This window comes from Mesorhizobium sp. M0437 (assembly GCF_040321335.1).
Taxonomy (GTDB): Bacteria; Pseudomonadota; Alphaproteobacteria; order Rhizobiales; family Rhizobiaceae; genus Mesorhizobium.
Window position 1 is genome coordinate 1 of the sequence record NZ_JAMYRK010000007.1, and the last position, 108,248, is coordinate 108,248.

At 62.4% G+C, this 108,248-nt stretch carries 124 protein-coding genes, 2 tRNA genes and 1 pseudogene (1 of these 127 running past the window's edge); 74 read left to right on the forward strand and 53 right to left on the reverse strand.

Features of this window, described 5'->3' with window-relative positions; all coding sequences use genetic code 11:
* The coding region (locus NKI72_RS06575) for a phosphotransferase (protein ID WP_352849990.1) at positions 1-427 on the forward strand (427 nt) is incomplete at its 5' end.
* Between the two features lie 37 nt (positions 428-464).
* Here the strand turns inward: NKI72_RS06575 and NKI72_RS06580 are convergent.
* Positions 465-932, reverse strand: coding sequence for a carboxymuconolactone decarboxylase family protein (locus NKI72_RS06580; protein ID WP_352454415.1), 468 nt, complete (start codon positions 930-932; stop codon positions 465-467).
* Positions 933-1,017: 85 nt separating this feature from the next.
* On the opposite strand from NKI72_RS06580, the gene NKI72_RS06585 reads away from it, so the two are divergent.
* From NKI72_RS06585 to NKI72_RS06600, 4 genes are all read left to right on the forward strand, one after another.
* Positions 1,018-1,689, forward strand: coding sequence for a TetR/AcrR family transcriptional regulator (locus NKI72_RS06585; protein WP_352849991.1), 672 nt, complete (start codon positions 1,018-1,020; stop codon positions 1,687-1,689).
* A gap of 4 nt (positions 1,690-1,693) precedes the next feature.
* The gene (locus NKI72_RS06590; RefSeq protein WP_352472592.1) at positions 1,694-2,305 is read left to right on the forward strand and encodes a hypothetical protein; all 612 of its coding nucleotides are present in this window, start codon (positions 1,694-1,696) and stop codon (positions 2,303-2,305) included.
* Positions 2,302-3,150, forward strand: coding sequence for a 23S rRNA (adenine(2030)-N(6))-methyltransferase RlmJ (locus NKI72_RS06595; RefSeq protein WP_352836536.1), 849 nt, complete (start codon positions 2,302-2,304; stop codon positions 3,148-3,150). The genes NKI72_RS06590 and NKI72_RS06595 overlap by 4 nt, the downstream gene beginning before the upstream one ends.
* A 125-nt stretch (positions 3,151-3,275) precedes the next feature.
* Positions 3,276-3,728 (forward strand): hypothetical protein, encoded by a 453-nt coding sequence (locus NKI72_RS06600; RefSeq protein WP_023677684.1) that lies wholly within the window; start codon positions 3,276-3,278, stop codon positions 3,726-3,728.
* 36 nt (positions 3,729-3,764) lie between these two features.
* Here NKI72_RS06600 and NKI72_RS06605 read toward each other — a convergent pair whose 3' ends face one another.
* A complete protein-coding gene (locus NKI72_RS06605) occupies positions 3,765-4,124 on the reverse strand; it encodes a VOC family protein (protein WP_352472594.1) in 360 nt (119 codons plus the stop codon).
* Between the two features lie 117 nt (positions 4,125-4,241).
* Here NKI72_RS06605 and NKI72_RS06610 point away from each other — a divergent pair, with 117 nt between their 5' ends.
* The gene (locus NKI72_RS06610) at positions 4,242-4,994 is read left to right on the forward strand and encodes a sulfite exporter TauE/SafE family protein (RefSeq protein ID WP_352836533.1); all 753 of its coding nucleotides are present in this window, start codon (positions 4,242-4,244) and stop codon (positions 4,992-4,994) included.
* A 38-nt stretch (positions 4,995-5,032) separates the two neighbouring features.
* Here NKI72_RS06610 and NKI72_RS06615 read toward each other — a convergent pair whose 3' ends face one another.
* Positions 5,033-5,668 carry a TetR/AcrR family transcriptional regulator gene (locus NKI72_RS06615; RefSeq protein WP_352836530.1) on the reverse strand — a complete coding sequence of 212 codons (636 nt, stop codon included), beginning with the start codon at positions 5,666-5,668 and terminating at the stop codon, positions 5,033-5,035.
* 62 nt (positions 5,669-5,730) lie between these two features.
* Between NKI72_RS06615 and NKI72_RS06620 the strand changes: the two genes are divergently transcribed.
* The 3 genes from NKI72_RS06620 (at position 5,731) to NKI72_RS06630 (ending at position 8,258) form a co-directional block, all read left to right on the forward strand.
* Positions 5,731-6,261, forward strand: coding sequence for a DinB family protein (locus NKI72_RS06620; RefSeq protein ID WP_352836527.1), 531 nt, complete (start codon positions 5,731-5,733; stop codon positions 6,259-6,261).
* 494 nt (positions 6,262-6,755) lie between these two features.
* Positions 6,756-7,175, forward strand: a complete 420-nt coding sequence (locus NKI72_RS06625) for a hypothetical protein (RefSeq protein ID WP_352836524.1) — start codon at positions 6,756-6,758, stop codon at positions 7,173-7,175.
* Between the two features lie 486 nt (positions 7,176-7,661).
* Entirely contained in the window at positions 7,662-8,258 is a 597-nt protein-coding gene (locus NKI72_RS06630) for a glutathione S-transferase family protein (RefSeq protein ID WP_352472598.1), read from the forward strand.
* Positions 8,259-8,335: 77 nt separating this feature from the next.
* On the opposite strand, the gene NKI72_RS06635 is transcribed toward NKI72_RS06630, so the two are convergent.
* Positions 8,336-8,986, reverse strand: a complete 651-nt coding sequence (locus NKI72_RS06635; RefSeq protein ID WP_352849993.1) for an outer membrane protein — start codon at positions 8,984-8,986, stop codon at positions 8,336-8,338.
* A 419-nt stretch (positions 8,987-9,405) separates the two neighbouring features.
* Between NKI72_RS06635 and NKI72_RS06640 the strand changes: the two genes are divergently transcribed.
* From NKI72_RS06640 to NKI72_RS06675, 8 genes are all read left to right on the forward strand, one after another.
* The gene (locus NKI72_RS06640; protein WP_352472599.1) at positions 9,406-10,182 is read left to right on the forward strand and encodes an SDR family oxidoreductase; all 777 of its coding nucleotides are present in this window, start codon (positions 9,406-9,408) and stop codon (positions 10,180-10,182) included.
* The gene (gene uvrC, locus NKI72_RS06645; RefSeq protein WP_352836521.1) at positions 10,179-12,257 is read left to right on the forward strand and encodes an excinuclease ABC subunit UvrC; all 2,079 of its coding nucleotides are present in this window, start codon (positions 10,179-10,181) and stop codon (positions 12,255-12,257) included. The genes NKI72_RS06640 and uvrC overlap by 4 nt, the downstream gene beginning before the upstream one ends.
* 100 nt (positions 12,258-12,357) lie before the next feature.
* Positions 12,358-12,954 (forward strand): CDP-diacylglycerol--glycerol-3-phosphate 3-phosphatidyltransferase, encoded by a 597-nt coding sequence (pgsA, locus tag NKI72_RS06650; RefSeq protein WP_023719790.1) that lies wholly within the window; start codon positions 12,358-12,360, stop codon positions 12,952-12,954.
* A 1-nt stretch (position 12,955) separates the two neighbouring features.
* Positions 12,956-13,213 carry a molybdopterin converting factor subunit 1 gene (moaD, locus tag NKI72_RS06655; RefSeq protein WP_023677674.1) on the forward strand — a complete coding sequence of 86 codons (258 nt, stop codon included), beginning with the start codon at positions 12,956-12,958 and terminating at the stop codon, positions 13,211-13,213.
* A gap of 3 nt (positions 13,214-13,216) precedes the next feature.
* Positions 13,217-13,696, forward strand: coding sequence for a molybdenum cofactor biosynthesis protein MoaE (locus NKI72_RS06660; RefSeq protein WP_352836518.1), 480 nt, complete (start codon positions 13,217-13,219; stop codon positions 13,694-13,696).
* An 86-nt stretch (positions 13,697-13,782) separates the two neighbouring features.
* Positions 13,783-14,172 (forward strand): YbaY family lipoprotein, encoded by a 390-nt coding sequence (locus tag NKI72_RS06665; RefSeq protein WP_352836516.1) that lies wholly within the window; start codon positions 13,783-13,785, stop codon positions 14,170-14,172.
* Complete coding sequence (locus NKI72_RS06670; protein WP_352836513.1) at positions 14,166-14,540, forward strand: META domain-containing protein; 375 nt, start codon at positions 14,166-14,168, stop codon at positions 14,538-14,540. The genes NKI72_RS06665 and NKI72_RS06670 overlap by 7 nt, the downstream gene beginning before the upstream one ends.
* Positions 14,541-14,734: 194 nt before the next feature.
* On the forward strand, positions 14,735-15,004 hold the full coding sequence (locus NKI72_RS06675) for a hypothetical protein (RefSeq protein ID WP_352667151.1): 270 nt from the start codon (positions 14,735-14,737) through the stop codon (positions 15,002-15,004).
* 75 nt (positions 15,005-15,079) lie between these two features.
* Here the strand turns inward: NKI72_RS06675 and NKI72_RS06680 are convergent, their stop codons facing one another.
* Entirely contained in the window at positions 15,080-15,688 is a 609-nt protein-coding gene (locus NKI72_RS06680) for a class I SAM-dependent methyltransferase (protein ID WP_352457647.1), read from the reverse strand.
* 251 nt (positions 15,689-15,939) lie between these two features.
* A complete protein-coding gene (locus NKI72_RS06685; RefSeq protein ID WP_352849994.1) occupies positions 15,940-16,608 on the reverse strand; it encodes a hypothetical protein in 669 nt (222 codons plus the stop codon).
* A gap of 176 nt (positions 16,609-16,784) precedes the next feature.
* On the opposite strand from NKI72_RS06685, the gene NKI72_RS06690 reads away from it, so the two are divergent.
* Together NKI72_RS06690 and NKI72_RS06695 are read left to right on the forward strand one after the other, a co-directional pair.
* A complete protein-coding gene (locus NKI72_RS06690; RefSeq protein ID WP_352849995.1) occupies positions 16,785-17,171 on the forward strand; it encodes a hypothetical protein in 387 nt (128 codons plus the stop codon).
* 90 nt (positions 17,172-17,261) lie between these two features.
* Positions 17,262-17,645: an ImmA/IrrE family metallo-endopeptidase gene (locus tag NKI72_RS06695; RefSeq protein WP_352849996.1), complete on the forward strand. Its 384-nt coding sequence runs from the start codon at positions 17,262-17,264 to the stop codon at positions 17,643-17,645.
* Positions 17,646-17,683: 38 nt separating this feature from the next.
* Here the strand turns inward: NKI72_RS06695 and NKI72_RS06700 are convergent.
* The 5 genes and pseudogenes from NKI72_RS06700 to NKI72_RS06720 form a co-directional block, all read right to left on the reverse strand.
* Positions 17,684-18,665: pseudogene (locus NKI72_RS06700) on the reverse strand (IS1595 family transposase).
* Between the two features lie 165 nt (positions 18,666-18,830).
* Positions 18,831-19,253 (reverse strand): nucleoside-diphosphate kinase, encoded by a 423-nt coding sequence (gene ndk / locus NKI72_RS06705; protein WP_023677669.1) that lies wholly within the window; start codon positions 19,251-19,253, stop codon positions 18,831-18,833.
* Positions 19,254-19,492: 239 nt separating this feature from the next.
* A complete protein-coding gene (locus NKI72_RS06710) occupies positions 19,493-19,789 on the reverse strand; it encodes a DUF1905 domain-containing protein (RefSeq protein ID WP_352617688.1) in 297 nt (98 codons plus the stop codon).
* 148 nt (positions 19,790-19,937) lie between these two features.
* Positions 19,938-20,573 carry a 5,6-dimethylbenzimidazole synthase gene (gene bluB, locus NKI72_RS06715; protein WP_352617690.1) on the reverse strand — a complete coding sequence of 212 codons (636 nt, stop codon included), beginning with the start codon at positions 20,571-20,573 and terminating at the stop codon, positions 19,938-19,940.
* A gap of 313 nt (positions 20,574-20,886) precedes the next feature.
* Positions 20,887-21,597, reverse strand: a complete 711-nt coding sequence (locus tag NKI72_RS06720; protein WP_352472606.1) for a glutathione S-transferase family protein — start codon at positions 21,595-21,597, stop codon at positions 20,887-20,889.
* Positions 21,598-21,670: 73 nt separating this feature from the next.
* On the opposite strand from NKI72_RS06720, the gene NKI72_RS06725 reads away from it, so the two are divergent.
* The 3 genes from NKI72_RS06725 (at position 21,671) to NKI72_RS06735 (ending at position 23,416) form a co-directional block, all read left to right on the forward strand.
* Positions 21,671-22,183 (forward strand): DinB family protein, encoded by a 513-nt coding sequence (locus tag NKI72_RS06725; RefSeq protein ID WP_352472607.1) that lies wholly within the window; start codon positions 21,671-21,673, stop codon positions 22,181-22,183.
* 14 nt (positions 22,184-22,197) lie between these two features.
* On the forward strand, positions 22,198-22,497 hold the full coding sequence (locus NKI72_RS06730; protein ID WP_352617699.1) for a hypothetical protein: 300 nt from the start codon (positions 22,198-22,200) through the stop codon (positions 22,495-22,497).
* 130 nt (positions 22,498-22,627) lie between these two features.
* Complete coding sequence (locus NKI72_RS06735; protein ID WP_352472609.1) at positions 22,628-23,416, forward strand: GGDEF domain-containing protein; 789 nt, start codon at positions 22,628-22,630, stop codon at positions 23,414-23,416.
* 12 nt (positions 23,417-23,428) lie between these two features.
* Here the strand turns inward: NKI72_RS06735 and NKI72_RS06740 are convergent, their stop codons facing one another.
* From NKI72_RS06740 to NKI72_RS06750, 3 genes are all read right to left on the reverse strand, one after another.
* Positions 23,429-23,731, reverse strand: a complete 303-nt coding sequence (locus NKI72_RS06740) for a DUF982 domain-containing protein (RefSeq protein ID WP_352836503.1) — start codon at positions 23,729-23,731, stop codon at positions 23,429-23,431.
* 164 nt (positions 23,732-23,895) lie between these two features.
* The gene (locus NKI72_RS06745; RefSeq protein ID WP_352541647.1) at positions 23,896-25,977 is read right to left on the reverse strand and encodes an ATP-dependent helicase; all 2,082 of its coding nucleotides are present in this window, start codon (positions 25,975-25,977) and stop codon (positions 23,896-23,898) included.
* A gap of 94 nt (positions 25,978-26,071) precedes the next feature.
* Positions 26,072-26,245 carry a hypothetical protein gene (locus tag NKI72_RS06750; RefSeq protein ID WP_023677660.1) on the reverse strand — a complete coding sequence of 58 codons (174 nt, stop codon included), beginning with the start codon at positions 26,243-26,245 and terminating at the stop codon, positions 26,072-26,074.
* A 122-nt stretch (positions 26,246-26,367) separates the two neighbouring features.
* On the opposite strand from NKI72_RS06750, the gene NKI72_RS06755 reads away from it, so the two are divergent.
* From NKI72_RS06755 to NKI72_RS06790, 8 genes are all read left to right on the forward strand, one after another.
* Positions 26,368-26,547: a hypothetical protein gene (locus NKI72_RS06755; protein WP_023677659.1), complete on the forward strand. Its 180-nt coding sequence runs from the start codon at positions 26,368-26,370 to the stop codon at positions 26,545-26,547.
* Positions 26,548-27,012: 465 nt separating this feature from the next.
* Positions 27,013-28,890 carry an ABC-F family ATP-binding cassette domain-containing protein gene (locus NKI72_RS06760; RefSeq protein WP_352836501.1) on the forward strand — a complete coding sequence of 626 codons (1,878 nt, stop codon included), beginning with the start codon at positions 27,013-27,015 and terminating at the stop codon, positions 28,888-28,890.
* Between the two features lie 125 nt (positions 28,891-29,015).
* On the forward strand, positions 29,016-29,423 hold the full coding sequence (locus NKI72_RS06765) for an SMI1/KNR4 family protein (RefSeq protein WP_352817550.1): 408 nt from the start codon (positions 29,016-29,018) through the stop codon (positions 29,421-29,423).
* Between the two features lie 69 nt (positions 29,424-29,492).
* On the forward strand, positions 29,493-31,601 hold the full coding sequence (locus NKI72_RS06770) for a molybdopterin-containing oxidoreductase family protein (RefSeq protein ID WP_352836498.1): 2,109 nt from the start codon (positions 29,493-29,495) through the stop codon (positions 31,599-31,601).
* A 56-nt stretch (positions 31,602-31,657) separates the two neighbouring features.
* Positions 31,658-32,356 carry a DUF2270 domain-containing protein gene (locus NKI72_RS06775; protein ID WP_352849997.1) on the forward strand — a complete coding sequence of 233 codons (699 nt, stop codon included), beginning with the start codon at positions 31,658-31,660 and terminating at the stop codon, positions 32,354-32,356.
* Between the two features lie 190 nt (positions 32,357-32,546).
* Positions 32,547-34,769: a cation:proton antiporter domain-containing protein gene (locus NKI72_RS06780; RefSeq protein WP_502908940.1), complete on the forward strand. Its 2,223-nt coding sequence runs from the start codon at positions 32,547-32,549 to the stop codon at positions 34,767-34,769.
* Positions 34,770-35,147: 378 nt separating this feature from the next.
* Positions 35,148-35,381: a DUF680 domain-containing protein gene (locus NKI72_RS06785; protein WP_352472617.1), complete on the forward strand. Its 234-nt coding sequence runs from the start codon at positions 35,148-35,150 to the stop codon at positions 35,379-35,381.
* Positions 35,382-35,657: 276 nt separating this feature from the next.
* Positions 35,658-35,930, forward strand: coding sequence for a DUF680 domain-containing protein (locus NKI72_RS06790; RefSeq protein WP_352472618.1), 273 nt, complete (start codon positions 35,658-35,660; stop codon positions 35,928-35,930).
* Positions 35,931-36,038: 108 nt separating this feature from the next.
* Here the strand turns inward: NKI72_RS06790 and NKI72_RS06795 are convergent, their stop codons facing one another.
* The 7 genes from NKI72_RS06795 to NKI72_RS06825 all read right to left on the reverse strand — a co-directional run bounded on the left by NKI72_RS06795 (position 36,039) and on the right by NKI72_RS06825 (position 40,994).
* On the reverse strand, positions 36,039-36,554 hold the full coding sequence (locus tag NKI72_RS06795; RefSeq protein WP_352472619.1) for a SixA phosphatase family protein: 516 nt from the start codon (positions 36,552-36,554) through the stop codon (positions 36,039-36,041).
* A 4-nt stretch (positions 36,555-36,558) separates the two neighbouring features.
* A complete protein-coding gene (locus NKI72_RS06800) occupies positions 36,559-36,852 on the reverse strand; it encodes a type II toxin-antitoxin system RelE/ParE family toxin (protein ID WP_352472620.1) in 294 nt (97 codons plus the stop codon).
* Positions 36,845-37,132, reverse strand: a complete 288-nt coding sequence (locus NKI72_RS06805) for a type II toxin-antitoxin system ParD family antitoxin (RefSeq protein WP_352472621.1) — start codon at positions 37,130-37,132, stop codon at positions 36,845-36,847. Before NKI72_RS06805 ends, NKI72_RS06800 begins: the two co-directional genes overlap by 8 nt.
* Before the next feature lie 59 nt (positions 37,133-37,191).
* Positions 37,192-37,899 (reverse strand): phosphoribosylglycinamide formyltransferase, encoded by a 708-nt coding sequence (purN, locus tag NKI72_RS06810; protein ID WP_352831850.1) that lies wholly within the window; start codon positions 37,897-37,899, stop codon positions 37,192-37,194.
* Positions 37,896-38,960 (reverse strand): phosphoribosylformylglycinamidine cyclo-ligase, encoded by a 1,065-nt coding sequence (gene purM, locus NKI72_RS06815; RefSeq protein WP_352831848.1) that lies wholly within the window; start codon positions 38,958-38,960, stop codon positions 37,896-37,898. The genes purN and purM overlap by 4 nt, the downstream gene beginning before the upstream one ends.
* A 612-nt stretch (positions 38,961-39,572) precedes the next feature.
* Positions 39,573-40,337 carry an Imm52 family immunity protein gene (locus NKI72_RS06820; protein WP_352771189.1) on the reverse strand — a complete coding sequence of 255 codons (765 nt, stop codon included), beginning with the start codon at positions 40,335-40,337 and terminating at the stop codon, positions 39,573-39,575.
* A 12-nt stretch (positions 40,338-40,349) separates the two neighbouring features.
* On the reverse strand, positions 40,350-40,994 hold the full coding sequence (locus tag NKI72_RS06825) for a glutathione S-transferase family protein (RefSeq protein ID WP_352541636.1): 645 nt from the start codon (positions 40,992-40,994) through the stop codon (positions 40,350-40,352).
* 201 nt (positions 40,995-41,195) lie between these two features.
* On the opposite strand from NKI72_RS06825, the gene NKI72_RS06830 reads away from it, so the two are divergent.
* The 4 genes from NKI72_RS06830 (at position 41,196) to NKI72_RS06845 (ending at position 43,972) form a co-directional block, all read left to right on the forward strand.
* Complete coding sequence (locus NKI72_RS06830; protein ID WP_352469229.1) at positions 41,196-41,753, forward strand: CDP-alcohol phosphatidyltransferase family protein; 558 nt, start codon at positions 41,196-41,198, stop codon at positions 41,751-41,753.
* Positions 41,725-42,921, forward strand: a complete 1,197-nt coding sequence (locus NKI72_RS06835) for an AI-2E family transporter (protein WP_352831844.1) — start codon at positions 41,725-41,727, stop codon at positions 42,919-42,921. The genes NKI72_RS06830 and NKI72_RS06835 overlap by 29 nt, the downstream gene beginning before the upstream one ends.
* 5 nt (positions 42,922-42,926) lie before the next feature.
* On the forward strand, positions 42,927-43,628 hold the full coding sequence (gene hdaA, locus NKI72_RS06840) for a DnaA regulatory inactivator HdaA (RefSeq protein WP_352680804.1): 702 nt from the start codon (positions 42,927-42,929) through the stop codon (positions 43,626-43,628).
* A gap of 62 nt (positions 43,629-43,690) precedes the next feature.
* On the forward strand, positions 43,691-43,972 hold the full coding sequence (locus NKI72_RS06845; RefSeq protein ID WP_352831842.1) for a hypothetical protein: 282 nt from the start codon (positions 43,691-43,693) through the stop codon (positions 43,970-43,972).
* 207 nt (positions 43,973-44,179) lie between these two features.
* On the opposite strand, the gene NKI72_RS06850 is transcribed toward NKI72_RS06845, so the two are convergent.
* Positions 44,180-45,181, reverse strand: a complete 1,002-nt coding sequence (locus NKI72_RS06850) for a GlxA family transcriptional regulator (protein ID WP_352680737.1) — start codon at positions 45,179-45,181, stop codon at positions 44,180-44,182.
* Between the two features lie 130 nt (positions 45,182-45,311).
* Here NKI72_RS06850 and NKI72_RS06855 point away from each other — a divergent pair, with 130 nt between their 5' ends.
* Complete coding sequence (locus NKI72_RS06855) at positions 45,312-46,139, forward strand: alpha/beta fold hydrolase (RefSeq protein ID WP_352831839.1); 828 nt, start codon at positions 45,312-45,314, stop codon at positions 46,137-46,139.
* Positions 46,140-46,263: 124 nt separating this feature from the next.
* Here the strand turns inward: NKI72_RS06855 and NKI72_RS06860 are convergent.
* Positions 46,264-46,340: transfer RNA gene (locus NKI72_RS06860), tRNA-Pro, on the reverse strand.
* Between the two features lie 160 nt (positions 46,341-46,500).
* Here NKI72_RS06860 and NKI72_RS06865 point away from each other — a divergent pair.
* The 3 genes from NKI72_RS06865 (at position 46,501) to NKI72_RS06875 (ending at position 48,213) form a co-directional block, all read left to right on the forward strand.
* The gene (locus tag NKI72_RS06865) at positions 46,501-46,806 is read left to right on the forward strand and encodes an ETC complex I subunit (protein WP_023677641.1); all 306 of its coding nucleotides are present in this window, start codon (positions 46,501-46,503) and stop codon (positions 46,804-46,806) included.
* A gap of 50 nt (positions 46,807-46,856) precedes the next feature.
* Positions 46,857-46,933, forward strand: a tRNA-Arg gene (locus tag NKI72_RS06870).
* A 59-nt stretch (positions 46,934-46,992) separates the two neighbouring features.
* Complete coding sequence (locus NKI72_RS06875; RefSeq protein WP_352472631.1) at positions 46,993-48,213, forward strand: anion transporter; 1,221 nt, start codon at positions 46,993-46,995, stop codon at positions 48,211-48,213.
* Positions 48,214-48,320: 107 nt separating this feature from the next.
* Here NKI72_RS06875 and NKI72_RS06880 read toward each other — a convergent pair whose 3' ends face one another.
* The 4 genes from NKI72_RS06880 to NKI72_RS06895 all read right to left on the reverse strand — a co-directional run bounded on the left by NKI72_RS06880 (position 48,321) and on the right by NKI72_RS06895 (position 51,370).
* Positions 48,321-48,635 (reverse strand): cupredoxin domain-containing protein, encoded by a 315-nt coding sequence (locus tag NKI72_RS06880; RefSeq protein ID WP_352501888.1) that lies wholly within the window; start codon positions 48,633-48,635, stop codon positions 48,321-48,323.
* 11 nt (positions 48,636-48,646) lie between these two features.
* Positions 48,647-49,171: a DUF4142 domain-containing protein gene (locus tag NKI72_RS06885; RefSeq protein WP_352541632.1), complete on the reverse strand. Its 525-nt coding sequence runs from the start codon at positions 49,169-49,171 to the stop codon at positions 48,647-48,649.
* A 104-nt stretch (positions 49,172-49,275) separates the two neighbouring features.
* Positions 49,276-49,947, reverse strand: coding sequence for an RNA polymerase sigma factor (locus tag NKI72_RS06890; protein ID WP_352820251.1), 672 nt, complete (start codon positions 49,945-49,947; stop codon positions 49,276-49,278).
* 253 nt (positions 49,948-50,200) lie between these two features.
* Complete coding sequence (locus NKI72_RS06895; RefSeq protein ID WP_352684961.1) at positions 50,201-51,370, reverse strand: cystathionine beta-lyase; 1,170 nt, start codon at positions 51,368-51,370, stop codon at positions 50,201-50,203.
* Between the two features lie 427 nt (positions 51,371-51,797).
* Here NKI72_RS06895 and NKI72_RS06900 point away from each other — a divergent pair, with 427 nt between their 5' ends.
* The 5 genes from NKI72_RS06900 (at position 51,798) to NKI72_RS06920 (ending at position 58,230) form a co-directional block, all read left to right on the forward strand.
* Entirely contained in the window at positions 51,798-52,826 is a 1,029-nt protein-coding gene (locus NKI72_RS06900; RefSeq protein ID WP_254820740.1) for an amino acid ABC transporter substrate-binding protein, read from the forward strand.
* Between the two features lie 63 nt (positions 52,827-52,889).
* Complete coding sequence (locus tag NKI72_RS06905) at positions 52,890-54,077, forward strand: amino acid ABC transporter permease (protein WP_352472636.1); 1,188 nt, start codon at positions 52,890-52,892, stop codon at positions 54,075-54,077.
* A gap of 4 nt (positions 54,078-54,081) precedes the next feature.
* Positions 54,082-55,239 (forward strand): amino acid ABC transporter permease, encoded by a 1,158-nt coding sequence (locus tag NKI72_RS06910; protein ID WP_352771783.1) that lies wholly within the window; start codon positions 54,082-54,084, stop codon positions 55,237-55,239.
* Positions 55,240-55,308: 69 nt separating this feature from the next.
* Positions 55,309-56,058, forward strand: coding sequence for an amino acid ABC transporter ATP-binding protein (locus NKI72_RS06915; RefSeq protein WP_031212005.1), 750 nt, complete (start codon positions 55,309-55,311; stop codon positions 56,056-56,058).
* A 255-nt stretch (positions 56,059-56,313) separates the two neighbouring features.
* Positions 56,314-58,230 (forward strand): multicopper oxidase domain-containing protein, encoded by a 1,917-nt coding sequence (locus NKI72_RS06920; RefSeq protein ID WP_352831838.1) that lies wholly within the window; start codon positions 56,314-56,316, stop codon positions 58,228-58,230.
* A gap of 74 nt (positions 58,231-58,304) precedes the next feature.
* On the opposite strand, the gene NKI72_RS06925 is transcribed toward NKI72_RS06920, so the two are convergent.
* Genes NKI72_RS06925 through NKI72_RS06935 form a run of 3 tightly spaced genes read right to left on the reverse strand, consistent with a single transcriptional unit; the run spans position 58,305 to position 60,331 of the window.
* Positions 58,305-59,018 carry a nickel/cobalt transporter gene (locus tag NKI72_RS06925; protein WP_352831836.1) on the reverse strand — a complete coding sequence of 238 codons (714 nt, stop codon included), beginning with the start codon at positions 59,016-59,018 and terminating at the stop codon, positions 58,305-58,307.
* A gap of 30 nt (positions 59,019-59,048) precedes the next feature.
* Positions 59,049-60,071, reverse strand: coding sequence for a cation diffusion facilitator family transporter (locus tag NKI72_RS06930; protein ID WP_502898560.1), 1,023 nt, complete (start codon positions 60,069-60,071; stop codon positions 59,049-59,051).
* On the reverse strand, positions 60,068-60,331 hold the full coding sequence (locus NKI72_RS06935) for a metal-sensing transcriptional repressor (RefSeq protein WP_023719742.1): 264 nt from the start codon (positions 60,329-60,331) through the stop codon (positions 60,068-60,070). Before NKI72_RS06935 ends, NKI72_RS06930 begins: the two co-directional genes overlap by 4 nt.
* 98 nt (positions 60,332-60,429) lie before the next feature.
* Here NKI72_RS06935 and NKI72_RS06940 point away from each other — a divergent pair, with 98 nt between their 5' ends.
* Positions 60,430-61,101 carry a TIGR02117 family protein gene (locus tag NKI72_RS06940; protein WP_352831835.1) on the forward strand — a complete coding sequence of 224 codons (672 nt, stop codon included), beginning with the start codon at positions 60,430-60,432 and terminating at the stop codon, positions 61,099-61,101.
* Positions 61,102-61,128: 27 nt separating this feature from the next.
* Here NKI72_RS06940 and NKI72_RS06945 read toward each other — a convergent pair whose 3' ends face one another.
* Positions 61,129-62,346: an FAD-dependent monooxygenase gene (locus NKI72_RS06945; RefSeq protein ID WP_352831833.1), complete on the reverse strand. Its 1,218-nt coding sequence runs from the start codon at positions 62,344-62,346 to the stop codon at positions 61,129-61,131.
* Positions 62,347-62,365: 19 nt separating this feature from the next.
* On the reverse strand, positions 62,366-62,611 hold the full coding sequence (locus NKI72_RS06950; RefSeq protein ID WP_254820632.1) for a zinc-finger domain-containing protein: 246 nt from the start codon (positions 62,609-62,611) through the stop codon (positions 62,366-62,368).
* Between the two features lie 149 nt (positions 62,612-62,760).
* On the opposite strand from NKI72_RS06950, the gene NKI72_RS06955 reads away from it, so the two are divergent.
* The 3 genes from NKI72_RS06955 (at position 62,761) to NKI72_RS06965 (ending at position 67,181) form a co-directional block, all read left to right on the forward strand.
* The gene (locus tag NKI72_RS06955; protein WP_352831831.1) at positions 62,761-64,962 is read left to right on the forward strand and encodes an RNA degradosome polyphosphate kinase; all 2,202 of its coding nucleotides are present in this window, start codon (positions 62,761-62,763) and stop codon (positions 64,960-64,962) included.
* Positions 64,962-66,494 (forward strand): exopolyphosphatase, encoded by a 1,533-nt coding sequence (gene ppx / locus NKI72_RS06960; protein WP_352831829.1) that lies wholly within the window; start codon positions 64,962-64,964, stop codon positions 66,492-66,494. The genes NKI72_RS06955 and ppx overlap by 1 nt, the downstream gene beginning before the upstream one ends.
* 63 nt (positions 66,495-66,557) lie before the next feature.
* Entirely contained in the window at positions 66,558-67,181 is a 624-nt protein-coding gene (locus tag NKI72_RS06965) for a hypothetical protein (protein ID WP_352588586.1), read from the forward strand.
* A gap of 18 nt (positions 67,182-67,199) precedes the next feature.
* On the opposite strand, the gene NKI72_RS06970 is transcribed toward NKI72_RS06965, so the two are convergent.
* From NKI72_RS06970 to betI, 5 genes are all read right to left on the reverse strand, one after another.
* Positions 67,200-67,613: a DoxX family protein gene (locus NKI72_RS06970; protein ID WP_352588583.1), complete on the reverse strand. Its 414-nt coding sequence runs from the start codon at positions 67,611-67,613 to the stop codon at positions 67,200-67,202.
* Between the two features lie 140 nt (positions 67,614-67,753).
* A complete protein-coding gene (locus tag NKI72_RS06975; RefSeq protein ID WP_352831828.1) occupies positions 67,754-68,188 on the reverse strand; it encodes a DoxX family protein in 435 nt (144 codons plus the stop codon).
* Between the two features lie 158 nt (positions 68,189-68,346).
* Positions 68,347-69,744, reverse strand: coding sequence for a class II fumarate hydratase (gene fumC, locus NKI72_RS06980; protein WP_352588580.1), 1,398 nt, complete (start codon positions 69,742-69,744; stop codon positions 68,347-68,349).
* A 264-nt stretch (positions 69,745-70,008) separates the two neighbouring features.
* Entirely contained in the window at positions 70,009-70,767 is a 759-nt protein-coding gene (locus NKI72_RS06985; protein WP_352831826.1) for an SDR family NAD(P)-dependent oxidoreductase, read from the reverse strand.
* Between the two features lie 113 nt (positions 70,768-70,880).
* Entirely contained in the window at positions 70,881-71,519 is a 639-nt protein-coding gene (gene betI, locus NKI72_RS06990) for a choline-binding transcriptional repressor BetI (protein WP_352541621.1), read from the reverse strand.
* Positions 71,520-71,605: 86 nt separating this feature from the next.
* Between betI and choX the strand changes: the two genes are divergently transcribed.
* The 3 genes from choX to NKI72_RS07005 all read left to right on the forward strand — a co-directional run bounded on the left by choX (position 71,606) and on the right by NKI72_RS07005 (position 74,854).
* A complete protein-coding gene (gene choX, locus NKI72_RS06995; RefSeq protein WP_352831824.1) occupies positions 71,606-72,541 on the forward strand; it encodes a choline ABC transporter substrate-binding protein in 936 nt (311 codons plus the stop codon).
* Complete coding sequence (locus tag NKI72_RS07000; protein WP_352831822.1) at positions 72,538-73,398, forward strand: alpha/beta fold hydrolase; 861 nt, start codon at positions 72,538-72,540, stop codon at positions 73,396-73,398. The genes choX and NKI72_RS07000 overlap by 4 nt, the downstream gene beginning before the upstream one ends.
* A gap of 223 nt (positions 73,399-73,621) precedes the next feature.
* Positions 73,622-74,854, forward strand: a complete 1,233-nt coding sequence (locus tag NKI72_RS07005; RefSeq protein WP_352850015.1) for an amidase — start codon at positions 73,622-73,624, stop codon at positions 74,852-74,854.
* A 46-nt stretch (positions 74,855-74,900) separates the two neighbouring features.
* Here NKI72_RS07005 and NKI72_RS07010 read toward each other — a convergent pair whose 3' ends face one another.
* The gene (locus NKI72_RS07010; RefSeq protein WP_352850000.1) at positions 74,901-75,695 is read right to left on the reverse strand and encodes an NIPSNAP family protein; all 795 of its coding nucleotides are present in this window, start codon (positions 75,693-75,695) and stop codon (positions 74,901-74,903) included.
* Between NKI72_RS07010 and NKI72_RS07015 the strand changes: the two genes are divergently transcribed.
* Positions 75,627-76,244, forward strand: coding sequence for a hypothetical protein (locus tag NKI72_RS07015; RefSeq protein WP_352831861.1), 618 nt, complete (start codon positions 75,627-75,629; stop codon positions 76,242-76,244). The two genes, NKI72_RS07010 and NKI72_RS07015, sit on opposite strands and share 69 nt — an antisense overlap.
* Before the next feature lie 186 nt (positions 76,245-76,430).
* On the forward strand, positions 76,431-77,024 hold the full coding sequence (locus NKI72_RS07020; RefSeq protein WP_352831856.1) for an LmrA/YxaF family transcription factor: 594 nt from the start codon (positions 76,431-76,433) through the stop codon (positions 77,022-77,024).
* A gap of 59 nt (positions 77,025-77,083) precedes the next feature.
* On the opposite strand, the gene NKI72_RS07025 is transcribed toward NKI72_RS07020, so the two are convergent.
* On the reverse strand, positions 77,084-77,677 hold the full coding sequence (locus tag NKI72_RS07025) for a hypothetical protein (protein WP_352831819.1): 594 nt from the start codon (positions 77,675-77,677) through the stop codon (positions 77,084-77,086).
* Positions 77,678-77,796: 119 nt separating this feature from the next.
* Here NKI72_RS07025 and NKI72_RS07030 point away from each other — a divergent pair, with 119 nt between their 5' ends.
* Positions 77,797-78,927: a metallophosphoesterase gene (locus NKI72_RS07030; RefSeq protein ID WP_352472656.1), complete on the forward strand. Its 1,131-nt coding sequence runs from the start codon at positions 77,797-77,799 to the stop codon at positions 78,925-78,927.
* A 63-nt stretch (positions 78,928-78,990) separates the two neighbouring features.
* On the opposite strand, the gene NKI72_RS07035 is transcribed toward NKI72_RS07030, so the two are convergent.
* On the reverse strand, positions 78,991-79,170 hold the full coding sequence (locus tag NKI72_RS07035) for a CsbD family protein (RefSeq protein WP_254820647.1): 180 nt from the start codon (positions 79,168-79,170) through the stop codon (positions 78,991-78,993).
* A gap of 147 nt (positions 79,171-79,317) precedes the next feature.
* Between NKI72_RS07035 and NKI72_RS07040 the strand changes: the two genes are divergently transcribed.
* Positions 79,318-79,986 (forward strand): glutathione S-transferase family protein, encoded by a 669-nt coding sequence (locus NKI72_RS07040; RefSeq protein WP_352541615.1) that lies wholly within the window; start codon positions 79,318-79,320, stop codon positions 79,984-79,986.
* Positions 79,987-80,069: 83 nt separating this feature from the next.
* Entirely contained in the window at positions 80,070-80,825 is a 756-nt protein-coding gene (locus tag NKI72_RS07045; protein ID WP_352743455.1) for an SDR family NAD(P)-dependent oxidoreductase, read from the forward strand.
* Between the two features lie 19 nt (positions 80,826-80,844).
* Here the strand turns inward: NKI72_RS07045 and NKI72_RS07050 are convergent, their stop codons facing one another.
* A complete protein-coding gene (locus tag NKI72_RS07050; protein ID WP_352743457.1) occupies positions 80,845-81,696 on the reverse strand; it encodes a LysR family transcriptional regulator in 852 nt (283 codons plus the stop codon).
* Between the two features lie 97 nt (positions 81,697-81,793).
* On the opposite strand from NKI72_RS07050, the gene NKI72_RS07055 reads away from it, so the two are divergent.
* The 7 genes from NKI72_RS07055 to NKI72_RS07085 all read left to right on the forward strand — a co-directional run bounded on the left by NKI72_RS07055 (position 81,794) and on the right by NKI72_RS07085 (position 85,304).
* The gene (locus tag NKI72_RS07055) at positions 81,794-82,255 is read left to right on the forward strand and encodes a RidA family protein (protein WP_352850001.1); all 462 of its coding nucleotides are present in this window, start codon (positions 81,794-81,796) and stop codon (positions 82,253-82,255) included.
* 66 nt (positions 82,256-82,321) lie between these two features.
* Positions 82,322-83,113, forward strand: coding sequence for an SDR family oxidoreductase (locus NKI72_RS07060; RefSeq protein WP_352831815.1), 792 nt, complete (start codon positions 82,322-82,324; stop codon positions 83,111-83,113).
* A gap of 440 nt (positions 83,114-83,553) precedes the next feature.
* On the forward strand, positions 83,554-83,763 hold the full coding sequence (locus NKI72_RS07065; RefSeq protein ID WP_010915421.1) for a cold-shock protein: 210 nt from the start codon (positions 83,554-83,556) through the stop codon (positions 83,761-83,763).
* A 348-nt stretch (positions 83,764-84,111) separates the two neighbouring features.
* On the forward strand, positions 84,112-84,339 hold the full coding sequence (locus NKI72_RS07070; RefSeq protein ID WP_023677608.1) for a hypothetical protein: 228 nt from the start codon (positions 84,112-84,114) through the stop codon (positions 84,337-84,339).
* Positions 84,339-84,746, forward strand: a complete 408-nt coding sequence (locus tag NKI72_RS07075) for a hypothetical protein (RefSeq protein ID WP_352517839.1) — start codon at positions 84,339-84,341, stop codon at positions 84,744-84,746. The genes NKI72_RS07070 and NKI72_RS07075 overlap by 1 nt, the downstream gene beginning before the upstream one ends.
* Before the next feature lies 1 nt (position 84,747).
* Positions 84,748-84,912: a hypothetical protein gene (locus NKI72_RS07080; RefSeq protein WP_023722752.1), complete on the forward strand. Its 165-nt coding sequence runs from the start codon at positions 84,748-84,750 to the stop codon at positions 84,910-84,912.
* Between the two features lie 50 nt (positions 84,913-84,962).
* Positions 84,963-85,304: a YkgJ family cysteine cluster protein gene (locus NKI72_RS07085; RefSeq protein ID WP_352517854.1), complete on the forward strand. Its 342-nt coding sequence runs from the start codon at positions 84,963-84,965 to the stop codon at positions 85,302-85,304.
* A 34-nt stretch (positions 85,305-85,338) separates the two neighbouring features.
* On the opposite strand, the gene NKI72_RS07090 is transcribed toward NKI72_RS07085, so the two are convergent.
* Positions 85,339-86,268, reverse strand: a complete 930-nt coding sequence (locus tag NKI72_RS07090) for an AraC family transcriptional regulator (protein WP_352749496.1) — start codon at positions 86,266-86,268, stop codon at positions 85,339-85,341.
* A gap of 161 nt (positions 86,269-86,429) precedes the next feature.
* On the opposite strand from NKI72_RS07090, the gene NKI72_RS07095 reads away from it, so the two are divergent.
* Together NKI72_RS07095 and NKI72_RS07100 are read left to right on the forward strand one after the other, a co-directional pair.
* Positions 86,430-86,849 carry a nuclear transport factor 2 family protein gene (locus tag NKI72_RS07095; protein WP_352517837.1) on the forward strand — a complete coding sequence of 140 codons (420 nt, stop codon included), beginning with the start codon at positions 86,430-86,432 and terminating at the stop codon, positions 86,847-86,849.
* Between the two features lie 86 nt (positions 86,850-86,935).
* On the forward strand, positions 86,936-87,547 hold the full coding sequence (locus NKI72_RS07100; RefSeq protein ID WP_352684918.1) for a LysE family translocator: 612 nt from the start codon (positions 86,936-86,938) through the stop codon (positions 87,545-87,547).
* A 26-nt stretch (positions 87,548-87,573) separates the two neighbouring features.
* On the opposite strand, the gene NKI72_RS07105 is transcribed toward NKI72_RS07100, so the two are convergent.
* Genes NKI72_RS07105 through NKI72_RS07115 form a run of 3 tightly spaced genes read right to left on the reverse strand, consistent with a single transcriptional unit; the run spans position 87,574 to position 89,483 of the window.
* Positions 87,574-87,960 carry a nuclear transport factor 2 family protein gene (locus tag NKI72_RS07105; protein ID WP_352831813.1) on the reverse strand — a complete coding sequence of 129 codons (387 nt, stop codon included), beginning with the start codon at positions 87,958-87,960 and terminating at the stop codon, positions 87,574-87,576.
* Between the two features lie 16 nt (positions 87,961-87,976).
* Positions 87,977-88,423, reverse strand: a complete 447-nt coding sequence (locus NKI72_RS07110) for an OsmC family protein (protein ID WP_352831811.1) — start codon at positions 88,421-88,423, stop codon at positions 87,977-87,979.
* A 49-nt stretch (positions 88,424-88,472) separates the two neighbouring features.
* Positions 88,473-89,483, reverse strand: coding sequence for a zinc-dependent alcohol dehydrogenase family protein (locus NKI72_RS07115; protein ID WP_352850002.1), 1,011 nt, complete (start codon positions 89,481-89,483; stop codon positions 88,473-88,475).
* A gap of 95 nt (positions 89,484-89,578) precedes the next feature.
* Between NKI72_RS07115 and NKI72_RS07120 the strand changes: the two genes are divergently transcribed.
* Positions 89,579-90,178 (forward strand): TetR/AcrR family transcriptional regulator, encoded by a 600-nt coding sequence (locus NKI72_RS07120; RefSeq protein ID WP_352771820.1) that lies wholly within the window; start codon positions 89,579-89,581, stop codon positions 90,176-90,178.
* Between the two features lie 246 nt (positions 90,179-90,424).
* On the opposite strand, the gene groL is transcribed toward NKI72_RS07120, so the two are convergent.
* Together groL and groES are read right to left on the reverse strand one after the other, a co-directional pair.
* Positions 90,425-92,080 (reverse strand): chaperonin GroEL, encoded by a 1,656-nt coding sequence (gene groL, locus NKI72_RS07125; protein ID WP_352481739.1) that lies wholly within the window; start codon positions 92,078-92,080, stop codon positions 90,425-90,427.
* Between the two features lie 62 nt (positions 92,081-92,142).
* Complete coding sequence (groES, locus tag NKI72_RS07130; protein WP_006203049.1) at positions 92,143-92,439, reverse strand: co-chaperone GroES; 297 nt, start codon at positions 92,437-92,439, stop codon at positions 92,143-92,145.
* Between the two features lie 218 nt (positions 92,440-92,657).
* Between groES and NKI72_RS07135 the strand changes: the two genes are divergently transcribed.
* Positions 92,658-93,593, forward strand: a complete 936-nt coding sequence (locus NKI72_RS07135; RefSeq protein WP_352831807.1) for a bifunctional helix-turn-helix transcriptional regulator/GNAT family N-acetyltransferase — start codon at positions 92,658-92,660, stop codon at positions 93,591-93,593.
* Between the two features lie 40 nt (positions 93,594-93,633).
* On the opposite strand, the gene NKI72_RS07140 is transcribed toward NKI72_RS07135, so the two are convergent.
* Complete coding sequence (locus NKI72_RS07140; protein WP_352831805.1) at positions 93,634-93,924, reverse strand: BBE domain-containing protein; 291 nt, start codon at positions 93,922-93,924, stop codon at positions 93,634-93,636.
* Positions 93,925-94,286: 362 nt separating this feature from the next.
* On the opposite strand from NKI72_RS07140, the gene NKI72_RS07145 reads away from it, so the two are divergent.
* From NKI72_RS07145 to NKI72_RS07160, 4 genes are all read left to right on the forward strand, one after another.
* The gene (locus NKI72_RS07145) at positions 94,287-94,766 is read left to right on the forward strand and encodes a MarR family winged helix-turn-helix transcriptional regulator (protein WP_352474535.1); all 480 of its coding nucleotides are present in this window, start codon (positions 94,287-94,289) and stop codon (positions 94,764-94,766) included.
* Complete coding sequence (locus NKI72_RS07150) at positions 94,763-95,941, forward strand: HlyD family secretion protein (RefSeq protein ID WP_352474507.1); 1,179 nt, start codon at positions 94,763-94,765, stop codon at positions 95,939-95,941. The genes NKI72_RS07145 and NKI72_RS07150 overlap by 4 nt, the downstream gene beginning before the upstream one ends.
* 304 nt (positions 95,942-96,245) lie before the next feature.
* On the forward strand, positions 96,246-97,781 hold the full coding sequence (locus NKI72_RS07155) for a DHA2 family efflux MFS transporter permease subunit (protein ID WP_023674328.1): 1,536 nt from the start codon (positions 96,246-96,248) through the stop codon (positions 97,779-97,781).
* Between the two features lie 173 nt (positions 97,782-97,954).
* Positions 97,955-100,642 (forward strand): EAL domain-containing protein, encoded by a 2,688-nt coding sequence (locus NKI72_RS07160; RefSeq protein ID WP_352831803.1) that lies wholly within the window; start codon positions 97,955-97,957, stop codon positions 100,640-100,642.
* 43 nt (positions 100,643-100,685) lie between these two features.
* On the opposite strand, the gene NKI72_RS07165 is transcribed toward NKI72_RS07160, so the two are convergent.
* Entirely contained in the window at positions 100,686-101,204 is a 519-nt protein-coding gene (locus NKI72_RS07165; RefSeq protein WP_352541602.1) for a CAP domain-containing protein, read from the reverse strand.
* A 235-nt stretch (positions 101,205-101,439) separates the two neighbouring features.
* On the reverse strand, positions 101,440-101,895 hold the full coding sequence (locus NKI72_RS07170) for a MarR family winged helix-turn-helix transcriptional regulator (RefSeq protein WP_352831801.1): 456 nt from the start codon (positions 101,893-101,895) through the stop codon (positions 101,440-101,442).
* Positions 101,896-101,957: 62 nt separating this feature from the next.
* Between NKI72_RS07170 and NKI72_RS07175 the strand changes: the two genes are divergently transcribed.
* A complete protein-coding gene (locus tag NKI72_RS07175) occupies positions 101,958-102,407 on the forward strand; it encodes an SgcJ/EcaC family oxidoreductase (RefSeq protein ID WP_352831800.1) in 450 nt (149 codons plus the stop codon).
* Between the two features lie 276 nt (positions 102,408-102,683).
* Here NKI72_RS07175 and NKI72_RS07180 read toward each other — a convergent pair whose 3' ends face one another.
* Complete coding sequence (locus NKI72_RS07180; protein ID WP_352474516.1) at positions 102,684-103,049, reverse strand: winged helix-turn-helix transcriptional regulator; 366 nt, start codon at positions 103,047-103,049, stop codon at positions 102,684-102,686.
* Positions 103,050-103,157: 108 nt separating this feature from the next.
* Here NKI72_RS07180 and NKI72_RS07185 point away from each other — a divergent pair, with 108 nt between their 5' ends.
* Complete coding sequence (locus NKI72_RS07185; protein WP_352831799.1) at positions 103,158-103,862, forward strand: glutathione S-transferase family protein; 705 nt, start codon at positions 103,158-103,160, stop codon at positions 103,860-103,862.
* Positions 103,863-104,005: 143 nt separating this feature from the next.
* Entirely contained in the window at positions 104,006-104,830 is an 825-nt protein-coding gene (locus NKI72_RS07190) for a DUF2189 domain-containing protein (RefSeq protein ID WP_352831797.1), read from the forward strand.
* 6 nt (positions 104,831-104,836) lie between these two features.
* Here NKI72_RS07190 and NKI72_RS07195 read toward each other — a convergent pair whose 3' ends face one another.
* Positions 104,837-105,469 (reverse strand): LysE family translocator, encoded by a 633-nt coding sequence (locus tag NKI72_RS07195; RefSeq protein ID WP_352831795.1) that lies wholly within the window; start codon positions 105,467-105,469, stop codon positions 104,837-104,839.
* Between the two features lie 119 nt (positions 105,470-105,588).
* Complete coding sequence (locus NKI72_RS07200) at positions 105,589-107,556, reverse strand: pilus assembly protein TadG-related protein (protein WP_502898559.1); 1,968 nt, start codon at positions 107,554-107,556, stop codon at positions 105,589-105,591.
* A gap of 337 nt (positions 107,557-107,893) precedes the next feature.
* Between NKI72_RS07200 and NKI72_RS07205 the strand changes: the two genes are divergently transcribed.
* On the forward strand, positions 107,894-108,248 hold the beginning of the coding sequence (locus NKI72_RS07205) for a TIGR01459 family HAD-type hydrolase (RefSeq protein WP_352503369.1). Its footprint extends 506 nt past the window's final position; the window shows 355 of its 861 coding nt (coding positions 1-355); the start codon lies at positions 107,894-107,896; its stop codon lies off the right edge, out of view.

Sequence of the window (108,248 nt, forward strand, 5' to 3'; positions counted from 1 at the left end):
CCCGGCGGCGGCGCGGCGGGGGGCCCCCCCCCCCCCGCCCGCCGCGGCGGCGGTGGGGGCCCCGCCCTGGGCCGCGGTTGGCCCGGGCCCGCCGGTCTGGGTCCATGGCGACGTCGCCTCGGGCAATCTGCTCGTCGAAGATGGCAAGCTCTACGCGGTCGTCGATTTCGGTAGTTCGGCTATCGGCGATCCTGCCTGTGATCTGGTGATCGCGTGGACGGAATTTTACGGCGAGAGCCGTCAGGCGTTCCGCGACGCCATTGCCCTTGACGAGCACAGCTGGGCGCGCGCACGGGGCTGGGCGTTGTGGAAGGCGCTGATCGTCGCTTCGGGACATGACGGCAACCAGCGCGAGGCGGAAAAATCGTGGCGGGTCATCGATGAGGTGCTGGCGGATCACACAAAACAGTCGAAGCGGGAAGGCTAATTCAGTCTGAACGCGTCCCGCTCTAATAACGAAAGCATTACTGCCCGCCCATCTCCTTCCTGAACGTATCGAAATCGACCTGCATGCCGTTGAAGATGGTGCTCCAATGGCGGGTCAGCGCTGAAACGGCGACCGCCTCCTGGATCTCCTCGTCGGTGGCGCCGGCGCGCTTGGCGTCCTGCGTGTCCGACCAGATACAGTAGTTGCACGGGATTTGCGCCGCCACCGCCAGCGAGATCAGCGACTTGACCTTCGGCGGCAGCGCCGTCTTGTCGCTGAGCTGGATGGCCTTGACCTCGGCCCATGCACCGGGCAGACCGGCTTTCGGGAACTGCTTTACGAAACCGGGCACCCCGCCCATGGTCGACTGGATGTCCTTGACGGTCGCGTCATACTCATCGGCATAAGAAGGAGCTGCAGCCAGGGTCAGCACACAGGTGGCGGCGAGCAGGCAGGCGCGGCGGATGGAAGAATGCGTTGATGAAAGAGTACGATAGGCAGACATGACATTCTCCTCTGGCGTTTGTTGGCCTTACGGTGTAAGGTAACGTCGAAAATGAACCTTACAGCGTAAGTTGTCAAGCGGCACCATGGACACATCGATCAAAAAAAAGCGACCGCGCGGCCGGCTGTCTCGCGAGATGATCGAGGATGCCGCTTTGAAGGTGATCGAGAGCGAGGGCCTCGCCGGGTTTTCGATGCGCAAGCTGGCGGCAGAACTCGGCTGCGAAGCCATGAGCATCTATCACCACTTTCCTTCGGTGGCGCATCTCTTCGAAGCCTTGGTGGATCGGCTGATCGGCTCCCTCGAAATGCCCGACGCGGACCTCCCTTGGCGACAAAGGTTACGCATTGCCGTGCAGGATTTCCGCCGCGTCGCGCGTGAGCACCCGGCCTTTGCCACGTTCCTTGTAACCTACCGGATGAATTCGCCGACCTGTCTCACTTGGCTGAACGGCATCCTTGGCCTGTTCGAGGCCGGCGGCTTCGGACCGCAACTGGGTGCGCGGCTGTTCCGCACCACCGGCTATTATCTGATGGGTGCCATCCTCGACGAGACTGCCGGCTATGCAAAGGGGCCTTCGGCCGTGACCATCGTCAGCGACGAGCAACTGGCGCAGGATTTTCCAAAAGTAGCTGCGGCCGGGCGTTATTTCGGCACCGCCGAATTCGACCGGACATTTGATCTCGGCCTTGACATGCTCCTGGACGAAATGGAGCGCGCCCGCGACGGCACCATCGCGCCGAACACCGGGTCTTGATGTCATGCGCTCCCTGTTCGCCCTGATACTGCTCATCGGTACCGGCATCGGCGTCGTCTATCCCTGGGCGATGACCAATTTCTCCGGCCGTGAGATCGGCACCTGGCGAGTTTACGACCAGGGCCGGTTCAAGCCGGTGACCGTGCCCCTGAGCGCACGCGACGGGCCGCTACGCCTGCTGGTCGACCTTACGGCAAGAGCCGAGCGCATCGTCTCGCAGCAGCGCACTGTGTTGACCCTCACTGCCGCCACCGGCGGCAGGACGGTGCTCGCCTCGACGCTGCAGTTCAACCATTCCGACAATCCGCGCCAGGTCAGCCCGCAACTGCCGGACAGGATCTTTCGCGACGAGGCTGGCCTGATCCCGACCGTTACCCCTGGTTCCTACATCTTCACCGTCGGTCCGGGCGACGCCGAAGGCATTCCGATGCGGGCCGTCGATCTCGTCCTGCGCTCGGGGGCCGGCGAGGTCGACCGCCGGGCGCGCCCGGTTGGTTTTTCCCTGATGGCGGCGGGCCTGGTCGGGCTGGTGCTGGCATTCCGTTTCGGCGGCCGCCGGCCGGAAAATCCGAACTCGCAGCCGCCACCGCCGCGCTGGGGCAGGGGCTCCAATTGAACTATCGCCATGCCTACCATGCCGGGAACTTCGCCGACGTCGTCAAGCATGTCGTGCTCAGCCGGCTGATTGAATATCTGAAACAGAAGGACAAGGCGTTTCGGGTCATCGACACCCATGCCGGGATCGGCCGTTACGATCTGTCCTCGACCGAAGCGCAAAAGACCGGCGAATGGCAAGGCGGCATCGGCCGGCTCGTCGATGCGGCCCTCGATGCGCCGGCGGCAGCACTGCTGGCGCCGTATCTTGAAGCCGTCCGCTCGCTCAATCCGGACGGCGGCGTGAAAAAATATCCGGGTTCGCCGTTGATCGCCCGGCACCTGATGCGCAAGCAGGACCGGCTGTCGGCGGTCGAACTGCACCCTAAGGATACCGCCAGGCTGAAGGCGCTGTTCGACGGCGACTTCCAGACCCGGGTGATCGAGCTCGACGGTTGGCTGGCCCTCGGCGCGCATCTGCCGCCAAAGGAAAAGCGCGGCCTCGTGCTCATCGATCCGCCTTTCGAGGAAGAGGGCGAGTTCGGTCGCTTGGTCGACGGGCTGCAAAGAGCCCATCGGCGCTGGCCAGGAGGGATTTACGCGCTGTGGTATCCGCTCAAGGACCGCAGGGCGGTCGCCGCCTTCCGCAAGGCGCTGAAGCAGACGGGCATTTCGAAGCTGCTCGACATCGGTTTTGAGATCAGGCCGGACGCCGTCGAGCCGAGCCTCGACGGCTGCGGCATGGTGGTGGTCAATCCGCCCTTCACGCTGGAAGGCGAGTTACGGACGCTGCTGCCGGCGCTGCACCGGCTGCTTGCACTTGAGCAGCCGTCGCATTGGACGCTGGACTGGCTGGCGGGAGAGTAGTTTGAGGGCGCGGCCCTGCCGTTCCGTCAGCGCAACCATCGTCACCACAACCACGGTCGCTACAACCGCTTGACCGCGCGTCAGCGAATCCGCACAGTGCGCGCAGTCGACCTTGAGAGGCTGCCATGACTCGCTTCGCCCAATCCGCCCTTGCCGCACTGCTCGCCTTTTGCACGCCGCTGGCCGCGCCTCTTGGCGTCACCCAGGCAGTCCAGGCGGCCGACCTTGCAATCTATACCGACGAGGATAGCGGCGTCTGCGGCGAGGCCTGGGTGCTGAACAAGATCACCGACCGCTTCTCCTATCAGGTGCATCACGTGCCGCATCTGCCGGATGTGCAGATCGTCGACTTCCAGCGCATCCACCAGCATCGCTATCTGCCGGCCGACGACACCTGGCCGATCGGCCGCCGTTATTGCGGCGCCACCGTCAGCCTCTCCGACGGCGGCGCTCGCACCATCTGGTACCTGATCGAGGAAGGCCAGGGCTTTGCCTCGATCGGCGACAATGTCGAATTCTGCGTCTCGGGCTTCGACCGCTGGATGGTCTACAACGGCCGGTGCCGCGTCCTGCGCTGACCAGCGCCTTCCGATCCCGACGGATTGTTGCGTCACTTAGGTGGTCGAGAAAAGGAACACCTGACGGCCATCAGGATCACGGACGATCACACGTCTGCCCATAGCCGTCGCCTTGACGTCCGCAATGATTCCAAAGCCGTTGGCCTTGGCGGCAGAAGCAGCTTCATCTGCGTTGGCGACTTCGAAGCCGATCATCGTTCCCGCTCCTTCCGGCGTCGTTGCTTCTGCCGGGTAGAGTTCGATCGCAAGCCCTTCACCTTGGAACGCGAAATGTATCGGACCGGAGCCATGCTGCTCTTGCCTGAAGACAATTCCAAAATTCGCGTAGAAAGCCGCGGCTGATCTGGGATCAGCCGAAAACCATGTGACAAATGCCAAGCTCGGCAAGGAGGACATTCATACCTCTCTGGTGTTGAGGGTCCAAGGTCGGACGAGGTTGCGAAAATCGGAGACTTCCATGCATGTCAACGCCAACCGACCACATCGATCATTTTGCGGGGGAAACAGCACCACATGGATTCGCTTGTTTATACTGTTACTCTCGGCGCGGTCGTTGCAGGCTTCGTCCAGGGGCTTTCCGGGTTCGCTTTCAGCCTGGTTGCCATGTCCATTTGGGTTTGGACCGTGGAGCCCCAGCTTGCTGCCGCCATGGCGGTCTTTGGGGCGCTCACCGGCCAGATCATCGCCGCCGTCACCGTCCGCCGGGGCTTCGAGCTCAAGCTTCTGCTGCCATTCCTGATCGGGGGGATCATCGGGATTCCGGTCGGTGTCGCCATCCTGCCTTTGCTGGATGTGCAGTTGTTCAAGTTGGTCTTCGGAGCGCTGCTGGTCGTTTGGTGTCCCTTGATGCTCTTTGCGCCTCGCCTCCCTCCCATCACGGTCGGGGGTCCTGTTGCAGACGGTGCAATAGGTCTGGTCGGCGGCATCATGGGTGGACTTGGCGGCTTCACCGGCCCGGTTCCAACGCTGTGGTGCGTGCTGCGCCAATGGGAAAAGGACAGGCAGCGTATTGTCATCCAGAATTTCAACCTTGTGACCCTCTCCATGACGATGGCTGCCTATCTTGCGGCCGGAAAGATCAAGCTCGAAATGCTGCCGATGTTTGCCCTCGTCGCGCCGGCGATGTTGATACCGACACTCCTTGGCGCGAGACTCTACATCGGCGTTAGCGAGGCGACTTTTCGAACGATCGTCCTCACACTCTTGGCCGCATCAGGTGCGGCATTGTTGGCATCGTCCTTGCCGCACCTCGTACGCCGGGTTTGAACGACACACAGAAATCCCGACTTCCGCCGTGCCATGCGCTATCGACCGATGCGGCCTGCTCCCGATAGGTAGGCGCAGATCAGTTCGACGAGTTGCTTTTGCAGCTCCGGCGCGGCGAGCATGTTCCGGCGTGCCGCGTTATGGATCACACCTTCGATCGCTGACGACAGCACGCGCGCCACGGCCTCCGTGTCGGCGCCTTTCCTTGGCTTGCGATAAGTGGCGACAGCAGTCGCATAGTGATTGAGGTATTGTGCCTGGAACGAAGCATGGGCGGCCCTGGAGCCGCGATCGCCCGGCGCCTCGTCGAGCAGCACCTGATGTAGTGTCGGGTGAATGCTGTGCGCAGCGATCATGCCGCGCACCAGCTCCTGCGCGAATTTCCTGAGCGGCTTTTGGTCTTCCGCCGAATCGCGAATGACCGACAGCACATGATCGAAGTGACGGCGCCGGACGGCAGCGAGCAGGGAAAGCTTGTCGGGAAAATACTGGTAGAGCGTGCCGATGCTTACACCTGCTGTCTCGGCAACCTTGTTGGTGGTGAAGCCGGCCCACCCCAGCCCGCTCAGAACATGAGCCGCCGCCTCGATGATCGCCTCGACGGTTGCCCTGGAACGCGCCTGGCGCGGCTGTTTGCGCATGCGCGGATGCGGTTTTGCAAGGCGAGTAGACACGTTCGCCCATTCTCCTGAAAATATAAACAACATACTCGCATTTCCGAAAAAGGACACCGACCATGAATGCGCTCGCTCTGCTTCGCAGCCTGTTTGCCTATCAGGCCTGGGCCAACGACGAACTGCTGGAAAAGCTCGCGAGTCTCGACCCGCATGTTCACGGCAAGGAACGGCAGGCCGTGATAGGGCTCATCGATCACAGCCATGTGGTGTCGCGGATATTCTCGTCGCACCTGGTTGACGCAAGCCATGGCTACTCCGCCGATAGCACCGAGGACACGCCGGCGTTCGACGAACTTCGCGCCGCAGTCGCAGCGACCGATCGCTGGTATCTCGATTATCTCGAAACCGTCTCGTCGCGGCAGCTGTCCGAGCCCGTCGCATTCGTGTTCACCGACGGGGATAAGGCATTGATGTCGCGACAGGAAATGCTGACCCACGTCGTACTGCACGGCGGCTATCATCGCGGTGAAGCGGGGCGCATCCTGGCGCAGATTTCGGTCATGCCGCCATGGGATACCTTCGCCGTCCATCTCCACAGGGCCGAGCCTTCGCGCCGGCTGCAGATAAGCCGTGAGCCGCTCGGCGCCTGAACGGCCAAGCGCTTTCGATCACGCGGTCGCCTCGACCGGATCTATCGAACGATATCCTGTCCTTCAGAAATGCGAGCTGTCTGCTTACTTTCATCGCGTCGTGCAAGATAGTGCAGCGGCGTGCTCGTCGCGTTGCTTCCTACTTACCTGTAGTTTATCTTTTCGAACAAGACGAGGCGGGCGACCGCCTTCGTTCTTGACAATGTTCGCGCTGAGCGTCGGACGTTGAAGCGCAAAGCTGGTCGAAAAGGTCCTGAGCTTGACGAGAAGACCGGTCGAGATAGAACGACCAGAATTTCTGTCGCAGAACTTCGCTGCGGGACACAAAGATTCGCAGCCGGTTTTTGCGCGGGTAAAATGGTCGCGCGCTCGCCGTAACCGAAACTTAAGCTGCAAAAATCATTCTAATGCTTCGCTGGCTAGCAAGCCGCGAGTCAGATATGCAATGCGCGCCGGGTCAATAACGGCCGTCGGCACAACGGAAGGGGCATGATATGGCTAAGCAGTCATCCAAAGCGCCGGCATCCAAGGCACCGGCAAAGTCACCGGCAAAGAAAGCACCGGCAAAAGCAGCCGCGGCAAAGGCCGCAACTGCTGTGAAGAAAGCAGCACCCGCGGCCAAAGCGAAGGCCGCTGCGCCTAAGGCAAAAGCAGCGCCGGCCAAAAAGCCGGCCGCCAAGGCCGCGGAAAAACCGGCCGTGAAGAAAGCAGCACCTGCCAAGGCAAAAGCAGCACCGGCCAAGGCCAAGGCTGCACCGGCCAAGAAGCCGGCTGCAAAGGCCGTGGCGAAGCCCGCTGCGAAGAAGGCAGCACCGGCAAAGGCCGCCGCTGCGAAATCTTCCGCAGCAGTGAAGAAAGCAGCGCCCGCGGCCAAGCCGAAGGCAGCGCCCGCAAAGGCGAAGGCCAAGAAGTAGTCGCCGTTCTCCGATCGCCGGGGACAGTACTCAAGACAGCCATGGCGGGATGCCTAATAGGCGCCTCGCTTGCTGGCTGACGGTCGGGCAGGACGAGAAAGAGGCGGGAGGAAGACATCTTTTCGCAGCTCCCAGGACTTCGCCGTGCGGCGAAGTCCGGTGGGATTTTCGTGGCTGCCAAAACCAAACCTTCGGTGCAAGGCCTAGTTGGTAGTTGCTCGGATCTGGATTGTCCGACGCGCTCGCGTCTGCCGACGCACCTCCGATTCATCGCATCCGAACGCGAGACAATGGTTGTACGCTGGCGGCGCGGTTTTCCGCCTCTGGCCGTTGATGAACCCTGCATGATCGGTCAACGGTGCCCATGCACGAGCCCCTGTCGGAATCGATTTTCGGTGAGGGTCATGCACGAAGTCACAATGCTACCGCATCCTTTGCGCGTCCAATGGGGCATATGGAGCTGTAGCCGGCAAACAGGAATCGACAATGCCCAGACTGCTCTACGCGTCTACTTCTCCCTACAGTTCCAAGGTGCGCATGGCAGCACTTCATGCCGGCATCGCCGTCGATCTCGTGCCGATAAAGACCGAGGAAAGACCGGCCGCGCTGATCGGCGCCAATCCGCTCGGCAAGATCCCGGTGCTGGTGCTCGACGACGGCCGCTCGGTCCATGACAGCCGCGCCATCACCCAGCATCTCAACCGGATGTCGAAGAACGCATTGTTTCCGCGCAATCCCGACAAGCGCCTCGAGGCGGAGGTGCTGGAGGCATTGGCCGACGGCATCTGCGACTGCGCGCTGTCGATGGTCTACGAGCGGCGCACACGGCCGGAAGAGATGGTCTACCAGCCTTGGCTCGAGCGCCAGTGGACGAAGATTTCGGACGCGCTCGATCTGCTCAACGCAAACCCGCCGAAGCTGCCGAAGAAAATCACCCTCGGCCAGATCGCATTGCGCGCCTGCCTCGGCTATCTCTCGCTGCGCTTCGCTGGAAAATGGGAAAAGGGCCGCGGCCGGCTGACGCGCTGGGCGGCACGCTTCGACGAGAAATTCCCGGAGCTGAAGCCCGCCATCCCGGCTTGAGGGCGGGCGGCCCCAACCGGTGCCACAAAAAAAGCCGGGCGCGAGGCCCGGCTTTTTCGTGTCGTGGCTTGGACGACTTAGAACTTCATACCGACGCCGAAAGTGACGCGATTGTCGGTCGACTTGACCTTGCCGATACCGTCGAAGTCCTTCCTGCCGAAGTCCGTGTAACGATACTCGACACGGCCGAACACATTGTCGGTGATCTTGATGTCGGTACCGACGCCGGCTGTCCAGCCAAACTGCGTGTTGGTATCGCTTACGCCGGCAGCTTCAATCTTCTGGTTCTTCAGCGCGCCACCGGCGGTGCCGTAGAGCAGGATGTCCGGGGTGACAGCGTAGCCGAGGCGGGCACGCAGCGAGCCGTCGAAGCCACCCTTGGCCTCGATGCCGGCATCGTCGCCCTTGACGCCGTTGTAGCCGATATCGGCTTCGGCACCGTAGACGAAGTTCTCCTGCTGCCAGTTATAGCCGCCGAAGACGCCGCCGACAAAACCCTTGGTGTCGACGTCGACACCAATGTCTTTGGCTTTGGCGTGGCCGGCGAAGCCGTAGCCGACGCTCACACCGGCATAGGGACCGGCCCAGGATGCGACCGGAAGTTCTGCGATCGGGGCAGGTGCCGGCGGCTCTTCCTGAACCACGTCCGCGGCATAGGCGGTTCCGCCGAGGGCGAACAGCCCAAACGCCACCGCGAGCGGTCGCGCAAATTTAAGATTGGCTTGCATTGTTCTTTACTCCTTAAGCCACAGGACACAGGCTTGTTGTTTATGAGCGCCCTCAACCCGTCCGGGGGATGAAACGGATCCGGCGTTCAACGGTTCCAAATGTCGTGTCGAAATGCGGCTGAAGCGAACCTGAACTTGGGTCATTCCCTGGCACGAATGAGGCAGAACCTTGACGTTGCATCTTCGCAACAGCGAATGTCAGCAGGTTCGCCGTGCTGCACTGCACACGGCTTGGTGTAAGGGCTCCAGAGCCCTATATTGCGGGCGGGCTGGCCCGAATTCCGGTCGAGCCAAAACGCCCACCGGGCACTTTGCCACAATCCTGCCCCAGGTGGAAATGGGATTTAACGCTTGGCGGGCCATAATTTGCCGGCGCGATCCCGGCAGGCCGGAATCGGCATCGGATTAAGGATTGACAGATGAGCAAGGTCGCCGCGACGGCACTGGTGACGGGCGGTGCGAAACGGATCGGCAGGGCGATCGTCGAAGATCTTGCCGCGCATGGTTTTGCCGTCGCCATTCACTGCAATCGCTCGCTGGCCGAGGCGGAGGCACTGGCGGCCGAAATCAACAGTGGTCATTTTGGTCGACATGGCCGGGCCGCAGTGATTGCTGCCGACCTGACCGAGATGGACGCCGTCAGCAACCTGGTCGGTCGCGCGGCGGCGGCGCTCGGGCCGGTGTCGCTGCTGGTCAACAACGCCTCGCTGTTCGAGCACGACAGCGTTGAGGATTTCGACTGGCCGGCCTGGGATCGCCATTTCGCCATGCACGTCAAGGCGCCGGCGCTGTTGGCACAGACTTTCGCCCGGGCCTTGCCGCAGAACAGTGAGGGGCTGATCGTCAACATGATCGATCAGCGCGTCTGGCGGCCGACGCCGCGTTATTTCTCCTATGCGCTGTCGAAGTCGACGTTGTGGGCGGCGACCGAGATGATGGCGCAGGCGCTGGGTCCCCGCATCCGTGTCAACGCCATTGGTCCTGGCCCGACCTTGAAGAACACGCGCCAGCACGACAGCGATTTCGATGCTCAGATTGCCGGGCTGATCCTGAAACGCGGCCCGGAATTGCCGGAATTCGGTGCCACTATCCGTTATCTCTGGGCGGCACGCTCGGTCACCGGCCAGATGATCGCGCTTGACGGCGGCCAGCATCTTGCATGGCAGACGCCCGATGTGACAGGCATGACGGAATGAGCCCCATGGACCAGAAACAAAAAACGCGCGGTGGCGCCGACGACCTGCCGCCCGAAATCGACCTCGAGGACGAGGCGGCCGAGGAGGTCGTCGAGCCCGCAGCCAGCGGTCCGGACGTTACCTTCACCGCCATCGACTGGACCCCGCATGCCGGCGACGCCGACGGCATGGTCGGCGCCGAGGTGATCCAGACGCTGGTAAAGCGGCTGCCCAATGCGCCCGGCGTCTACCGCATGATGAATGCCGCCGGCGACGTGCTCTATGTCGGCAAGGCACGCAGCCTGAAGAAGCGGGTCACCAGCTACGCGCAAGGCCGGTTCCACACCAGCCGTATCGGCCGCATGGTGCGCGAGACATCGACGATGGAGTTCGTCGTCACCCGCACCGAGATCGAAGCGCTGCTGCTTGAAGCCAACCTCATCAAGCGCTTGCGGCCACGCTTCAACGTGCTGATGCGCGACGACAAGTCGTTCCCCTATATCCTGTTGACCGGCGACCATGTCTCGCCCGGTATTTACAAGCACCGCGGCGCGCGCTCGCGCAAGGGCGACTATTTCGGCCCCTTCGCCTCGGCCGGCGCAGTTGGCCGTACCATCAACTCGCTGCAGCGCGCCTTCCTGCTCAGGAGCTGCACCGACTCCTTCTACGAGAACCGCACCCGGCCTTGCCTTTTGTTCCAGATCAAGCGCTGCGCCGGCCCGTGCACCGGCGAAATCTCGCACGGCGACTATGCAAGGCTTGTCGCCGAGGCGAAGGATTCTCTCTCCGGCCGCAGCCAGAAGGTGAAGACGGAGATCTCCGCCGCCATGCAGCAGGCTTCGGAGAACCTCGATTTCGAACGCGCCGCCATCTACCGCGATCGGCTGGCGGCGCTGTCGCATGTGCAGAGCCATCAAGGCATCAATCCGCAGACCGTCGACGAGGCCGATGTCTTCGCCATCCATCAGGAGGGCGGCCAGGTCTGCATCCAGGTGTTCTTCTTCCGCACCGGCCAGAACTGGGGCAACCGCGCGTATTTTCCCAAGGCCGATCCGGCGCTCGAAGCCGGCGAGGTGCTGGGATCGTTCCTGGCGCAGTTCTACGACGACAAGCCGACGCCGCGCACCATGCTGTTGTCGCATGGCGTCGAGGACCAGGAATTGCTGGCGGAGGCCCTCTCCACCCGCGCCGGCCGCAAGGTGTCAATCTCCGTGCCGCAGCGCGGCGAGAAGAAGGACCTGACCGACAACGCGCTGCAGAACGCGCGCGAGGCGCTCGGCCGGCGGCTCGCCGAAACCTCGACCCAGGCGCGGCTGCTCACTGGCTTTGCTGAGACCTTCGGCCTGGAAAAACCGCCGGTGCGCATCGAGGTCTATGACAACTCGCACATCATGGGCACCAACGCCGTCGGCGCCATGGTCGTCGCCGGGCCGGAAGGTTTTGTGAAGAACCAGTATCGAAAGTTCAACATCCGCTCGACCGAGATCACGCCGGGCGACGATTTCGGCATGATGCGCGAGGTGATGCAGCGGCGCTTCTCGCGGCTGTTGAAGGAACATGGTGACGCCCCGCAAACCGAGGGCGCGGACGAGGCGAGCCCTACCGAACCGGGCGACGATATCGAGGACGCGGGCGCCTTCCCCGCCTGGCCCGACGTCATCCTCATCGACGGCGGCCAGGGCCAGATGACGGCGGTGCGCAAGATTCTCGCCGATCTCGGCATCGAGGACCGCGTCGTGGCCATCGGCATCGCCAAGGGTCAGGACCGCGATGCCGGCCGCGAACGCTTCTTCGTCAAGGGCAAGGCCCCATTCTCGCTGCCCGTTCGCGATCCGGTGCTCTATTTCGTGCAGCGGCTGCGCGACGAGGTCCATCGCTTCGCCATCGGTTCGCACCGCGCCCGCCGCAAGAAGGAGATGGTCAAGAGCCCGCTCGACGAGATCAGCGGCATCGGCCCCGGCCGCAAGCGCGCGCTGCTGATGCATTTCGGTACGGCCAAGGCGGTCAGCCGTGCCGCCGTCGAGGACCTGGTCAAGGTCGACGGCATTTCGGAGCAGGTGGCGAAATTGGTCTACAATCATTTTCACGAGAGCTAAGACCTATTGCCGATATTTCGGCTGGCTAATCGATTCTGGCCTGTTGACCCCCCACATTCGCTTCTGATTTGACTAAGCAGGCAGAAAGAGTTCCCAAAACATGTCCCAGCGCGCGTTCAACCTGCCCAACATGCTCACCTACGCCCGCATCCTGGCGGTGCCGCTGGTGGTGCTGTGCTTCTTCCTGGAAGGCCATCTGAAATCGAGCGACTTCGCGCGCTGGTCGGCGCTCATCATTTTCCTGCTCGCCTCGATCACCGATTACTTCGACGGCTATCTGGCGCGCGCCTGGCAGCAGACCTCCAACATCGGCAAGATGCTCGACCCGATCGCCGACAAGCTGCTGGTCGCCACTTGCCTGCTGCTGCTTGCCGCCGACACCGACCGCCATGCCGGCATCGCCGGCTGGTCGCTATGGGCGGCGATCATCATCCTGTGCCGCGAGATCCTGGTCTCGGGCCTGCGCGAATATCTGGCGGCCTTGAAGGTCTCGGTGCCGGTGACGCAGCTCGCCAAATGGAAGACCACCATCCAGATGATCGCCATCGCCTTCCTGCTGGCAGGTCCCGCCGGCGACAAGATCTTCCCGCTGACCACCCAGACCGGGCTGGTGCTGCTGTGGATCGCAGCCCTGGTGACGCTCTACACCGGCTACGACTATTTCCGCGCCGGCCTCAAGCACATCATGGATGAATAAAATGTCGACGAAGCTCATCTATTTCGCCTGGGTGCGCGAGCGGATCGGCAGACCGGAGGAAGAGGTCGAACTGCCGGCCGGCATCGAAACGGTCGCCGACCTGTTGCGCTGGCTGAAATCGCGCGGCGAGGAGTACGAGAACGCGCTGCAATATCCTGACGTGATCCGCGTCGCCATCAACCAGGAACATGTCGAGCACCGCGAGAAAATTGCCGGCGCGCGCGAGATCGCGCTGTTCCCGCCGATGACCGGTGGCTGAACCATGTCCGCGGTGGTGCCCGTCGTGCGCATCCAGGCTGAGGATTTCGACGTCGCCGCCGAGATCGCCAGGCTGACCAGGGGTCGCAAGGACATCGGCGCTGTGGTGACCTTCTCCGGCCTTTGCCGCGACGAGCAAGGCAGGCTCTCCGCGCTCGAGCTCGAACATTATCCCGGCATGGCCGAAGCCGAGATATCCCGCATCGCCGGCGAGGCAATCGAGCGCTGGCCGCTGCAGGGGCTCACCGTCATCCATCGCCACGGCAAGATCGCGCCGGGCGAAAACATCGTGCTGGTGGTGTCGGCTTCCGCCCACCGGCAGGCGGCGTTCGAGGCCGCGAATTTCCTGATGGATTATTTGAAATCACGGGCGCCGTTCTGGAAAAAGGAACACCATAGCGACGGTTCCGAAGCCGGCTGGGTCGAAGCCAAGGAAGCCGACGACAAGGCGGCGGGGCGCTGGAAGCAGCCGCCGTCCAAATAAAATCCCTGGACAGCCATGCCCATACCCCGCCAGCCATTCATTGACCGCAATCCTGCGAGATCTTTGGCCGGAAGGGGAGCAGGATCATGCTGGACAGGATCGCCGAGTTCTTCATCTTCGGACTGGTGCCGCTGGCCGTCGGCATCCTGGCCGTCCCGGATCGTTCCGTGGCTGCCGAAAGGTCCCTCAAGGGCGAGGTGATGTATCGCGAGCGCATCGCGCTGCCGCCCAATGCCGTGCTTTCCGTGCAGCTTGCCGACGTGTCGCTGGCCGACGCGCCGGCCGCAATCATCGGTGAGCGCAAGGTGGTGCCGGCCGGCCAGGTGCCGATCAAGTTCGAGATCAGCTTCGATCCGCAGGTGATCCGGCCTGATATGACCTACGCGCTGCAGGCGCGCATCACTGTCGATGACCGGCTGCTATTCGCCACCGATACGCGCTATCAGGTCGACCCGCGCCACAGACCATCATGCTGAAAATGGCGGCGCCGAGCGATGCGCCGGCGGCAGCTTCGGTGTTCGGCCAAAGCTGGCTGGTCGAATATATCGACGGTGTCGGCGTGATTGCCGAGCCGCGGGCGACATTCCGCATCAGCGAAGCCGGCAAGGCCGGCGGCAGCGGCCCTTGCAACGTCTATTTCGCCACCGCCAGGGTAGATGGCTCGACGATCGCCATCAGCGACATCGGCTCGACCTTCAAGGCCTGCGCGCCTCAGGTCATGGCCGAGGAAAAGGCGCTGTTCGAGGCGCTGGCCAAGGCGGCATCCTACCACGTCGACACCGGCAAGCTTGTCATCATTGACAGCGGCGGCCGCGACATTCTGCGCTTCAACGCCGCGAGCTAGCGCATCACCCAAGCCGATTACTCTCTGCGGCAGCTGCATGCCGATCACATTGTGTTTCAGCGGGAATAGGCCGGGCAGAGGGCGCGTTAGTTCCACATAAAAATGGCGGGTAAGGCAAAAGGGACGTTGTCCCTTCGTTGAAGCCGCCAGAATGGCTGCGGCTCGTTCTGGCCTTAACTCAAAGGAGTCCAGACATGAAAACGCACACGCTTATCCTTGCTGCCACCGGTGCATCGCTCCTTGCCTTTACCGGCCTTGCCAAGGCGGACGACCATCTCGTCAATGCTCTTGACCACGGTCTCAAAGCGGACAGCCAACCGTTCCAGACCAACAAGGCCGGCCATAGCGGCGATCTCGCACCGGGGCAGGGCAGCCCGTTTTCAGGTGAAGAGACCAAGACCCCGTCTACCGACACGCCAGCGGCGAATGAACATGCGAACGTGAAGGAACGCCAGGCGAAATAGACCGGCAGAACCCGCCGCTAGGGGGCGGCGGGCGACATGTATCGGGCGACGATGCCGCATCTCATGCGATATTTCTCAATTCGTCGCGAGTTTGAATACCGCGCCATAGTGATAGGGCGGCACATCAACCAGCTCGGCGAGCTTGAACCCGCTCGCTTCCACCGACGCGGTGGTCTGTTCGGGTGACAGCCTCAGCTCGGTCTTTGGCCCGCGCGGCTCGCCCAGGACCGTGGTTTGCTCGCGCGGATACTGGTGCCAGTTGACGATGGCAAAACGACCCGCAGGGCCAAGCGTCGCGCGCACGGCGCGGGCAAGCCGCGGCCGATCCGGAACGCCGTGGAAAGCGTTGGCGATAAAGACGAAGTCGACGGTTTGAGGCACCAGCCTGGCAAGGTCATAGGCGTCGCCCGCCAAAAACTCGCAATTGCCAGCGCCTCCTTCGGCCAGCCGCCGCCTGGCGACTTCGAGCAGATCGGCATCGATGTCGATAGCGATCACATGACGGGCGACCCTGGCGATTGGCAGCGTGAACCAGCCGTCGCCGCAGCAGAGATCGACCACGTCCGTGCCGGGCTTCATGCCGACCGCCGCCAGGACGCTGGCGGGCTCGGGCCACAGCGCTTCCCACCAGCCGCCGGTTGGCATTTCGGTGCCTTGGAAGAAACCGGGAATGGTGCTGGTCATGGCCTGGTCGGCTCCATTGTCGGGACCGCGTTTGATCCGCCCCTCCGAGCTTAACGCACCCGTGACCCGTCGAGGAGCCTGAAGCTGAAAATGTCCGCTACTGCATGTCGCGCAAAACTGTGCAGCGGTTTTGCGATAACGACATGCATCAAGACAAGAAACCCCATTATATACTTGACGTACTAAGGGAAATTTTCCTATGATTCGCGAGCGTGACAGGCCGGAAAGAGATCATGAGTTTGTGGGGTGCCTTACGCCCGACGTTTTGGCTTCTTCTGCTGCTTTGGTTTCGGAGTGGCTTTCGGAGAACCGTGACTGGATTGAAGCTGGAGGGTCAGGTGATCTTGATCGTCTGGTGTGCGACCTAGCCACTCATCTGCATCAGCACTGCGGATTGCCTGAACCGCAGATTTCCAGTGGACGCGTGCTGTTGCCCACTCATGAATGAGATCGACAACTGTTTGTGTTTGCCTGTCCAAATAGGACTTGGTGTAGCTTACGCCTGAGCCGCGCAAGCCGCCTTTCCTTGCTGCCATGCGCAGCCAAATTGGCTGGTCTCCTTTATCCAGCTTAATTGCCATGGGCTGGCTGTGAACAATCGAGATGCGAGATTCAGCGTTGGCCTTGGCTGTCATATTCACGAGTTTGTCAAAGCGATCTTCCCAGTCACCCGAAATGGGATGCCAGACTGAATCATCGTCAGATCGCAGCGTTTCAAAAAGAGCGTGCACTAAATCCAATTTGGCGCGCATAGCGAGATTGGCTGTGACAATCATGCCCGTTCTCAGATTGGTAAATAATAGGTCGTGGATCGCTTCGTCTATCTCGCGCTCCAGCGCTCCCCATGCGAAGATGAAGCGACCAACAGCGCGTTCCACTTTCAGATCACGCGCGGGCAAATAAGGTTTATTGTCACTCATGCCGGAAACCTCAAAAGACAAAGACCAGGAAAAGGGCGACGAGGTATTGCGCCGCCTGTTGAAAACACCGCCGAAGCCGCACGGCGAGTCGGCCCCATCAAAAGACCAAAAGCCAAAAGTCGCAACCAGACGCAAGAGGTTGCAAAAACCAGCTTCGTAAGCAATGCTATAAAATTATGAGATTGCAGGCGCTGAGTATTTTTCTGGTCATTGTTATTTTTGCCCTTGTCATTGAGATACTTCATGACAAGGGCTTTATCGTTTTCGATGGCGGCCTCGAATTGTCATCGGTGCTATTGACGGCGGCTAGCCTGGTAGTAACTGGCGTCGGTGTTATGGCGGGCATTCTCGCAATCTTTGGGTACGGACAGATTAAGGAAGCTGCCATACATGCCTCCCGGACGGAGGCCCGTACGGTCGCTGAAGATGCGGCTCGAAGAGTAGCGACGGAAGTGGCATCGTCTGTAGCCGCGCGAGTCGCGCGGGAAGTCCCGGCCTCTACAACCACAGACGAACAGGCCGCAGAGATTGTTCAGGCGCTCGACAATGAGGACCAAGCATGATTCAAGGGCGCAATGGAACCCTTTGAGGTAATAGCGAGGTACCAAAACAAGCCGCCAGTGCCTCTGGATAGGATTTGCGCCGACCTAGGCTTGCGCATTTCCTATGTCAATCTTGGATCCGATGTCGCCGGCCAGATAATTCGTGATGGTCGAAGCCATTCCGGATACTCAATCTTTATCAATTCCACTCAGCATCCGAACCGACAGAGGTTCACATTGGCGCATGAAATCGCACATTTCGCGCTTCATCGTGATTTGATCGAGAGCGGCATCATAGATGACACGATGTACCGCAGTTCGTTGAGCGATGTTTATGAGGTGCAAGCGAACAAGATGGCGGCAGATATTTTGATGCCAATCCGCTTGGTGAAAAAGCAACGAGACTTGCTGGGAGGGGACGCGGGCGCACTGGCGCGCGTCTTCCAAGTTTCACAAGCATCAATGCAAATTCGGCTGGATGGCCTCAGGGCTTAAGCTTCTTACGCAGATGCATTAGCTTCCTCGCCTTCTGCTTAGGCGTGATCGGCTTCACCAATCCGCCGACAGGTCAAACGCTTGTCGCGGGCCATGCGAAGCAAGTCTTCGGCGCGTTCTGCATCTGAGACTTTCAGCGCCGTGCGACGATTGTAGCGGAAATCGAACTCGGCAAGGTAGCGGTGCAAATGGGCTTCGCCGCAATGCTGATAGACGCCGATCATGCCGCGCTTGAAGACTGAGAACACGTTCTCAATGGTGTTCGAATGGATGCGATCCCGTCCTCGTAGCGGACATATTCGCCGTCTGAATGCTTCGTGGTCTTGTGGGTAGCGAACTCGCCGCCAGTCTCCGTGTAGAGGTTCGACGCATCGGTGTAGAGGATGGTATCGCGCGATACGTTGCGCACCAGCACGTCACTGACGGTCGCCTTGGTGGCGTCGTTCAAATGGAACATGCGAGCCTTGCCGCCGCGCTCGACCAGCCGACGACGATGCGCTTTTCGCGACCACCGCCCTTGCCCTTCTTGGTGAAGGGACGACCCTTACGTTGGGCTGATACGCGAGGCGTCTCGCGCTTTCCGATGTAGGGTTCGTCCGCCTCAACAGTCTTGCCGTTGCCCCCGATAGGACCAGCAGAAGCAACATCCTCTTTCATGGCTTCGCGGATGCGGTGCGCCATGAACCAAGCGGTTTTGTAGGTGACGCCAAGCATGCGGTGAAGCTGGTGCGCGCTCATGCCTTTTTTGGACGAAGCGTAGAGATGCGAGGCCAGCACCCACTTGTGCAAGCCGATCTTGGAACGCTCGAATACAGTGCCGACCGTGACCGAGAACGGCAAGCGGCATTCGTTGCACTTATAGACGCCGGGACGTGTGGACTTGCCCATAAGCTTGGTAATGCGCTCAGGATTGGCATTGCCGCAATGAGGGCAGAACGGGCCATGCGGCCAATGAATGGCCTCCAAATGCTCGCGAGCCTTGTCAGCGTCGTGGTAAATTTCGTTGGTCAGGTCGAACATTGCGGTAACTCCCTAATTCGTTATCGCAAAATCCGCTTGGTACGTCAAGTATATAATTAGGAAAAGAAACCTAAATTGCATCGCAAGAGGCCGGTCGAACGCGACGCGCTTTAGCAAAAAAGGCGGCGTTGCGCCGGCCTCTTTGATGGGGTTCGGGATGCCGGCTCAGCCGACGATCTCGGTGTCCGAGAACCAGTATTTGATCTCCTGCGCGGCGGTTTCCGGCGCATCGGAACCATGTACGGAATTCTCGCCGATCGACAGCGCGTGCAGCTTGCGGATGGTGCCTTCGGCGGCGCTTGCCGGATTGGTGGCGCCCATCACTTCGCGGTTCTTGGCAATGGCGTTCTCGCCTTCCAGTACTTGCACGACTGTCGGGCCCGACGACATGGATTCGACCAGCTCGCCGAAGAACGGACGCTCCTTGTGGACGGCATAGAAACCTTCCGCCTCGCGGCGGCTCATCCACACCCGGCGCGAAGCGACGACGCGCAGGCCGGCATCTTCCAGTATCTTGGTGATAGCGCCGGTGAGGTTGCGACGGGTCGCGTCCGGCTTGATCATGGAAAAAGTGCGTTCGAGCGCCATGGGATCGTCCTTGTGATGGAGAGTGGAATTGAGGGTGGCGGGCTCTATACAAGCCGCCCGCCGGCTTGCCAAGGGGAGGCCGGTGCAGCGCGCATTTCTGCGCTGGGCAGCGGACTTTCAAGTCGAACCATGCCGCCGCTCATCTTTTTGTTGAGCATCGGATTTTCCGACAACCGGTACCCACTTTGGATCCGACCGACTGGGCTATAGCGCGTCGTCGTCAGCCTGACCCAACGTCGTCATAACTGCATCTCGATCGTCAGGTTGGCCGTGTCGCCAGCCCCGAGGCCTTCGCGGACCCGCACCGCGGTCTTGATCGGCAAGAGCAGGCTGCCGGATTTCTGGTCGGGAAACAGCGATGTCCGCCATCTGGTCTGGCCGATGACGGCTTCCACGCCAAGCGAGCCCCAGGGCCTTGCCATCCCCACCATCGCCGTCTTGATCCGGGCTCCAAGCTCCGGCGGCAGCGTCACGAAATGCCAGCCGCCCTTGCCCGGATAGACCCAGATCTCGGCCTGCATGTCGTAGCGAAACATTCTATGCCCTTCCCTCAGGTCAAGCCCGTCACGACTGGCTTTGCCATGGTGTGTCTTGCTGGCAATGCTGACGATCGGCGAAACCATCCATGACATCCACAGCCCTGCAGGGAGGAGTCATTCTTCCCCGCGCAGCGCCGCCATTCCACTACCGCCTTGTCACGATAGACGGCCGCCGGGTTTCCCAGCCTTCCCGTTCCAGTTCCGGCACGCTGTGTTCCTCCGAGGGATAGCCGATGCAGAAGTAACCGATCAGCGTCCACTCCGGCGGCACATCCAGGATCGTCGCCATCTCCGCCGGATCGAGGATCGAGACCCAGCCCATGCCTATTCCTTCGGCCCGCGCCGCCAGCCACATCGTGTGGACCGCCATGACAGCCGAATAGTCTATGGTGGCCGGCATGGTCTGGCGGCCGAGCCCATGCCCTTGCTCGGTTGCGCGGTCGGCGAAAACCGCAAGCTGGCAGGGCGCCTCATTCAGGCCGGCAAGCTTCAGGCGCGAATACAGGGCGGCGCGTTCACCGCAAAAGGTTTGGAGTGCCTCCGCGTTGCAGCGCTCGAAGCAGGCCCTGACGGCGGCGCGGCATGCTTCGCTCTCGGCGACGACGAAGCGCCAGGGCTGGCTCAGCCCGACGGACGGCGCGGCGCTGGCAAGCTCGAGCAGCCGCTCCAGCGCTCCATCGGGGAGCGGCGTCGGCTTGAACCGCCTGACGTCGCGCCGCCACAGGAAAAGGTTGGCGAGCGCAGCGCGAAAATCGGCCGGGAACTCTGGGTTTGCCGTCATGGCGCGCTGCCTTTGTTGTGATTGCCCGGTTCGCCGGATGTTCGTCTTGTTTGCTTCGATCCAGGCACTGATGAGGCGCTTCGAGCGACACTTCGTCTACCCGCATTGTCGCATTTCGCCGGCTGGCAACTTGCAGCTAAGGCCGGACGACATCCCTGCCGGCAACGCCGTTGGACCTCGATCGGCAAAACAAAACCCGCCTCGGCAGGCCGGGCGGGCGTCGGTGCGAATCATCACCATATCGAGATTAGTAGCATAGCTGCCGGCACAAAGCAAGAACAAAATGTGGCGCCTCCGATAAAAACTGCCGATTTCAACTCTCGAGCGGGGCGATCGCTGCCGCCGCGACGTTGCGGCCGAGGCCGCCATGCAGATCGAGGCATCGTTCGAACCATTGCGCCACGACGTCGCTGTCGTCGAGCAGCCGGTAGGGCGTGGCGATGCGCGCCCATTGCAGCGCGCCGAAAACGATGTAGTCGGCAAATAGCGGCGACCGGCCGCCGATGAAGGGCTGATAGCCAAGCATCGAGCGCAGCGGCTCCAGCGAGGCGCGGAAGCCGGCGAGCCCGGCGTCGCGGGTGGCGTAAACCGCCTCCAGGGGCTTGCCGAAGCGCTGCTCGCGGTTCTGCCGGAAATAGGCGGCGTTCGCCTCGTCCTGCATAGCGTGCAGGTCCAGTATCGCAGCGGTGGTGACGTAGGGATGGATGGTCAGCTGCGACCAGCGTTCGATGAAGCGCGCCGTCGCCTTGCCGCCGTCGCCGGAAAACAACGTCGGCCGCTCGGGATAGGTCTCCTCGAGATAGAGCGCGATGGCGAAGGAATCGGCGACCACCGTCTCGCCGTCGCGGATCACCGGAACGAGCTTCGAGACGCCGCCTTCCACCTTCGGCACTTCAAGGAAACGGGTCGGCACGCTGGTGATGTCGAGCCCTTTGTGGGCCAGCGCCATCGCCGCCTTCCAGCAATGTGGGCTGAATGGGCGGGCGGCATCGCGTCCGACAAGGTCATAGAGCAGAATGGTCATTGGCGGCAGCGTCCTTGCAGTCTAACTATGCCCGAAACAGACCCGCGCAGGGGGTCTCGCAGGTCGAGAGAAAATGAAACAGCATTTCAGGATGTTTGCGGCCTACAATCAATGGGCCAACGGCCGCATCTACGATGCCGCCGCCGATCTCGACGAGGAAGAGTTCGACCGCAATGTCGGCGTCTTCTTCGGTTCTATGATGGGAACGCTCAACCACCTCCTGGCAGCCGACCGTATCTGGATGAAACGCTTCACCGGCGAGGGCGACGCGCCGGCAAGGCTCGACACGGTCCTGCACCGCGCCTTGCCAGGCTTGCGGCTGGCGCGCGAGGCCGAGGACAAACGGATCATCGACTGGGTCGACGGCCTGAGCGACAAGGCGCTGTCGGGCCGCTTCTCCTACATGACCGTCTCGGATATGCGCACCGTCTCGCAGCGGCTGGCGCCGGCGCTCGACCACTTCTTCAACCACCAGACCCACCACCGCGGCCAGGCGCATGCGATCCTGACCATTCTGGGCAAGCCAAGCCTCGGACTGGACCTGACGATGTTCCAGCGCAGCGAGGAGGGCAGGGCTTTCGCCTGAATCTGGGGCGGCTGGTGACGCGGACGGTGGATAGAGGACAATCTGCCGAGATTGCAAAACGCGCCGAAACATTTTATGGAGCGGACGGTCGTGAGGGCGGCCGCTTCAGCAGCATTCAGCAGCAACAGCGAGAATTGGCACGCATGCCCAATGAACCCTTGCGCCTCGTGGCGTTCTTCGCCGTGGTCCTGGCGCTTCTCAACTCCGGTTATTATTTCCACCAGGGCGACATTGTCGCGACCATCTATTTCATGATCGGCGCCATTCTTGTGACCGCGGTCACCCGGATGAGCATCAGACGGCAGCTGATTTAGGACCGATCTCCTTATCTGGCCGCCATCTCGACGGCTGGTTTCGCTTCGACTGCGATCGAATTGAAGCAAAGTCTTAGGACTTCGTTTGCGCTGTTGCTTCAAGGTAGCCGGCTGAAGCAGGAGCAAAAGCATGCAGATCGATTTGTCCCCGACGAGCTGGGGCAGGGTCGTGGCGGTTACCGTCGCGGGCACGGCAGTCTGCATTGCAGCCGCATTCCTCGTCGATTCCTTCAATTTCCCGTATTTGTCGCCGGAAGCGCTGTGGCGGGCGCAGCTCACAGACCTGCTGCTGCCGCTTGTCCTGGCCAGCTCGTTCTTCTTCTTCCTCATGTGGAAAATGCGCCAGCTGGCGATCGCGCAGAAGGTACTGGCCGTCGTCGCGGCGACCGACAGCCTGACGGCGGTATTCAACCGGGGTGCATTTTCCATGCTCGTCGAGGCCTATCTCGAACAGGCCCGCAGCCATTCCGTCGTAAATGCCGGAGCCTTGCTGATCGTCGATGCCGACCATTTCAAATCCGTCAACGACCGCCTCGGCCACGACTGCGGAGACCAGGCGCTCAAGCTGATCGCCAGGACAATCCAGGGCCAGCTGCGCGGCGCCGACATCGTCGGCCGGATCGGCGGCGAGGAATTTGCGGTTTTCCTTCCCGGCGCAGATCCTTCGCAGTCCTGGCTGGTGGCGGAGACAATTCGCCGGCGCGTCCGTGAGGCGGAGTTCTCGCCTGGCGGCCGGCCCTGTCCTCTCTCGGTCAGCATCGGCGGCGTCGCCTTCAGCGGGCCGACCACCTACGCCGAGATGTTCGTGGTGGCGGACAAGCACCTTTACAAGGCCAAATCGAACGGCCGCGATCAGGTCAGTTTCGAAACCGCGGCAGCGGGCGACCCGCCGGGCGGCGGCCCGATGACGGTCCATTGATGGTCGTTTCTGTCAGGCGGCGTAGCCGCCGAGGCCCCGGGCGACCGGCTTGACCGAGACCGCCGGCTGGGCGGCCGACCAGAGGATGCCTGCCGTTACGGCAAAGGTGATCAGGGCGTCGCGTGCCGCTTCGGCCGAGATATCGCCGGCACGTGCCGCCTCGCAGGCCTTCACCGCGGCGCCATAGCTCAGCCGGCGGCGCGAAGGCGGGAACTCGGTCAGGAATTCGTGCATCTCGGAGAACGAAGCGATCGTACGCTTGTAGCCGGCGCCAACGGTTAGGGCGACCGGGGTGGAAAACGTCCTGTCGTGCATTCTGGCCTCTCGAATGGGCGGAGGTCACGGCGGACGCCGTTCTCCGGTCTGGGGGTCGGGCAGAAACGCGGATCACGGCGCGAGGTTCCATGTTGCCGGGATTGTTTTTTCGCCGGCTCCGGGAGCGGTCGCCGGGCGAGCAGCGCCGACGTCGAGGCAGGTGCCTATTTCCACATGCCGCGCATGCGGGCGCCGAGGTCGACACGCACCTGCGGCTGTCGGCGCGGATCGTCTCTGGCCTGGACGCTGGCCCATGCCACCTGCTCGAAGGCGCCGAGGATAGAGCGCGGGATGAAGCGCGTGCGCGAGGCATAGACATGGCGGTCGCCGCGCGCCGCCTGGCCATGGACGAAAAAGCGATGCGGCATGACCAGGTGCAGGCTGTCCTTGGCCCGCGTCATCGCCACGTAGAGCAGCCGCCGCTCCTCGTCGACGTCCTCCTTGCTGCCGACGCCGAGATCGATCGGGATGCAGCCGTCGACGGTGTTGAGCACGAAGACGTTCTTCCACTCCTGGCCCTTGGCCGAATGGATCGTCGACAGGATCAGATAATCCTCGTCGCGGTGTGGCGGGCCGGCCTCGTCGCTGGTCGCGTCCGGCGGATCGAGTGTCAGCTCGGTAAGGAAGCGCTCGCGCGACGCATAGCCGGAAGCGATCTGCTCGAGCTGCAGGAGATCGGCCCGGCGCGTCGTTGCGTCCTCGTGGATACGTTCCAGATGCGGCTCGTACCAGAGCCTGACCTGTTCGATGTCGGCCGGCCATTTTTGCGCGCCGGCGCGCAGGCCGCTATAGAGCGCGACAAAGCCCGGCCAGTCGTCGGCGGCACGCTGCGGCGGCCGATAGCGGGCAAGCCCCATCGTCTCGTCGAGCGAATTTGCCATGGTCTCGACGATCGCATTGGCGGCCGAAGGGCCGATGCCCGGCAGAAGTTGCAGCACGCGAAAGCCGGCGACGCGGTCGCGCGGGTTTTCGGCAAAGCGCAGTACGGCCAGCAAGTCCTTGACGTGTGCTGCATCGAGAAATTTCAGCCCGCCGAACTTGACGAAGGGGATGTTGCGGCGCGTCAGCTCGATCTCCAGCGGGCCGCTATGGTGCGAGGCGCGAAACAGCACCGCCTGTGATTTGAGAACAGTGCCGGCCTCGCGTTCGGTGAGTATCGCCTGGCAGACATAGCTCGCCTGCTCGGTCTCGTCGCGCACGCTGACCAGCTTCGGCTTTTCCGCAGATTTGCGCTCGGTCCAGAGATTTTTGGTGAAACGTTCCGACGCTTCGCCGATTACCGCATTGGCGGCCGCCAGGATGGTCTCGGTCGAGCGGTAATTGCGCTCCAGCATGACGACTTCCGCCGGCTGCGCGAACTGCTTGGGAAAATCCAGGATATTGCGCACTTCCGCGGCGCGGAACGAATAGATCGACTGCGCGTCGTCGCCGACCACCGTCAGCCCCGATCCGTCGGGCTTGAGGGCCGTCAGGATCGAGGCCTGCAGCCGGTTGGTGTCCTGGTATTCATCGACCAGCACATGGTCGAAACGCGCACCCAGATGCGCGGCGATTTCCGGCTCGCCGGCCATCTGCGCCCAGTAGAGCAGCAGGTCGTCGTAATCGAGCACATTCTGCGCCTGCTTGGCCTCGACATATCGGGCGAACAATTGCTTCAGCTGTTCGGCCCAGCCGGCGCACCACGGGAACACCGAACCCAGCACCTCGCCGAGCGGCGCCTGTGCGTTGACGGCGCGCGAATAGATCGCCAGGCAGGTGCCCTTGGTCGGGAAGCGGGCTTCGGTCTTTGAAAACCCAAGCTCGTGGCGGGCGAGGTTCATCAGGTCGGCGGAATCCTCGCGATCGTGGATGGTGAAGGCCGGATCGAGACCGATCTCCAGCGCATAATCGCGCAGCAGCCTGGCGCCGATGCCGTGGAACGTGCCGGCCCAGCTCAGCGCATCGGTAATCACCGAGGCATCGCGCCCCAGCACCTCGCCGGCGATGCGCTCGACCCGCTTGGCCATTTCCGCTGCGGCACGGCGCGAAAATGTCATCAAAAGGATGCGGCGCGGGTCGGCACCCCTGACGATCAGATGCGCGACCCGGTGCGCCAGCGTGTTGGTCTTGCCGGAGCCGGCGCCGGCAATCACCAGCAACGGCCCGGCGATCTTGCCGTCGCCATGTTCGACGGCAAGCCTCTGCTCGGCGTTGAGCTTCGCCAGATAGGCCGGCTGGAAGGACGAATCACGGGCGGCGAGGTTCATCGCCCATCAAGCATCGTTTCTGCTTTGTTCGCAACGGTTTGCGGAGCCGGAATAGGCCCCGTGAGCGAAGAAGCCTTGCGGGCAGGCTTGTCGACTAACGCTCGGGCTCGACGCCCATCCTTGCCGATTGCCGCCGTAGCGCCTCGCGATCGTCCTGTGGCGGTGGCAACAGCAGCGGATCGAAATCGTCGGGCACCTCATCGATCACTTTCTTGGCGACGCGATAGGCAACATAGACGATTGCCCCGGCGATGAGCAGACGGATCATGCCATCCTCCATTGATTGTGGAGCAACCGGAGACGCGGCATTTTGTTCCCAGGCCCCTTGGCGACTGCAGGAACGCGCAACCAAATCGCCGACGCCTCGTTGTCGGGCGAGAGGAGACTGCGATGAAAAAGCGCTCAATCCTGCTGCTTATGGCAGCTCTGACTGTTGCGGGTTGCGACAACAATATCCAGCCGACCAAGGCCCCTGGCGACACGGTCGATCAGAACCCGCAGGTCGACAAGAATCCGGTGCCGAAATCGACGACCGGCGGCGATCAGCCCGGCACGCCGCCGAAACAATGACCGCCTCAAATGGCGTCGATCGGGCAAGCGGCGCCGGTCAAGGAAGGTGGCCGGCGCCGCTTGGGAGGAAGCTGATGGCGCCGGCCAGGCGGAGATCAGGCCCGCCGCACATCCAAGGATAGCCGAGTCTTTCCGCAGCGTCATGGTCGATAGCGTACAGACGGCACACCCCTGTGGACAAACCTGCCGGCCACAGCAGCGTTTGTTCATCACATAGTTCGTTCTTCCCATGGAACAAACCAGGCTGCTGCGTGTTTGGATGTCGATCGGACGCTCCCAAGGCCGCCGTTCACGAAAGAGCCCGCTCTCCTTGTCCCCCCTCAGGATAGCGGGTTCTTTTTGCGTTTTGCGGGAAGTCGCGGCGCGCGGGTCGACATCACCAGCTTTGTCGGTTTTCGCGGCTTATGCGGCGAACCGGGGCTCAAGCCCTTGCGAAGCATGGTTGTCCCGTGCAAAAGCCCGGCCATGCTGATCATCAACGACCTTTCGCTCCGCATGGCCGGACGCCTGCTTCTCGACCATGCCTCACTGACCTTGCCGGCCGGTAGCAAGGCTGGCCTTGTCGGCCGCAACGGCACCGGCAAGACGACCCTGTTCAAGGCGATCACCGGCGACCTCGCCTCCGAGACCGGCTCGATCAGCCTGCCCAAGAACACGCGCATCGGCCAGGTGGCGCAGGAAGCGCCGGGCACCGAGGAGCCGCTGATCGAGATCGTGCTCAAGGCCGACCTCGAACGGAGTGCACTGCTCGAAGAGGAAAAGACGGCGACCGATCCGCACCGCATCGCCGACATCCACATGCGGCTGGCCGATATCGATGCGCACTCGGCCGAGTCACGCGCGGCCACCATTCTCGCCGGCCTCGGCTTCGACGATGCCGCGCAGCGGCGCCCGGCCTCGTCCTTCTCCGGTGGCTGGCGCATGCGCGTCGCGCTGGCCGCCGTGTTGTTTGCCGAGCCCGATCTGCTGCTGCTCGACGAGCCGACCAATTATCTCGACCTCGAAGGCACGCTCTGGCTGGAAAACTACGTGTCGAAATATCCGCACACCGTGCTGCTGATTTCGCACGATCGCGACCTGCTCAACCGCGCCGTCAATTCGATCGTCCATCTCGACCAGAAGAAGCTGACCTTCTGGCGCGGCGGCTACGACCAGTTCGAGCGCCAATACACCGAGCAGCGCGAATTGCAGGAGAAGGGCCGCGTCAAGCAGGAAGCCGCGCGCAAGCACATGGAATCCTTTGTCGAGCGCTTCCGCGCCAAGGCGTCGAAGGCGAGGCAGGCGCAGTCGCGCATCAAGGCGTTGGAGAAGATGAAGCCGATCGCCGCGATCGTGAACGACACGGTGCGGCCGTTCTCCTTTCCGGAGCCGGTGAAGTCGGTGGCCTCGCCGATCATTGCGCTGAACAACGTCAACGTCGGCTATGTCGAGGGCGAGCCGATCCTGAAGAAGATGACGCTGCGCATCGATGCCGACGATCGCATCGCGCTGCTCGGCGCCAACGGCAACGGCAAGTCGACTTTCGCCAAGCTTTTGGCCAGCCGGCTGAAGCCGGAGACCGGCAGCATGACGGTGGCACCCGGCCTCAAGGTAGCAATCTTCGCCCAGCACCAGCTCGACGACCTCAGGCCCGACGAAAACGCCTATGAGCATGTCCGCCGGCTGATGCCGGATGCGCCGGAATCCAAGGTGCGCGGCCGCGTCGCCCAGTTCGGCCTGACCACCGAAAAGATGAACACCGCCGCCAAGGATCTGTCCGGCGGCGAAAAGGCGCGGCTCCTGATGGGCCTGTCGGCCTTCGAGGGGCCGAACCTTTTCATCCTCGACGAGCCGACCAACCATCTTGATATCGACAGCCGTGAATCGCTGATCCATGCGCTGAACGATTTTCCCGGCGCGGTCATCCTGATCTCGCACGACCGCCATCTGCTCGAAGCGACCGCCGACCGGCTGTGGCTGGTCAAGGACGGCGCGGTTAATCCGTATGACGGCGATCTCGAGGATTACAAGACGCTGGTTACCGGCGTCTCCGGCGACCGCCGCGGCAAGCGCGAGGCGGAAAAGGCGTCGAAGGCCGACCGCCGCCGCGACGCAGCCGCGCGCCGCGCCGCCTTCGAGCCGCTGGCCAAGGAAATCCGCGCCACCGAAGCGCTGATGGACCGCCTCCGCAAGCGCATCGACCTGATCGAGGACGAACTCGCCAACCCGGCCATCTACGAAAAGGACCCCTCGACCGCGACAAGGCTGGCCAAGGAGCGCTCACAACTTGCGCAACAGCTGGCCGGCCATGAGGAAAAATGGCTGTCGATGTCGGCGGAGTACGAGGAAGGCACGGCGGAGTAGGGAGAGCGCAATCTCCCCCCTCGCGGGGGAGATGCCGCGCCTACGACGCGTTGCTCAAGCCTGTCGCGGTCATGGCCGGGTACGTTCCTGGATACCCACGTGGTTCGCCGTAGGGGGTGAATGAGATGCTTGAAGGTCGGGAGTGGCGCAAAAAAGATGGAGCGTCAGACGAAGCGATCGAGAAACTCAGGGACGTGGGGCCTTTGGTCCTGCCTGAAGGCTATGTTGCCCTTCTCTCTTTCAGCAACGGTGGTGAGGGCCCCCTGCCAGTCCAGCCGCTATGGCTTGCCTTGCACGCTGCGGAAGAGGTGATCGAAATAGAGCAACAGGGGACATTCAAGGAGTTCTTTCCGGGTTTTTTCGTTATCGGCAGCAACGGGGGCGGCGAGGCGATTGCGTTCGATCTACGCACAGTGGGGCTTTATCCGCTCGTTGCGTTTGACATGACAAATATCGATCTTGTCGAAAGCGTTTGGCCCATTGCGCCGGACTTTGATGCATTCTTGGACTTGATCGGCCTTTCCGACGAATAGCCCAGAGGGGGATGTAGGCCCGCCCATCTGGCCCTACACGTCGCCATATCAACCAGCTAGTTTGCTCCCATGAATCAGCACGCCAAGCTCAAAATCGGCCATTCGGCCTGTCCGCATGATTGCCCTTCGACCTGCGCGCTCGAGGTCGAGCTGCTCGACGCCAGGCGCATCGGCCGCGTCCATGGCGCCAAGGCCAACAGCTATACGGCCGGCGTCATCTGCGCCAAGGTCGCCCGTTACGCCGATCGCGTCCATCATCCCGACCGCCTGCTGAAGCCGTTGATCCGGGCCGGCGCCAAGGGCGAGGGTGCCTGGAAGGAAGCGAGCTGGGAGGCGGCGCTTAATCTGGTCGCTGAAAAATTCATCGCGGCGGAGGCAAAATACGGCTCGGAGACGGTCTGGCCCTATTACTATGCCGGCACGATGGGGCTGGTGCAGCGCGACGGCATCGAGCGGCTCAGGCACGCCAAGAAATATTCCGGCTTCTTCGGCTCGATCTGCACCAATCTGGCCTGGACCGGCTGGATGATGGGCGCCGGCGCGCTGCGCGGCCCCGACCCGCGCGAAATGGCGAAGTCCGACTGCGTGGTGATCTGGGGCACCAACGCCGTGGTCACGCAGGTCAACGTCATGACCCACGCCATCAAGGCGCGCAAGGAACGCGGCGCCAAGATCGTCGTCATCGACGTCTACGAAAATGCAACGATGAAGCAGGCCGATCTCGGCCTGGTGCTGAAGCCCGGCACCGACGGCGCGCTGGCCTGCGCGGTGATGCACGTGCTGTTCCGTGACGGCATGGCCGACCGCGCCTATCTGGAACAATACACCGACGATCCTCACGGTCTGGAAGCGCATCTCAGCACAAAGACGCCGCAATGGGCCGCTGATATCACCGGGCTTTCTGTCGACGAAATCGAGGCCTTCGCCCGTCTCGTCGGCAGGACGAAGAAGACCTACTTCCGCCTCGGCTACGGTTTTTCGCGGCAGCGCAACGGTTCGGTCAACATGCATGCCGCGGCCTCGATCGCCGCGGTTACCGGCTGCTGGCAATATGAGGGCGGCGGCGCCTTCCATTCCAACTCGGGCATCTTCAAGCTCAACCAGGAACTGCTGGAAGGCACGCGGATGCGCGATCCCTCGATCCGCCATCTCGATCATTCGCGCATCGGCCCGGTGCTGACCGGGGCTGAGGATGCGCTCTATGGCGGCCCGCCGGTGACGGCGCTGCTGATCCAGAACACCAATCCGGTGAATGTCGCGCCGGAGCAGCGGCTGGTGAAGCAAGGTTTTCTGCGCGACGATCTGTTTTCCTGCGTGCACGAGCAGTTCATGACCGACACCGCCAAGCTCGCTGATGTGGTGCTGCCGGCGACGATGTTTCTCGAGCATGACGACGTCTACAAGGGTGGCGGCAACCAGCACATCACACTCGGGCCGAAGCTGATCGACCCGCCGGAAGGTCCGCGCACCAACCATTTCGTCATCGAGGAGCTCGGCAAAAGGCTCGGTGTCGCCGATCGTCCTGGCTTCGGCATGACCGAGCAGCAGCATATCGACATCATTCTGGGCAAGCGCGGGCTGGGCAGCTTTTCGAGCCTGAAAGAGCAGAAATGGGTCGATTTGCAGCCGGATTTCGCGGCCGCGCATTTCCTCGACGGCTTCGGCCATGCCGACAAGAAGTTCCATTTTCGCGCCGACTGGACGGGCCAGGCCGCGCCCAACCGGCCACCGAAAAGCATGGGCCTGTTCGGGCCGGTGGCGAGCCTGCCGGAATTCCCCGACCATGTCGACCTGATCGAAGTGGCGGACGAGGCGCACCCGTTCCGGCTGACCACCTCGCCGGCGCGCAATTTCCTCAATTCGACCTTTGCCGAAACGCCGGTATCGCAGGCAAAAGAGCGCCGGCCGGAGCTGCTCTTGCATCCCGATGATGCGGCGGCACTCGGCGTCGCCGACGGCGGCCGTGTCGAAGTCGGCAACCAGCGTGGCGAGGTGGTGCTGCACGCAAAGCTGTTCGACGGCATCAAGCGCGGCGTCGTCGTCGCCGAAGGCATCTGGCCGAACAGCGCCCATGAGCGCGGCGAGGGCATCAACGTGCTGACCGGCGCCGATGCGCCGGCGCCCTATGGCGGCGCCGCCTTCCACGACAACAAGGTCTGGCTGCGCCCGGCGGATTGAGCGTCGGAACGATATCTCCATCCGGCCGTTTTCGCGTGGCGGGTGGAGGCATTGTCATGGCAGAAGTGTTGCCGGCGCCGGATCCCATCGGAAGGACACTGTCGTCCGGCGAACTCGTAACCACGATGTCCCACTTTCATCGCGCCGAGATTGCGCGCATGGCTGGGTGGCGTGACCGCCTGGACCGGACGAGCAACTGGGCGATAACCGTTGTCGCAGCAATGCTGTCCGTTTCGCTTTCGACAGCCAGCGCTCACCATGGTGTGCTGCTGTTTGCCATGCTGCTTGTTCTGCTGCTGCTGTGGATAGAGGCCCGCCGATATCGCTTCTTCGACTTCTACCGGGCTCGCGTGCGCCAGTTCGAACGGCACTATTTCGCGCAGATATTCTCGCCGCAGCCGGACTTCGCGTCCGATTGGCTGTTGATCGTCGGCGAGAGCCTGCGCGCGCCGAAATTCCTGATTTCGCAACGCATGGCTTTGGCGCGCCGCCTGCGTCGCAATTACATCTACATGCTGCTGATCCTGCTGCTGGCCTGGATCCTCAAACTGTCGACCCCCGGTCTTCTGACCGAAGGTGTCCGCATCGGCTTCGTCGGGTCGATGCGTGAGGCCGTCGCCAGTGCTGCCTTGGGTCCAATTCCGGGCGCCGTCATCGTCGTGCTGGTCGCCGTCCTCTATGCGGGCCTGCTGGTGACAGCATTTCTGACAGAGAGCGACGACGGCGAACTCTCCTTCGGTGACGTCCACGTCTAGCAACGCAACGCCCTGTCTAGCAACGCAACGCCCTGTCGCGCGTTGTTGGACACGTGCATTGGGCGATGGGGGTTTCATGGCTTGGCAGGCTCCGACACGTTCCAGCCTGGCGCTGCTGGTTTGCGCTTTCGTCCCCGCGGGGGCGGCCTGGGCAGCGCAGACGCTCGTTGCCGGTACCCGGGCCTCCGGCATGGGTGGTTCGGGCGAAGGCGCTTTCGTCGCCGAGATCGTGCTTCTGCTGCTTGTCGGGCGCGGCTTGGGCGAAGTGCTGCAGCGTTATGGCCAGCCGGCAATCATGGGCCAACTGATCGGCGGCATCCTGCTCGGTCCTTCGCTGTTCGGCTGGCTGTGGCCGTCGGCCCAGCACCTGATCTTTCCCAGTGATCCTGCGCAAAAGGGCATGATCGACGCCGTCTCGCAGCTCGGCATCCTGATGCTGCTTTTGCTGACCGGCATGGAGACGGACCTGCGGCTGGTGCGCCGGGTTGGCGCGGCCTGTTTTTCCATTTCGGCTACCGGCGTCGTGGTGCCCTTCATCTTCGGTTTTGCGCTGGCGCAGTTCCTGCCGGACGCATTGCTGGCTGACCCCACGCAGCGCACCGTCGCCGGGCTGTTCCTGGGCACGGCGCTGTCGATCTCGTCGGTCAAGGTCGTCGCCATGGTGGTGCGCGAGATGAACTTCATGCGCCGCAACCTCGGACAGGTGATTATTTCCTCGGCGATCATCGAGGACACGATCGGCTGGCTGGTCATCGCCGTAACCTTCGGCATCGCCACCAATGGCAAGCTACAGTTCGCGCCGCTGGTGACCACCATCGCCGCGGTGGCACTGTTCATGGTGTTCTCCTTCACCATTGGCCGCCGTCTTGTCTTCACCTTGATCCGCTGGACCAACGATCAATTCCGCAGCGAGTTTGCGGTGATCACCATGATCCTCATCATCATGGGAGCGATGGCGCTGATCACTAATCTGATAGGCGTCCATACCGTGCTGGGGGCGTTCGTCGCCGGCATCCTGGTCGGGGAATCGCCCATCCTCTCCAGCCATATCGAAGGTCAGCTTCGCGGCGTCATCACCGCGCTGTTCATGCCGATCTTCTTCGGCATGGCGGGGCTTTCCGCCGATCTCACAGTGCTCGCCGATCCAACCCTTGCCATGCTGACGGGCGCTCTCGTGATCATCGCCAGCATCGGCAAGTTTGGCGGCGCGTTCATCGGCGCCAAGCTCGCCGCCATGTCGCTCAAGGAAGCAATCGCCGTCGGCAGTGCCATGAACGCACGCGGCTCGACCGAGGTGATCGTCGCCAGCATCGGCCTGTCGATGAACATCCTGTCGCACAATCTCTTCACCATGATCGTCACCATGGCCGTGATCACCACCTTGGCCATGCCGCCGATGCTGCGCTGGGCGCTCGGCCGGCTGCCGGTTGGGCACGACGAGCAGCAGCGTGTCGAGCGCGAGGCGTTGGACGAATACGGCTTCATTTCCAGGCTGGAGAGGCTGCTGGTGCTGGTCGACGACAGCAGGATCGGCAAGTTCACCGCATATCTCGCCGGACTGGTCGGCGGAGGCAGCGGCATGCCCACCACCTTGCTTCGCCTGCCCACCACCTTGCTTCAGCCGAAAGACGGCCGAGTTGACAGGCCGACCGACAGCAAGGGACAGGAGCGCGCCCTCCAGGAAATCAAAAAGGGTGCAAAAAAGAGCGCTCAGGCGGTGAAACGGATCGAAGATACGCTTGTCGACAAAGTCCATCTGACGGCCCGCACCGAATTGGATGCCACGGGTGAGACGATTGCCGAAGAGGCCCGCAAGGGATACGGCCTGTTGCTGGTCGGCATGGACAATGTGCTGACCGCCGATGGCGCCTTCGCGCCGGCCCTCAACGACATTGCCGCAGGATTTGACGGCCCGCTTTGCCTGGTCCTGAACGGCGGCAATGCTGGCGAAAAGATGCCGACGCTGAGGGCCGGCACCAGTATTCTCGTCCCCGTCAACGGTACCCAGGTGGCGCGTCGCGCCGCCGACTTGGCGCTGGCGCTGGCCCGTCCAAACCGGGCGCGGATCAAGGTTCTCTACGTCTCGCAAAAGGCAGCCAAGGGCCGCAGGTCGACATCGGTGTCGCATAGCCGCGAAGAGGCCGTCCTGAAAGACATCGCTGATCTGGCGGGCCGCTACGGCCTGCATATCGACACAGCGTTCCATACCCGCGTCACACCCGACAAGGCGATCACCCGGGAGGCGGCCAAAGGAGCGGCGATCGTCGTGATGGGCGTCACCCAACGTCCGGGTGAGGACCTGTTCTTCGGTGAAACCGCCGGCGCTGTTTTAGCCGCCTGCAACTGCCCGGTCGTGCTTCTGGCCAGCGCGCGGCCCAAGCACGACGCCGCTGGCGCTGAGCTGGCAGCGTGAATTTCACCGCGCATTGATCGGTCGGCAGGAATGTCGATCGAGCCTCTGAAAGCGCTGATCAGCCAAGCGTAAAAGAACTCGAACCGAACGGCTCGGTTCCGTTAGCAGAGAGTACAGGAAAGGGTGAACGCCGGCTCAAAGAATGTTCGCGCGGCAAATCACCACTGACCGCATAACTAATTGAAAAGAAATCAGAAGATTGTGGCAGAAGGGACCTTATGCCGGATTTTCAAGCGGCCAATTTGGCGCACCCGTACAAAATTTTCGTGATTGGAAACGACAGGCTTGCCGACCCATCTCGGGGTGGTCCGAGCGACGCGAATTCCTCCCGAGGCACGCCACTTGACGGACAGACCAAAGAACTACCGGAGTACCGAAATGACCAAGCTCGCTCTTACCGCCGCCGCCATCCTCGTTGCCACCGGCACTGCTTTTGCCGGCAGCGACCATTATGGCTCGGACAACGTCAACCAGCCGGCCGCTGCTGCTGCCAACGTCGACAACACCTTCACCGGTTCGATCCGCAAGCCAGTTACTTCCGAGCATACCGGTGCCAAGACAACCTCCGAGTCGGTGGCGCCTGAATCCGGCCAAGGCATCTGGGGCCGCTGATTATCACGGCCCGCAACACAAAGAGCGGCGGGCTTGGCCCGCTACTCTTGCTGTCGCGTATCAACGGGCGTGTGCGCCGAATAGCATCCTGCGCCAATCGAATACTTTGATTTGCAGGTTTCATCTGTAGCCACAATCTCGGTTGCTGAAATCGTCCAGCAACGTGCACATCGGAAAAAGCCGGGTGCGTATTCGTCGGCGCGGACAGCGCTCTCATCTCGAATGCGTCGAAAGCAATGACAACTCACGAATGACCAGTACATTGGAGTACGTGAAATGACCAAGACTGCTCTTACCGTCGCCACCATCGTCCTCGTCGCCACGGGCAGCGCCTTTGCAGGCAGTGATCACTATGGTTCGGACGGCGTCAACCAGCCGGCCGCGCCTGTTGGCAACGCGCCTGTCGGCACCATCGACAGCGGGTTTACCGGTTCCATCCGCAAGCCGCTGACGGCCGAGCACAACGCCGTCGACACCGAGGCGACGACCCGGTTCGGCACGGATCAACCCGTAGTGCCCCAATCTGGCCGGGGCAACTGGGGCCGTTAGTTCCTTAACCGGGAGCACAAAGAGCGGCGGGGCTGGGCCGCCGCGTTTGTTTGCGCGAAGCCGGGTTTGGTCGAAAGGTCGGCGATCCCCCGGCCTGTCAGGCAGTCGCTAGCGAAGATCCTTCGGCCAAATGCAGTGCGTCAGTCGGGCGCTGCCGAAGGTGAGACCGGTCCAATCGCCGTCGACGTCGAACCGAGCCAGGCCCGCGGTGGGGTATTTTTCCGCCAGCTTCTTCAGCGCCGCTTGGTCCGATCCAGCCCCGGCAAGCCCGCGCGCGAACTCCTCCAGCCCGGGATTGTGGCCAAGCACCAGCAGCGTTCCAGTCCCCGCCTTTACTTGCCGCACCTTGGCGAGGATGTCCGCCGCCGCCGCCTCGTAGAGCGCCTGGGATAATTTGGCCTGCACCTTCGCCGGCAATTCCGCCGAGACCAGCCGCCACGTGTCGCGGGTGCGCAGCGCCGGCGACACCAGCGCCAGCTCCGGCAGCCAGCCGCGCCGGGCCAGTTCGCGCCCGACCAGTGGTGCTGCCTTCAGCCCGCGCGCGGACAGCGGCCGGTCGAAGTCGATGAGGTTGGGATCGTCCCAACTCGACTTGGCGTGACGCAGGAGCAGCAGTTGCTTCATGGATTCAAAATAAGGCCGAAGCGTCGCGTGCGCCATGCACGACGCGGACGATCTCGACGCGCTGTTCGGCCAGGCGATAAAGCACGAGATAGTTGCCGATCGTCAACGCCCGCACCTCGGCAGCGATGTCGGGCCTCTTGGGACCGGATTCCGGGAATGTGCCCAATTGCACGATGCGCTCGGCAATAGCATCCAAAAAGCGGTCCGCGGCAAGCGGGTTGTCCCTTGCAATGCCAAACCAAATATCGATCAGGTCGTCTTCTGCCGCCGGGCTGTGGACAATGCGGATGTCAGCCATTCCGCCGGTTTTTGCCGGTGTTGCCCAACCGGCCGCGGGCTTTCTGTTTTATGTCCTCGATGTCGAACGGCGCAAACGGACCGCTCTCCAGCCCTTCCGTCCAGACTTTCCGCAACCGCTCCGCTTCGGCCTCGCGCAAGGGCTGGCGAAGCCGCCATTCGCGCAGTGCCTCGCGGATCACTTCGCTTGCCGAACCGTACTGCCCGCTGGCCACCGCGCGTTTGACCATGTCCAGCAGTTCCGGGGAAAGCGCTACGCTGACTTTTTCGACTGTCGCCATCAAGCCGTCTCCTCGCGAAAACGGTAGCAAAATTTGCTACCAAATTCAAGAACTGACCCTCACGGCGTGATCCGCGCCAGGTGCTCGAGATCGGTCTCTTCGCGCAGCGGGTCGGGCGCGATCACCACCGACGTGGCGTTGTCGGCATCGTCGGCGAAGCGCGAAAACACCGTGCGGCCGCCTTCCATCCGCGCCTTGCCTTCGGCGACAAGGCCCAACGCCAGCGGATAAAGTTGGTGCTCGGCCTTGAGCACGCGCGCGGCTAGCGTGTCCTCATTGTCGCCGACCATCACCGGCACGGCGGCCTGGGCGATGATCGGCCCGTCATCCATGTCGAGCGTGACGAAATGCACCGTGCAGCCATGGATGCGCATGCCCGCGCGGAGGGCCCGCGCATGCGTATCCAGCCCCTTGAAGGCAGGCAGCAGGGCAGGGTGGATATTGATCATGCGGCCCTGCCACTTCTCTACGAAGCGCGCGCCGAGGATGCGCATATAGCCGGCCAGCGCGACGATCTCGGCGCCGAACGACAAGAGGGCCGCATCGATCGCCTCGTCATGCGCTTGCTTGCTGGCATGGTCGGAGCGCGAAATCACTCTGGTGGCGATGCCGCGCGCCGCGGCGATGCCAAGGCCGGCGGCATTGGCGCGGTCGGAGATGACGCCGACGATCTCGGCCGGATAGGCCGGGTTGCTCGCCGCCGCAACCAGCGCCGTCATGTTGGAGCCGCGCCCCGAGATCAGTACGACCGTCCGTTTCCTGGTCATAGGCCAATCGAGCCCCGATAGATGACGCCGGCATCGCGGCGCGGCACGATCTGGCCGATCGGCGTCACCGTCTCGCCGGCCTCCTGCAGAACGGCAGCGACCTGCGCCGCCTGGCCGGAGGCGACGACCAGGATCATGCCGATGCCGCAATTGAAGGTGCGCATCATCTCTTCCGGCGCGACGCCGCCGGTCTTGGCCAGCCATGAGAACACCGGCGGCACCTCGATGGCGCCGAGATCGAGCTCGGCCGAAAAATCCTTGGGCAGAACGCGCGGAATGTTTTCGGGAAAGCCGCCGCCGGTGATATGGGCCAGTGCCTTGATGCCGTGGGTATTGCGGATCGCCTTGAGGATCGACTTGACGTAGATGCGGGTCGGTTCGAGCAGCGCCTCGGCCAGCGTCGCTTCGTCATTGAACGGCGCCGGATCGTTCCAGCCAAGGCCGCTTACGGCGACGATGCGGCGGACCAGCGAAAAGCCGTTCGAATGCAGGCCCGACGAGGCGAGGCCGAGCAGTACGTCGCCCTCGACGATGTCGTCGGTCGGCAGCAGCTGGCCGCGTTCGGCGGCACCGACGGCAAAGCCGGCAAGGTCGTAATCCTTTTCGTGATACATGCCGGGCATTTCCGCCGTCTCGCCGCCGATCAGCGCGCAGCCGGCCTGCCGGCAGCCGGCAGCGATACCGCCGACGATCGAGGCACCCTGGTCGGGATCGAGCTTGCCGGTGGCGAAATAGTCGAGGAAGAACAGCGGCTCGGCGCCTTGCACGACGATGTCGTTGACGCACATGGCGACGAGGTCGATGCCGATCGTGTCGTGCTTGCCGGCGTCGATGGCGATCTTCAGCTTGGTGCCGACGCCGTCATTGGCGGCGACCAGCACCGGATCGGTGAAGCCGGCGGCCTTGAGGTCGAACAAACCGCCGAAGCCGCCGATCTCGCCATCGGCGCCCGGCCGGCGGGTTGCGCGTACCAGCGGCTTGATCTTCTCGACCATGAGATTGCCGGCGTCGATGTCGACGCCCGCTTCGGCATAGGTGAGCCCGTTCTTGCGCTTGCTCATTTCCGGCGCCTGCTCATCTGTTGCGCTTGCCTGTCGCTGTTTTCACTCGCGTGCGGGCTCTTCGCATGAACGGTTTTGCCCCGCAAGGCAAGCGCGCGATTAATGGTGTTTTCAGTTGGATGCCGCGGGAACCGGGCGCGATACACTCCAACAATAAAAAGAAATCCCTGCCAGAATTGCGGCGAGGCCTCCGACGGTGGCAAGAGACCTGATCTCACCGTTGAAGGGCAGGGTCCCATACGAGAAGCCGGCGGCGATCACCCCCGCCGCGGCAGCCCACAGACCTGGATTTGCAACGACTGATCTTGAGAAAACGAACGCGACGACAGCGGCGGTCAGCCAGAGGGGCCAAGAGACGACCCCGCCCACGGCCAGCTCAAGAGCGAAGGCCCACAGGAGATCTTGCGTCGCCACGTTGCGGTGCGGGGCTCCGAAAAATGCGAAGACCAAAAGACTTTCTGTCAGTCCGGCCAGATAACAAAGCGTTACTCGCCAAGCGATTGTGATTCTCTGCGCCATCGTCATTCAGCAGTGGGGAAATAGGCTGTCGCTTCACGGGCTCTTCGCATGGGCAACAGCGTCTTGCAAGGACGGCAGCGGAATACCGGGCACTTACGTCTCTTCCAGGAAAGGCACCGCCGTTTCGTCCGTCCAGAGGCGACCGCCCTTGGGGAGGGTCTGCTGCTGTCCCATAAATCGTTCATCGTGCCCGCGTCCTCCCGGTGACTGGAAGAAGGCATATTGAACATGTCTTGGGTTCCAACGCGCCCCGGCTGGATGTCCCTCATGAACGTGCCGCCAGATCGAACCCCAACTGGGTTCCCAGATATCAATGAACTTGAGAAATAGGCCGAGCAAAACCTTTGTATTCACCGGTTCGGCTCCAGCTATGTAGCTAAACTCCAGCGAAGCATTGTTCTGGCTGTCTTCCGACAGATATTTGGACCAGGAACTGCAATGGACTGATGTGGACGCCTCTATATTTGCCTGGCGCTGGTTCCACAGCGACACATTGTATCCCAGTTCAGGAACGGGCTGTCTCGGAGGCATGTCCGTCTTGTTCCGGCCCTTTAACAGCCAGCGATGGAGAACCTCGCACGACGAGGTGTTGACCGGCTTGGAGGCGATTGCTTTTTTGAGCGATCTGCCGCGCGGGGCCCACCTCGCGAACCTGTCGTCGGCTTCGTCCAAGGCCCGGAAATGCGCCTGCAGCTGCGGGACCAGCTCTTCGGCGTCCTTTCTCCTCGCCCCCAGTAGACATAGATGTTGATCGACATGGCGTCCCCTCGAATACGGGAGACGTACCAGCTTTCTTGACTGGCGTCGCCAAAGGAGAGCGCGCGCGCTTCGGGCTCGCTTCCATTTGGTTAGTTCAATGCTGGCTAATCTTCACGCCCCCTCTGCGTTGATCGCAAATTGCGCGGCGAAAGCCCGGATATAGGCCGGCCGTGCTTCCCCGCGCGCTACATAGGCAGCCAAGTTTTGATATTCGTCCAAAATGCCTGACATTCTTAGTCGCAGCAGCACCGACACCATCAACAAATCGCCCGCGCTGAACGCATCATCGAGCCAGTCGGCGACACCCAAGTGAGCCGAGAGTTTGTCCAGCCGAGCGCGAACACGGTCCTTTACCAACGGCAAGCGCTCCTCGCTCCAAGGCTTGTCACGTTCGAATATTCTTGCCGTCGTTAATTCGAGGATCGGTGGTTCGACGGTGTTAAGTGCGGCAAACATCCACGTGATCGCGCGCGCGCGGGCATTGCGATCCTTCGGCAGCAATCCCGCATGCTGCTCAGCAAGATGAAAGACGATCGAGCCGGTCTCGAACAGCGAGAGAGAACCTTCCTCATAGGTGGGGATCTGGCCGAAGGGATGGATCGCCAGATGTTCAGGCGCCTTCATCTCTGCGAAGGAAACAAGACGAACCTCATACGGCTGCCCCACTTCTTCGAGCGCCCAGCGAACGCGCGTATCACGCGCCAGTCCCTTGCCGCCATCGGGCGATCGTTCAAATGCTGTGATAGTGATTGTCATCGCGTCCGTTTCCTTGCCTGGGCAAATTTCCTTGGCTTCCTATCGTGAGACGAATGAGCCTCCCCGAAATCGACATCTGTCTTGACCTATTTCATTGCTGGCGCCCTCGTGGGGAGATTGGCAGCTTCTGTGTCGCTTCTCACTTGCCGTAACCCTCCATCTCCATCATGTATCCGCAAACAAGAGCGACGGGATATGCGTTTGACCATCCCCAACATGATCACGATCATGCGCTTCGTGCTGGTGCCGGCGGTGGTGCTGGCCATGCTGCAGGACCGCTGGGACTGGGCCTTTGCGGGCTTCCTCATTGCCGGCATTTCCGACGGCGTCGACGGCTTCATCGCCCGCCATTTCAATCAGTTTTCCAGGCTCGGCGCCTATCTCGATCCGATGGCCGACAAGCTGCTGCTGGTCTCGGTTTTCGTGGTCCTGGGCTTCAGCGGCGAACTGCCGCTGTGGCTGGTCGTTACCATGGTGTCGCGCGACGCACTGATCGTCTGCGCCGTGCTTTTATCCACCGTCATGGCGCATCCGGTCGAGATGAAGCCGCTCCTGGTGTCGAAGGCCAACACCGCGATCCAGATCGTGCTGGCGGCAGTGGTGTTGGGCGAACTCGCCTTCGATATCCGTCTCGATCCGCTGAGGCCGGCCCTCATATTGCTGTCCGGGGTCTTGACCGTGGCTTCGGCCGCGGCCTATCTCGTGGCTTGGCTGAGGCATATGAGCGGCTATGGCGAAGGCTCCACACCCGGCACCTGACGAACGGTCCATCGACGCTGAAGCTGAGGCTGCGGCAGCGGAAGCTGCGGCATCGGCGTCGTTTCGCCGCCAGATCCGCTTCTGGCTGGTCAGCGCCATCATCCTCGCCGTCTTCCTCTATGTCTTCAGCGGCATCCTTCTGCCGTTCGTCGCCGGCATGGTGCTCGCCTATTTCCTCGACCCTGTCGCCGACCGGCTGGAGCGGCTTGGCCTGTCCAGGCTGATGGCGACGGTGGTCATCCTCATCGCCTTTATCGTCGTCCTGGTACTGGCCTTCGTCATCCTGGTTCCGGTGCTCGCCTCGCAGATGGCTGATTTCGCCAGCAAGCTGCCGGACTATCTGACCCGGCTGCAGAGCCTGATCACCAGCTTCGACCCGAAATGGCTGGAAGAAAAATTCGGCGTCGACGCCAACGGCCTGCGCGAAGGCCTGAACTCGCTGCTGACCTCCGGCTTCGGCCTCCTGACCACCGTCTTCACCTCGATCTGGAGCTCCGGCGTGGCGCTGGTCTCGGTCGTCAGCCTGTTCGTGGTGACGCCGGTCGTCGCCTTCTACATGCTGCTCGACTGGGACCGCATGGTGGCAATCGTCGACAGCTGGGTGCCGCGCGATTACGTCAAGACCGTCAGGACGATCGCCAGGGACATCAACACGGCGACCGCCGGCTTCGTGCGCGGCCAGGGCACGCTGTGCCTGGTGCTGGGCGCCATGTATGCCACCGGCCTGACGTTGACGGGCCTGAATTTCGGCATCCTCATCGGCCTGTTTGCCGGGCTGATCTCCTTCATCCCCTATGTCGGCTCGCTGACCGGCCTGGTGCTGGCCGTCGGCGTCGCCTTCGTCCAGTTCTGGCCGGACTGGACCATGATCGCGGCGGTCGCCGGCGTGTTCTTCGTCGGCCAGTTCATCGAGGGCAACATCCTGCAGCCCAGGCTGGTCGGCAAAAGCGTTGGCCTGCATCCGGTATGGCTGATGTTTGCGCTGTTTGCCTTCGGCGCGCTGTTCGGCTTCGTCGGCCTGCTGATTGCCGTGCCGGCTTCCGCCGCCGTTGCCGTTCTGGTGCGTTTCGCCATCGCCCGCTATCTCGAATCGCCGCTCTACAAGGGCCATGCCGACGAGCCGGTGCCGCCGCTGCAGGTGCGGCGCCGCGGGGGCGCGCGCGGTTGAGCCAGATGCCGGACAAGATCGATCCGCCGCGTCAATTGCCGCTCGATCTAGGCCACGGCACCGGCTATTCGCGTGACGAGCTCGTCGTCTCCAGCACCAACAGCCAGGCGGCGGCGCTTGTCGACCGCTGGCCGGACTGGCCGTCGCCGGTCGTTGTGCTGGCCGGGCCGGCCGGCTCGGGGAAAACCCATCTGGCCTCGATTTGGCGGACCCGCGCCGACGCCGTGAAAGTGGCGGCCGGCCGCATCGGCGACTGCATCGAAAACCTCGGCCCGCATCCGGCCCTGATCGACGATATCGATGCCGAACCGATCGATGAGCACGGCCTCTTCCACCTGATCAACGCGGTGCGCGGCGCCGGCTCGAGCTTGCTGTTGACGGCGCGGCGCTTCCCGTCCGCCTGGGGCGTCAGGCTGCCCGACCTGGCGTCGCGGCTGAAGGCGGCGGCGACCGTCGAGATCCACGAACCCGACGATCTTCTGCTGGCCGGCGTCATCACAAAGCTGTTCGCCGACCGCCAGGTCGAGGTCGAGCCGCATGTCGTGCAATATCTGGTGCGCCGCATCGAGCGCTCGCTGGCCACTGCCATGCGCGTGGTCGAACGGCTCGACCGCACCGCGCTCGAGCGCAAGACGCCGATCACCCGCGCCCTGGCAGCCGAGACGGTCAGCGCCATGGACGAAGGGCAGGGCGAGTTCGAGATATAGCGGGATGATCTCGTTTGGCGGGTGTGCTAATCAAGTCGATCTTTTTGACAGTAGGTATTGGAATGAGCCCGATCGTCAGACGAATCGCACTGATATGGCTTGTCTCATCGCTGTTCTGGTCGGCGATCGTGGTGAAAGAGATGTTCGATTACGCGGACTTGATGCTCAGGGCTTACAGCGAGGAGCCTGCTCATATCACCTGGCTCAGGCAAGCCTTTTCGGAGTTTTGGCCAGCTATTCCCTGGGGCTCGGCCGTGATCCTGGTCGTGGAAGTCGGAGGCGCATTACTGCTGATTTCAGGAATTCGACTGATCCGGCACATCAGGCAAAAAGCCTCGGCGTGAACATCAGGGAGCTCACTTCCGTGTGTGTCCCATTTCGAGAAAAAAGACTGGCACCTGTCTTGCAACAAAGAGCTTGCCGGCTAATCCCGGTCCTGATTGCGTATCAAATCAGGTAGTAGGCTCGCCGGGAGATGGGTGGTTGGGGTTCTCGCCCGGCGAGCTTGCCTTTGGCAGCATCGAATCGATAGCGCCATTGCGCGGCTGGCCTCAGCTCTCTCCGCCTGCAACCACCGCTCGTTCCGTGCCAAAGCGCTTGCGATAGTCGCCGGGCACCAGGCCGGTTATCCTGGCGAATACCTTGCGGAACGAGCCGGGATCGTCATAGCCGACCTCCCAGGCGATCTGGTCGATCGCTCGCATCGTGGTTTCCAGCATCTCGCGCGCCTTGCCGACCCGCAGGTGCTGACAATATTCGGTCGGCTTGAGGCCGGTGGCGCTGCGGAAGCGCCGCAGAAAAGTCCGCTCCTCCAGCCCGGCGTGATCGGCCATGGCGCCAAGCGTCACATCGCGCGCGCCGTTCGCCTGCAGCCAGTGCTGCACCTTGAGGATCGCTTCGTCGCCGTGGGTCAGCCGCGGCGCAAACGGACTGTAAAAACGTTGCTCGCGGCCCGGCGGGTCGACCAGCATGAAACGCGCCGTGTCCATCATGACGGTCGGCCCGAGCACCCTGTCCACGAGCTTGAGGCCGAGGTCGGTCCAGGCCATGTAGCCGCCGGCGGTGATGATATCGCCATCGTCGATGACCAGCCTGTCGGCGTCGAGCAGGATGTCGGGAAAGCGTAGCGCCAGCGCGTCGCGATAAGCCCAGTGCGTCGTCGCCGCACGGCCGGACAACAGGCCGGTTTCGGCAAGCACGAAAGCGCCGGCACAGACCGAACCGAGCGTCGCGCCTGCCGTGTGGCGATCCCTGAGCCAGCCGGCATAGGGCGCGGCTGCTTCCCGAGCGATCGGATCTCCCAAGGTCGGCGGGAGGATAACCATGGCTGGTTCATTGTCGGCGCCGGGGTCGCTGTCGAAGGTGCGGACTACGGTGTGGCCCGCGTCCTCCAATTGCCAATGGCTGACGCGAAGCCTCGCCGCCTCCGGCGACAGCTCGACAGCCAGCCGGTTTGCCAGCATGAAAAGATCGGTCAGGCCGAGCACGGCCGCTTCCTGCACGCCGGGATACAAGACAAGGCCGATTTCGATCAGATCACGCGCCGCCGTCATTTGTCAGTTTTGCCACGTTGAATGTCCGTTTTGCCAATGCTCACCCTGGCCGCACTGTTATAATTTGTCCAGCTGAAGGGGCTAGAAGCTTCCCTGTTACCCCCTAACTTTTCCATCAAGGAGTAGGACGATGAGCACATTCACCACCCATGACGGCACCGAGATTTTCTACAAGGATTGGGGCAAGGGCCAGCCGATCGTGTTCCATCACGGCTGGCCGCTGAGCGGCGACGATTGGGACAACCAGATGCTGTTCTTCCTCGAAAAGGGCTACCGCGTCATCGCCCATGACCGCCGCGGCCACGGCCGCTCGTCGCAGACCGCGACCGGCAACGACATGGACACCTACGCTGCCGACGTCGCGGCGCTGGCGGCGCATCTCGATCTCAGGGATGCGATCCACATCGGCCACTCGACCGGCGGCGGCGAGGTGGCGCGTTACGTCGCGCTTTATGGCAGCGGAGGCCGTGTTGCCAAGGCGGTGCTGATCGGCGCGGTGCCGCCGATCATGGTCAAGACCGATAGCAATCCGGGCGGCCTGCCGATCGAGGTCTTCGACGGCTTTCGCGCCGCTCTGGCCGCTAACCGCGCCCAGTTCTACAGGGATGTGCCGGCCGGCCCGTTTTACGGTTTTAACCGCGAGGGCGCCAAGGTCTCGCCAGGCGCTATCGACAATTGGTGGCGCCAAGGCATGATGGGTGGGGCCAAGGCCCATTACGACTGCATCAAGACCTTTTCCGAGACCGACTTCACCGACGACCTCAAGCAGATCGACGTGCCCGTCCTGATCATGCACGGCGACGACGACCAGATCGTGCCTATCGCCGACTCCGCGCTGCTTGCGGCCAAGCTGGTGAAGCACGGCACGCTCAAGGTCTACAAGGGCCTGCCGCACGGCATGTGCACCACCCATCCGGAGATCATCAATCCGGATCTGCTGGCCTTCATCCAGGGCTGACGGCTTGCATGTCGGACGGGCAGCGCGGGCTCGTGCTGTCCGTCCGTCGCTTAAACATGACCGGCGACGGCAGACACACTCGAGCGCGATCCGCTTGCGCTGCCGACGAGATTCGCTTGATGAATGGTCGGAGTGGAGAGATTCGAACTCCCGACCCTCTGGTCCCAAACCAGATGCGCTACCAGGCTGCGCTACACTCCGAACGGTCTGTTGCCTAGTGATTTCAGCCCGCCAAAGCAAGCGTAAAAAGCCATCGGCCTTGCTGCCGGCGGCATTGCGCAGTAATGACGGGCTAGTGCATGGCCAGAGAACAGTAATCTGGTCTCGGGGTCGTGTGCTTGCAACAAGCAATGAGGTGGTCATGTCAGCCCGCATTTTCAGCCCAGCCAAAACCGCGATGCAGTCCGGCAAGGCCAAGACCGGCTATTGGGTGCTGGAATTCGATCCGGAGCAGCGCAAGAAGATCGATCCGCTGATGGGCTACACCACGTCCGGCGACATGCGAAGCCAGATCAGGCTGACCTTCGACACAAGAGAAGAGGCGGTCGCCTATGCCGAGAAGGAAGGGCTGGCTTTCCGCGTTGAGGAGCCGAAGGAAATCAAGCGCCGCCAGATTTCCTATGCGGAGAATTTCCGCTATGACCGCAGGACGCCCTGGACGCATTGATCCCATACCGGCCCTGCCGGCACAATCCGCCGGTCATGCGGCCGGCCAGCGGTCCCGTAGCTCAGCTGGATAGAGCACCGGCCTTCTAAGCCGATGGTCACAGGTTCGAATCCTGTCGGGATCGCCAATATTTTCAGGGTCCATTCCGGACAGGTTCACTCGCCAGTCGCACAGGATTTCCAACACATGACAGCGATGGGCGCGGCGGCACTGCTGATCCTGGTCCTGACCTATGCCGGCGTCGCCATCGGCAGGATACCCGGGCTGCGCCTCGACCGGGCAGGGATCGCGCTGCTCGGCGGTGCGGCGATGATCGCCATCGGCGCGCTCGACATGGAGGACGCCTACCGCGCCATCAGCTTCGACACCATCACGCTTCTGCTCGGCATGATGATCGTCGTGGCGCATCTTAAAGTGTCGGGCGCCTTTCGCGCGCTCGGCGGCTTCGCCATCGAGCATGCGCATGCGCCGTTCATGCTGCTGGTGATGGTGACGCTGTTGACCGGCCTCCTGTCCGCATTCCTGGTCAACGACGCCATCTGCCTGGTCATGGCGCCGATCGTCGTCCATGTCACCCGCGTTATCAACCGCAACCCGGTTCCCTATCTGATCGCCACCGCCACCGCCTCGAATTGCGGCAGCGTCGCCACCATCACCGGCAACCCGCAGAACATGGTCATCGGCGCGCTGTCGGGGATTTCCTATCCGGCCTTCTCTGCGGCGCTGGCGCCGGTCGCGGCGTTCGGCCTCATCGCCGTCATCGTCATCATCCGCATCGTCTACCGCGCCGAATTTTCGCGCAAGGCCGAGCTCAGCCCCGAAGTCTACCGCGGCCGCATGCTGCCGGGGCAGGTGGTGAAGGCGGTGGTCGTCTGTGTCGGTTTGGCGATCGCCTTCTTCGCCGGCGTTCCAGTCGCCAAGGCAGCGCTGATCGGCGGTGCCATTCTTCTTTTGACCCGCGCCATCAAACCTGAGCGCATCTATCGCGAGATCGATGGGCCGCTGCTGTTCATGTTCGCCGGGCTGTTCATCGTCGTCGCCGGGGCGGAGAAGACGCTGCTGACGCCCGACATCGTCGCCTCGGCAAAGGACCTCGGACTGAATGATGTCTGGCGGCTGTCCGGCTTCACCGCGGTGCTGTCCAACATCATGAGCAATGTCCCGGCCGTGCTGGCGCTGAAGCCGTTCGTGCCCGGACTGGAAAACCCCGAGCGGGCCTGGCTGGTCGTCGCCATGAGCTCGACGCTGGCCGGCAATTTCACGCTGCTCGGCTCGGTCGCCAATCTGATCGTTGCCGAGCACGCGCGAATCTCCGGCAAACCGCTGGGCTTCATCGCCTTCTTCAAGGTCGGCCTGCCGTTGACGCTGGTCACGCTGCTTGTAGGGACGGCATGGCTGGCAGCCTAAAAGCGCGTCGCACTAGACCGGCCTCGTGCGGCGCGCTTCAGGCTCTTTTTTATGCATGTCGTTATCGCAAAACCGCTGCACGCTTTTGCGCGACATGCATCAGCCAGTCAGGGCGATGTCACCGTCAGATGGCCTTTCATGTTGGGATGGAAGCGGCAGAAATAATCGACCGATTCCGCCTTCTTCACCGTCAGGCTCGCCGCCTTCTTCGGCGGGATCATCACTTCCCAGGCGCCGTTGACGGTTGCCGTGTGGGCGAACACGTCCTTGTTCACCCACCTGATCGTGTCGCCGACCTTCGCCTCGATCTTTGCCGGCGAAAACACAAGCTTCTCGATCGTCACCTCGATGGTGTCGGCCTTGGCCGGCTGGGCACCCATGGCCAATGCCAGCGCAACCCACAGATGCCGCCCCGACGCCATTGGCTCGATCCTCACTTCAGCATGCCGGCGACGTGTTCGGCGTGCTGTTCGTGGCCCTGGAATATTTTCAGACCGGTTTCCAGCAGGCTCTTCAGCTCGGCATTGCTGGCCGACGGGATCAGCAGAGTTTCGAGCGCGCCATTGACCTGCTTGTGGTAGGCCACCTCGTTGGCGACATAGGCCTTGTCGAACGCCGCGCCCTTGAGCTTGGCAAGCTTGGCTCGTTCCTCGGCCGCCGCCTTGGTCAGCGCCTTGCTGGTCGGATTGTCCTCAGGCGTGACCTTGAGCTTCTTGACCAGGTCGAGAGCCTGTTTGTTGACCGCCTCGTGATCTCGCACCATGTCCTTGGCGAAATCCACGACCTCCTTGTTCTTCGATTTCTTCAGCGCCTGCTTGGCCGCCTCGACGTCAAGCACGCCTGCTGTGTAGGCGATATGTGCGATCTGCGGATCGGTCGGTTTGTCGGCAGCTTGCGACAAGGGCGCTGCGCTAAGCAGGAAAAATGCGGCCAGTGCCGTGGTCGATCGAATAAACATGATGCTCTCCTTCGCCCCGACGCGGAACTGCATCGGGCTTCGTTTTCAGTGATGCTCATTGGATGCAGGTCGCCGCCAAACGTTCCCGCGAAAATCGGCGCGACCTATCCGGAAAGACCAAGCCGCTGCATCACGGCATTGGTCAGCCGTTCGCAGCGCCGGCCCGCGAAGGGAAAGGCGTCGAGCAGCACCGGGCCGATCTGGTCGTCCAGCGCCTTGCGCACCAGCGCGCGGGCGCGGTGCAGCCGGGTCTTAATGGTTTCTGGTCGCACGCCAAGCAGTTCGGCGGTTTCTTCGATGCTCAATCCCTCGATGACGCGCGCCACGAACACCATCCGGTAGACATCGGGAAGACTGTCGGTTGCCCGTTCGACAAGCTCAAGGATCTGCCGTTGCGCCATCGTCCGCTCCGGATCGTCGCTCGGGTTGAGGGGAAACCGGATGATTTCGGCTTGCGGGTTTTCAGGCATCGCTACCATTCGCCGCCTTTTGCGCAAGCGGCCGAGCGCTTCGTTGATGACGATACGCGATAGCCACGTGGCGAGCGAGGCATCGCCGCGAAAGGCCTCGAGATGGGCAAAGGCGCTGACATAGGCCTCCTGGACGATGTCCTCGGCCTCGCTGTCGTTACGCACGACGCCTCGGGCGATGCGGTAGAGCCTTTGGTTGTGCGTCTTGATGATGGTGCGGAATGCATCGCTATCACGTGCCAGCGCGCGGCCGACAAGCTGCATGTCGCCGGAAGCGGCGGGCGTTGCCGTCAACGCAGCAGGCATGGCCGATCTCCTGATAGGCTTCTCATCGGACATTGGATGAATCGGCCGACAAAAGGTTCCCGACCGATCCGCCGGCCGGCCTCGATCCGTTTCAAGCGCCGGCAGAGGCTATTCTAACGCCTCCACCACACCGGCGTCTCTATTTTGTAGACGCCGTGTCATCGGCTGATCGGTCGCCATGACATCACTCAGGATCGCAATTTTTCCAAGCTGTTACGCCGATTTCCTGACTCAGCCTGGAAAGGTGCTTGGCTCAGGCCTGTGCGGCCGCCGCCAGCCCGCGCGCCAGGTCGGCCTTCAAATCCTCGACATCCTCGAGCCCGATCTGCAAGCGCACCAGCGGCCCGTCATACGGGCCCTTGGCGATTGTGCGGTCGCCAAGGAATACCGGCACGGCAAGGCTCTCATAGCCGCCCCAGGAATAGCCGAGGCCGAAAAACTTCAACGCGTCGAGGAAGGCGTGCTGCTGCTTCTGTCCGCCGCCCGCGAGAACGATCGAGAAGATGCCGCTCGATCCGCAAAAATCGCGCTTCCACATGGCGTGGTCGGGATGACTGGGCAGCCCGGGATGCAGCACCTGCGCTACGCCCGGCTGACCCTCGAGCCAGCCGGCGAGGGCAAGCGCGCTCTTTTGATGATGCTCCAGCCGCACACCCATCGTGCGCAGGCCGCGCAGCACCTGGTAGACGTCGTCAGGCCCGGCGCAGCAGCCCATCGTGTTGAACGTCTCGAAAAGCTGCTTCCAGCAGTCCGCATTGGCCGACACGGTGCCGAGCAGCACGTCGGAATGGCCGGCCGGGTATTTCGTCGCCGCGTGGATCGAGATGTCGACGCCATGGTCGAGCGGGCGAAAGTAGAGCGGCGTCGCCCAGGTGTTGTCCATCATGACGATGGCGCCGGCGGCATGCGCTGCCTTGGCGATGGCCGGTATGTCCTGCACCTCGAAGGTGTTGGAGGCCGGCGATTCGGTGAACACCACCTTGGTGTTGGGCTTGATCAGCGCCGCGATGCCGGCGCCGATGCGCGGTTCGTAATACTCGACCTCGATGCCCAGCCGCTTCAGCATCGTGTCGGCGAAATTGCGGGTCGGATGATAGACGGAATCGACGATCAGCAGATGATCGCCGGCCGACAGGAAGGCAAGCAGCGGCAGCACCACGGCCGCCAGGCCGGACGGCACCGCGACCGTGCCGGCGGAGCCTTCCAGCGCATCGATGGCGCTGGTCAGCGCATCGGTGGTCGGGGTGCCGCGCGTGCCGTAGGTGTATTTCTGGCTCCGCGCCGCCATTGTCGCCGCATTGGGATAGAGCACGGTCGAGGCATGCACCACCGGCGGATTGACGAAGCCGAAATAGTCATGCGGGTTGTTGCCGGAATGGGCGAGCCGTGTGTTGACGCCCATCTCGCTGTCGTCTTTTGCCATTGCTTTTCGTCCCATGGGTTGGTCGTTAGCCATAGTGCGGCGGCATTGGCCGCGCAACCGCACCGCACTCGCCAGGCCAAGGTCTTGAATATGCCAATTCAGCAACGAGCCGTGGACCTGCGGGAAGGCTGCCAAGTGCGCTTGGCAACTCACGGTCGGACTTTGCCGGCTTTATTGGCGCGCTGGCCGATTTGCGAGCGCGTTTGTCTGCAATTTCAGGCATTTCAGGCAGTTGGTTTTCAAAGTCTTTCGGATTTGGTCATTTCCCTTGACCTCACAGGAATAATCGCCTTCGATGTTGTTCGTGAATGGGAGGCAGCGCGTCGGTTACGATGCGGGATTCCGGTAATGGGCCGGGATACATAGCTGCGTTCACACGGGAAAAAGTCAGGTTCGCCTGGAAAAAACAGAAAAGGGTCTGTGGGTCATGAAACACATTGCAATCGGCGTTTTGGGCGCCGCCGCGTTTGGATTCGCGGCTTCGGCGGCTTCGGCGGCCACGCTCGACGATGTCAAAGCGAAGGGCTTCATCCAATGCGGCGTCTCGACCGGTCTGGCCGGCTTCTCGGCGCCGGACGACAAGGGTGAGTGGCAAGGCATCGACGCGGACTTCTGTCGCGCTGTGGCAGCCGCCGTGTTCGGCGATGGCACCAAGGTGAAGTTTACGCCGCTCAGCGCCAAGGAGCGGTTTACCGCTCTGCAGTCGGGCGAGATCGACATCCTGTCGCGCAATACCACCTGGACCATCAATCGCGACACCGCACTCGGCCTGAACTTCATCGGCACGACTTATTACGACGGCCAGGGCTTCATGATCAACGCCAAGAAGCTACCGGGCGTGAACTCGGCGCTGCAGCTTTCGGGCGCGGCGGTCTGCGTGCAGAGCGGCACCACGACCGAGCTCAACCTTGCCGACTATTTCAAGTCGAACAAGATGGAGTACAATCCTGTCGTCTTCGAAAAGCTGGAAGAGGTTAACGCCGCCTATGACGCCGGCCGCTGCGACGTATACACCACCGACCAGTCGGGCCTCTATGGCATCCGCCTGACGCTCGGTGCGCCGGCCGACCACGTCGTGTTGCCCGAGATCATCTCCAAGGAACCGCTTGGGCCGGCCGTACGCCAGGGCGACGACCAATGGTACCACATCGTCAAGTGGACCTATTTCGCGTTGCTCGACGCCGAGGAACTCGGCATCACCAAGGCCAATGTCGACGAGATGAAGAACTCGGACAGTCCAGAGATCAAGCGCGTGCTCGGCCAGGAAGCCGACACCAAGATCGGCACCGATCTCGGCGTCTCTAACGACTGGGTCGTCAACATCGTCAAGGCCGTCGGCAATTACGGCGAGATGTTCGAGCGTAATGTCGGCTCGGGCAGCCCGCTGAAGATCGCGCGCGGCATCAACGCGCTGTGGACCAAGGGTGGCCTGCAGTACGCTCCGCCGATCCGCTGATCGAAAATGGATCCGGAAGGCAGATCGTCTGCCTTCCGGTCTCTCTTTCCAGGGGACTGTCGAATGGCATCGCAGGAAGTTCTTCGCGAGGAGCCAAGCCGCGGTTCCTTCATCAATGATCCTCGTGTCCGCGGAATATTCTTTCAAGCGCTGGTCCTCGTCCTGCTGGTAGCGGGGGTCTGGTGGGTTACCCACAACGTCATCGTCAATCTGACGCGCTTGCACATCGCTTCCGGCTTTGGCTTCCTCAGGGGCCGCGCCGGCTTCGACATCAGCGAAAGCGCGATCGCATATTCGTCGGATTCGACCTATTTCCGAGCCATCCTGGTTGGCTTCATCAACACCGTGATCGTTGCCGTCGTCGGCATCATCACCGCCACCATTATCGGTTTCATCGTCGGCATCGGCCGGCTTTCGCGCAACTGGCTGATCAGGAAGATCTGCACGGTCTATGTCGAGGTCTTCCGCAACATCCCGCCGCTGCTGGTCATCTTCTTCTGGTATTCCGGCGTGCTCGCCGTGCTGCCGCCGCCGCGCGAGAGCATTAATTTGCCGTTCGGCTCCTTTCTCAACCAGCGCGGCTTCTATTTTCCGCGCGCTGTCTGGGGCGAGGGCTCCTGGCTGATCCTGGTCGCCCTGCTCCTCGCCCTTGCCATGGCCTGGTTCGTCGCCCGCAAGGCGCGGCAGCGGCAGATGGCGACGGGTCAGCCGTTCCCGGTGCTCTGGACATCCATAGCGTTGATCGTCGGCCTGCCGCTGCTGGCCTACGCGCTGAGCGGCTTTCCTCTGACCTTCGAATTCCCGAAACAATCGACTTTCAACCTGGTCGGTGGCTTTCAGGTCAGACCGGAGTTCCTGTCACTCTATCTGGCGTTGTCCTGCTATACGGCCGCCTTCATCGCCGAGATCGTGCGCGCCGGCATCAGGGGCGTCAGCACGGGCCAGACCGAGGCGGCCGCGGCACTCGGGCTGCGCTCGGGATCGATCCTCAGGCTTGTCGTCGTGCCGCAGGCGATGCGCATCGTTATTCCGCCGCTGACCAGCCAGTATCTGAACTTGACCAAGAACTCTTCACTCGCCATCGCCATCGGCTATCCGGACCTGACGGCGACTGCCGGCACTGTCTTGAACCAGACCGGGCAGGCGGTTGAAGGCGTGGTGATCATGATGGCTGTCTATCTCGCGCTCAGCCTGATCACGTCGGCGATCATGAACGTCGTCAATGCCAGGATGGCGCTGGTGGAGAGGTAGAGCCATGCAGGAACACGACATGTCCTGGGTCCGGACGGAGATGGCGCTGGCCCAACCGGCGCCGTCGAGCGAGCGTGGCCTCACCGCCTGGATCCGCAAGAACCTGATTGCCACCACGGGCGACACCATTCTCACCATCGTTGGCATTGCGCTGGTCGCTGTGATCCTGCCCCAAATCATCAATTGGGCCTTCATCAACGCCCAGTGGACTGGACCGGACCGCTCGGTCTGCGCCACCGTGGCGCAAGGCGGCATCCAGCCGGATGGCTGGACCGGTGCTTGCTGGGCATTCGTCAACGCCAAGTTCGGCCAGTTCATGTTCGGCACCTATCCTATCGAGGAGCGTTGGCGGCCGATCGTGGTGGCCATCCTGTTCGTGGCACTGCTGGTGCCGTTGCTCATTCCGCGCATACCGCGCAAGGGGCTGAATGCCATTCTTCTCTTTTTTGTACTGCCGGTCGTCGCCTTCGTTCTGCTGGTCGGCGGCATGTTCGGCCTGCCGCATGTCGAGACGTCGCGTTGGGGTGGACTGCTGGTGACGCTCAGCCTGTCGTTCGTCGGCATTGCCGTGTCGCTGCCGATCGGCATCGTGCTGGCGCTTGGCCGGCGCTCGAACATGCCGATAGTCAAGCTGCTGTGCGTGATCTTCATCGAGACGGTACGCGGCATCCCGCTGATTACGGTGCTGTTCTTTGCCAGCGTGATGCTGCCGCTGTTCCTGCCGGCCGGCGTCAGCTTCGACAAGTTCCTGCGCGCGCTGATCGGCGTGTCGCTGTTTGCCGCCGCCTACATGGCCGAAGTGGTGCGCGGCGGCCTGCAGGCGATCCCCAAAGGCCAGTATGAGGGCGCCGATTCGCTCGGTCTCAGCTACTGGCAGAAGATGGGCCTGGTCGTCATGCCGCAGGCGCTGAAGCTGGTCATTCCCGGCATCGTCAACACCTTCATCGGCATGTTCAAGGACACCAGCCTGGTCATCGTCATCTCCATGTTCGACCTCCTCGGCATCGTCAAGCAGAACTTCTCCGACGCGAATTGGGCGACGCCACAGACGGCCAGATCCGGCCTGGTGTTCGCGGCGTTCATCTTCTGGCTGTTCTGCTTCGGCATGTCGCGCTATTCAATGTACACGGAACGCCGTCTCGACACCGGCCACAAACGCTAAAAAGGGGACCTTGTCATGGCCATAGAAAACGCCGTCAGCGCGGAAGAGATCAAGGTCAATGCCGCCAAGATGCACATTTCCACCACCGATGTCGCCATCGACATCATCGCCATGCACAAATGGTACGGCGAATTCCATGTGCTGAAGGACATCAATCTAAAGGTGATGCGCGGCGAGCGGATCGTCATCTGCGGCCCGTCGGGCTCCGGCAAATCGACGATGATCCGCTGCATCAACCGGCTGGAGGAACACCAGAAGGGCAAGATCATAGTCGACGGCAAGGAACTGACCAACGATCTGAAGAAGATCGACGAGGTGCGTCGCGAGGTCGGCATGGTGTTCCAGCACTTCAACCTGTTCCCGCATCTGACCATTCTGGAAAATTGCACGCTGGCGCCGATCTGGGTGCGCAAGATGCCGCGGAAACAGGCCGAGGAAATCGCCATGCATTTCCTCAAGCGCGTCAAGATCCCGGAACAGGCCAACAAATATCCCGGCCAGCTTTCCGGCGGGCAGCAACAGCGCGTGGCGATCGCCCGCTCGCTGTGCATGAACCCGCGCATCATGCTGTTCGATGAGCCGACCTCGGCTCTCGATCCGGAAATGATCAAGGAAGTGCTGGAGACGATGGTCGGGCTGGCCGAGGAAGGCATGACCATGCTCTGCGTCACCCACGAAATGGGCTTTGCGCGCAAAGTCGCCAATCGGGTGATCTTCATGGATCAGGGTCAGATCGTCGAGCAGAACACGCCGGCCGAGTTCTTCGACCACCCGCGCCATGAGCGCACGAAGCTGTTCCTGTCGCAGATCCTGCACTGATCCTTACTCCGGTTCGGGACAAGACCGGCGGATCACGCCTCTCTGTCTTGCTGGCTTCGCGCGTATTCGGCGAGCGCTGACCGTGCGCTACGCGAGAAGATAGCAAGCGTGCTTCAGGCCGTTCGAGTGGTCACGTTGCAACCTGGTAACTAGCGCCGGCACGGATCATAAGCGCGCCGGCTGCGTTCATTGCCATTGGGAGTTGTATAACGAGCCGCGTGGGCGCGTGCGGCGGCAGGTCACGGGTTCATCCTGATGCTCATCCAACCGATCGATTATTTCCTCGTCGTCTGGTTCGCGCTGGCGCTGGCTTCGACGCTTTACGTCGGCTTCGACCAATATCGCAACAATCCCGAGCCGGTGGTGATGAAATGGGGCTTCATCCTGGTCACCCTCTATATGGGTCCGCTCGGCTTGCTGCTCTACGTGCTCGCCGACAAGGAGCCCCGGCCGGGCGATCATGAACTCTTCACCCGGCCGCTCTGGAAGCAGGGCGTCGGCTCCACCATCCACTGCGTCGCCGGCGATGCCACCGGCATCATTCTTGCCGCCGCCGTCACGGCGGCGCTCGGCCTGCCGATGTGGATCGACCTGATCGTCGAATATCTCGCCGGCTTTGCCTTCGGCCTGTTCATCTTCCAGTCGCTGTTCATGAAATCGATGATGGGCGGCACCTATTGGGAAAACGTACGCAAGAGCTTCCTGCCCGAGTTCATCTCCATGAACTTCATGATGGCCGGCATGGCGCCGGTCATGAGCTTCCTGATGATGGGCCGCGACATGCGCGCGATGGAACCGACGGAGCTGCTGTTCTGGGGCGTGATGTCGATCGGCGTCATCGCCGGTTTTGCGCTTGCCTATCCGGCCAATGTCTGGCTGGTCGCCCGGGGGCTGAAGCATGGGCTGATGACGCAGCGTGCGCAGGCAGCCGGCATCGATGTCCGGGAGCAGCCTGCCACGAGGCAACATGCGCAGATACAAATGCAGCAGGCCGACGCCAGCGGCCATCGCGGGCAGCACCACGATATGGTTTCCCACAAAGGCAAAGGCGGCGGCCATCACATGGAGACGGATGCCACGACGCCGCAGGTCGCTGCCCTGGGTGCCGTCTCCCTGCTGGCGCTCGCCATCGGCATGGTCGCGCCGGCGAACTGGCTGAACCTGACGCTGTCGGCACGCGATGTCGGCGGGGTGATCATGCCGCGAGGCATGATCATGGATCGCGACACGCCAGCCGATACAATGCGCGACATGGCGGCTACCGATCCACGCCTCGTGGCCGCCTCTTATGGCCTGACGGCAAGGGGCGACCAGGAACTGCCGTTTCGGATGGAGAACGGCATCAAGGTGTTCGAGCTCAGGCCTTCAGTGGTCCGCTGGCAGATCCTGCCGGACGTCGCGGTCGACGCCTATGCCTATAACGGCCAGATTCCCGGTCCGCGAATTCATATTCGCCAGGGCGATCGGGTCAGGATCAACGTCACCAACGGCCTGCCTGAGGAAACGACGGTGCATTGGCATGGCTTGATCCTGCCGAACCAGATGGATGGGCCGGCCGAGATCACGCAGCCGCCGATCGAGCCCGGGCAATCCTATTCATACGAATTCACCGCGACCCAGCACGGAACCTATTTCTATCACCCCCATGCCAAGCCGGACCGGACCCAGGCGCTCGGCCTTTACGGTGCGCTGATCATCGATCCCGCCAATCCCGCCGACGAGGTCGCGGCCGACCATGATTACGCCATCGAGCTTCAGGAATGGCTGGTGCGGGAAGGGCTGACCTACCCGTCGATGCCGATGGATGGCGGCATGCCGAATTTCTTCACCATCAACGGCAAGGCCTATCCCTCGACCGAGACGATCCCGATGAAGGTCGGCGAGACGCTCAAGGTGCGGTTCATCGGCACCAACAACGGCTTCATCCATCCGATGCATATCCATGGCGGACCGTTCGAGGTCGTTGCCCGCGACGGCGAGACGGTCCCCGCTTCGGGTCGTTTCCTTGCCGATACGATCAACGTCGGGCCGGGTCAGCGCTACGACGTAATCTGGAAGGCGCAGCGTCCGGGCAAATGGCTGATCCATTGCCACATCCCGCATCACACCACGAACAACAATGTCGAGGAAAAGGGCGGCGGCGGGCTGATGGTCGTGATCGATGTGACATGACCGGCGTCGCCTAGGCTCGTTCCAGCCGCTGCACCGGCCCGGACGCCATGCAGTGGCTGGGGCCAAATTTTCTCTCAAGCTGAGGTGATCTGCCAGACAGCGACGCCGGCAAGGGCGAGACCGGCGCCGCCCTCGATGGCCCGGGAGATGGTTTCGAACAGCCGTGGCTGGCGCGCGAAAAACTGTACAAGCCGTTCCCGAAACAGGATCGACAACACGGCGACACAGGACAGCGTCAGCGCCACGCCGACCATCATGGTGACGGCAAACAGGGCGCCCGCCGCCGGAACCCCCCTGGACATTGCGAAAGTCATCGCGAAAAGCGTCAGCGGGCATGGGATCAGGCCTGCCGTGACGCCGACAGCCTCGCCCTCGTGCCTGTGATGATGGCTGTGGCTCAACGCGCGCCAGATCATCCAGACGCCAATGAGGCCGAGCAGCCCGCGACTGATGTGCTCCAGAAGCGGAGCGCGGCCGACGCTGCCCAATGCTATTGAGACCAGTGGCAGCGAGAGAGCCGCAATCAGAACGGCAATCGTCACATGCGTGAACGATAGCGTGATAGATACGAGCAGACCACGCGAGACCTTCGCATCCGAACCGGCAAGATAAGTCGCCAGGACGGCCTTGCTGTGCCCCGGCGTCAGCGCATGGGCAGCCCCGAACACGACGCCCATCGGCAGGAAGGCCATGAACGCCAGCCAATTGCCTCCGGCCGCAAGCAGCTTGATCTGTTCGCCGAGCGTCAGATAGATCGTGCGCTGAAATTCGACGAGCGTCTGGAACATCGGACGAGACTAGCAGAAAATCGGCGAGCGTCAGTGCATGTGGCCGTGGTCGTGCGTGTGCTCGTGAGGATGGTCGTTCTCTCCACGTTCCGTTGAAAACCGCACATTCGCCTCAGCCAGGGCCGGTATATGCTGGGATAGTTCGTCCTTCAGCGCTGCGGCGATCTTGTTGGCCGCCGACAGCGGCAGGGTTTCGTCCGCGGCAATTGCGATGTCGGCGTGCAATCTATGACCGATCCAGCGCGCCTTGGCATCGACAATGCGCGCGCCCGGAACATGCTCGGCGGCATGTCGGATTTCGTCTATCACACCGGGTTCGATTCCATCCAGCATGCGGGTCAGCACCGAGCGGGCCGATTGCCAGACGATACCGAAGATCGCAATCGTGATCAGCAGGCCGACGATCGGATCGGCCAAGGAAAAGCCAAACCAGACGCCGATGGCTCCGATGACCACGGCAAGGCTGGTAAGTCCATCTGTGCGGGCGTGGTAGCCGTCGGCAATCAGTGCCGCGCTGTTGATTTCGCGGCCGACGCGGATACGGAACACGGCAACCGCCTCGTTGCCGAGGAAGCCGACAATGCCCGCCGCAGTCAGCCAGCCCAGGTGTGTCACCGCTTGTGGATTGATCAGCCTGTCGATGGCTTGGTAGGCAGCGACTACAGCGCTGAACAGGATGATGAGCACGATGATGATGCCGGCCAGATCCTCGACCCGGCCCAAGCCATACGTGAAGATCCGCGACGGCTTGCGCCGCGCCAGAACGAACGCAATCCAGAGCGGGATCGCCGTGGTCGCGTCGCCGATGTTATGGATCGTGTCGGCCAGCAATGCCACGCTCCCCGACAACGCAACCACGACCATCTGCAATGCCGCGGTGATGGCCAGGATCACGAACGACCATTTGATTGCCCAGATGCCCCGGTCGGTGGTGGCAATTGTCGCGTCGATGACGCCATGGCTGTGACCGTGCGGACCGTGATCGCCGTGATGATGTGCGGCGTGCGAGCCGAACCCGAGCCAGTCCAGAATGCGGACTACGATGGCATTCATAGATATTTCGCCAGCTGCTTGAGTTCCGCCAGCGAGTTGCCGCCGGTTTCCACGCTGTCCGTCAGGCAATGCTCGATGTGATCGTTGATCAGCTCGCGCTTGGCGCTGCTGATGGCCCTTTCGACGGCATGAAGCTGCTGCGCCAGGTCAACGCAAGGGCGATGCGCCTCGATCATCGCCAGCACCGCCGCAAGGTGGCCTTGCGCGCGCTTCAGGCGCTTTATGATGGAAGGATGCGAGGCGTGGAGGTGATCTGACATGCTTGAGCATATCCTCCCGGGGAGGATACGCGTCAAGCTCAGCTGTGCAACGTTCGGAGGGGCTTCACCTTGAGCATTGCTTGTTCTATGCCTTTCCCATGAAGAAGCTTGCCCGTTTTCTTGGCCTGCTGGTCGTTGCAGCAGTCCTTGCGGTGGCGCTGGGCACGCTGCTGCCGCGCCCGCTCTGGCCGGCGGCCGTTGCCGATCCGATCGGCACAAGCCACCGTATCCTGGTGCTGCAAAATCCGATCCACACCGACATCGCCATCCCGGTCGACGACGATGTGCGCCGGCGCTTCCATTTCCTGGTCGATGCCGGCATTCCAGCAGACGTGGCGGAGGTCCGCTACATAGTCTTCGGCTGGGGCGGCCGCGCCTTCTATCTCGAGACGCCGACCTGGTCGGAACTGAAGGCAGTGCCGGTGATGAAGGCGCTGACCGTCGATGCCTCGGTGATGCATGTCGACATTTCAGGCGAAATCGCCGAGCCGCATCCCGACGTCACCGGCTTCGACATCGGCGAGGAGCGGTTTACGGCGCTGCTCGATTACATTGCGGGAAGCTTCCGGCAGGGACCGAGCGGGGCCATGCCGATCGAGAATGCGGCGTATTCCCGTTTCGATCGTTTCTTCGAAGGCAATGGCCGTTTCAACGCGCTGGTCGGCTGCAACACCTGGGCGGCGGCGGCACTGCGCATCGCCGGGCTGCGCACCGGCTGGTGGAACCCGCTGCCGGCATCGCTCGGCCTGTCGATGCGGCTTTACAATTGACCGGGCGACTTAGGACCGCCGAACGTCCTACGCCCGCCAGCCGTAGAGCCAGTCGAGATCGGCGGCGAGTTTTTCGGGCGAGCGCATCGCCAGGAACAGGTTGCGGGCCATCGCCACCGGCCCGGCCGCATGCCAGGCGAGGCGATTGACGGCGCCGCGGCGGGCGACCTGGGCGACGCGCGGCCGCCGCGCCTGTTCCCAGGCGGCAAGCGCCCCCTCAAGATCGGCTGTGGAGGCCGCAATGAAGCCGGCAAGGGTTACCGCGTCTTCGATCGCCATCGCCGCGCCCTGTGCGGCAAACGGCGTCATCGCGTGCGCCGCATCGCCGGTCAGCGCGATGCCTTCCGGCGTCGTCCACCGCCGCTGCTCGACTATGTGGATCGGCCATGCCGTCCACGGCGCGGCCTCGTTCGCCAGGCGGACCAGCGCCGGCGCGGCGCCACGCATGGCGCTGGCGAGGCTGGCGGGGTCGGCATGCCCTGACCAGCCCTCGGCGATGCGCTTGCCCTTGGTGAAGGCCGCGAGGTTGAAGACAGTGCCACGGCTGACCGGATAGGCGACCATATGGAAGCCTGGATGGAGGAATGCGGTAACGCAATCGGGCGCACCGATCGCCCTGAAGGCTTGTCCGGCAAGGCTGTCCGCGGCCACCGTGGCGCGCCAGGCAAGCTCGCCCGAGAATCGGCTTCTGCCGAATTCGGCCGCCTTGCGGGCCAGTTTTTCTCGCACCGACGACCAGACGCCATCGGCTCCGACCAGCAACGATGCTTCGGTTTCGATGGTCGTGCCGGCAATCTCGACTGTTGCGGTGATGCCATTCGGTCCGGTTGCGACGCCGCCGACGCGGGCACCGGTGACAAGCTCGATCTCGGGCCGCTCGGCTATCCGCTGCATCAGCGCTGACTGCAGATCCGCGCGGTGGGCAACGAGATAGGGCGCTCCCCAGCGCGTTTCGGCCGCCTGGCCAAGCGGTACGCGCGCCAGCTTGCGCAGCGTGGCGGCATCCTTGAGCACGACCGCCTCCGGGCGCACCGACGTCGGCAGCAGCCGATCGAGTACGCCGAGCTGCCGTAGGATGCGCGTCGCGTTGGGCGAAAGCTGGATACCGGCGCCGGCAGCCTCGAGGTGCTGCGCCTGTTCGAACAGTTTTACCCGATAGCCGCGCTCGGCGAAGGCCAGTGCCGCGGTCAGCCCGGCGACGCCCGCCCCGGCGATGACCACCTGCCGGGACTGCGTTTCCTGCATCAGGCTTGTCGCGGAAGAATCAGGCGGCCTGGTCGATATAGAGGCAGCCCGGCGGCTGCGTTTCCAATGCCTTCAGTTTCGGCGAATAGCGATAGAGCGTCGAGCAATAGGGGCAGACCTTTTCATTGTCGTCGCCCATGTCGAGAAATACATGCGGATGGTCGAAAGGCGGATTGGCGCCGGTGCACATGAATTCCTTGACGCCGATGTCGATTGCCGGATAGCCCGCATCGTTCTGGAAATGGGGAATGGAACCGCCTGCCATCGTCGTCTCCTGATCTTGTCGATTGCATCTGGATCATAACCCGTCTCTTTGCAAGATCGATGAAATGAAACTGTCGCAAAAGCCTGTCAGAGGATAAGTTAAGCCGGTTAAGGCTGTGCTCGTCGAACGGTGTGGGAAGAGCGGGAACCATGAACGAACTGAAGCCGGTGCAGAACGAATTCATCACCGTCGAGGCGGCGAGCCCCGAAGGCGGCAATCCCGATCGCTTCGTCAATCGCGAGTTTTCCTGGCTGCAATTCAACCGGCGCGTGCTCGAAGAGTCGCTGAACGCCAACCATCCGCTGCTCGAGCGTGTTCGCTTCCTGTCGATATCGGCCGCCAACCTCGACGAGTTCTTCATGGTCCGCGTCGCCGGTCTTGCCGGCCAGGTGCGCGAAGGCATCGTGCTGAAGAGCCCGGATGGGCGCACTCCCGAGCAGCAGCTCGAACAATTGCTGCGCGAGGTCGAGCGCCTGCAGGAGGACCAGCAGAACAGCCTTTCGGCGCTGATGCTGCTGCTCGACAAACAAGGCATCGAAAGCATCACCCGCGATGCGCTGACCAAGGACGAGAAGACCTGGCTCGAGGACCATTTCCAGGAGCAGGTATTTCCGGTCCTGACGCCGCTGTCGATCGACCCGGCGCATCCGTTTCCGTTCATTCCCAATCTCGGTTTCTCGATGGCGCTGCAATTGCGCCATCGCAAGAACGGCGAGGAAATGAGCGCGCTTCTGCGCCTGCCGGTGGCGCTGAGGCGCTTCATCCGTTTGCCGGATCGCAAGCATCATGTCCGCTTCATTCCACTTGAAGAGGCGGTCAGTCTCTATATCGGCAAGCTGTTCCCCGGCTATGAGGTCAAGGGCTCCGGCACATTCCGCATCATCCGCGACAGCGATATCGAGGTCGAGGAAGAATCAGAGGATCTGGTGCGGCTGTTCGAGACGGCGCTGAAGCGGCGACGCCGCGGCTCGGTCATCCGGATCGAGTTCGACCGGCTGATGCCGCCCGAATTGCGCGACTTCGTCGCCGGCGAGCTTGGCGTTTCGGCAAGCCGGATCAGCGTGCTCACCGGTCCGCTGGCGCTCAGCCAGATCTCGGAGATCGTCGCCGTCGCCCGCGACGATCTGAAGTTCACGCCCTACAATCCGCGCTTCCCCGAGCGCATCCGCGAGCATGGCGGCGATTGTTTTGCCGCGATCCGCGAGAAGGACATCATCGTCCACCACCCCTACGAATCCTTCGACGTCGTGGTGCAGTTCCTGCGCCAGGCAATGGCCGATCCGGAAGTGGTGGCGATCAAGCAGACGCTCTATCGCACCTCCAACGACAGCCCGATCGTACGCGCTTTGGTCGACGCCGCCGAGGCCGGCAAGTCGGTGACCGCGCTAGTCGAGCTCAAGGCGCGTTTCGACGAGGAAGCCAACATCCGCTGGGCCCGCGACCTCGAGCGCGCCGGCGTCCAGGTCGTCTTCGGCTTTCTCGAACTGAAGACCCATGCGAAGATGTCGCTGGTGGTGCGCCGCGAGGATGGCAGGCTGCGCAATTACGTGCATCTGGGCACCGGCAACTACCACCCGGTCACGGCACGCATCTACACCGACCTGTCCTTCTTCACCACCGATCCGACGATCGCGCGCGATGTCGCCCAGCTGTTCAACTTCATCACCGGCTATGCCGAGCCGGCCGAGCAGATGCGGCTGGCCATCTCGCCGTTTACGCTGCGCGACCGCATCCTCCAGCACATTTCGGATGAGATCAGCCACGCGCTGGAGGGCAGGCCGGCCCGCATCTGGATGAAGATGAACGCCTTGGTCGACCCGATCGTCATCGATGCGCTCTACGATGCCAGCCGCGCCGGCGTCGAGATCGATCTCGTCGTGCGCGGCATCTGCTGCCTGAGACCGCAGGTGCCCGGCCTATCGGAGAACATTAGGGTGAAGTCGATCGTCGGCCGTTTCCTCGAGCACAGCCGCATCTATTGCTTCGGCAACGGCCACGGCCTGCCCTCGGACGGGGCGATCGTCTATATCTCCTCGGCCGATCTGATGCCGCGCAATCTCGACCGCCGCGTCGAGACCATGGTGCCGATCACCAATCCAACTGTGCATGAGCAGGTGCTCGGCCAGATCATGCTCGGCAACATCATGGACAACCAGCAAAGTTTCGACGTATTGGCTGACGGAACCTCCCGGCGCGTTGTGCTGGAGGAGGGCGAGGAACCGTTCAACGCGCAGGAATATTTCATGACCAATCCGAGCCTGTCCGGACGGGGCGATGCGTTGAAGTCGCATGCGCCCAAGCGCATCGCGCAGTTCAAGCGCCGCAAGAAACAGAACGCAGCGACGGGCTGATGATTTCAGCGTCCCAGGGCCGGCTTCAGGACCGCCGACCGCTGTCCATCATCGATATCGGATCGAACTCGATCCGTCTTGTCATCTATGAGGGGCTGGCGCGTTCGCCGACCTTGCTGTTCAACGAAAAGATGCTGGCCGGCCTCGGCCGCGGCATCGTTTCGACCGGAAAGCTCGATCCCGAGGCGGTGACGCGCTCGATGGAAGAGTTTCGCCGCTTCCGCGCGCTCTCCGACCAGGCCGGCGCCGAGCGCATGTATGTGCTGGCGACCGCCGCCGCTCGCGAGGCGGTCAACGGCCCCGACTTCATCCACCGCGCCGAGGATGTGCTCAAGACCGAGATCCAGGTGCTGAGCGGCCGCGAGGAAGCCCATTATTCGGCGCTCGGCGTCATCTCCGGTTTCCACCCGGCCAACGGCATCGCCGGCGACCTTGGCGGCGGCAGCCTCGAACTGATCGACATCGACGGTGAGACGATCGGTGACGGCATCACGCTGCCATTGGGCGGCTTGCGCCTGCAGGACATGGCGAAGAACTCCCTGACCCAGGCGGCAAGGATCACGCGCGAGCAACTGGCGCGGGCGAAATTGCTGAAGGGCGGGCAGGGCAGGGCGTTCTACACGGTCGGCGGCACCTGGCGAAATCTCGCCCGGCTACACATGGAAATGACCAACTACCCGCTAGGCGTCATGCACCATTACGAGATCGGCATCGAAAGCGCCGCGAACTTCCTCCGGCAGGTTGCTAAGGCCGAGATCGACAAGATCAAAGGCATCGAGGGCATCTCCAAGAACCGCCGCTCGCTGCTGCCCTATGGCGCCATCGTGCTGCAGGAGATCATGGCGGCGATGCAGCCGTCGAAGATCATCGTGTCGGCGCTGGGCGTGCGCGAGGGCTTTCTCTATTCGCTGCTCGACAAGGCCGAGCAGAAAGCCGATCCGCTGATCTCGGCGGCGGAAGAGCTTGCCCGCCTGCGCTCGCGCTCGGTCGACCACGCGCATGAGCTTGTCGAGTGGACCGGCAAGGCGTTCGCCGCCTTCGGCATCGACGAGACCAGGGATGAGGCGCGCTACCGCCACGCCGCCTGCCTGCTCGCCGATATCGGCTGGCGTGCCCATCCCGAATATCGCGGCAAGCAATCGCTCAACATCATCGCCCACGCCTCCTTCATCGGCGTCGATCATCCCGGCCGCGCCTTCCTGGCGCTTGTCAGCCTGTTTCGCCACGAGGGCGTGTTCAATGAAGCCGCTCCGGAAATCCGCGGACTGGCGACACCGCGCTATCTCGAACGGGCCCGCGTGCTGGCGGCGCTGCTGCGCGTCGTCTATCTCCTGACGGCGGCAATGCCCGGCGTCATGTCGCGACTGAAATGGGAAAACCGCGGCAATGGCGTGCTGGCGCTGGTGCTGCCGGCAGCGCTGGCCGATCTTTACGGCGAGCGGCCCGCCGGCCGGCTGGCACAACTGGCAAGGGTCACCAACCGTCGGCTGGTGCTGGCGGTCGAGGGCGGGCCTAGCGTTTCAGTGAAGTAGTTTCAGGCACGACGCCAATTGCATGTGGCAATTCGCTGCGAGCTCCACGCTTGGGAGAAGATCGTGAAATCCAGTCAAATCCTGCTGCTGCTTTCCATCCTGCCATTGTTGATTTTCGACGCGGCCAGAGCTCAGACGGTTTCCAAGGTTTCCGTTGCTGCAAAAGGCGCGTTTGAGTTTGACAAGAGTTATCCAAAAGCCGCAGACGGAAAAACACTGTTCAATTTGCTCACAGGTTTTCTAAAACCTAAAAGCGGACAAAAGATAAACTATTTTGTATTTAGAATAAGCGACGAAATGATCAAATTTCAAAGATCGATTTCGATGAACACGTTTTATGCGGACGTTAATCTCTGTCCTGGCGCTGTCGATCGAACCGTGTCCGTTCATCAGCCCCTCGGCAACTTTCTTGAGCCTGTCGCGGGCCGAATCGACCTGTTGCCATACGTTAAGAGGGCAAGCCTGATCCAACTGCGCAACTACCTGTATGTCGCGATTGACAGCAATCTTCGGAGCTACTCCCCCAAGGGGGCAGATCAATATGGATATGAATGGTTGCCGATCGCGGTACAAAGCAGACAGGTTTGCCTGACCATCAGCGTCGGCCGAATGGGGCATGGGGGCTTCCTCTCTCAGCCCATAAACATAACCAGGCTTGCGGAGTTCGTCTTTCTCGACAGCAAATGAGCCGAGCCGGGCGGCAGCTTAGCCAGTCCCTGCAGCCATCCGGCCGTCGGCCGACCATGCACCCGCGCCAGCCATCGCCAGCGCCAGAAAACCGCCTGATATCGCGATGTCCTTCATCAGCATCTGCGAATGCATGAAGGTCAGCGTCGGATCGCCGCCGCCCTGGCCATAGTGGCCGATGAACGCTGTCGCGACGCAAAAGGCGGCGAGCAGCAGCGCCACGATCGGCGTCTTGAAGCCGACGAGGATGAGCAGCCCGGCGATCAGTTCGAACAGCCCGGTGCCCCAGGCAGCCAGCGTCGGCAGCGGCAGGCCAAGGCCGGCGAAATAGCCGGTCGTGCCGGCAATGTCGGTCAGCGCGTGGAAGCCGGACGGCACGAACAGTGCGGCGAACAGCAGTCGGGAAAGCAAAAGCAGCGCATTGCGGGGCATGGTAACCTCCGTTGTCGGCCGGGTGGCCAAGAGCCCGATCCTAGCAGAATTCCGGTCAGCGGACCGACAGGCACAAACGACAACGAAAAAGGGGCGCGGAAAATTCCGCGCCCCTTTTGTTCAGGAAATGCTGGACTGCTTCAGCCGCGCTTGGCGTCGATCGAATACGCGCCTGGGCCCGAGGAGGCGAGCACGAGGAAGCCGCCGGCAATGCCGAGGTTCTTCATGAAATTGATCGTCTGCATCTGATCGGCCCAGCCGGTGTGGGCGACCAGCGCGGTGGCGACGGTGAAAATCGCCATTACCCAGCCGACGATCCGGGTCTGGAAGCCGACGAGGATGGCCAGGCCGCCAAGCAGTTCGATAAGGCCGACGACAATGGCGGTCACCATCGGCAGCGGCAGGCCAAGGCTGCCGAAATAGCCGGCGGTGCCGGCAATCGCCGTCAGCTTGCCGAAACCCGAAAGCAGGAAGATGACCGAAAGCAGGATGCGGCCGAGCAGGATCGTGCCCGAGGCGCCGGCGGCGGTGCCGGAACCGGCAAACGAAGTATTGGCGGACGTGCTGGTGGACATGCGTAACTCTCCAGAAGGATTTGGCCAAACGGCTTGGGATACCCGTCTAGTTAGCGCAGGCCGACTGTTCACCAAAGATGCCAGATTGGTTACGGATTGTTCACCAAGGTAACGTTTTCGCGATCAACACGGGTGTTGAGATCCAGGATATCAACGCCCTAGCCTGGATGCGTCATGTCCTCCGGCCGCACCAGCCGCTCATAATCGGCTTCGCTGACCAGCCCGGTGGCCAGCGCTTCCTGGCGCAGCGTGGTGCCGTTCTTGTGCGCCGCCTTGGCGATCTTGGCGGCGTTGTCGTAGCCGATCGTCGGCGCAAGCGCCGTCACCAGCATCAGCGAACGGTCGAGTGCTGCCTTGATGTTGTCTTCGCGGGCCTCGATGCCGACGACGCAATTGTCGGTGAACGACACGGAAGCGTCGGCCAGCAGCTGTACCGATTGCAGGAAACAATAGGCCATCAGCGGATTGTATACGTTGAGCTCGAAATGGCCCTGACTGCCGGCGAAGCTGATCGCCGCATTGTTGCCGAACACCTGCACGCAAACCTGCGTCATCGCCTCGCATTGGGTCGGATTGACCTTGCCTGGCATGATCGAGGAGCCCGGTTCGTTTTCCGGCAGCGACAATTCGCCGAGGCCCGAACGCGGGCCGGAGCCGAGCAGGCGGATGTCGTTGGCGATCTTGAACAGCGCCGCCGCGCAGGCATTGATGGCGCCGTGCGAGAAGACCATGGAATCATGGGCGGCCAGCGCCTCGAACTTGTTCGGCGCGGTGACGAAATCGATGCCGGTGATCGCGGCGATGCGCGCCGCCACCTTTTCGGCAAAACCGACCGGCGCATTGAGGCCGGTGCCGACCGCGGTGCCGCCCTGCGCCAGCTCCTGCAGGCCGGGCAGGGTCATTTCGATGCGCTTGACCGACGAGGCGACCTGCGCCGCGTAGCCGGAGAATTCCTGGCCAAGCGTCAGCGGCGTCGCGTCCTGGGTGTGGGTGCGGCCGATCTTGACGATGTGGGCGAAAGCCCTGGTCTTGGCCTCGAGTGCCGTATGCAAATGTCTTAGCGCCGGTAGCAGGTCGTGAGTGATGCGCTCGGCGCAGGCGATGTGCATGGCCGTCGGATAGGTGTCGTTCGACGACTGGCTCATGTTGACGTGGTCGTTGGGATGCACCGGCTTCTTCGATCCCATGACGCCGCCCAAAAGCTCGATCGCCCGGTTGGAAATCACCTCATTGGCGTTCATGTTGGACTGGGTGCCTGAGCCTGTCTGCCAGACGACCAGCGGGAAATGCTCGTTCAGCTTGCCGTCGATGACCTCCTGCGAGGCCTCGATGATGGCCTTGCCGATCGCCGGATCGAGCCGCTTCAGCTCCATATTGGCCTCCGCTGCCGCCCGCTTGACGATGCCCAGCGCCCGCACGATCGACGCCGGCTGTTTCTCCCAGCCGATCTTGAAATTGGCAAGCGAACGCTGCGCCTGCGCGCCCCAATAGCGGTCGGCGGCGACCTCGATGGGACCGAACGTGTCGGTTTCGGTTCTGGTCTCTGGCGCGCTCACGAAGTCTCTCCGGTTTGCAATTTGCAAACGGCGTATCGCGTTGCACAAATGCCTTCAAGCGGAGATTGCGGGTGACGGGAATGCAAATCGGTTGAAGGTGCTGGCAATCTCCCCACTTGAGGGGGAGATGTCGCCGAAGGCGACAGAAGGGGGCGGTCAGGTCTTGACGCAACTCCCATAGCGGACGGAACAGGCTGGTGTTCCACGCGAGACGACCCCTCTGGCCTGCCGGCCATCTCCCCCTCGAGGGGGGAGATCGCAACCTTACCCCGCCGTGTATCCTCCATCCACGGCGAAGATTCCGCCGCTGGTCCATGCCGCTTCGTCGCTGGCGAGATAGACCGCGATGCCGGCAAGGTCGCTGGTCCGGCCGATGCGGCCGAGCGGATAGCTGCGCTCGACATAGGCCTTGAGCTCGGCTTGCGCGGCCTCAGGCAGGTTTTCGATCGACCTGCGCCGCATCGCTGTGTCGACCGTGCCGGGCGCGATCGCGTTGACCCTTATGCCGCGCGGCCCGAGCTCGAAGGCGAGCGACTTGGTCAGCGAATTGAGCGCGCCCTTCGACAGCGAATAGAGGCTGGACGGCCGCTTCGGGATCATCTTGTGCGCGAAATAGGACGAGATGTTGATCACCGAAGCCGCACCCGGCGCGAGATGCGGCAACAGCCGTTGGGTGAGAAAGAATACCGCCGTGACGTTGAGCGCGAATGACTGCTGGAACTGGTCCTCGCTGACGGTCTCGAACGGCACAAGGAACGCTACGCCGGCATTATTGACGAGGATATCGACAGGTGGGCCGCGCCTGGCATGCTCGACCACGGCATCGATGCCGGCAATGGCCGACAAATCGGCCGACAGCGTGTCGACATTATCCCCGAGCTGCTTGCGGGCGGCGTCGAGTTTTTTGCCGTCGCGGCCGACGATCAGCACGTCCGCGCCTTCGCGCAAGAAAGCCTCGGCGATTGCCAGCCCGATCCCGTCCGAGCCGCCGGTGACCAGTGCCCGTTTGCCGCCTAGTCTCATCCAACACTCCCGCGTATTGCCGTCTTGTCTGGTAAAGGAGAGCAGCGCCGTTGCCGATTGTGGTCAAGCCGCCGGCTTATCCTTCAATATGAACTTTCGGCTGATGCGCCTGTCTATTCGGCAGCGGCTGCACCGCGCCGAACAGCCAGCCGCGTAGCGACGAAATCCTTCACCTGATGAATGGCCTGTTCTCGCGTGACGCTGCCGGGTTGCAGGCCAAGCCGCAACCACAGCCCGTCGATCAGGGCGGTGACGCCGAAAGCGATCTCGTCAGCATCGCGTGCCGGCGCCAGACCGCGCAGGCCGGACAGCAGGTTGGAGCGCATGCGCGCATGGATCACCTTCTGGATGCGGGCAAGCTTTTCGTCGCGCGGAACCTCCGCGCAAAGTGAAAGCCAGGCGTGGCAGAGGGACGGCTGGAAGAGATGCGGCTCGAAATTGCCTTCGATGATGGCCTCTATCCGTTGCATTGGCGTGCGCGCCTGTCTCAGCCGCTCGACCACCGCATGCCGCAGCACCAGGTTCGATTCGCGCATGGCATGCTCGAACAGCTCCCGCTTGCTGTTGAAATAGTGCAGCACGATGCCTTTCGACGCGCCGGCCTGTGCCGCCACTTTTTCTATGGTGGCGCCAGCTATGCCTTCGCGCTGAAGCACGGCAAAGGCGGCTTGCCGCAGCTCCTTGCGGCGTATGTCGCTGAGACGCTTGAGTTTCACGGGCCGGATCCATGCATCGAAAACCGACGTTGACATTTTCGTCCGTCGAGATCAAGAATTGACCAGTGGGACAATATAAAAACCAGGCGGTCAACACTGTTGGTGAAATGAGGAGAACCGAAATGCTTCGTAGCCTTGGAATGGGCGCCTCGCTCTGCGTCCTGCTGGCGATCCGGCCGGCCTTTGCGGCTGAACCTGAGCAATGCGAGGTCGTGCGCATGGCCGAGCCTGGATGGAACGACCTTGCCTTCACCACCGGCGTCACCAGCGTCTTGCTCGATGCGCTCGGCTACAAGCCGGCAAGCTCGCTTCTGGGCATCAACGTCATCTATGAATCCTTGAAGAACAATGATTTGGACGTGTTCCTTGGCTATTGGGATCCGGCGATGATCACCTACTACGAGCCCTATAAGAAGGACGGCTCGGTAGACGATGTGCGCGTCAATCTCGTCGGCGCCAAATACACCTTTGCCGTGCCGAGTTACGTGTGGGAGGCCGGCGTCAAGGATTTTGCCGACCTGCAAAAGTTCGCCGACAAATTCGGCAGGAAGATGTACGGCATCGAGCCGGGCTCGAACCAGCTGATGATGGACGCCATCGCCGATAAGTCGCTCGGCCTCGATGGCTGGCAGGTCGTCGAATCGAGTGAAGCCGGCATGCTTTCCGAGGTCGGCTACGAGATCAAGGAAAAGCGCTTCATCGTCTTCCAGGGCTGGGCGCCGCATCCAATGAACACGATGTACGACTTCAAATATCTGAGCGGCGGCGACAAGTTCTACGGCCCGAACTTCGGCGCCGCGACGGTGACGACGCAGGTGCGCAAGGGCTATCTGCAGCAATGCCCGAATGTCGGGCAGTTGCTGAAGAACCTCGCCTTCGATATCGATTTCGAAAATCTCGGCATGGGCTATCTCATCAACGACGGCATGAAGCCGGAGGAAGCCGGCCTGAAGGCCCTCAAGGAGAATCCGGATAGGCTCGGCGCCTGGCTTGCCGGTGTCACCACATTCGATGGCAAGCCCGCGCTCGACGCAGTCAAGCAGCAGCTCGGCCTGTGATATCGGCCGATCAGGCGGGCTGGAACGGCCGCAAGCGCAGGGTCGGTGCCGGCCGCACTGAAACGGCCTGCGTCGAAATCGCCGGGCAGGAGCCCGCGCTGGTGCTGGTGCACGGCTTCTCCGACACGAGCCGCAGCTTCTCCTTGCTGGCGCCGCATCTCGCCGGGCGCCGGCTTGTCATTCCAGACCTGCGCGGGCATGGCGCCTCGCTGGCCGGGACACGCGGCTTCGCCCCAGCGGATTTCGCGGAAGATGTGGCGAGTTTGATCGAGCGATTGCGGCTCGAGCGGCCGGTTCTGGTCGGGCATTCCCTGGGCAGTATGGTGGCGATCGAGGCAGCCGCACGCTACGCCGAGATGATCGGCGGCCTGGTGCTGATGGCCGGAACGCTACGGCCGCAGATCGGTGAGGACCACCCGATGACCATTGGTGTGCGGGCGCTTCGAGACCCGATATCGCCGGCCGATCCGTTCTATGACTATTGGCATGCCTGCGAGGCCGAGGTTCCAGCGGAATTCCTGACCATGACTGCGGAGGAGGCGTCAGCCATGCCGGCGGCACTCTGGCGCGCAATCCTGGAGCAGGTTCGGCGCATCGATCTGACCGACAAGGCGCGCATGCTGCGCCTGCCGGCGCTTGTCATTGCTGGCGCGCACGACCTGCTCTTCGACGAAACGCACCAACGGCGGCTCCTCGAAGAAATCCCTAGCGCCGCGTTCGTGAGCGCGGTGCGATGCGGACACAACCCGCACTGGGAGGATCCGGCATTGGTCGCGGCAGCCATCGGCCGGTATTTCAAGCTCGGTACCAAAGCTGGACCCCAGCCGACAGCCGAAGCGACAGGTAGTCCGGGCTGAGAGCAGTCATGAATCTTTCCGAATACGTGGCGTTGGATGCCGTCGCCCTGGCCGCGCATGTTCGCTCGGGCGAATTATCCGCCGTCGAGGTCGTCGAGGCGGCTATCGAAGCGATCGAAAGCGTCAATCCCGCCCTCAATGCCGTGACGCTGATCGATGCGGACCGGGCGCTTTCCGTTGCGGCAAGCTGCAACCGGCAGGCGGCACTCGCCGGCATTCTTTTCTGGTCAAGGACACCGGCGTCAATGTACGGGAGTGGCCGACGACGCACTCGTCGCTCTACTTCAAGGATGCCGCGCCGAAGCCCGACAGCGAGATCGTCCGGCGCTGGCGGGCCGCCGGTCTGATCTTGCTGGGCAAGACAAACACGCCTGAATTTGCCAACGACTTCGTCACCGAACCCAGCTTTCGCGGCCCCACCTCGAACCCCTGGGATCCTTCGCTGACGGCGGGCGGCTCAAGCGGCGGAGCTGCTGCCGCGGTGGCGAGCGGCATGGTGCCGGTCGCCCACGGTTCCGATATCGGCGGATCGATCCGGGTGCCGGCTGCCTGTTGCGGCGTGTTCGGCATGAAGCCGTCGCGCGGGCTCACGCCTGTCGGGCCTGGTCGAGGTCAGGTCGGCGCCGGGCTCTACGCCGAGAACGTCCTGTCCCGCACCGTTCGCGACAGCGCCGCCATGCTGGACATGACTGCCGGTCCAGAACAAGGAGCGCCTTACTCCGTGTCCAAATCGGTGCCGTCCTACCTGGATTGGTTGTCTTCGCCCGGCGAGCGTCTGCGCGTCGCGTGCCTGGCGCACCGGCCGGACGGCACGCCCGTCGCGTCCGAGATCGGGGCAAAATTCCAGGAAGCCATGATCCTCCTCGAGGAAATGGGGCACGAGGTCACAGAGGCGCGTTTCCCGCGGGAAGCCAGCGCCGAAGCGGACTGGAGCATCTTCTGGATGTCGGAGATCGCGCGGCTGGTTGACGAGCGCGCCGACGAGATCGGGCGGATGCCGGGGGCCGGCGAAATCGAAAGCCTGACTCGTCACGCGCTCGACTGTTTTCGGCGATCCTCGGCCGCCGATTATCTCAGGGCGCAGGACCATGTGCACAGCGCTTCGCTGGCGATGGCGATGGCGTTCGATGGGTTCGACCTGATCATCACGCCGACGACGGCCGAGCCTACGCCCCGGCTTGGCGCCATCCATGGCGATGGTGCTCTCTTCGATTACGAGGCTTGGGCGAGCCGGGCCTACGGCTTTGCGCCTTTCACAGAAATCTTCAACGTCACCGGCCAACCGGCCGCCAGCCTGCCGCTTTTCCAGTCGAAAGACGGCCTGCCGATTGGCATCCAGCTCATTGGCCGCAAGAACGAGGATCACCGGCTGCTGCGCGTTTGCCTTGATCTGGAGCAGGCAACCGCATGGACCACGCGTTACCAGGTGATCCATGGCAGGCATTTTCAGGCGTGAACCAGACAGGGGTTCAGTGCACATAGGTGGCTTTCAACGGCGTTGGTCACGCCGGCGTTGGCTGTCCGAGCAGCGACCGCGCCGTGGGCGCCAGGCGCAGAACCTCCACGGGCCTGGCCAAATCCCGCTGCGCGGCCTGCTCGAACACTTGCCACTCCGGGGATGCGGCCAAGGCTGCCTCATGGCGGGCATGCGCTTCGGTGCTGTCGAAACCCGTGATGCTGATGAAGACGTTTTCGCCGGCCCGCACCGGCAACCGCGGAAAGCTGTTTTCGGCATGCTCGGTAACGAAGGCGGCGAGCGGCGACGCGCCAAATGCGGCGAGCACCGGAAGGGCCGCGGTCTGGAAGTCATTGGCGAAACGGGCTTCCAGGCCCGGTTGCAAATGATGAATCCTGATGACAACAATTGCCTGCAAATCGCTGCTTGCGCTCGGTTTTTCGAGGTCCGCCTGGGGTAATCGTTTCGATCCCGAGAGGTCTAGGTTCGCGCCCGGCCAGGCCGGCTTCAGCAGCAGCACGTCGTCGGATGAGATCATCGTGGCGTTGGCGGCGTCGCGCCACGCAGCCCAGACCGGCCCGTCGTAGAAGGCGGTCAGAGCGTTTTTCCGCGCTTCCATACCGTCGAAGCCGCGCAGCCAGACGAACATATCCGGCCGGTCGAGATCGCGGAACTGGCCGATGATGGTCATCCCCGCGCTTTCCTGGCCCTCGATCAGGTAACCGTCGAAGATGCCGATCAGCGTCTCGCGCCTGCCGGGTTTCAGCGTGTATTGCCTGAGTTCGACGACGGGCGAGGCGAGCAGATCGGATTTAGGCACGGCGTTCAAAGGCAGGTTCATCGCTTAATCTCCAAAACAGGACAGTCATCCTGTTTTACAAAACAGACTGGTTGTCCTGTTTTGTCAATCTGCTATCGTGTGAAGATGTCAGCAGAGATATCCGCTCGCCCAAGTTCGCGTGCTCAAAAACGCACCAACGACCCCGAAGGCATGCGCAAAAAGGTGCTCGATGTGAAGCAGCCAGAAGCGCCAAGGGACCCCGAAAGAGAATACGTTGAGGCTGCCATATTGCACCGTCAACTACTTGAAATGGGGGATGTCAAAGGATCGAATGCGGCTCACGACCGCTTAATCCGCGCAATAAGAGAGATCAGGAACCGACCTGATCTTGGCCGATCTTTTCTGTTGGGAACCCTGAGGCATACAGACGAAAATGTCAGGTTCTGGAGTGCCGGGCACCTTTTGCCACTCGAAGAAAAAATGGCTCTTGCCGATTTGAAGAGCCTCGCAAGAGACGCGAAATCGTCGGTGGTTAGTTTAAGTGCCGATGTGACCGCAACGGAGTGGCGAAGAGGCACGCTGAATATTGATTGGTTCATGAAAGAGTAGAAGCAGCGCCTCGTCCGAATCGATCACTGGGCGTTGGCGGCGTCGCGCCAAGCAAACCCTACCGGCTGTTTTACAAAACAGACCGGTTGTCCTGTTTTGTCAATCTGCTATCGTGTGAAGATGTCAGCAGAGATATCCGCTCGCCCAAGGTCGCGGGCTCAAAAACGCACCAACGACCCCGAAGGCATGCGCAAAAAGGTGCTCGATGTCGCCGAGGAGGCGTTTCAGGCACGCGGCTATCATGCGTCCAGCATGGGCGACCTGATGGCGACGGCGGGCGTCACCGGCGGCGCGCTGCACCACCATTTCGCGACCAAGAAGGCGCTGGCGCTCGCAGTGATCGAGGAGCGGGTCGCCGCCGCCGTAGAAGAGACATGGATCGCGCCGGTGCGGATGGCTCCCTCAGCGCGCGAGGGCGTGCGCTCCGTGTTCGCGGCCGTCGCGGCGGAGCTGGAGCGGCAGGGTTTCGTGCGCGGCTGCCCGCTCAACAACCTGGCGCATGAACTGTCGCTTGCCGATCCGGATTTCCGCATTGCCCTTGCCAGCATTTTTTCTACCTGGCGTCAGGTGATCGCCGACAAGATCAGGGCCGACCAGCAGGCGGGCCGGGAACAGGGCATCGATCCGCAGCGCTTCGCAGCGTTGGCTGTCGCCAGCTATTCCGGCGCCATGTCGATGGCCAAGACCGCGCAGGACGCAAGCGTGCTGCGCGATTGCCTGATGGCATTGGAACAGGGAGTCACGAGGCGACGTCGCAGGATACTGCACAGAGCGCTTTAACGCTGGCAGGACAGAGGCCGCAGTCGCTGATATCGCGACCGAGGCGGGAGGCCGAGCTCTTAATTCGGCAGCGGCTTGATCAGCTCGTAGCCGACCACGCTTTCGGCGCTAGTGCCCTCGTCATAGCGCCTGGCCACAACTGCCTGCAGGTCGGGTGCGTAAAGCGCGGTGAACTCGTCCCGCGTCTCGCCGGCCTCGCTCCTGATCGTCTGGTTGACCGCGAGTACGGAGTATTTGCAGTCACCCAGGCTGAACGTCTCCTTGCCCTTGACGTTGATCTCCAGCGTCTCGGTGCCCTTCGGCGGCTTGTTCGGTGCAAGACGGGCAAACACGATCTTGCTCTTGGCACCCGCCTTCAGCGGGAACACCTTCCTGAGATCGGAAAACGGGATCATCGCCAGCTGCCCCGTGCTGCTGTCGCGAAACACCTCGATCAGCCCGCCGAACAGGTACTGCGACTGCGGCGATTGCGACTGGTATTTGTTGGCAACCGCCACCATTCCGCCCGCCGCCGGGCGAAATTCGCTGTGGATGCCGGGCCTTTCGAGAATGAAGCCGGCCTTGGCCGATTTGGCGTCGATGCACCCGGCGCCATGCGCTGCGCTCGTCACCGCCAGAATCGCCATTGTCATGCCGATGGATGTAGCTTTCATGGCGTCCTCCTTTGCCCGCGCAAGTTGAATGCCGAAAGCAATGCCAGACCTGGGAGAACGTGTCGACATACTTTACGAGCAACTGGACTGCCGGTCCCCGTCGTGCTGAATTTTAGCGCATGATGCATCGCATTCCCGCCCGGCCGGTTTCCCGGCGCAGGTTCCTGATGCAGGCAGCGGGCCTTGCCGCGGCCGGCGCCGTTTCGCACCCGGCCTTCGGCCAGACCGGCCAGCGCATCCCGCCGATCGACGCCACCTTCTTGTTTATCGCCGATGTCCATGCCTGCCGCACGGCGAACGGATTGAGCCCGCATTGCGAGCAGGAGGGCAAGACCGACGCTGCCTTGCTGCGCAACGTCGCCGCACTCAACGGCGTCGGCGACAGGCAATGGCCGGCTGAAATCGATGGCGTTGCCACCGGCCTGCGCTCGACGGGCAACATCGGCACGCCGCTCGGCCTGGTCGTTGGCGGCGACATCACCGATGATGGCGGCGGCCAGATCACCCAGCCCAGCGAGGGCACGCAACTGCTTCAGTTCAGCCAGCGCTACCAGCAAGGCGTCGGCCCCGACCGCGTGCACATGCCGGTCTATGTCGGCCTCGGCAACCACGACCTCGACCAGAACGGCCCGCGCTCGCATGTCGACTGGTACCGCCGCGAAATGCGCGACTACGTCGAGGTCAACCACCGCCCCGGCGTGTTCTTCAAGCCGCCTGCGCCGGCGACCGACTACGATGTCGGGACCGATTGCTATTCATGGGATTGGGGCGGCCTGCATCTTGTCCAGACGCACCGTTTCGCCGGCGATACCGGCCATGGCGCCACCAGCAGCCTGCCATGGCTGAAGCAGGACCTGGCAACCTATGCCGGCGACGGCCGCCCGGTCATCCTGTTCCAGCATTATGGCTGGGATACTTTTTCGATCGAAAGATGGGACGCCGCCGAGAAAACCTTCGACGACGGCGGCAAGGGTCCGCCCCACTGGTGGAGCGAAGCCGACAGGCAGGCGCTGCTGGCTGTGCTGAAGGGTTACAACGTCGTCGGCATCTTCCATGGCCACCAGCACGCGACGCCGATGATCTACCACCGTGACGGGGTCGACTTGTTCAAGCCGAAGGCCGCCTTCATGGGCGGCTTTGCGTTGGCGCGGGTGACGGGAAACAGCATGGATGTGGTGCTGGGCGAAGCCGCCGGAGATCATGGCGAGGTCACCTTCACCAATGCATACAGCAAAAGCCTGACTTTCTGACGGGCAGGAGAGGGCCAAAAAAGGCGGCCGAGCCGCCTCTTCCTGGTTCACGAAGGGCCGGCGTCAAAGCGCCTTCTTCACCTTGTCCTTCACGTCGCCGTAAGCCTTCTGCATCTTGCCGGTGGCCTTGTCGACGTCGCCTTCGGCCTCGGTGCGCCTGTTGCCGGTGGCCTTGCCGGCGGTCTGCTTGACCGAGCCCTTGGCTTGCTTGGCAACGCCGGCAACCTGATCCTTGTTCACCATCTCGCATCTCCTGGACCGTTCGCCTGGAGAAACGGTCGCGGATCGCTTAGGTTCCGGGTTCTGCCCGTCGATTGGGATAGCTTCCGGCCGCGAAGCCGACAGGATAGGGTGCACCAGAACGCCCGAACAGACAGGGCCGGAGGGACAATGGCTGAATTCACGCTCTTCATCGGCAACAAGTGTTTTTCGTCGTGGTCACTGCGGCCGTGGCTGGCGATGAAGCATCTGGAGATCCCGTTCGAGGAAGGTCTTGTGCGCCTGCGCACGCCCGAGACCGCGGCCAATCTGGCCAGGATATCGCCGACCGGCCAGGTGCCGGTGCTGAACCATCGGCTGCCGAATGGCGAGGTCCGGATCGTCTGGGAAACCCTTGCCATCCTTGAATATCTTGCTGAGCTGTTTCCCGAGAAAAAGCTCTGGCCGGCCGACATCGGCGCCCGCGCGCTGGCCCGCTCGGCGGCGACAGAGATGCATTCCGGCTTTCGCGAGGTCCGCTATGGCTGGCCGATGAATTTGCGCCGGCCGAAAGGCCACAAGCCGCTCGACGCCGAAGGTGAGGCGCAACGGGCGCGCATCGAAGGGCTATGGCGCGAATGCCGCGAAAAATACGGCAAAGGCGGGCCGTTTCTGTTTGGCCGTTTCACCGCGGCCGATGCCATGTACGCGCCGGTCGTCACCCGCTTCGACACCTATGGCGGCACGCTGGCGCCCGACACCCGCGCCTATGTCGACGCCGTGCTTTCAATACCGGCGATGCGCCACTGGTATGCCGAGGCGGCGAAAGAGCCTTGGCCGGAGCCCGGTCCCGACGAATAGAGCCGAGCAACCGAGGAGCCGGTCTTCCGCTTTGCGGCCCACGGCCTATCTGAAGCTCGGGCAGGGGCCTTGGAGACTTCACAATGACTTCTGTTTCTTCCGCACTGGCCGGCAAGGTCGCACTCGTCACCGGCGCCTCCTCGGGCATCGGCGAGGCAACCGCTGTGGCGCTCGCAGCCGCCGGGGCCAAGGTGGCGATTGCCGCACGTCGCGCCGATCGTCTCGAAGCGCTGGCCGCACGTATCGAAAAGGCCGGCGGCACGGCGCTCCGCATCGAGGCCGACGTCACCAGCAACGACGATGTCACCGCCATGGTCGACAAGGTTGTCACCGAATGGGGCCGCCTCGACATCCTCGTCAACAATGCCGGGGTGATGCTTCTGTCGCCGGCCGCCGAGGCGTTGCTCGACGACTGGCGCCGCATGATCGAGCTCAACCTGCTGGCGCTGATGGGCGTCACCAAGGCGGCGCTGCCGCATCTCAGGGCCGCCAAGGGTCACATCGTCAATGTCTCGTCGATCGCCGGCCGCGTCGCCAATCCCGGCGCCAGCGGCTATGCCGCAACCAAGTTCGGCGTCGTTGGCTTTTCCGAATCGCTGCGCCGCGAAGTCTATGCCGATAAGGTTCGCGTCACCGTCATCGAGCCTGGCCTTGTGCGCACCGAACTCGGCGACCATGTCACCAACCCGGCGGCGAAGGCCGGGCTCGACCAGCGGCTCGCCGCCATGGAGGCGCTGACCGCCGAGGACATCGCCGCGGCCATTCTCTACGCCGTGGGCCAGCCGGCACACGTCAACGTCAACGAGATCGTCATCCGCCCGACTGACCAGGAACGGTGAACGGCGTCAGATATTTTCGCTACGCCTCAAATCCCGCCCGCAGGAAATCGCCACACTCCTCGACCAGCCGCGACGGGTCCCTCGCGAGGTAGACGCCGAAATCCGCCATCGGCGCCGGCGGCAGGTTGAAGCGTCCGTTGAGGCTTTGGCAGTCGGGCGGTAGTCCTTCCTGCAGCAGAAGGCCGATGCCAAGCCCGGCCCTCAGCGCCGAGATCAGCGTCGCGAAAGTCGACACGCGGCAGCCGATCTTCCAGCCGATCCCGGCCTCGGCGAGCGAGGCCAGCATTCTGTCCTGCCAGGAGCAGGCGCCTTCGAAGATGATCAGCGGAAGCTCGACCTCGTCATCGATCTCGATCATGCGGCTTGCCGCCCAGACCAACTGTCGTGACAGATGGCCTCGCGGCGCCTTTGTGAAGCGCGCCGGATCGGCCATGACGATGTCGCATTTTCCTTCGCCCAGCGACTTGCTGAGATCGCTGCTGCTGGCTGATGTCAGCTCGATCTCCACGGAAGGATGCCGGCGGCGGAAGTCGGCAATGATCAACGGCAGCCGTGTCACCGCCAAATCCTCGACGATGCCCAGCCGGACACGGCCGACCAGCCTGCGGCCTTCTATCTCGCGCCTGGCATCGTCGCCGATCGCGATGGCCTTGCGGGCGAAGGCGAGCAGGATCTCGCCGGCCTCGGTCAGCGTCACGCCGCGCGGCGAACGGCGCAGCAGCTCGGCGCCGACTTCACCCTCGAGGCGCTGAAGCTGCATACTCACCGCCGCCTGGGTGCGGGCAAGCCGATCGGCGGCCCGGCTCACCGTTCCCGTATCGGCCACGGTGACGAAGGCGCGCAGCAGCCTGATGTCGATATCTCTAGTCATAAGAATTCCTGATAGCTGTGTCAGCACTATCAGGCTACCCGAAAGCCCGATCTGAATTCAAGGTCCGCTCGCACCAACGAAAACAGGAGCAGCCACCTTGTCCTACAGACGAAGATTTGAGGAGTTCGGTGTTGCCTGGCCGTCGCTCGATCGGCCCGCTTTGCCGTTCTCGCCGACGGTTCGGGTCGCAGACATCGTCTATGTCTCCGGTCAGATCCCCGAGATCGGGCAGGAGATCGCTGCGATCGGCCAGGTCGGCGCAGAGATCGTTCTGGCCGCGGCGCGGAACGCCGCCCGGCTCTGCGCGGCCAACATCGTCTATTGGCTCGACAAGGAACTGGACGGCAATCTCGACCGTGTTGTGAAATTCGCCAAGCTGACCGTCTATGTGAACGCGGCGGCCGGCTTTGCGGCCTATTCGGAGGTCGGCAACGGAGCATCCGAATTTCTGCTCCATGTTTTCGGCGAGCGTGGCGAGCATGCCCGCTGCTCGCTCGGCATGGCCGGCTTGCCGGCCAATGTTCCGGTCGAAGCCGACGCCATTGTGCATGTCCACTGATGCACGCCCAAAGCATGCACTCAGGGCTTATCCGGGAGTGCGCAGTGAAACCAGAGGAGGCTTGGCTTGATAAGTACAAATCTTGAGGGGCGGAAGGCGCTGGTTCTCGGAGGAGGCAAGGGCCTGGGTTTCGGCGTCGCCGAAGCGCTCGCGGCGAAAGGCGCGGAGATCATCCTGGTCGGACGAGGGGAGGAGACCCTGGATGCGGCGCGGCGCGCGATCGAGTCCGCCGGCCCCGTCTGCTCGACCTTCAGCGCCGATCTTTCCGATAACGACAGCGTCTCCCGGCTGATCCGTGCCGTCGAGGACGAGCATCAGCGGATCGACATCGTCCTGCTCAATGGCGGCGGCCCGCCGCCCTTCGCGGCCAGCGTCTTCGATGCGAGCGTCTGGGAAAAGCAGTTCACCAGCATGGTGCTGAGCCAGATGCGCATCGCCATTTCTTTCCTGCCAGGCATGCGGGCACGGCGCTGGGGACGCATCATCGCCGTTTCCTCCACGTCCGTCCGCGAGCCGATCCCCGGCCTCACCGCTTCGAATGCGTTGCGCGCGTCGCTTGCCGGCTGGGCCAAGACCCTGGCCGGCGAAGTGGCGGCGGACGGCGTCACCGTCAACCTGTTGCTGCCTGGCCGTTTTGCGACGGACCGGACGAAGCGGTTCGACGCGATGGACGCCGCCGACAGGGGTGTGGACGCTGCTGTGATCGCCGCCGAGAGTCAGGCCGAAATCCCGGCAAAGCGCTACGGCACCCCCGCCGAATTCGGCGCGGTTGCCGCGTTCCTGGCCAGCGACGACGCCGCCTATATCACCGGCGTGGCTTTGCCGGTGGATGGCGGGCTCAGCCGGGCCATGCTGTGAGGGGCAGGGTGCAGCGGCGCGAATGGTCGCATCACAGGAACGCCCCTCGTGCCTTTTATCTGCGCGGGGGGCGTCCTGTTTGTCGTCCGCCTTTTCTCAAGATCGCTCTTTCGAGAACGGCGTTCGACACCGAAAAAAATGCCCCGGCGCCAAAATGGTTCCCGGCTGATTGGTTTTTTCGGCGGGCAATAGCCCGGCTTTCGCCGTCCGATGTGCTGGCGCGGGCCGCCGCCGCGCGTCTCCGCGAGTGTGGCAAATCAAAAAAATTGACACAACGCGCAAAGAAGTCTATAAGAATTTTGTCGATATTTGTTTGACCGACTTTTGTTATCCGCGTGCCTAGGCGCGCCTTTGGCGAACTTCCCCCATCAAAGTCGAGACAAACGTTGTTGTGCATCCGCATGACGGCGAACGAATATTTGCCATGGAAAGGGTTCGTTATGAGCACAGGCACAGTTAAATGGTTCAACGCCACCAAGGGTTTTGGTTTTATTCAGCCTGACGACGGTTCTGCCGACGTTTTCGTCCACATCTCAGCCGTCGAGCGCGCCGGAATGCGCGACATCGTCGAGGGCCAGAAGCTTGGCTACGAGATGGTCCGCGACAACAAGTCGGGCAAGATGTCCGCCGACCAGTTGAAGGCGGCCTAAAACGGAATTCAGCCTCACCGGTGACCACGGATGTACTGGCACCGGTGAATGGCAAATTCCAGCGCACGATCGCGGGATGTTAAATCTCGGAGCGGATCATGTGCATTGAGAAGAACGTTTCTTTGCGCGTTTCTCGGGATGCGCAGGCGCTCTTATGGAAGGTCAGGCGGTGCCTGGCCTTTTTCATTTTTGCGCTTCGACCGCCGAAAGAGCGCTGCTCGACGGCCCGGACGTGCTAAGGACGTTCCAGCAATTTGAACCGGCTGCCGTATTGCTTTGTGCGGGATCCTGGCCGAAAGACCAGTCTCGCCACTTTTCGGCGGCGTGCTCCGAACCGGGAGAAAGACCTTGACCGCAACTTCAAAAAAACCCCGCGACCAGGCCGAATCCATTTTCAGCAAGACGCGGACCCAGTCGATGTCGCTCGACCGCATCAATTCCGAACGGGATGCCGTCAGCCAGGCCCGCGAAGCCAAGACCGCGCGGCTGCGCGAATTGCGGCTGGAGAAGGAAGCCGACGACATGGCGGCGGCGGTTGCGCTCGCGGCCTCGCCGAAACGCGCAGGCAAACGCTGATGGCCACCAAACGCGTGCCTCAAAAGGCGATCGCCGCAGATTCGACCATCGCCGATGTCGTGGGCGAACTAGACAAGCCGGTCGAATATGTCCGGCGCGTGCTCGAAAAGCTCGAGCGCTGCAGGCGTGTCCACGGCGATGCCCAGGTTCGGCTCGGCGTGCGCGGTCGTGCCGAATGCCCCAATTATCTGATTGAATACGTCCGGGAAAACGCCAAGACCCGCGAGCGCATGACCTTTCAGGATGCCGCTTACAGCGGCAGCACGCATCGCGAGCTGGCGCCCCGGCACATCGAGGAAGCCAGGAACTGGTCGCCCGAAGAAATGAACATCACGGCCGTTTCGGCGCTCATCGGCCGCCTTCGCAATCCGAATGCGCCATCATCGCGTTTCTCTGACGAGGATTGATATGGCAATCAAGTTTTCCGCCAAGGGCCAGCCGGCAGCGCCTGCTGCCGCCGTGAAGCCGGCCAAGCCGGCGGCCGCGCCAAAAACCGGCGAAGCCGCCGAAGCGGGCACCGATCTGTTCAGGTCGCCGGCGGAAGCACCGCCGCGCAAGCCCAAGAAGAAATAGCGTCCTTGCAGCAAAATGCCGACCGGAAATCTGCGCCAAGGCTGCTTGCCCTGGCGGTCGCAGAGGAGTTTTCGTCGCCACAAGAGGGCGTCGGTCCGATTGCCTTCGATTGCCAGACCTGTGGCGCCTGCTGCGCCTACTCGTCCAGATGGCCGCGCTTCTCCACCGAGGATGACGCGCAGCTCGACCTTATCCCGCAAAAATACGTGGCTGCCGACGAAGCCGGTATGCGCTGCGACGGCGCGCGCTGTTCGGCACTGTGCGGCGAGGTCGGCAAGTCAACGGCCTGCGGCATCTACGACATCCGCCCCGACGTCTGCCGCGCCTGCATGCCGGGCGATGACGACTGCCTGATCGCGCGTCGGGCTCACGGTCTGCCGACGCTTGAATGACGGCCCTCGGGCTGGCGTCCCAGTTTGAATTTCGTCAATCAGATGCGCGAAAGTCGCTGCGGTAGAGGCCGGGCGATCGTCCGGTCAATCGTTTGAATGCCTGCGAGAACGACGGCACCGATTCATATCCGACGGCGCGCCCGATCTCGCCAATGTTCTGGTTCGTTTCCCGCAGAGCCTTGGCGGCAAGGTTCATCCGCCACCGGGTCACATAGGACAGCGGCGGCTGTCCTACCAGTTGAGCGAAGCGACGCGCGAAGGTGGCCCGGGACTGTGCTGCGCCGCTGGCAAGGGAAGCGATGGTCCAGGGATTGCCCGGCCGCTCGTGGATCAGGCGCAAAGCCTGCGCAATGCCTTTGTCGCGCAAGGCGCCAAACCATCCCCCTGTTCCGAGTGGCTGATGTTCGATCCAGGCGCGCAACAAGAAGATCAACGTGCTGTCGAGAAGGCGTGGGGCGACAATGTCGTGGCCGCCGAGATCGCCTTTCGCTTCGACCTGCAGAAGTTCCAGGGCAAGCCGCAGCGGCTCGCTGGTGTCGATCTGATTCCGGGTCAAATGAATCAGCGGAGGAAGCAGCGAAACCATCGGATATGGCCCGACGCCGTCGAGTGAATATCTCGCACAAAGAAGAGTTGTCGCGCCGCTCTCGCTTTTCGGTTCCAGTCCGCTCCGATTTGCGGAAAGGACGGCGGATATCGATGCCGTCGGTGCATCCGCCGGATTGCAAAGGGCATGCCCGATACCGCTCGCGACAAGGATGACATCTCCCTCGCCTAAGCGGATCGGCTCCCTTTCACCGGCTAACCGCAGCCAGCATTCGCCGTTCTGTATGACGTGGATGGCGGCATTCCTTGTCGGATCCACCGAAATACCCCATGGCCGATGCAGGGTCGCGCTGCCGATCATGGCGCTGCCAAATCTCAGCGAAGCAAGAACTTCGGACAAGGCGTCCATGAGAACCATCCTCCAACGATGAATAGGACGACGCTATTAGACGATTGGATAAGAATCTAGTGGAATAGCGTATCGACCATCTCACAATCGCAACAGATCATGTTGGCAATGTCGGCGTGCGGACGCTCCTGTCCACACCGGGCAGAAGCAGGCACGGGAAGGAGCAAAACATGCGTGACGAACCATCAAATCCATTTCCAGCCGAGAGTCATAATTCGCTCGAGACCAACAAGACGATCGTCCTGGACTTCATCGACAAAGCAGTAAACCAAGGCAACATCGAAGCTGCTTCGATGCATTTTGGCGAACGCTACATCCAACACAATCCGAACATTGCGGATGGTGCGGAAGGCTTCAAAGCCTATCTGCAGCAGCTCAAACAGTCATTTCCCCTCGTGAAGGGAGAGGTGAAGCGGATTTTTGCCGAAGGGGATTTCGTCATCGTGCACATGCACGCAAAACGCGAACCGGAGGAGGAGGGCTTGGCCATTGTCGACATTTTCAGGCTGAAGGACAGCAAGCTGGTCGAACACTGGGAAGTTCGGCAGCCCATCGCGGATAGCAAGCTGCACGCCAATAGCATGATCTGAATGCGGACAGGCTCTCAGGCTGGCTTGTGCCCGCACGTTTCGCTGATTACGCTGCCGGCGGCGGGGCCAGCACCGGGAGACCATCTGTGAGCATCGAATTTCTGTTGACGTCGCTGATTGTCGTGGCTTCGCCCGGCACCGGCGTTCTCTATACGCTGAGCGCCGGGCTTTCACGTGGTGCGCGCGCCAGCATCATTGCCGCTTTCGGCTGCACGCTCGGCATCATTCCGCACATGGCGGCCGCCATCACCGGCCTCGCGGCACTGCTGCATACCAGTGCCGTCGCCTTCGAGACGCTGAAATATCTCGGCGTCGCCTACCTGCTCTACATGGCCTGGAACACGCTGAAGGAGAAGGGCGGCCTGAGCGTCGAAGAAAATGTCGCGCCGCGCTCGGCCGGCAAAGTGATCACTTCGGGCATCCTCATCAACATCCTCAACCCAAAACTGTCGATCTTCTTCTTTGCCTTCCTGCCGCAATTCGTCAGCACCACCGAACCGCATGCGCTGTCGAAGATGCTGGAACTCAGCAGCATCTTCATGCTGCTCACCTTCGTGGTCTTTGTCGGCTACGGCGTTTTCGCGGCGTCAATCCGCAGCCATGTCGTGTCGCGGCCAAAGGTGCTGACCTGGATGCGCCGTACCTTCGCCGGAGCCTTTGTCATGCTCGGCGCCAAACTGGCGCTGGCGGACCGGTAGACAGGAAGGTCGCGGGCAGCGCAAATCTATCCCTTCACATAGCCCATGGCCTCGACAATCTGCCCGTCCGCCACGCGCATCAGGTTGACGCCGCGTAGCGAATTGCCGTCGGCCATCCAGTAGCGCCAGCGGATCGTCGCCCGATCACCGGCGACGAAAGTTTCTTCAATGTCGAAGCGCGTGCCGGGTCCGGTTGCGATCGCCGACCACAGTTCGACGCAGGCGCCCTTGCCGATGCGGCGGGCGCCGTCCGGGGCCGGCGTGGTGTTCTCGATCACGCAATCTTCCGCCACCAGATCGTCGAGCGCCGACGGGTCGTGGCGCTGGAAGACGTCGTTGTAGCGCCGCATGATCTCGGCCGTTTCGGCGGAGCGTTTGGCGGCGGCGACGTCGATGACGAGTTCCTGTGTCATTGGATATTCCTTCCCTTCAGTGATCGGTAGCGGTTTCGATGAGGCGGGCCTTGAGCGTGATCACTGCGACGCCGGCCAGCGCCCGCGACACGAGGCAGCTCTCCTTGGCCGTCTGCGCCAGCCGCTCGAACTCCCCCGCCGCCAACCCGGCGACGCTTGCCTCGGTCTCCAGCTCGATGCGGGTCAGCGTCGGTCCGGCCGCGGTGGCGCCGAGATGCGCTTTGGCGATCGTGTGGATGCGTGCGGGAGTGTAACCTTCGCGGCCGAGGACGGTGCTCAGCGCCATCGAGAAGCAGCCGGCATGCGCCGCCCCAATCAATTCCTCGGGGTTGGTGCCGGGACCGTTCTCGAAACGCGACGGGAACGAGTAGGCGCCTTCGAAGACGCCGCTGCCGAGCTTCAGCCGGCCCGAACCTTCCTTCAACGATCCCTGCCATTGGGCCTTTGCTTCACGAATGGTCATTGTGTCTCTCCTTTGATTTGAGGGTCGATCAGATTTTGGGGCGGACCAGTCAGGCGCCGTTGACGACCACTTTCCCGAAGACGTCGCCTTGCTGGAAATAGCGGTAGGCGTCGTTGGCCTCGTCGAAGGCGAACACCTTGTCGATGACAGGCCTGAGGCGATGCACCGAGATGGCGCGCAGCATGGCTTCGAGATTGGTGCGATTGCCGACGAACAGGCGGCTGATGGTGGCGAGGCTGCGCTGGTAGACCGGGCCGGGGATCTGCACCGTCCCGCCTTTCGCATCCTGTACGGTGAGAAGCACGATGCGCCCGTAAAGCGCGCAGGCGATCATCGATTGCGCGAAGGTCGGCGGGCCGCCGGTCTCGACGACGAGGTCGATGCCGCCGGTCTGCTCGCGCACCGCAGCACCCCATTCCGGCATGTCGGCGGTCGAGACGACGAGGTCGGCGCCCAGCGCCCGCAGCCGGTCCAGCTTCTCGTTGCGCGAGCTGACTGCCACGACACGGCAGCCGAGCAGCTTGGCGAATTGCAGCGCAAATAGCGCGACGCCACCTGAACCGATGACAAGAACCCATTGGCCGGGCTTCGGCATTTCGGCCGCCGTCACGGCATTCCAGGCGGTCAGGCCGGCGCAGGTTAGTGTCGCCGCTTGATGCCAGTCGAGATGATCGGGAAGCCGCACCGCCCATTGCTCGTCGAGCACGGCGTATTCGGCCAGCATCCCGTCCAGCGTGCAGCCAAGCTGGTCGATCAGACCGGCATTGATGCGGCCATCGATCCAGCGCGCAAAATAACTGCCGGTGACGCGGTCGCCGACCGCAAAGCGGGTGACGGCCTCGCCGACCGCAACGACTTCGCCGGCACCATCGCTCAGCGGAACGACCCCTTGGCGCGGCGCCAGTGGATAGCTGCCGTTGAGGATCATCGTGTCGCGGCGGTTGAGCGAAGCGGCGCGGACACGCACGACGATCTCGTGCGGCTTCGGCGTCGGCTGCGCCTCGTCGCGCATCACCAGGCACTTGGTCCCGCAGGTTCCTTCAAGACGATAACTGCGCATTTGCCTCTCGATATGTAGACTGATCTACATATTATGTAGACCGGTTGTCATATTCGAGGCAAGGCCTATAATGCTCACTCCTGACAGAGGTTGACATGGCGAACGACACCCGTACCCGCATACTCGAGACCACGGGGCGCCTGCTTCGGCAGCGCGGCTATCACGGCACTTCGCTCAACGACATATTGAGCGCCTCAGGCGCGCCGAGAGGCTCGCTCTATTTTCATTTTCCGGGCGGCAAGGACCAGCTGGTCATCGAGGTGACGCGCGACAGCGTCGAGGACGTCTCGAAAAGGCTGGGCGAGGCCCTTGCGGCCGAAAAGGACCCGGCGGTGGCCGTCCACCACATCTACCAGTCGGTCGCGCGCATGCTGGAAGACAATCGGTTCACGCTCGGTTGCCCGATCGCGCCCGTGGTCTTGGACTCGCCGATCGACATGCCGGAACTGGCCGAATTGTGCCGGTCCGCCTTCGAGCAATGGATAGGCTTGCTCAGGGCGGCCTTCGTCAGGGCAGGGGTGCCCGAGCGACGCGCGCACGCGCTGGCATTGCTGGTCGAATCATCGCTTGAAGGACTGATGGTGATCGCACGCGCCACCCACGACCGCGCCCCGGTGCTGGCGGTAGCCGATGAGGTCGCGGCGCTGATTGAGGGGGCATTGCCGGCCAAGAGTGCCGCTGCCGCGGTGCATTGACGTTTATGCCTTCATCGCATCGAAGGCGGCGCGGCGTTCCGCCAAAAGGGCCAAGGCTGCAGCTCGACGATTCATGTTCTGCGCCGCCGCGACGCCTGGAAGCAACGGCATGGTAGCCGAACAGACGCGTCCTGCGGGATACGCGCCTGCTTACTTGGGATCGGACGGCCTCTCAATTTCCGCCACATCAACGAAAAAGGGCGGCATCGCTGCCGCCCTTTCCGTAAGCTTGCGAGATTGGCTGGATTAGAAGTCCATGCCGCCCATGCCGCCCATGCCGCCGCCGCCCATGCCGCCAGGCATGCCGCCGCCAGCCGACTCCTTCTTCGGAGCCTCCGCGATCATGGCTTCGGTGGTGACCAGCAGGCCGGCGACCGAGGCCGCGTCCTGCAGGGCTGTGCGCACAACCTTGACCGGATCGACGATCCCCATGGCGATCATGTCGCCATATTCGCCGGTCTGGGCGTTGTAACCGAAGGTCGCGCCCTTGTTCTCAAGGATCTTGCCGGCAACGATCGATGCTTCCGCACCGGCGTTGGCCGCGATCTGACGGGCCGGAGCCTGCAGCGCGCGACGCACGATGCTGATGCCCGCGGTCTGGTCGGAGTTGGCGCCGGTTGCCTTGATGCTCAGCGAAGCGCGCAGCAGTGCGACGCCGCCGCCGGGAACGATGCCTTCTTCGACGGCCGCGCGGGTCGCGTTGAGGGCGTCATCGACGCGGTCCTTCTTTTCCTTGACTTCCACTTCGGTCGCACCGCCGACGCGGATGACGGCAACGCCGCCCGCCAGCTTGGCGAGACGTTCCTGCAGCTTCTCCTTGTCGTAGTCCGAGGTGGTCTCCTCGATCTGCTGCTTGATCTGGGCGACGCGGCCCTGGATCTCGGCCTTCTTGCCGGCGCCGTCGACGATGGTGGTGTTCTCCTTGGAGATCGACACCTTCTTGGCGCGGCCGAGCATGTTGAGGCCGACATTCTCGAGCTTGATGCCGAGGTCTTCGGAAATGACCTGGCCACCGGTGAGGATGGCGATGTCTTCCAGCATGGCCTTGCGGCGATCACCGAAGCCCGGCGCCTTGACGGCAGCGATCTTCAGGCCGCCACGCAGCTTGTTGACGACCAGCGTGGCCAGGGCCTCGCCTTCGACGTCCTCGGAGATGATGACCAGCGGCTTCGAAGTCTGCACGACAGCCTCGAGGATCGGCAGCATGGCTTGCAGGTTGGAGAGCTTCTTCTCGTGGAGCAGGATGTAGGCGTCTTCCAGATCCGCAACCATCTTTTCGGCGTTGGTGACGAAGTAGGGCGAGAGATAGCCGCGGTCGAACTGCATGCCTTCGACGACTTCGAGCTCGGTCTCGGCGGTCTTGGCTTCCTCGACCGTGATGACGCCCTCATTGCCGACCTTCTGCATCGCTTCCGCGATCATCGAGCCGACCGAAACGTCGCCATTGCCGGCGATGGTGCCGACCTGGGCAACCTCTTCCGAGGTCTTGATCTTCTTGGCGTTCTTGATCAGCGTTGCGACGACGTCGGCGACGGCGAGGTCGATGCCGCGCTTGAGGTCCATCGGGTTCATGCCGGCGGCAACCGCCTTGTGGCCTTCCTGGACGATCGACTGTGCCAGAACGGTCGCGGTCGTAGTGCCGTCGCCGGCGATGTCGTTGGTCTTCGAAGCAACTTCGCGAACCATCTGCGCGCCCATGTTCTCGAACTTGTCTTCAAGCTCGATTTCCTTGGCGACGGTGACGCCGTCCTTGGTGATGCGCGGTGCGCCGAACGACTTGTCGATGACGACGTTGCGGCCCTTGGGGCCGAGCGTGACCTTCACCGCGTCGGCGAGGATGTTGACGCCGCGCAGCATGCGCTCACGAGCGTCGCGGGAGAATTTTACGTCTTTGGCAGCCATTTTTAGCTCCTGGCAGGGGCTTGGATTGAGCCCGAAGATTTAAACGAGGGTGAGGCCGATATTCAGCCGATGATGCCCATGATGTCGGATTCCTTCATGATCAGAAGGTCTTCGCCATTGAGCTTGACTTCGGTGCCCGACCACTTGCCGAACAGGATGCGGTCGCCGGCCTTGACGTCCAGCGGGACGAGCTTGCCGGCTTCGTCGCGGGCGCCGGAACCGACGGCGATGATCTCGCCTTCCTGCGGCTTTTCCTTAGCCGTATCGGGGATGATGATCCCGCCCGCGGTCTTGGATTCGGATTCGACCCGACGAACGACCACGCGGTCATGAAGCGGGCGGAACTTCGACTTTGCCATTTTTTATTCCTCGATGAGAATGGTGAGAACAGTTCCTCCGTCCGGCGGCGCCGGACATGTGGTTAGCACTCATCTTGGGGGAGTGCTAACGTGGCGCTGAAATAGGCTGGCAACTCGCGCGAGTCAAGGCGCCCGGTGGGCATCATCAGGAACAATTGCTTCAAACGGATACTTGACCAAGTCAACTAAATCGCTGATCTTGCGGGGAGGAGGATGCCATGACCATTCATCATCACCCAGGCAAGGAACTGATCGACGCGGTGCGGGCCTTCAACCGCTTCTACACCCGCCAGATCGGGCTGCTCGACGAAGGGCTGCTGAAAAGCACCTTCTCGCTGACCGAGGCGCGGGTGCTCTATGAGCTGGCGCATCGCGATGGCCTGACCGCCACCGACCTTGCGCGCGATCTCGGCCTCGATGCCGGTTATCTCAGCCGGCTGCTGAAGAAGTTCGAGGAGCGTGATCTGGTCGAGCGCGCCACGATCGAGGCGGATGCGCGGCGCTCGTCGATCGCGCTGACCAAGGCCGGGCGGCAGGCCTTCGCGCCGCTGAACCAGGGTTCGCACGACCAGGTCGCGGCATTGCTCGACCGACTTTCGGTTGCCGAACAGGACAGGCTGGTCAGGGCCATGCAGATGGTGCAGCGTCTGCTGGGCGGAAGCACCGAGCCCAAAATTCCCTATATGCTGCGGCCTCTGCAAATCGGCGACATCGGCTGGATTATCCATCGCCAGGGCCTGCTCTACGCGCAGGAATATGGCTGGGACGAAACCTATGAAGCGCTGGTCGCCGAAATCCTCGGCGCATTCGTCAAATCCTTCGATCCGAAATGGGAACGCAGCTGGATCGCCGAGCGGCAAGGCGAGGTCGTCGGCTCGGTCTTCGTCGTGCGCCAGTCGGACGCGGTGGCGAAGTTGCGCCTGCTCTATGTCGAGCCGTCGGCGCGCGGCCTCGGCATCGGCAAGCGGCTGGTCGAGGAATGTATCGGCTTTTGCCGCGCCACGGGTTACACGACACTGACGCTGTGGACCAACGGCGTGCTCGCCGCCGCTCGCCACATCTATGAGGCTGCGGGCTTTAAATTGACCAACGAGGAGCGCCACCATTCCTTCGGCAAGGATCTGGTCGGCCAGAACTGGAATTTGGAGCTGTAGCAGCGCCGCAGAATTTCGAGCATCGGCCCGGGGCGGTCGCTCAGGTCGCAGGCTTAATGTTTTGGTTCAAGCGAAAGAAATTGGTGGGATCATACTTGTTCTTTAGTGCGGCCAACCTCGGATAATTCTCGCCGTAAGCCGCCAGAACCCGATCAGTGCCCTCTTCGCCGAGATTATTCGCATAGACGCCGCCGGTCGAGAACGGTCTCATTGCATTCCACAGGTCGCGCGCCCATCGGATGTGCGTTTCGTCGTCAGACGGATTGTCCCAGATCGATATCGGGAAGCAATCGTAAAGTGCATCTCTGTTGGCGTAGGGCGTTCCGTCCATCGGTACTCGCGAGATGGCGCCGCCAACCTGCTGCAGGACCAGGGGACAGGAGCAATCCGGCGCTCAACTGGCGTGCCATACTCTCTCAGAGGTTGAATGATTTGCTGGCCTTCGTCGAGGGGGCCGATGTAGCACGCCGATATGCTGAAGAAGCGTTCGCCCGAGGGCGCCGTCACAAGCGCTGCATCCAGGCTCAGCTCATCCGGGGCGCCGCTCGAGAACCGCATCGCTTCGCGTTACAAGCGCCCGGCGTAATAAATTGCTAACTACGATCGCCCTGCACCGACTGCCATGCACACTCGCCGGCTTCTGGCACAATCCGGCTCCTTGAATTATGAGCACGCTTATTATATATGTCGCTCATGGTTTCCGACGGCATCGACAGATTGGGCTTTTTGATCCACGACGTACAGCGCCTGATGCGCAAGCGCTTCGAAGCGCGCGCCAGTGGTTTCGGCCTTTCTTCGGCGCAATGGCGGCTTCTGGTCCGCGTCGCCAAGGAGGCGGGTGTCGCGCAGGCGCGGCTTGCCGAGCTTCTCGAAATCGAGCCGATCAGCGTCTCGCGTCTTGTCGATCGCATGGAGGAGGGCGGCTGGATCGAGCGCCGTCCCGACGCAACCGACAGGCGAGTGCGCATGATTTTCCCGACCGCCAAGGCAAACGCGGCTTACACCCACGTCAAGAGCCTTGCCGGCGAGGTCTATGAGGAATCGCTCGTTGGCGTTTCGCCGGAAGATCGCCGCGTCCTGGTCAGGGCGCTGGAGACAATGGTGCAGAATCTTGCAGATGGTGAGGCGCCGCCCTCGGAAAAAGTGAAGAATACGGAAGGCACAGCAGCATGAACGCGGTAGCCAAACTAGATGAGAATGCGGCCAAGCTGGAGATGGAAGCTCCCGCGAAGCCGGCGGCAGCTCCGGTAACGGTCGCTCCGCAGATAGCTCCGGCGCCGGTGGCGCCGAAGCAGAAGCGCCGTGCCGGCCGCTTCCTTTTGATGTTTGTGCTGCCCGCTGCGTTGATCGCCGGCGGCAGCTATGTCTGGGTGACCGGCGGCCGCTATCAGGAGACCGAGAACGCCAATCTGCAGCAGGCCAAGGTGTCGATAGCCGCCGATACGGCGGGCCGCATCGTTCAGGTCGACATTTTCGACAACCAGTCTGTCAAGCAGGGCGACGTGTTGTTCGCTATCGATCCCGAGCCCTACCGGATCGCATTGGCCCAGGCCGACGCGGCGGTGGCCGGCGCACGGCTCAATGTCGAGCAGTTGCGTGCGGCCTACAGCCAGGCGCTGGCGCAGGAGAAGTCCGACGAAAGCCAGGTCCAGTACGCGCAGTCGCAATATGACCGCGCCGCCGACCTTGCCCAGAAGGGCATCAACGCCAAGTCGTCTCTGGACGAAGCCAAGAACGACCTCGACAAGGCGAAGCAGCAGCTGGCCGTGGCCCAGCAAGGGATCGTCAGCGCCAAGGCGGCACTTGGCGGCAATCCCGACATCGAGACCGACAAGCATCCAACGGTAATGGCGGCGCTCGCCGCACGCGACAAGGCGGCCTACGATCTGGTCCAGACCACGGTCAAGGCACCCGCCGACGGCATCATCAGCCAGGCCGCTTCGTTCAAGGTCGGCCAGTATGTCGGTTCGGGCACGCCGCTGTTTTCGCTGGTCGAGACCGGCGACACCTGGGTCGACGCCAATTTCAAGGAAACCCAGCTCACCAACATGAAACCCGGCCAGAAGGCCGAAATCATGGTCGATACTTATCCGGGCAAGACGTTCGAAGCCACCGTCAAGGCGATCGGCGCCGGCACCGGCGCCGAGTTCTCGCTGCTGCCCGCGCAGAACGCTACCGGCAACTGGGTCAAGGTCACGCAGCGCATTCCGGTCCGCCTGGAATTGACCGATGCCGACGCCAAGGCGGCGCTGCGCACCGGCATGAGCGCGACCGTCACGGTGGACACCGGCGTTTCCCGCGGGCTGCCGAGCATTTTCCGCCGCGCCACGGCAGGCGAGGCCAGGTAAAGAGGCCTGGTAGCGGCCGCATAGCAAACAGCGAGATGGATGCAGGATTGGTCCGAGGGAGGCGCGGGAAAAGTTGAATGCGTGGACGGGCTGCGCTGTAGCCTGCCTGAGCAGACAACGCCGCGCAGGATCTTCGGTCCTCAGGTTTCCGGGCGGCAGGCGCCCGCTTTGTCGAGACGCTCAGTCGATGTAACCCCCACATCGATGCTCGCGTCCCACCGCGATGAGGGTCTCTCTACAGCGGGGCCTCGCCGTCCGGAAACCTAATGTACACGTTTTTGTTACCTGCTGGAAGTTTTACGTCATGAGCAGCCCAGAACCCTTTCGCGAAGTACCGCACCGCGGCCTGATCACAGTTGCGCTCATGCTTGCGACGATCATGCAGGCGCTCGACACGACGATCGCCAACGTTGCGCTGCCGACCATGACCGGCGATCTCGGCGCCTCCCCCGACAACATCAACTGGGTGCTGACCTCCTACATCGTTGCCGCGGCGATCATGACGCCGGTGACCGGCTGGCTTGCCGACCGCTTCGGCCGCAAGGAGCTGTTCCTGACGGCCGTGGTCGGTTTCACCGTCTTTTCAATGCTGTGCGGCATCGCCTGGAGCCTTGAGACCATCGTTTTGTTCCGGCTCATGCAAGGCGTGTTCGGCGCGGCCATCGTGCCGCTGTCACAGACCTTCCTACTCGACATCAACCCTAGGGAACGCCACGGCCAGGCCATGGCGATCTGGGGCGCCGGCATCATGCTGGGACCAATCCTTGGCCCGACGCTGGGTGGCTGGCTGACCGAGAATTTCAATTGGCGCTGGGTGTTCTTCATCAACCTGCCGGTCGGCATCATCGCCTTCCTTGGCATGGCGGCATATCTTCCCAGCGTCGCCCGGCGGGTGCGCAGCTTCGATTTCTTCGGCTTCACCATGCTCTCGCTCGGTGTCGGCGCGCTGCAGCTGATGCTCGATCGCGGCGGCGAGGTCGACTGGTTTTCCTCGATCGAGATATGGATCGAGCTTGGTCTTTCCATCACCGGCTTCTGGGTATTCACCATACATACGTTGACGGCGGAGCACCCCTTTATCGACCCCAAGATCTTCCTCGATCGCAATTTCGTCACCGGGCTGGCGTTCATCTTTGTCATGGGCGTGCTCATCCTGGCGAGCATGTCGCTGCTGCCGCCAATGCTGTCGACCATCTTCGGCTATCCGACCCTCACCATCGGCGTCGTCCTGGGGCCGCGCGGTGTCGGCACGATGATCGCGATGCTGTTCGTCGGGCGGATCATGCACAGGATCGATGCCAGGATCCTCGTCGTCATCGGCTTCCTGCTGACCGCGCAATCGCTCTACACGATGTCGAGCTTTTCGCCGCAGATGGACAACTGGCTTATCCTCAGCTCCGGCGTCATCCAGGGCCTTGGAATGGGAATGGTGTTCGTGCCGCTGTCCACCGTGGCTTTCGCCACGCTCGACGCACGTTTCCGCACCGATGCAACGGCGCTGTTCAGCCTGGTGCGCAATCTTGGCTCGTCGATCGGCGTATCGGTGGTGACGGTTCTGCTGGTACGCAACACGCAGATCAACCACGCCGAGCTCTCGGCCTATATCAATCCGTTCAATCCCAACCTCTGGGCGGCATCGCCGGCAGCGGCGGGCGGCGATCCGACGGCGCTGTCGCTGATGGATCGCATGGTCAATATCCAGGCGATGATGATCTCCTACGTCAATGACTTCAAGCTGCTGATGATGATGACGCTGCTTGCTGTCCCGTTTGTTTTCCTGCTGCGCAAGCCAAAGGCTGCGCCGCCCGCCGGTGGGGCGCCTGCCGCGCATATGGACTAAGCCTCAGGGCTTACGGCAACCGCGACCGGCCACGGTTTCCGTTGCCGTGCCGGTCGCGTCGGCGTTGAGCCAGGTTCACCTGCCATTAGTATATCCGGACCAATATGCAGTCGCTTTTGGGTTGAAGGCGAGCCTCCTTTGCTTGCCTCAAGCATCAGCGGGAGGAATTGTGTTTGGCCACGAAGTCATCCAGGCAAACCGCCGACGCGCCCGAATCCGCAAATTTGACGACGCTGGCACAACTGGCGACTGCCTCATATGAGGCCCTCGAGTGCGAGCTTCGCGCCACGATTGCGGCACTTCAGGACCAGGCACTGCGGTTCCAGACCGCGATAGAGAACATCTCGCAAGGCATCTGTTTCTTTGATGCCGGTGAACGGCTGATCCTGTGCAATCGACGCTACGCGGAAATCTATCGCCTTGCCCCGGAGCAATTGCAGCCGGGTGCGGCGCTGCGCGAAATCGTCGAGCGGCGCGTCGCTGTCGGAACCTCGGCAATGAATGCGGACGCTTATCTGGCGTTGGCCCGGGCAGTCAATTCGGGCACGGCTTCGGGGAACTGGACAGCCGAGCTCGCCGATGGCCGGACAATTCAGGTCTGCCATCAGCCGATGCCTGACGGCGGCTGGGTGGCCACGCATGAGGACATCAGCGAGCTCAGCGCCAACCGCTTGGTCGTCGACGAGCGTATCTCCTTGCAGACGCTCATCGACCTGGTGCCTGACTACATGTGGGTGAAGGACACCGAAAGCCGCTTCGTCGTCGCCAACCGAGCCATTGCGTCCGACAGCGGTCGAGACAGCACGAGCGACATGATCGGTCTGAGCGACTTCGACCTTCACGCGCCGGATCTTGCGCAGAAATTTCGCCTCATCGAGCAGCAACTGATGCGCGACGGACAACCGATGATCGACGAGGAGGAGTTCGTCGTCGATGCGTCAGGCACCGGCAAATGGTTCCTGTCTACGAAACTGCCGTTGCGCAACGTTCAGAACAACATTTTCGGCCTCGTCGGCATTGCCCGTGACATCACTGCGCGCAAGCAGGCCGAAATCCTTCGCGACGGGCAGGCGCATATCCTCGAGATGATCGCAAAGAGCGCTCCCCTCGAAGACGTGCTCGAGCGGCTCATGCGTCTGGTCGAGTCCCAACTGGCGGGGATATTCGGTTCGGTCTTGCTGCTCGACAAGGATGGCAGCCACTTGCGCCACGCCGCCGCGCCGAGCCTGGCGAGAGACTACACCGACGCCGTCGACGGCGCCGCGGTAGGCCCAAGGGCAGGGTCTTGCGGTACCGCAGTCTATCGGCGCGAGCCGGTGATTGTCGCTGACATCATGCAGGATCCGCTTTGGCAGGACTATCGCGAACTCGCGCGGCCACACGGTTTGCGTTCATGCTGGTCGACGCCGATCCTGTCGCATCAGGGCGCCGTGCTCGGCGTCTTTGCGATGTATTCTATGACGGTGCGCGAACCGACCAAGGCCGAGACTCGCCTCATCGATTTCACCACGCGCATCGCCGGGATCGCCATCGAACGCAAACAGGCCGAAGACCGGATCCACTTCATGGCCAATCATGACGTGCTGACCGGGCTTCCCAATCGCGCCTTGTTGGAGGACCGGCTTTCACAGGCGGTCTTGTACGCCCAGCGATACGATCGCTGGGTGACGGTGGTGTTCATTGATCTGGACAATTTCAAATTCGTCAACGACACGCTCGGCCACAATGCCGGCGACGAGCTTCTGAAGACCGTCGCAAGTCGCATGGTCGACTGCGTCCGGGCGACCGATACCGTCGTGCGGCTTGGCGGCGACGAATTCGTCGTCGTGCTTTTCGACCAGCCGGCGAACGTCGATCTCGTTTCCGAGACCTTGCAAAAGCTCAGGGCTGCACTCGCCGAACCGGTTCGGCTCGGAGCGCATCTTGTGCGGGCGACGGCCAGCATCGGCATTGCCAACTATCCCAAGGATGGGACGGATCCCGATACGCTGCTGGCAAATGCCGACGCGGCCATGTATCGCGCCAAGGAGTTCGGCCGCGATAATTTCCAGTTTTACGCTCCGGAGTTCAACACCAGGGCGCATGAAAAATTCGTGCTTCAGGAAGAGTTGCGAAACGCCTTGGCGCGTTCGGAATTCACGCTGCTCTACCAACCGCAGGTGGACCTTCGGTCAGGTCGGGTTTTTGCGGTCGAGGCGCTGATACGCTGGAACCACCCAACGCTTGGCACGGTAATGCCGACGATGTTCATCCCGACCGCCGAGGAGACAGGTCTGATCGTACCGATCGGCGACTGGGTTCTGCATGAGGCGTGCCGGCAGAACAAAGCCTGGCAAGACGCAGGACTGCCGCCCTTGACCGTTTGCGTGAATGTGTCGGCGCGGCAATTCAGGGAGCGCAACCTGATCGATCGCATCGTCAGCGCGCTGAAGGACAGCGGCCTGGAGGCCAGGTATCTCGAGCTGGAGGTGACCGAGAGCCTTATCATGCAGGATATCGAGCTGGCGGTCGCCACCATGAACGCCCTGCAAAGCCTGGGTGTCCAGATCTCGATCGATGATTTCGGCACCGGCTATTCCAGCCTCAGTGCACTCAAGACCTTTCCCGTGGCGCGGCTGAAGATCGACAAGTCCTTCATCAAGGATCTCGCCGCCGACGAGAACGATCAGGCTGTGGCCAGCGCGGTGATTTCATTGGGGCAAAATCTCAACCTGAGGGTCATCGCCGAGGGCGTTGAGACAGATGATCAGGTTGCTTTCCTGCGCAGGAACAATTGCGACGAAATGCAGGGCTATCATTTCAGCAGGCCGGTTTGTGCGCAGGAGATCGAGGAATTGCTCGGCGGCGGCCGCAAAGACTGACGGATCGGTCGCCAGCAGGCTTCCGCCGTCCAAATGGTGGAGATTATCTGCCGAGCACAAGGCACCAGTAGCGAAGCGTGCTGTCGCGGCCGTCGCGCACATAGGCGAGGCCGAAGCGGGTGAAGCGCGGGTCGAGCATGTTGCGGCGGTGGCCTGGCGAATGCACCCAGATATCGAACAGCTTCTGCTGGTCGAAGCGGCCTTCGGCAATATTTTCGGCGGCAGCGCCGGCAATGCCATTGTCTTTGACGCGCGAGGCAAAGTCCTTGCCCCAGCCGGTGGTGTGATTCATTCGGCCGCCGCGCGCCATATATCCGGCCTGCTGGAGCGCCGCCTGCTCGAGCCGGGCATCGGGGGCGAGCGGCCCCAGACCCGCCGAAGCGCGGATGCCGGCCAGCGTGCCGGCGGCGGAAGCAGAGACACCGGCGCTTTCACCGGTAGGCAGCACGGCGGTTGCGCAGGCGGTGAGCCCGGCAAGGGCGCCAAGGCCGGCAGCTCTGAGCAGCACGCGCCTGCTTAGGCTTGGTTGGACCTCGTAATTTTCGATTTTCGTAACGGTCATGCCCGCCTGACATAACCGCGATCATGGCTTTTGCCGGGCAGGGCCGTGAAAATGCGTGATGAATGGTTTCGACGCGATGACACTTTGTCAGATTGATTTCACCGCTCAATCGAAACAGGCCTGCTCGGATGGCAGCATTCGCCCAGACGGCTGTTCGGGCTCGATACTCCCAGGAGCTCGATACCCAGTCAGGCCTTCACGGACAGAGAGTTTCTTTTGCCCTACCTTTGCGGCTTCACGAGCGCTGGCGAGGTATCCTCGGTTGCAAATTTTCGCTGGGGGATATCGCTTGCAGTGACGACCGCAGCGATTCGTGCGCCTGAGCACCAAGCAGCCTTCGGTATTGGTCTTCGAGACGCTGATTGAAATCGTGGACGGTCCGGATCACCGCAAGCGCCGCGTCAGTTGCAACGATTAATTTGGCCCGTCTGTCGTTCGGATCATGCGAACGCCGAACATAACCGAGGCGCTCCAGTTCATCGATCAACTCACCCATCGATGCTTTGCCAATGCCCGCACGCTCTGCGAGGACGCTGGGTCGGGTTCCTTCTGCGTCGATGTTGGCGAATACAGCGCCATGTTTGGGCTTGATTGCCGAATGGCCGCTCTCCCGGAGAACCTGGACCAAAGCGCTCGCCGACGATTGATAAGCATAGAGAAGCAGAGACTGCGTGTAGGGCTGATTATCCATCTTTTCAAACTTATATGGTGCCAATATAGTATGGCAACCGAACTATATGACAGGAGATCAGCATGGCTACCGGCAACGTCCGAACTGAAGGGGTGGAAAGTGTCGCGCACAGGCTGATCGAAGCTTGGAATCGTCACGATGCTCGCGCCTTTGCCGCCGTATTCGCGGCAGATGCCGAATTTACAAACGTCTTCGGGATGCAGGCGACTGGACGTGACAAGATCGAGCAGTTCCATGCCCCAATTTTTGAGAAGATGTTCAAGCACAGCCACCTATCCGCCGAAAGCGTGCGGAACAGGCTTGTTCGCCCTGATGTTGCCACGCTCGACCTGCGGTGGTCCATGACTGGCGCGCTCGATCCGATGGGAAACGAATGGCCGCGTCGGCGCGGATTAATCAGCGTAGTGGCGACGCGGGATCATGACGAATGGTTGATTGCAACGATGCACAATATGGAACTTGGGGACGATCAAATGGCAGAGTCTCAGGAGAAACTTCAAGAGGATAAGTAGGCTCTTCGTTCACGTCAGGATCGAAAGCGACAGCCAGCCAGCATGGTCAAGCCGATCTGATCGGGCAACGAGATCGAACGGCGGGTCAGGTGATCGGGATTGGCGAGCTATGCTACAGGAGTTGGTGCCGGATGGCGGTGCCTTGTCCCGGTTTGGCTGGCCACAATGGCGCGCCCCATAGCCGGTCGCCTTGGTCTTGCGGAATCTAATGTATGAACGGCTTGGAGCGCTCTGGGCTCTCGCCGGCAGTTCTTTGCCGCGGTGATCGCCGGTCGGCTATTCCGCCGCCACGAGTTTGGTTTCCGGCGTCGATGTAGCCCGGTCGGCCCGATCGTCCTCGGTATCTTCCCACCAATCGCCCAGGGCGTCGATGAGTGGCACAAGTTTGAGACCGGGCTCCGTGAGGTCGTAATCCACGCGAAGCGGATAGCCGGTACGCGCCGTTCGCCGCACGATCCCGGCTTCCTCCAGCTTGCGCAGTTCCAGGGCCAGAATGCGGTGCGAAACTGTCGGGTTGTCACGCCTCAAATCGCTGAAGCGCTTGGTCCCGTCCTTGAGGTAGTAGAGCAGCAAGGTGGGCCAGCGACCGCTGAGCACACGCATAGTCTCCTCGATCGGGCAGCGTGAGACGACATCTTTCATGGCGGGGACCTGGTTACAGAATAGTGCGTAATTTACATGGGGCGACCAGCGTTTAGGGTCAAGTTTCGCTGCGCAGCGTAATCCCTAAATCATGGAAGAGACAAAGAAATGGAACCTATTCTCCTTTACGGCTTCCCGCTGGGAAGTTCGATGGGGCTTGTCGCTGCATTTGAACGCGTCGGACAACCCTACCGCCTGTGTCGCGTCGATATGCTCACTGAGATGAAGAACGACGCCTATGCCAGCATCAACGGTCGTCAGGAAACACCGGTGTTGATCACGGACGAGGGCAGGGTGCTCACCGAGACCATGGCGATTGCCGCCTGGCTCGAAGCCCGCGATACGCAACGCCGTATCAGCTTCGATCCTCGCTCGCCGGAGGGCGACCGGATGCATCAGCTGATGGCTTTCGTGAACACCGGTTTCACCGCCGCTTTCACCCCGCTCTGGGCCGCATATGAAATGGAGTCGGCCGAACCGATGCAGCTGGCGACCTTGCGTGATTTCGGCCGCAAGGTCGTTACCAACCGCCATGACCAGCTCGAGGCGATGATCCTCGACACGGATTTCCTGGTCGGCGACCGGCCGACGCTTGCCGATACCACGCTGATGGGCGTAGCGCGCTGGGCGGAGTTCCACCAGGCGGTCGACGGCGCCGCTTATCCCAGGCTGGCGGCGCTACGCCGCCGCATCGAAGCCGATCCGGCCGTGCGATACGCGCTCGCTGTCGAGGCTGGCGAAAAGCCCGCCGGGTCCGGCGCTTGCCTCGGTCACGTGCCGCTGGCCGAGGTGATCAATCGCTTCGCGGCCTAATCCGCTCGTTCAGCCGCCCGGCGCCCCGGCGCCGGGCGGTGGCGACAAGCACGCCGAGATCGGCTATCATACGGGCGTTCTTGAAGTGGCAGCTGCGGGCGGCCATCCTGGCGGTGACCGCTCCGACACACGGGAGAAAGGTTATGGCCGGCTTTCATGTCATGGCGGACGCACGTGGAATGCATGTACAGCCCACGGTGCGCCGCATCAGCACCGAGGATCTGATCGATGCGCTCCGTCTCGGCGTAGAGGATTTCTGGGCCAAGCCGTCGCATTATGTGTTCCTGTGCCTGATCTATCCGGTGGTCGGCCTGATCCTGACGCAGTGGACGTCGGGCTCGAACGCCATCCAACTCATCTATCCGCTGATGTCCGGCTTCGCTTTGGTCGGTCCGTTCGCCGCTATCGGCCTTTACGAAATCAGCCGCCGGCGCGAGTTCGGCATGGATACATCCTGGTGGCATGCGCTCGACGTGCGCCACTCGCCGGCGCTGCCCGCGATTGCAGTCATCGGTATCATGCTGGTGGTACTGTTCCTGCTCTGGCTGTTCACCGCGCAATCGATCTACACCAGCCTGTACGGCAATCAGCCTCCGGCCTCTATCGTCGGCTTTATTCGCGAAGTGCTGACGACCAGCAAGGGCTGGACACTAATCCTGCTCGGCAACCTGGCCGGGTTCGCCTTCGCCGCGATCGTGCTGGCGACGACTGTCGTCGCCTTTCCGCTGCTGCTCGACCGCGATGTCGGCGCGGTCTCGGCAGTCGAGACGTCGGCGCGCGCAGTTATGACAAACCCGCTGCAGATGGCGCTGTGGGGCCTGATGGTCGCCATACTCCTGGTCATCGGCTCGATCCCGCTATTTGCCGGGCTTGCCGTCGTCATGCCCATCCTTGGCCACGCGACCTGGCATCTCTACCGCAGGGTGGTCGAACCGGAGCGGGCACAGCAGGTCAGGCGGCCGATGTAGGCCCGATCAGCGTTGCGCGTCGGTTGCCATCTTGACGGCCAGCGCGGTCAGCACCGTGCCTATCATCCAGCGCTGGATCACCAGCCATAGCGGCCGCCCGGCGAGGAAGATGGCGATCGAGCCGGCCGTCACCGCGATGATGGCGTTGACGGTCAGGCTGATCGCGACCTGCGTGGCACCGAGCACCAGAAGCTGCGACAGCACGTGGCCTTTGCCGGGGCCGATGAATTGCGGCAGCAGCGACAGATAGAGCACTGCCACCTTCGGGTTGAGCAGGTTGGTCATCAGGCCCATGGCGAACAGCTTGCGCGGCCTGTCTCTCGGCAGTTCGCGGATCTGGAAGGGCGAGCGCCCACCGGGCTTCACCGCTTGCCAGGCGAGCCACAGCAAATAGAGCGCGCCGGCAAGGCGCAGCACATCATAGGCAAAGGGCACGGCGAGCAGCAACGCGGTGATGCCGAACGCCGCCGACAGCACGTAGAACAAAAAACCGAGCGCCACGCCGCCCAGCGAGATCAGTCCGGCCTTCGGCCCTTGCGACAGCGAGCGCGAGATCAGATAGATCATGTTCGGGCCGGGCGTCAGCACCATACCGAGGCAGACCAGCGCGAAGGCAAGATGGTTGGCGGGTTCAGGCAAGAGCGCATCTCCGGTGGGGACACTCACCACATGCTTCCATCACCCGCAAGGGCATGGCGGCAGGAGCCTTTGCGCCAGCGCGCCGGGCCCCCCTGCCTTAGTCGCCAATCCCATCGCCTTCAGCCGACGATGCGCAGGTTCGACAATTCGTTGGCGATTTCCTTGAAATTGTCGGACAGCGTCGCGCCCGTCGCATTCCAGAACAGCTTGGCCGGCTTGCTCGGGTCCGCCGGATCCTTGCGGAAGCGCGAATCCGAGGAACACGCCTTCAGCGCATCGATTGCCTTCTTGTCGCCGGCATCCGTAGGCGACAGGTCGAGCGCCACCGTCATCACCAGAATGTTCGAATTCTTTGCGTTGGCGCAGAGCGTTTTCATCTGCTCGTCGAGTGCTGCCGTGTAGTTGGCACCGGTATAGGTGGTCTTGCCGATATCGGTGCTGGTATTCATAAACAGGCGGGTTACGCTTCCAGATCCCGGATAGGTCAGGCCAGTGTAGCCGTAGGCGGCGTAGGTCGACCTGTTGTTGGCGTAGCTGCCGTCGCTGACGGCGCTATAGGTATTGGCTCCGTCGGTCAGCACCACGACCACCTTGTCGTTGCCCCTCTCGCTGTTCGGCCGACCATCGGTGAACGGTGGGTTGCTCGATACAGTTCGCCAGCCCCAGGCAAGTCCCTCCGGCACGTTGGTGTTGCCGTTCGGCGCCATGGCGTCGATGGCGTCCTTGATTTCCTGCTTCTGTGCGTCCTGGCTGACGTCCTTCAACGGCGTGATCGGGTTGGTGGTGCAGGAGGAATTCGGCCCATCGCCCGCGGCTGCGGATTGCGAACCGTATGGTTTTACCAGGAAATATTTGCGCATGTCAGACTGGCGCTGGGAAGCGGTAGGACCGGCGACATAGGGCCAATCGGCCCACCAGTTGTTGCCGTAATTGTAGGACGTGCTGATGACGTCGTTGATGCCGTCACGGTTGAAATCAAGCCACAGAGTGCCAGCCTCATCCGGGGCGAACATCGGCACGAAAAGCGTGGCCGGCGCGGCTGTATCGGGCGTGGTGTCGTCGACATTGTAGGGATATGGCCGTGCTTCGACGCAACCTTGCCAGCTCGCATAGCGGCTTGTGGTGTAGATATATTCCGGTGCGCTCCAGTGGCCGTACTGGCAGGTGCCGTTCTTCTTGTATGTGTCGCAGACATATTGCTTCGAATTGGGTACCTCTTCGCGGCCCGATTCGACCGTCATGTCGGCGTAGAGGCTGAAACGCGTCAGCGGCTGGTCCTTGGTCTCGCCCCAGCCGGTGCCGCGCTTGTACCAGACGCCGTTGAGCTTCTCGGCATATTTGTCCGGATTGTTGGCGGCACTCATCGTCGTCCAGTCGAAATCCTCGTGCTGGATCGGGGACATGCCGTCCTGATCCATCCAGCCGTCCTGGTCGTGGGTAGGGCCGACATTGACCGAGGCCGCAAACGGCACGAGAGAAAACTGCACCGGTTTGGTGATCTGCTTCATCTGCTGCGCCTGAAGCGCCAGCGTATCGACAAGCTGCTTGGCGGCCGACTTCAGCAGGTTTATTCGCTTCTCGCCGGTGCCGGAGCCGAGATCACTCATCGAGCCGGAATTATCCAGCACAAGCGCGACTTCGAGGGTGTTCTTGAGGCGGAGTTCCGAACATTCGGTGAAGGTCGTGTCACTTGCCGTGCCGCCGATCAGCAGGCTGGCGGCCGGTAGAAAATAGGGGTGGAAGGTGAGGCTGGCGCAGAGCTTCAGGGTGCCGCCGCCGGCATTGTTGTTGGGCAGCGTGACGGTCAGCGCTGTATTCGCCGGGTCGATACGTGCGAGATTGGTTTCGAAAAATGTCTTGGCGTAGGCCTTGACGTCGTTGTCGCTGGCGCCGGCAACGATCTGCTGGGCGGCGGCGAGGCCGGCCGCATCAAGGGCGTTCAGCGTTTCGTGCTTTTGGCGCAGCAACTCCCCGTAATCGACACTGAGCGCCAGACCGGCCATCAGTGGCACAATGGTGATTGCAGTCATTAACGAGTAGTTGCCACGTCTGTCGTGTCGGAATTCTCCGACTATTGCCTTCAGCATTCCCGCCCGCCCCATTTTTCCCGGACGATGCCACGCATTTTTAAATTTCCGATTGCTGAAATACGTTCAAGGCCGGTACGGGTTTTCAATCCCTGTTAACCACGCGTCCGCAATCGGCAATGCTGCTTCGAGCTTCCCGCGGCAAAGCCTCTAAAAAAGGGGATAAGGCGCTGGAAAAGAAAAGCTTTCACCTCGCGTCCTCGCCGGCGTCCCCGTGCCACAATCTTGCGGCGCTATGAAAGCTGGTGACAGGGTGAAGCGCTTCGGTTAATCCCAACCGGTCGCGGCGGACCGTCGGTCGCGGCGCTTGCAAGCATCATGGTACAGGGACAACGGCATGGCGGATTCGCCCGACATCATCGGTTCGCTCGCAGACTTGTCGGGAGCCTATTCAGCCATCCTGTGCGACGTCTGGGGCGTGGTGCACAACGGCGAATGGCATTTCCCGGCGGCGGCTGCCGCGCTGATCGCTGCTCGCGCGGCGAAAATACCTGTCGTGCTGATCACCAATTCGCCGCGTCGCAGCGCCGACGTGGTGGCGCAGATGAACGCCATCGGCGTTCCTCCCGCCGCCTACGACCGTGTCGTGACGTCCGGCGACGTTACCCGCGACCTGATCGCGGAAGGGCCGCGAAAGATCTTCCACATAGGCGCCGATCGGGATTTCACGCTCTATGAGGGCCTCGACGTCG

Coding starts and splice junctions, on each gene's coding strand:
- NKI72_RS06935 (WP_023719742.1), bottom strand. CDS start 60,331: ATGTCAGATCACCTCCACGCCTCGCATCCTTCCATCATAAAGCGCCTG.
- NKI72_RS06805 (WP_352472621.1), bottom strand. CDS start 37,132: ATGGCGACAGTCGAAAAAGTCAGCGTAGCGCTTTCCCCGGAACTGCTG.
- NKI72_RS06755 (WP_023677659.1), top strand. CDS start 26,368: ATGAAAAAGCGCTCAATCCTGCTGCTTATGGCAGCTCTGACTGTTGCG.
- NKI72_RS06620 (WP_352836527.1), top strand. CDS start 5,731: ATGAATGCGCTCGCTCTGCTTCGCAGCCTGTTTGCCTATCAGGCCTGG.
- NKI72_RS06635 (WP_352849993.1), bottom strand. CDS start 8,986: ATGCAAGCCAATCTTAAATTTGCGCGACCGCTCGCGGTGGCGTTTGGG.
- NKI72_RS06790 (WP_352472618.1), top strand. CDS start 35,658: ATGACCAAGACTGCTCTTACCGTCGCCACCATCGTCCTCGTCGCCACG.
- NKI72_RS07135 (WP_352831807.1), top strand. CDS start 92,658: ATGACCATTCATCATCACCCAGGCAAGGAACTGATCGACGCGGTGCGG.
- hdaA (WP_352680804.1), top strand. CDS start 42,927: ATGCCGGACAAGATCGATCCGCCGCGTCAATTGCCGCTCGATCTAGGC.
- NKI72_RS06795 (WP_352472619.1), bottom strand. CDS start 36,554: ATGAAGCAACTGCTGCTCCTGCGTCACGCCAAGTCGAGTTGGGACGAT.
- NKI72_RS06800 (WP_352472620.1), bottom strand. CDS start 36,852: ATGGCTGACATCCGCATTGTCCACAGCCCGGCGGCAGAAGACGACCTG.
- NKI72_RS07090 (WP_352749496.1), bottom strand. CDS start 86,268: ATGGTTCTCATGGACGCCTTGTCCGAAGTTCTTGCTTCGCTGAGATTT.
- NKI72_RS06970 (WP_352588583.1), bottom strand. CDS start 67,613: ATGCCCCGCAATGCGCTGCTTTTGCTTTCCCGACTGCTGTTCGCCGCA.
- groES (WP_006203049.1), bottom strand. CDS start 92,439: ATGGCAAAGTCGAAGTTCCGCCCGCTTCATGACCGCGTGGTCGTTCGT.
- NKI72_RS07150 (WP_352474507.1), top strand. CDS start 94,763: ATGAACGCGGTAGCCAAACTAGATGAGAATGCGGCCAAGCTGGAGATG.
- NKI72_RS06880 (WP_352501888.1), bottom strand. CDS start 48,635: ATGGCGTCGGGGCGGCATCTGTGGGTTGCGCTGGCATTGGCCATGGGT.
- NKI72_RS06785 (WP_352472617.1), top strand. CDS start 35,148: ATGACCAAGCTCGCTCTTACCGCCGCCGCCATCCTCGTTGCCACCGGC.
- NKI72_RS06600 (WP_023677684.1), top strand. CDS start 3,276: ATGACTCGCTTCGCCCAATCCGCCCTTGCCGCACTGCTCGCCTTTTGC.
- NKI72_RS06590 (WP_352472592.1), top strand. CDS start 1,694: ATGCGCTCCCTGTTCGCCCTGATACTGCTCATCGGTACCGGCATCGGC.
- NKI72_RS06675 (WP_352667151.1), top strand. CDS start 14,735: ATGAAAACGCACACGCTTATCCTTGCTGCCACCGGTGCATCGCTCCTT.
- NKI72_RS07170 (WP_352831801.1), bottom strand. CDS start 101,895: ATGGATAATCAGCCCTACACGCAGTCTCTGCTTCTCTATGCTTATCAA.
- NKI72_RS06955 (WP_352831831.1), top strand. CDS start 62,761: ATGAACGAACTGAAGCCGGTGCAGAACGAATTCATCACCGTCGAGGCG.
- NKI72_RS06585 (WP_352849991.1), top strand. CDS start 1,018: ATGGACACATCGATCAAAAAAAAGCGACCGCGCGGCCGGCTGTCTCGC.
- pgsA (WP_023719790.1), top strand. CDS start 12,358: ATGTCCCAGCGCGCGTTCAACCTGCCCAACATGCTCACCTACGCCCGC.
- NKI72_RS06725 (WP_352472607.1), top strand. CDS start 21,671: ATGAAACAGCATTTCAGGATGTTTGCGGCCTACAATCAATGGGCCAAC.
- NKI72_RS06710 (WP_352617688.1), bottom strand. CDS start 19,789: ATGTTTCGCTACGACATGCAGGCCGAGATCTGGGTCTATCCGGGCAAG.
- NKI72_RS06865 (WP_023677641.1), top strand. CDS start 46,501: ATGTCAGCCCGCATTTTCAGCCCAGCCAAAACCGCGATGCAGTCCGGC.
- NKI72_RS06910 (WP_352771783.1), top strand. CDS start 54,082: ATGCAGGAACACGACATGTCCTGGGTCCGGACGGAGATGGCGCTGGCC.
- NKI72_RS06630 (WP_352472598.1), top strand. CDS start 7,662: ATGCCCAGACTGCTCTACGCGTCTACTTCTCCCTACAGTTCCAAGGTG.
- purN (WP_352831850.1), bottom strand. CDS start 37,899: ATGACCAGGAAACGGACGGTCGTACTGATCTCGGGGCGCGGCTCCAAC.
- NKI72_RS06665 (WP_352836516.1), top strand. CDS start 13,783: ATGCTGGACAGGATCGCCGAGTTCTTCATCTTCGGACTGGTGCCGCTG.
- NKI72_RS07165 (WP_352541602.1), bottom strand. CDS start 101,204: ATGACCGTTACGAAAATCGAAAATTACGAGGTCCAACCAAGCCTAAGC.
- NKI72_RS07025 (WP_352831819.1), bottom strand. CDS start 77,677: ATGAAAGCTACATCCATCGGCATGACAATGGCGATTCTGGCGGTGACG.
- NKI72_RS06895 (WP_352684961.1), bottom strand. CDS start 51,370: ATGGCAAAAGACGACAGCGAGATGGGCGTCAACACACGGCTCGCCCAT.
- NKI72_RS07185 (WP_352831799.1), top strand. CDS start 103,158: ATGGAACCTATTCTCCTTTACGGCTTCCCGCTGGGAAGTTCGATGGGG.
- NKI72_RS07095 (WP_352517837.1), top strand. CDS start 86,430: ATGCGTGACGAACCATCAAATCCATTTCCAGCCGAGAGTCATAATTCG.
- NKI72_RS06625 (WP_352836524.1), top strand. CDS start 6,756: ATGGCTAAGCAGTCATCCAAAGCGCCGGCATCCAAGGCACCGGCAAAG.
- NKI72_RS07045 (WP_352743455.1), top strand. CDS start 80,070: ATGACTTCTGTTTCTTCCGCACTGGCCGGCAAGGTCGCACTCGTCACC.
- NKI72_RS06975 (WP_352831828.1), bottom strand. CDS start 68,188: ATGTCCACCAGCACGTCCGCCAATACTTCGTTTGCCGGTTCCGGCACC.
- NKI72_RS06610 (WP_352836533.1), top strand. CDS start 4,242: ATGGATTCGCTTGTTTATACTGTTACTCTCGGCGCGGTCGTTGCAGGC.
- NKI72_RS07080 (WP_023722752.1), top strand. CDS start 84,748: ATGGCAATCAAGTTTTCCGCCAAGGGCCAGCCGGCAGCGCCTGCTGCC.
- groL (WP_352481739.1), bottom strand. CDS start 92,080: ATGGCTGCCAAAGACGTAAAATTCTCCCGCGACGCTCGTGAGCGCATG.
- NKI72_RS06685 (WP_352849994.1), bottom strand. CDS start 16,608: ATGAGTGACAATAAACCTTATTTGCCCGCGCGTGATCTGAAAGTGGAA.
- NKI72_RS06900 (WP_254820740.1), top strand. CDS start 51,798: ATGAAACACATTGCAATCGGCGTTTTGGGCGCCGCCGCGTTTGGATTC.
- NKI72_RS06680 (WP_352457647.1), bottom strand. CDS start 15,688: ATGACCAGCACCATTCCCGGTTTCTTCCAAGGCACCGAAATGCCAACC.
- NKI72_RS06825 (WP_352541636.1), bottom strand. CDS start 40,994: ATGACAATCACTATCACAGCATTTGAACGATCGCCCGATGGCGGCAAG.
- purM (WP_352831848.1), bottom strand. CDS start 38,960: ATGAGCAAGCGCAAGAACGGGCTCACCTATGCCGAAGCGGGCGTCGAC.
- NKI72_RS06770 (WP_352836498.1), top strand. CDS start 29,493: ATGAATCAGCACGCCAAGCTCAAAATCGGCCATTCGGCCTGTCCGCAT.
- NKI72_RS06660 (WP_352836518.1), top strand. CDS start 13,217: ATGTCCGCGGTGGTGCCCGTCGTGCGCATCCAGGCTGAGGATTTCGAC.
- NKI72_RS06835 (WP_352831844.1), top strand. CDS start 41,725: ATGGCGAAGGCTCCACACCCGGCACCTGACGAACGGTCCATCGACGCT.
- NKI72_RS07065 (WP_010915421.1), top strand. CDS start 83,554: ATGAGCACAGGCACAGTTAAATGGTTCAACGCCACCAAGGGTTTTGGT.
- NKI72_RS06720 (WP_352472606.1), bottom strand. CDS start 21,597: ATGACCATTCTGCTCTATGACCTTGTCGGACGCGATGCCGCCCGCCCA.
- NKI72_RS06930 (WP_502898560.1), bottom strand. CDS start 60,071: ATGAATGCCATCGTAGTCCGCATTCTGGACTGGCTCGGGTTCGGCTCG.
- NKI72_RS07105 (WP_352831813.1), bottom strand. CDS start 87,960: ATGACACAGGAACTCGTCATCGACGTCGCCGCCGCCAAACGCTCCGCC.
- ppx (WP_352831829.1), top strand. CDS start 64,962: ATGATTTCAGCGTCCCAGGGCCGGCTTCAGGACCGCCGACCGCTGTCC.
- NKI72_RS06740 (WP_352836503.1), bottom strand. CDS start 23,731: ATGCACGACAGGACGTTTTCCACCCCGGTCGCCCTAACCGTTGGCGCC.
- NKI72_RS06845 (WP_352831842.1), top strand. CDS start 43,691: ATGAGCCCGATCGTCAGACGAATCGCACTGATATGGCTTGTCTCATCG.
- NKI72_RS07035 (WP_254820647.1), bottom strand. CDS start 79,170: ATGGTGAACAAGGATCAGGTTGCCGGCGTTGCCAAGCAAGCCAAGGGC.
- choX (WP_352831824.1), top strand. CDS start 71,606: ATGCTTCGTAGCCTTGGAATGGGCGCCTCGCTCTGCGTCCTGCTGGCG.
- NKI72_RS07190 (WP_352831797.1), top strand. CDS start 104,006: ATGGCCGGCTTTCATGTCATGGCGGACGCACGTGGAATGCATGTACAG.
- NKI72_RS07030 (WP_352472656.1), top strand. CDS start 77,797: ATGATGCATCGCATTCCCGCCCGGCCGGTTTCCCGGCGCAGGTTCCTG.
- NKI72_RS07155 (WP_023674328.1), top strand. CDS start 96,246: ATGAGCAGCCCAGAACCCTTTCGCGAAGTACCGCACCGCGGCCTGATC.
- NKI72_RS07145 (WP_352474535.1), top strand. CDS start 94,287: ATGGTTTCCGACGGCATCGACAGATTGGGCTTTTTGATCCACGACGTA.
- NKI72_RS06670 (WP_352836513.1), top strand. CDS start 14,166: ATGCTGAAAATGGCGGCGCCGAGCGATGCGCCGGCGGCAGCTTCGGTG.
- NKI72_RS06950 (WP_254820632.1), bottom strand. CDS start 62,611: ATGGCAGGCGGTTCCATTCCCCATTTCCAGAACGATGCGGGCTATCCG.
- NKI72_RS07040 (WP_352541615.1), top strand. CDS start 79,318: ATGGCTGAATTCACGCTCTTCATCGGCAACAAGTGTTTTTCGTCGTGG.
- NKI72_RS07050 (WP_352743457.1), bottom strand. CDS start 81,696: ATGACTAGAGATATCGACATCAGGCTGCTGCGCGCCTTCGTCACCGTG.
- NKI72_RS07115 (WP_352850002.1), bottom strand. CDS start 89,483: ATGCGCAGTTATCGTCTTGAAGGAACCTGCGGGACCAAGTGCCTGGTG.
- NKI72_RS07140 (WP_352831805.1), bottom strand. CDS start 93,924: ATGGACGGAACGCCCTACGCCAACAGAGATGCACTTTACGATTGCTTC.
- NKI72_RS06855 (WP_352831839.1), top strand. CDS start 45,312: ATGAGCACATTCACCACCCATGACGGCACCGAGATTTTCTACAAGGAT.
- NKI72_RS06735 (WP_352472609.1), top strand. CDS start 22,628: ATGCAGATCGATTTGTCCCCGACGAGCTGGGGCAGGGTCGTGGCGGTT.
- NKI72_RS06885 (WP_352541632.1), bottom strand. CDS start 49,171: ATGTTTATTCGATCGACCACGGCACTGGCCGCATTTTTCCTGCTTAGC.
- NKI72_RS06640 (WP_352472599.1), top strand. CDS start 9,406: ATGAGCAAGGTCGCCGCGACGGCACTGGTGACGGGCGGTGCGAAACGG.
- NKI72_RS06775 (WP_352849997.1), top strand. CDS start 31,658: ATGGCAGAAGTGTTGCCGGCGCCGGATCCCATCGGAAGGACACTGTCG.
- NKI72_RS07120 (WP_352771820.1), top strand. CDS start 89,579: ATGGCGAACGACACCCGTACCCGCATACTCGAGACCACGGGGCGCCTG.
- NKI72_RS06945 (WP_352831833.1), bottom strand. CDS start 62,346: ATGCAGGAAACGCAGTCCCGGCAGGTGGTCATCGCCGGGGCGGGCGTC.
- NKI72_RS06875 (WP_352472631.1), top strand. CDS start 46,993: ATGACAGCGATGGGCGCGGCGGCACTGCTGATCCTGGTCCTGACCTAT.
- NKI72_RS07180 (WP_352474516.1), bottom strand. CDS start 103,049: ATGAAAGATGTCGTCTCACGCTGCCCGATCGAGGAGACTATGCGTGTG.
- NKI72_RS06850 (WP_352680737.1), bottom strand. CDS start 45,181: ATGACGGCGGCGCGTGATCTGATCGAAATCGGCCTTGTCTTGTATCCC.
- NKI72_RS06780 (WP_502908940.1), top strand. CDS start 32,547: ATGGGTGGTTCGGGCGAAGGCGCTTTCGTCGCCGAGATCGTGCTTCTG.
- NKI72_RS07010 (WP_352850000.1), bottom strand. CDS start 75,695: ATGAACCTGCCTTTGAACGCCGTGCCTAAATCCGATCTGCTCGCCTCG.
- NKI72_RS06690 (WP_352849995.1), top strand. CDS start 16,785: ATGAGATTGCAGGCGCTGAGTATTTTTCTGGTCATTGTTATTTTTGCC.
- bluB (WP_352617690.1), bottom strand. CDS start 20,573: ATGACGGCAAACCCAGAGTTCCCGGCCGATTTTCGCGCTGCGCTCGCC.
- NKI72_RS07200 (WP_502898559.1), bottom strand. CDS start 107,556: ATGCTGAAGGCAATAGTCGGAGAATTCCGACACGACAGACGTGGCAAC.
- NKI72_RS06605 (WP_352472594.1), bottom strand. CDS start 4,124: ATGTCCTCCTTGCCGAGCTTGGCATTTGTCACATGGTTTTCGGCTGAT.
- NKI72_RS06765 (WP_352817550.1), top strand. CDS start 29,016: ATGCTTGAAGGTCGGGAGTGGCGCAAAAAAGATGGAGCGTCAGACGAA.
- NKI72_RS06760 (WP_352836501.1), top strand. CDS start 27,013: ATGCTGATCATCAACGACCTTTCGCTCCGCATGGCCGGACGCCTGCTT.
- NKI72_RS06940 (WP_352831835.1), top strand. CDS start 60,430: ATGAAGAAGCTTGCCCGTTTTCTTGGCCTGCTGGTCGTTGCAGCAGTC.
- NKI72_RS06890 (WP_352820251.1), bottom strand. CDS start 49,947: ATGCCTGCTGCGTTGACGGCAACGCCCGCCGCTTCCGGCGACATGCAG.
- ndk (WP_023677669.1), bottom strand. CDS start 19,253: ATGGCGCTCGAACGCACTTTTTCCATGATCAAGCCGGACGCGACCCGT.
- NKI72_RS06925 (WP_352831836.1), bottom strand. CDS start 59,018: ATGTTCCAGACGCTCGTCGAATTTCAGCGCACGATCTATCTGACGCTC.
- NKI72_RS06750 (WP_023677660.1), bottom strand. CDS start 26,245: ATGATCCGTCTGCTCATCGCCGGGGCAATCGTCTATGTTGCCTATCGC.
- NKI72_RS06920 (WP_352831838.1), top strand. CDS start 56,314: ATGCTCATCCAACCGATCGATTATTTCCTCGTCGTCTGGTTCGCGCTG.
- NKI72_RS07175 (WP_352831800.1), top strand. CDS start 101,958: ATGGCTACCGGCAACGTCCGAACTGAAGGGGTGGAAAGTGTCGCGCAC.
- NKI72_RS06905 (WP_352472636.1), top strand. CDS start 52,890: ATGGCATCGCAGGAAGTTCTTCGCGAGGAGCCAAGCCGCGGTTCCTTC.
- NKI72_RS06580 (WP_352454415.1), bottom strand. CDS start 932: ATGTCTGCCTATCGTACTCTTTCATCAACGCATTCTTCCATCCGCCGC.
- NKI72_RS06745 (WP_352541647.1), bottom strand. CDS start 25,977: ATGAACCTCGCCGCCCGTGATTCGTCCTTCCAGCCGGCCTATCTGGCG.
- moaD (WP_023677674.1), top strand. CDS start 12,956: ATGTCGACGAAGCTCATCTATTTCGCCTGGGTGCGCGAGCGGATCGGC.
- NKI72_RS06915 (WP_031212005.1), top strand. CDS start 55,309: ATGCACATTTCCACCACCGATGTCGCCATCGACATCATCGCCATGCAC.
- NKI72_RS07075 (WP_352517839.1), top strand. CDS start 84,339: ATGGCCACCAAACGCGTGCCTCAAAAGGCGATCGCCGCAGATTCGACC.
- NKI72_RS07110 (WP_352831811.1), bottom strand. CDS start 88,423: ATGACCATTCGTGAAGCAAAGGCCCAATGGCAGGGATCGTTGAAGGAA.
- NKI72_RS07020 (WP_352831856.1), top strand. CDS start 76,431: ATGCGCAAAAAGGTGCTCGATGTCGCCGAGGAGGCGTTTCAGGCACGC.
- betI (WP_352541621.1), bottom strand. CDS start 71,519: ATGTCAACGTCGGTTTTCGATGCATGGATCCGGCCCGTGAAACTCAAG.
- uvrC (WP_352836521.1), top strand. CDS start 10,179: ATGAGCCCCATGGACCAGAAACAAAAAACGCGCGGTGGCGCCGACGAC.
- NKI72_RS06985 (WP_352831826.1), bottom strand. CDS start 70,767: ATGAGACTAGGCGGCAAACGGGCACTGGTCACCGGCGGCTCGGACGGG.